Genomic DNA, 114390 nt, shown 5'->3' with positions numbered 1-114390 from the left:
GGGGCACCGTGGACAGCGATTTCGAAGAGAACGCAGTGCGCCTGGCCGTCGAATCCGTTGTGCGCGCGGGCAAGGCCGAGCTGCATCTGGGGCGGATCCCCGCCTGGAGCTACGGCTATGGCTTTTGATGAATCGACCCGGAGGCCTGGGTATCTGATATTTTTAACTGGATAAAATCATGACCGAATATTTCAATATCGACTCTGCTCCGACGTCGCGTCTGCGCCGTCCGCGCCTGTCGCGATGGCTGTTTAAAGGCGGGCTTGGGTCGCTCATCCTCCGTGGCACGCTGACCCTGCGCTTGCCTGACGGTGCCATCCGGCGTTTCGGCCAGGGCGCGCCCGAAATCGCGATCACGATCCGCGACTGGCGAACGCTTCGCCGCATTGCGTTCAATCCCGATCTGGCCATTGGCGAGGCATGGATGAGCGGCACCCTGACTGTTGAGCACGGCGATATCTACGGCTTTCTCGATCTTTGCTTGTCCAATACCGCCACCGCGCCAGACTATGGCCTGCGCCGGGTGCAGCAAAGGCTGCGGCGGCTGGTGCGGCCGCTTCTGATGCACAACCCGATCGGCAAGGCGCAGAAGAACGTCGCGCATCACTATGACCTCAGCGACGATCTTTATGAGCTGTTCCTCGACCCAGATCGGCAATATTCCTGCGCCTATTATGCGACGCCCGAGGACAGCCTGGAAGACGCGCAGGCGCGCAAGATGCACCATATCGCGGCCAAACTGCGTCTGGCACCGGGGCAGAAGCTGCTCGACATCGGCTCAGGCTGGGGCGGGTTGGGGTTGTCTCTTGCGCGCAAGGCCGATGTCGATGTCACGGGGGTCACGCTGTCGATCGAGCAGCAGAAATTTGCTGCGGCAAGGGCGGCCCGCGAGGGCCTCTCGGCGCGTGCACGTTTCGTCTTGCGCGACTACCGCGAGGAAGCGGGCCGTTATGACAGAATCGTCTCGGTCGGAATGTTCGAACACGTAGGGGCCGGACATTACGACGAATACTTCGCCAAGGTCGCGGCGCTGCTGAAGGAGGATGGCGTGGCGATGATCCACACCATTGGCAGCGTCGGCCAACCTTCCGCTCCGCATCCATGGATTCGCAAGTACATCTTTCCCGGCGGCTACATCCCCTCGCTCTCCGAGATCGCCCCGGCGATCGAGAAGAGCGGGCTGGTGATATGCGACATCGAGGTGCTGCGGCTGCACTATGCCGAGACGCTGAAGGCGTGGCGTAAGCGCTTCATGGCGCGCCGTGATCAGGTGGCGGCGATTTACGACGAACGGTTCTGCCGGATGTGGGAATTCTACCTTGCCGCCTGCGAGGCCGGGTTCCGCCACAACGGTCTAGTGGTGTTTCAACTGCTACTCGCCCACCGCGCTGACGCCGTGCCGCTGACCCGCGATTACCTTGCCACGGCCGAAACCGCGCTGGAAAGACCGCAGTCAGAAAAAGAGCCCGCAAACGCCCGCCGCAAATCCGCCAGACAGGCGAAGAAACCGGCCTACAGCGTCGCCGCCGAATGATCGCCACCAGCAAGATCGTCCTGGTGATGTTCCTCTGGGCAATCTGCTTTCCGCTGATCACGGCGGGCTCGCTCTATGCGCCGCATCTCACATTCGCAGCGCTGCGCGCGTTTCTGGCGGGCGCCGCTCTGGTCGGTCTAGGGCTGGCCCTGCGCCGCCCCTGGCCGCACGGAGCCCGGGTGTGGATCACCCTGGTCGGTGTCGGCCTCGGGGCCACCAGTCTTGGCTATCTTGGCATGTTCATGGGCTCCGAGTTCGTGCTGCCCGGTATCGCGACGGTCCTCGCCAACACCCAGCCGCTGCTGGCGGCAATCCTCGCAGGGCTGGTTCTGAACGAAAGACTCGGGCGCATCGGCTGGATCGGCATGGGTCTGGGCTTCGGTGGCATAGTCCTGATCGCGTTGCCCCGGCTTGTCACCGCGCAGTCAGGAAATTTTGCGCTCGGCGTCACCTATATCCTCATGGCAGCACTGGGCATCACGATCAGCAACGTTCTGATCAGGTCCATCGCCGGCAAGGCCGACCCGATCATGGCGATGGGCGCGCAGCTGCTGATCGGCGGTGTGCCGCTCCTGGCCGGGGCCTATGCCTTCGAGGATCCGGCAAGCGTCGCGTGGTCGGCGAATTTTCTGTTGGTCCTGGCTGCGCTCAGCCTGTTCGGATCGGCGCTGGTCTATTGGCTCTGGGGCACGATCCTCGCCACGACCGAGTTGAGCCGCGCCAATGCCTTCAGCTTTCTGGTGCCGATTTTCGGACTGGCGATGGGCGCGGCGTTCTTCGGCGAGCGTCTGGGCTGGTTCGAGGTCGCGGGTATCGGCCTGACCCTGGTTGGCATCGCGCTGGCAAATCGTCGCGGCGCGGCAGACACTCGGGCGACAGTTGACGCGTTGCAGTCCGCCGAGGCTAAACTATGACTAACAAGGCTGCCGATCCCTTCGTGAAAGCGCAGAAGCGATGAACGACCTAGGCACTGGTTCCCGGTCTCTCCGTGATCTGGAGCATCGCGGCGCGGCCAGCGCGGCCACCATTGCGCGAAATGCGGCAGCTGATCACCATCGGAAATCGGCAGGCATGGCCAGAACTTTGCATTCCATACAGCGCGTTTCACGCTCTGATGCTGATCGGTGTTGGCGTCCAGCGACATCTTTTCCGATAGCAGCTCGGCACCGTCGTCGACCATGAAGCTTCCAACGACGGGCCCACTGATATGCATCAACGTGCCAGTGTCTGAAGACGCGTATCCTCAGGCTAAAGCGGCGGGAACAATGTACCCTCTGGAGAGCAATACATCGTGGATATTCATTTGATGTCGGCAGTGCTCAGCACCCCTGAAAGGGCTTCTGCCTGTAATGTTTTACTGCGCGGCACGTCATCAGATCAGTGGACGCCGATACGAAATTTGAAATTCGGCGGCTGAGAAGCCGCGCGCGAAAGGTGAACCAGATATGAACGCATCAGATATTATGACCAAAACCGTCATAACGGGAAGGCCAGTTTGAGCCGTCAATAAGGCCGCTGAACTGATGTCGCAACACCAGATCAGCGCCATTCCATTCCTCGACCAAAACGGCGGTATCATCGGTATCGTGAGTGAAGGCGAATTGATGCGCCGCGTCGAGGGTGCAAAGGACAGTACCCGATCCTGGTGGTTGTCTCTTTTCTCCGATGCCGAGACGGGTGCCAGGGGCTTTGTTCAAGAGCGGGGGCGGCACCTCAAGGATATCATCACCACGCAAGTGACGACCTTGACACCGGATACGCCGGTTGGCGAGATCGCCAGACTGCTTGAAAAGAAACACATAAAACGGGTTCCGGTCGTCGAAGACGGAAAGCTCGTCGGCATTGTAAGTCGTGCCAACCTGTTGCAAGCACTCGCGGCGCAACCGATCGTGCACATCCGCTCGGAGGCAGCCGAAGACGAAAAGCGTGACATCGTCCTGGGTGCGCTTGCGCAAGTGCCGGGGCTAAACCCGGTGCATTTGAACGTCGTAGTTGCAGACAACCGTGTCGACGTCTGGGGCATCTGAGGCAGGCAGTGCATCATTCGGCAAACAAATTGTCCCAGAGATTTTGAGAAGCCGAGAAACGCTATGCTAGAGCGTCGGGCGCAATGGGAGAATCAATAGGGATTCCCTTTTCGATTGAAACGTGATTCGTTGGGTTAAGGAGACGATTCCATGACCCGAGCACTTTCCCTTGACCTGCGCCGTCGCGTGACGGATGCGATTTTACGCGGCAAATCGCGGCGCGCGGCGGCCGAACAGTTTGCGATCTCGGCTGCGACAGCGGTGCGGCTGCAAAAGCGGCTCGAAGAGACCGGCTCGGTGGAGCCGGATGCAATGGGCCGCCCCGCGGGCAGCGGCAAGCTTGGTCCTTTCCGCGAGATCATCATCGCCAGGGTGGTCGGGCAACCAGACATCACCATGCCCGATCTGGCGGCTTGGCTCTTGTCGGAACACGGTGTGAGCGCAGACCCTTCGAATCTGTCGAAACTGCTGTGCCGGGCTGGCTTCAGCTATAAAAAAAACACTGCTGGCATCGGAGAAAGAACGCGCTGACGTCAAGGCTGAGCGCGATGCGTGGCATGAGCACCGCCTGCCAGCCATGCGCGCGGCTCCGGGGCGGCTCGTCTTCATCGACGAGACCAGCGTGAAGACCAACATGACGCCACTCAGGGGACGCAGCCCAAAGGGCGAAAGGCTGCTTGCAGGCACTCCCTTCGGCAAATGGAACACACAGACCTTCATCGCCGGATTGCGCTGCGGCGAACTGGTCGCGCCCTGGGTGATCGAAGGCGCAATCAATGGCGTGGCTTTTGACACCTATGTGGCAACCCAGCTCGCACCAACACTGCGGCCGGGCGATGTGGTGATCTGGGACAATCTCAACGTTCACAAGAGCCCGCGCGCAGCCCAGACAATCAAGGCGCGCGGCGCATGGGTGCTGTTCCTGCCGCGCTACTCGCCCGATCTGAACCCGATCGAGATAGCCTTCTCAAAGCTCAAAACTCTCCTGAGAAAGGCAAACGCCCGAACTTATGATGATCTGTGGAAAGCCGTCGGGAAAGTCTGCAGCCTGTTCACTCCAAAAGAATGCTGGAACTACTTCAAATCAACAGGGTGCGTTGCAGATTAATCGCCCGACGCTCTAGACGGAGTCATGCTACTTTGGTTTCTGTTGACGGCGTTGTCTGTGGCATTCGTCGCGATAGACATACGATCCACGCCGGCATCCTCGGTCCTGAAGTGGGGCTTTATCCTTCTGACTGCCTATACCGGCCCGATCGGCGCATTCCTCTACGTCTTGGGATGTCGGGAACCACTGTCGGGACTGCATGAGCGCTATGTCACCGAGCGGTGGCGTCAGGTGCTCGGCTCTACCATGCACTGCGTGGCCGGCGATGGACTCGGCATTCTTGTTGGCGCAGCAATAGCCGCTTATCTGACCCTGTCGCGTCCGGCCGATATTGCGCTCGAATATGCGCTCGGGTTCGGCTTCGGCTGGACAATTTTCCAAGCTCTTTTCATGCGTAACATGGAAGGAGGATCCTACTCGAAGGCACTCGCATCCACGTTCTTGCCGGAATTCCTTTCAATGAACTTTCTCATGGCCGGAATGTTGCCGATCACATCGCCGGGCCGTGCCGCACTTGGCGGAGAACTCAACCCGCTCACACCGCAATTCTGGTTCGTCATGAGCATGGCGTTGCTGGTCGGCTTCGTCGTGGCCTATCCGATCAATTGGTGGCTCGTTACAAGAGGATTGAAACATGGGATGCTGACCGTGCGTGATCCGTCGGTCGCGCGCGATGTAGACGATCCATCCCATGGCACGCATCAGCCCGTGGCCACCGCGCCGGACGAGGAGCATGCGGACGAGGCTTCAGTGTCACGCAGCCAGGTTGCCTGGATGACCCTGCTATCCATTTTGGCGTTTGTCTTTGGTATCGGTGTGGTGATCATTATTCAAGTTACCTTGTAAATATTGATCTTCAAAATTAATTAGGTCGCTCCACCTCACGCCGAATCAAAAAAGGAACGTATCAATGGAGCTTTATTGATGGCGTCGTCTAATCGCGACCGGTTTTGCAAGCCTTTTCTGCAAAACCGGTCGCGATTAGACGACTCATAATGTTCGCTCTGCGTGGCGAGTGATCTGATGCCGGTATGCCACATCGTTCTGGCAAACGGTTCCAGCAGCGCAAATACACCAGCCATGACCGGTTTGAGCGGATGCAGTGGAGCGGGCCGCGCATAGTCGATAAAGATTGCCCTCCCGCCTGGCCGCAACTGCGCAAGGGCGGCGTCAACGACCCGATGTTTGTGGGCATCAGGCAACTCATGCAGCAGAAAGAAAGAAAGCACACTATCGTAGCGATCCGGTCCCGGTTCCGCCGCGTCTCCCACAAAGGATCTTGCCCAGGGTGCCGCCGCCAGTTTGGTGCGGGCGTGGTGCACCTGAATGGGCGCGATATCGACAATGTCGAGCCGGCCTTTGCAGCCCAGCCGCTGCGCCAGCCGCGACGACAGATCACCATAGACACAGGCCATCTGGAGAACGCGGCTGCCGGGCAGAATGCCCTCAAGGGCCAGGTCGCACAAACGCCGGTACTGGCCCCAGAGGATCGCCGAAACTATCACGTCCCGGTCGAAGATGCGGATGCTGGCGGGCCTCAGATAGGCCCACCAGTAATACCGGACCAGATGGTCCGGCAACTCAAGCGCTTGCTCTCCGTCAGGAGCGCCCGGCAATTTTACATCATGCATGCCGCCGCCATCCGACAATGCCGATTGCGATCAGCAACACCGCGCCCAGCCCGTAAACCAGCAGCATCCAGGTGGGCAGATAGAAAGTCATATAGACGTTCCAGCCAATATAGCTGAGGCTCTTGGTCACCAGCGAAGGCGTGCCGGTCAGCGATCCGCCCAAAGTGCCGGTGATCGTGATCACCAACGCGCCGATTGTGGCCAGCGTGAAGGTCACCCAGCGTTGCCCGCCATCAAACAGATTGCGGCGGAAACGATAGCCAAGAACGCTCATCACGGTCCAGTAGGACAGGGTCCATGTCGCCAGCATGATGTGGTTGCGCCCCAGCGGCGATTCTGTGATCGCCGACCACGGATAGATCGTAAGGCCCAGTGAATAGGTCACAAATCCGGCGAGCGTGCCAAGCGCAGCCACAGGCCAGATCGCCTTTTGCAGCCGAACGGCGAATTCAGAGTCCGAGAAGCTGCGAATCAGGATGAACAGATAGGCGGTCATCCATAGCCCGACCGGAAAGTGTGCGACAAGAATGTGATAAACCGGGCTGAGCGAAAACGCGGGCGTGCCTTCGACGGCCACGGCGACCCCTCCACCTTCGCTGTGCGCCAACGCAGCACCGGTCGCCGCAAGCATCAGGGCCGCAGTCGCGAGGCCGATCCGGCGGCCTCGTCGCATCAATCCGGGGCGTTTCATGTCGGCTTCCTTTCTGGCATTCGTGGATGGGTTTTGCGTATCGGCCGGACGGTTCATTTCGATTCCTCCCGGCGGCGCATCAGAAGGTTGATGTTGATGCCAAGCCCGACGATCAGGCCGAGGCTCGCGATGAGCGTCCAGATCCATTGACGCTTGATTTCCTGGGCGAATTCGAGCTGAACACCGTAGAGGGCAAGCTGTTCTTCGCTGTGGCGGTAGGCCACCGGCACGCGCGCCGCGATACGGTCTGCACCCGGATGCTGGCGTGCGTCGGTCAGACGGTCCCACGTGACCTGACCGGGATAGAACATCGGTATTTCCGTCCAGGGGCCGCTCCAGTCGGGCGCGGTGCCGGGCTCGAACCGTTCAGCCACCATTTGCGCCGGTTGTTCGAGGCCCAGCGAGACCGGCAGCGAAACATAGTGCCAGCGCATCGTCGAAGCGTTGCGGAATACCGCGAAGGCCAGATCGTAGCTGCCACCATCGCGGAAGATCTTGTCGTCCAGCGGATTACCGGTATCCATGTCGCGCACCAGCGTCACATCCCAGAAGCCGTTGCGCCAGCGCGCCGTCTGCGGCATCACGACGTCACCGCGCGATCCGGTCGCCTCGCGCAGATAGCGGCGCGGAATCGCGTCGCCGTTTTTCCAGGCGTAATCCGGATCGAAGGGCACTGCGGTTTCGGCACTCAGGTAATAAGTATCGTTGAACCCGACATCTCCCGCGATCACCGCGTCGACCGACAACGCCGGGCTGTCGGCGACCTCAGGGTTGAACATATATCTCGGCTGGTTGGTCATCTCGTCCCAGTTGGTGGTATAGGGGCCTGTACCCGCATCGCCGCCGCGCTCTTCGGCAACGAACCCATCATCGCCCAGGCCGATCGGGTTCGACCGGCTCGAGCGCCATTGCCACAGATCGATGAACTGACCCGCTGCGCGCAATCTCTCCAGTTCGCTCTCCGGTTTGATCGAGTCAAAATCATCGGAGTCGGTTCGCGTCGAGGGCAGATATTTAGTGCGTTCTTCATCGGTTTCCGGCACGCCGGTGAAGGTGGTCAACCCTTCACCAATGGTGATGTAACCGCCATAGCGGCTGAACAAAGGTACCGAGCCGTCATCGATCATCATCGCAACCCGGTCCTCGGTCAGGAATTCCGGGTTCGGCCCCAATGCCTCGCCGCCACGCTTTTCCCACTTACCGTCCTGATAGACCAGCACGTCGTTGAACAGGCTCGGCCGGTCCACCGGCCAGCGGTAGCGGAAATAGATCCGTTCGCCGTCAAAGGCCGCCTTGACCTGAAGCTCGGATGTCAATTCCTCGGGAATGACGATGTTGCGTTCAGGATCATCTTTGACAATCCCGGTTCCGTGCGTAGCCCAGCCAAGCACCAGAAGTCCGGCAAAAAGTGCCACAGAGACGGCGAGATATGTTGTTCGTTTGGTCATGTCGTATCCATTCTTTCATTCATCCGCCAGTCAGTGCGCCCTTCTGGGTGTCACTGGTGCCGATATTCAAAGGTTTTCTGCATCACCCGCCCGCCCTCGGGCAGCACCACCCGCACCCGGATCTTGCAAAGCTAGGAAATCCAGAATTCGCCGTCGCAGAACCCCTGATAGCGGTGCTCAATCTCGATCCTTAGCGCACGGCGGGCCCGGTGCAGGCGTACGCCCACGTTGTTGGTGGTAAGGCCCAATTCTGCCGCTACGCGTTGACGCGGGGTCTGTTCAAGGTCGACGCGGCGGATGATCTCGGCGTAGTCCGGTCTAAGCAGCGGCAAAAGATTGTGGACGTAACCGTACGCGACATGCTCGGACTCAGGGTCCAGGGCGGCCTCGCAGCAGGGTTCGCGCGCGAACGCTGCCTCCACATTCTGGCGTGTGGCACGGCGGCGATAATAGTCAGTCAGCGTGTTGCGCTGGATCCGACCGAGCCAGGCATCGACCTTCACGCTGTCTTCCAAGGCGTTCGCTGCTCGGATCGCCTTGATGCAGAAATCCTGCAACGCATCCTCGGCATCCTCCGGGCGTGCGAGACGACAGCGGAAGAAGCGGAAGAATTCCTGCCGTCGTTCGACTAGCTGCCGGGCGACGATGGTGTCACGATCTTGCGGGGTGATAGTGGGCATTCGATGGCGCGATGTTGCAAACATCATGAAAACTCTGTAGCGCAAAAGGTGGCAGAACCAGCGCCGATGCTCACGAACGAATGTCGCGCCACATGGACGCATGTTTCAAACCACGACGACATTATAGCCTCCATAAGAATTGCGGATCGACCCACGCGGGATGGAAAGGCCGACGATCAGCAGGCCGGCAATGACGCTGCCCCATTGCGCCGCTGGCGATCAGGCCCCGTCCAGCACCCACGGCGCCACGATCAGCCACAGCCCGGCAGGCACGCTCAGGAACCACACCATGCACGCCACTTCGGCAAAGGCGATGATCGAGAAAGTCACCAACAGCAACCCGGTCAGATGGTCGCTGTTGGTCATCGCGCCCGTGCTGCCAAAGGTCAGCCGGGTGAAGGTCAGCCAGATGCCGATGGCGCAGATGGCCAGCAGCGCGGGCGGAAAAGTGACGCCCTGCCCCGATTGCGCAAACATCTGCGCCTTGGGGGCCAGCAAGCCGCGGGCGTGATCGTCACTGCCCTCCTCCATCGCGCCACCGGTCCAAAAGGTGCGCCAGAACGGTTTGCCCGCGCGGTGCGAGGCAGTCAGAAACTGCCCCATTGCCACGAATTCGTCTAGCGAATAGGGGATCATCAGCGCCATCGCCAGTGCCGTGAAAAGACACAGCATGCACCAAGTGCCGATCAGGATCGGTTGGACGATGACAAAATAGATGCTAACGATGCCCAGCAGCACGATCAGGAAGCCCAGCAGTGCCAGCGTCGCAATCGGCACCCGCTGCAACCAGCTTGATGGGTTGTAGCCCCATTCGGGTGGAATGTCGGGCTTGTCCATCATGCCCGCCATGCTCATGCCAGGCATCATTGGGATCAGGATTGCCAGCGCGATCACGGTGCCGCCGATCAGGGTGCTGTTGACATAGGCCTCGGGCAGCGGAGTCCAGATCACCAGCGGCGCAAACAGCAGCCAACCGCCGACCACCGCATTGGCCCATTGTGCCCAAGGATAATTCCACCGCGCATTGGCCGACAGATAGCCAAATATCACGACCAGCACGCCGCTGCCGACATCACTTATGGTCATCAGCATGTTGCGGTACGCGAAGGGCGAAAGCCCCCTGTTGGCCATCACCCACAACTGGTTGGCATCCGGCACAAAATCGCTTAGATAGCCCAGCGTGAACGGGGCCGTGATCATCCAGAAGCCCAGCATCATCGCCACATAGTGCGGCCAGAGCATCGCGCGATGTGCGTCGCCCATACCCTCCGTGTCGCTCGACGCCGTACCATGCGACATGCCGGGCATCTCGGTCCTCATCGCGAGCTTGCTCGAAGTCTGCGCGGCCACCGGAACCAGCGAAGACGGCTTGAGATTCTGCCCTGCGCGTGCCGCAATCTTGCGCCCGGCCGCAGCGGATCCGGTCAGCGCCACCCCCCTGACGCGGGGATCGTCAATGATCGCATTGGCTTGATCGTAGGAAATCAACAGGTTGGTATACAGGCCCACCAGAGCCCCGGCCTCGGCCCACAGCGCCTTAAATGCAATCGCGCATTGCGGCACGTTGCCCGCATGTTTCACCATCAACACATTGCCCGCCATCAGATGCGGACCGGCAACGCGGGCAAGCTGGTAGTGGGGAAAGTTCCACGGTTCGACCGCGAAAATCACAACGATCGGGCTGCTTTCCATATGCGCTTCGCCCTTGGAAGGGTGCAATGCAACCGAGGCCAGAAACCGTTCGGCGTTGGTGGCATAATAGTTCAGGATCGCCGCGCTGAACGCCACTTCGCCGCGCGCATCGGCAATGCGCTTGCCCATTTCGAGGGACATGGTGCACGCCAGACTTTCCTTGTGCTCCAGCATGAGCGCCGCGACCTTCGCGACGATGGCCACCCGCTCGGCATGGGTCTTGTGCCGCCAGACCGCAAAACACCCCGCCGCCGCCAGTCTGGTCTCCAACTCGGAATCGGTCATTTCCTTGAAGGTCTCGATCAGTTTACCGGTGGCGGGATTGAGGCTTTGATAGGTCATGGCGTGGCTTTTATTTGTTGACAGGGCGGAATTCGCGCGCAGCGGGCTAAACTGAGATGATGACCTTGAGCGCCTTGGTCTTGGCGGCATCGCCGAAGGTGTCATATGCTTCGACGATCTGGTCGAGCGTGAAGTAGTGGGTGATCAACTGCGTCGGATCTATCTTCTTTGACGCCACAGTCTTGAAAAGCATCGGGATCGTGACCGTATCGACCAGCCTCGTGGTGATTGCGATGTTGCGGTCCCACAGTTTTTCCAGATGCAGATCGACCTTCTTGCCGTGCACGCCGATGTTGGCGATAGTCCCACCCGGGGCCACGAGTTGCTGACATAACTCGAAGGTGGCAGGAATGCCGACGGCCTCGATTACGGTATCGACGCCGCGGTTTTCGGTCAACTTCATCACGGCGTCCAGCGCCTTGCCATCAGAGCTGTTGATCGTCGCCGTCGCGCCGAATTTCGTTCCGGTCTTCAACCGGTTGTCGTCCAGATCGATCATGATGATGTCGGAAGGTGAATAGAATTGTGCGGTCAGGAGCGCCGCCAACCCGATTGGCCCCGCCCCAACGATCGCCACGGTGCTGCCGGGTGCGACCTGACCGTTTAGAACCCCGCATTCAAACCCTGTTGGAAGGATGTCGCTGAGCATCACCAGTGCCTCTTCATCCGTGCCTTTCGGGAGGTGATAGAGGCTCATGTCGGCATGGGGTGCGCGCACAAATTCGGCCTGGGTTCCGTTGATCTTGTTTCCCAGAATCCAGCCGCCTGTCGTGCAGTGCGAATACATCTGCTTGCGGCAATAAACGCATGTGCCGCACGCGCTCACGCAGGAAATCAGGACATGATCTCCAGCCTTGAAGGCGGTCACGGCGGGCCCGACCTTGTCGATGATGCCTACCCCTTCGTGCCCCAGGATCCGGCCCGGTTTACAGGTTGGTACGTCACCCTTGATGATGTGCAGATCGGTGCCGCAAATCGTGGTTTTCGACATGCGCACGATGGCATCGGTAGGATCGGATATCTGGGGCTTCGGGCGATCCTCTAAGAGCCCGACTCAAAATTAATACGCATTGATTTCAAGTCCTTGCGATAAGGCGGGTGGTGCGCCGGATGGATGCGATGAGCAGCCACGCTTCGGAAGATGCTACGGTTGCCTCCCAGTCTTTTGCCAAGCGACGACATCTTCCAAGCCAGGCAAATGTGCGCTCGACAACCCAGCGCCTTGCAATAACAACAAATCCTTTTGCACCATCGGGGCGTTTGACGATCTCGATGGTCGGCCCATCCATGTTTTGAAGAACAGTTTTCAGCTTTTGCCCAGCATAACCGCCATCTGCAAACAGATGGGCAAGGCTGGGGAAGCTCTCTTTCGTGTATGCGATGGCGTCCGGTGCGCCATCCCTGTCCTGTATATCGGCGGTGTGCGTGATCGCGCCCAGCATATTGCCTTGTGTATCAGTGAGGATGTGACGCTTGCGGCCTGTGATCTTCTTGCCCGCATCAAAGCCGCGCGGGCCGCCGCTTTCCGTGGTTTTCACGCTTTGGCTGTCGATCACACCCGCTGTCGGCTCTGCCGCGCGGCCGGCCAAAAGGCGCGCGGACATGACCAGCGTTTCGTTGATGATGTCGAGCAGGCCGCTGTCGCGTAATCGGTAGAAATAGTGCTGGACCGTTGTGAAGGGCGGGAAGTCTTTTGGCAGCATCGCCCACTGGCAGCCCGACGCCGCTATATACTGGATCGCGTTCCATATCTCGCGCATCGGCCATTTGCGCGGTCGACCGACCTTGCTCGGCGCAGGCATGAACGGCACGATCAACGCCCATTCCTCGTCCGTACAATCGCTTGCATAGCGCAAGTATCTGCGGTCATATTGCTTCCGAGTGATTTCAGTCCAAGCCATCCGATCCTCCATTGTCTTTGCAAACAACAGAGAATCACAACTTGCTGAAATCACTCAACATAATTTTCGGTTGGCCTCTAAGGCTTTTTTTCCTACAGCTTTGTAAACTAGTGCTTTCATGATCGGTGTCCTTGTTGTGCCTGTCGAAGCTTCGATTGTGCACGACTTCACTTCGACAGGCACAGATTGCGTGCCGCCAGCTGATGTGCCTGTCGGGACTCACGTGCATTTGAGAAGCGCACTACAACAAATAGAATAACATCGGGTCGGGAGGCCTGAACTGATCCAGATCAGTGTTCGGGTTCCGCAGGAACTCAACCTCCAGGCCCGGGACCGCCTGCCAGCAGCGTGACGAGCATATGGAGAAGCTGTAGATATGCCGTTACTCGGGGAACTAATGTGCGCAGGAAGTTCGCCAGATTGCAGGCCAGTGCATGAAGCTGAAGCCGAGCCTCGTTGGCTTTGAAGCTCTTGCAGGAAAGCCGTGTCCATTTGAGCGCGTATTTGCCTTCCTTGATGTACTGCTCTGCCGTGCCGCGCCGGTTGTAGAACTCGAACACCCGTTCATCAGGAACGGTCAGCGTCGTGACCAAAAAGCCCACTCGGGGAAACAACTCTCCGGGGTGCCACTCTACCTTGGCCACGACCCGGCGTGGCTTACTCCAGCTCTTAGCCTGATAGGTGAAGTTGGCATAATGGCGTTCCACGGAGGTTGACGGGCGACCCGGGCGACGCTTGAGAAGATGAGCGATACGGCGCTCCAGAACCTTGTTGGCTCTCAGAGGGATGGCATAACCAAACTCATTGGCTTCCAGATAGTCGAACAACTCAGGGATGGCGAAAGCGGCATCGCCACGCAGGTATTTGCGCCATAAGCCAGTCCAACGATAGCGCCCGATAATGGGATCAAGCACCGCTCGCCAGTTGTCCGCACTGTGAACTTTGCCAGGACGCAGGGAGCAGCGTTCCAGATCGCCGTGCTGGTTGAACACGAACAGCGGATGATAACAGCTACAACCAAAATGGCCGTTATAAGCCGAAGCTTCCTGCTCGCCGTGTACCGGGCTTACCGAACTATCAATGTCCAGGATCAGATTGGGCGATTTGCGCAACCGCTGAACCCGGTCAATCCACCTGCCGCCGAGATCAGTCAAAGCCATCAGGTTCTTCTTGCTGACAAGCGTTCCCGTCTCGAACCGCCCCATCTGGCTCTCTGAAGCTCCATGGCGGTCAAAGTCCCGTTGCCCGGTGATCAGCCGCATCACCGGATCGCGGGCCAGCCGGGTGGCATCATTGACATCTTCATAACCTGCAATACGGCCAAACACCGATTGGCGGAACATCGCGAGTAGTTGGTAACGAGAGTTCTTGCCAGTACGGTTATCACGCAGTTCCCATGACGTCATCTGGCTCAGTCCCAGAGCATCGTCCAGTTCCCGCAACAGCAACAAGCCGCTATCCGAGCTAAGCTTCGCGCCGTGGAACTGGAGCTTCAATCGCCGGTCAAAATTGAACCTCAAAGGCTTAGAAACTGATTCACCCGTTGCATTGCCTCGAATAACCAACATCGCGGCCACCTAATAGATTGATTTGCCTCAACAAACCAGAATCCATCAGTCCCTTTATGTCAAGCCATCTGGGATATGCGGATCAAAAACTCGTCCCGGCGCGCCAGATGTTCCGGTGGCCGGAGCACATATTTCTCCGCTGGTCAGCGACTCCACTTAGGGTCATGCCGGTTTTCTTGGCTTGGATGACTCCAGCGGCTTTGCCCCCGACGAACAGAAGGTAATCGCAAAAACCGGCAGGTAGTGGGAATTCGCGAACGGCAACGCCCACTGCCGCATTGCGGTCAAAGCTGTCGCGATCCTGCAAGACCCAACCAGCCGCCGTCAGCCGCTGGTCGATCTTCTCTCGCGCGAGTTCCTCTGGTCCCTGCAATTACGCCCCTCTTTGTGTGCTTTGCCTGAACGCGGCGACGCTGTCCGGGGCATTCTGAATGAACTGCGCGCGCTTTCCGGCTCGAAGAGACCATTCAGAAACCGAAGCATAATCAGAACCATATCTGACGATCCTGCCAAACGTCTAGCGATATCGCGAATTTTATCTGGCGATATCGCTAGAGTATGCTATATGTGCTCCAGCGGGAGACCTAGATGATGAGCGAACTCTACACTGCAAGTCAGATGCACGACGCCTACTGCCGGGCTAGCGGGCTCAGTCCAAAGGATCAAGATTCGATTTTAAACCGGTTCCGTTACATGGCGAAACGCGGATTGCTTGGCGAAGGTATTGTGGTCGACGACAGGAAGACTCTGGCCTTCCCGAAAATCGAGATCTTTCGCGCCTCGATCTACACCGAACTCGCCGGAATCGCGATGGACCTCAGGGCTTTTGAACCCATCGTGGAGGCCGCAGAGCGGCGATATCCCCACGGTCTGAACGTTGCACCATCCATGAAACGTGACGGAGCCTGGGCATCGAAGGGCGGCCTACTCGATGCTATCCATGGGGTCGCCCTTGGAGAGAATTGGAGCCTTCAGATCGAACTGAAGCGCCCTGGCTTCCATACTGGAGGAGGGTTGGCAGCCGAATTCGTCTTTGACGCGTCCAAGGAGCCGCCATCGGTTTTAGCAACCTCTGACGAAATCCTTGGGCGCAGACGTGTTAGAACACGGGCGAGTGTCGACCTCTACGCCCTCTTCGCGCCGCTCATCGAATTAGTGGGGCTTCCCGGCTGATGCTTGAGTCTCGCCAAACTGATCGCGCGCTGGTGTCGCCGCCTACGCGGAGGGGGCTGTCGCGTGTCCTGGCGGCAGGCTATGTCGGGGTCGGTGCAACCAAGTTCGACGAAATGGTTTCAGATGGGCGAATGCCAAAACCAAAACGGATTGACGGACGCAAAGTCTGGGACGTTCGGGCTTTGGACCAATACTTCGAAGCCTTGCCCAGCGACGGCAATATAGACAATAATCCTTGGGACACTTAGATATGTCCGGGGATTTTATGAAGATCAAATTGAAATACGTCGTCGAAGATATAGACCGACACGGCAACGTGCGCCTTTATTTCAGACGGAATGGGCGCAAAATTCGACTACCGTCACCTGTCGGCTCTCCCGAATTTCTGGCCGCCTACAAGGCGGCCTTCGCGGGCAAATCGAAGACCAAAGCAGAGTCGAAGGTGGGGCAAGTAGTCCCCGGATCGGTGCGTGCGCTCTGCGCTGAATACTATAAATCTGCAATGTTTCGAGAATTGGACCCCCGAACACAGAAGGTTCGCAGGGGTATCCTCGAGCGGTTCTGCCAGCACGAGAACGACGGCGACAAACCCTTCGCATTGCTCCAGCCAAAGCACATTCGGGCGCGCCGCGACGAAAAAATGGACCGCCCGGAAGCTGCAAACAGCATGGTCAAGGCGCTTCGGCAACTCTACAAATTCGCTGTCCGATACGATCTGCACGACCGTAATCCCGCGACCGAAATTGAATACCTCAATAGCGGGTCTGAAGGCTTCCATTCCTGGTCCTTGGGCGAGATCAAACAGTTCGAAGACACGCACCCTGTGGGTAGCATGGCGCGGCTGGCTTTGGCCTTGGCCCTCTACACGGGGCAGCGGCGTTCGGACATTGTTCAGTTCGGGAAACAACACGTCCGCGACGGGTGGTTGGTATTCACCCAACACAAGAACCGTAACCATAATCCCGTCCGCCTGGAAATTCCGATTGTGCCTGTTCTTCAGCGGATCATCGACGCCACCCCTACGGGCGATTTAACGTTCATGGTAACGGCCTTTAATCGGCCCTTCACGTCCAATGGTTTTGGGAATCGATTCCGCAAATGGTGCAATGATGCGGGGCTTCCACAGTGTTCCGTTCACGGACTCCGCAAGGCGGCTGCCGCACGTCTCGCTGAAATAGGCTGTACCGAATTCGAGATTATGGCGATCACCGGGCACAGAACTTCGAAGGAAGTCACCAGATACACCCGCGCCGCCAGTCAGAAGATCCGAGCGGAAAGTGCCTTGAAACGTATGACGGCGGAACAGAAGTAGGACAAAAGTGTCCCACTTTTCGAAATGGTGGCAGCCGGTGGGACAAAATCGCCACCTAATACACTGAAAAAACAGGAAAAAATAAATGAATGGTGCCCGGGGGCGGATTTGAACCACCGACACGCGGATTTTCAATCCGCTGCTCTACCCCTGAGCTACCCGGGCATTCGCGATCTTCTGCCAGCACATCTGCGCTTTGCGGCAGCCGCCCCGAGGCAAGGGCCGATCTTGTTGCTGACGGGTTATAGGCAAGTCGCAAACACCTGTCCAGTGACGATTCCCGGTTCTTCCGGGAAAAAACCGGACGGCGCTGCAGAGCCGAATCGGGCGTCAGTTTTCGGTGTCGAATTCGTCGCTGGAGGGGTCTTCCTCAACCACGGGAACGGCGTATTTGCCGTCGAACCAGCGCCCCAGATCGACATTGGCGCAGCGGGTGGAACAAAACGGATAGCTCTCGCGGTGCGACAGCTTCTTGCAGATCGGGCAAGGCACCGGTTTTCTCAAGGGGGTTATCTTGCTATCGCTCATTGCATCCATCACCTGATTGCAGCTCGGCTTGATACCGGCTCAAAACGCGGGGTAGCATGTCTGGCAGGTCTTCGGCAATAAGGCCGGGGCCGAACGCGACAGCACATTCGACATGCAGCCAGGCAGCAGCGGCTGCCGCTTCAAAAGGCTCAAAGTCGCGCGCCAGCAGGCCGGTGATAAAGCCCGCCAGAACATCGCCGGCACCGGCAGTTGCGAGCCAGGGGACCTGCCGTTGGCCAAGCGCGATGGACAATTCCACCCGGCCATCGGCTGCAGCGATGACGGTAACAGACCCCTTCAGCAGGACGCAGCACCCCGCCCTTGCGGCGGCCTCACGGGCCGCATCAATTTTTGACAATCCGGCGCCGCCAAGCTGGTCAGGTGCTGTGGCGTCAAGTTTTTCTGCAATGTCAGGGAACAGCCGGGCGAATTCGCCGCCATGGGGGGTCAGCACCACGCGCTGGTGCAGTCTGGCAAACAAGGCTGCACGATCATCTGCGAAGCTGATAAGAGCATCTGCATCAAGCACAAGCGGCTGTCCGCTGGCCAGTGCCGCCAGCACCAGTGAGCGGGTGCGTTGCCCCACCGCCATTCCGACACCCAATCCGGGGCCAAGGCACAGGGCGTTTTTGCGGCCATCAGTAAGCAGGCTTTGCAGAGCCGCGGCATCTGCAACCGGGGTCAGCATGATGGCGTTCAGTTGCGCCGCGTTTTCAACCAATGCGTCCGGCGGGCAGCCCAGGGTGACGGCCCCTGCCCCGACCCGCAGCGCCGCCCGTGCCGCCAGCCGGCCGGCTCCGCCATGGCCGCTGCCGCCGGCCAGTATCAGGGCGTGACCGTGCTGATATTTATGCGCCAGATTGGGCTTGCCGAGGCGCAGCGGATAACCACCGGCATGGATTGTCTCCACAGCACTGGTACTGGCGGGCGAAAGCCGGTCGGGCGGTTCGAACTCCGCTATACCCAGATCAACCACCGCCAGAACCGGGATCGGCTGTTGGGATGATGCACCTGTCGCGGCCTGCTCTGAGAAAAACACATGGCCCGGCTTCAAGCGCTGAAACGTCACCACATGGCTCGCCTGCGGCCAGACCCTGCCCTGCTGGGCGGCGGCGTTTTGCCTGGTTGTATCCAAGGGTTCCGGCTTGAGCATGCGGCCTGTATCGGCGCTCACCCCGGAAGGCATATCGACCGCGACTATGGTGCGCGCTTCGCGCGCGACCATGTCGAGTGTGGCAAGCAGGCCGGTGCTGAGAGGACGCACAAGACCGGTACCGAACAGCGCGTCAAACACCACATCGGCGTTTGCCAGAATGGCGGCGGTGAGGTCCGGCAGAGGTGTTACCTGGCCGGTTTCCCGCCATTGCGCCGCATATTCGGCAGCGTCGGCGGGAAGCCTGTCGAGATCGCCGGTGAAAAATACTTCAACCCGCCAGCCAAGGCTGTGCAGATGACGCGCAATGACAAAACCGTCGCCGCCATTATTGCCCGGTCCGCACAGCACCACAGCTCGATGGCCGCGCGCTGCCAGATGCGGTTCGGCCCGAAACAGTGCCTCTACCACACCGCGCCCGGCGGTTTGCATCATCGAGCGACCTGTGACCCGGCCTGACGCAATCGCGGCCTGCTCGGTGCGGCGCATTTGAGCTGCGCTCAGAAGCTTCAGCCGCTGCTGGTCAAATCTGACAAAGGTGATGTCTGCACAGGCCATATCTGCCGGTTCCGGACTTGCTCTGTTATGCCAGCCGGACTATCCCCGGCCTGCTATTCGTGGTTCAGCCAGTTGAGAACCACCGGGAAGCCTTCGCCCTGCAGCAGCGAAACGGTCTCAAACAGCGGCAGGCCGACCACACCGGTATAAGAGCCCTGCAGGCTGGTGACAAAGGCAGCGGCCAGACCCTGAATGGCATAACCGCCGGCTTTCCCGCGCCATTCCTCGGACGCCAGATAGGCATCGATTTCCATGCGCGAGAGTTTTTTGAAACGCACCTTGGTTTCAACCAGCCGTTTGCGCATACCGCCGCGCGGGGTGATGAAGGCGACGCCGGTATACACTCTGTGCGCCCGGCCTGACAGACGCTCCAGAGCCTCAACGGCTTCATTGACGGTTTCGGTTTTCGGCAGGATGCGCTGTCCGATCGCCACCACCGTATCCGCGCCGAGCACAAAGGCGTCATCGTAGCGGTCGGTTTTCGGTGCCATATCCGCGTGTTCGCCCTTCCTGGCATCCATCGATCTGGCATGGGCCACCAGCGTATCGCGGGCGACCTGCGCCTTGGCACAGGCAAGCCGACCGGCCAGGGCACGCGGGCTTTCGCGGCGACGCGGAGTTTCATCCAGATCAACCGGCTGCAGGCGGTCCGGCTGCAGGCCGACCTGCTGCAACAGCGCAAGCCGGCGCGGCGACGAAGAGGCAAGAACCAATTTCGGGGTGGGTTTGGCGGCCATTTTACTGATTACCCGCGGGCACTGACGCCAAGGACGTCGTCTGTTTACTTAAAGCGGTAGGTGATGCGCCCTTTGGTCAGGTCGTAAGGCGTCATTTCCACCAGAATCTTGTCGCCTGCGAGCACACGAATGCGGTTCTTGCGCATGCGGCCAGCCGTATGGGCGATTATTTCGTGGTCATTTTCCAATTTCACGCGAAACATCGCGTTGGGCAGTAACTCGGTGACCACACCGGGAAACTCAAGGACTTCTTCCTTAGCCATAGGATTCCTTATCTAAAACAATTCTTAAATCTGAATCGGGTTGGCCGGTCAGACTGATTTTCGACACGCCAAACAGGCCATCAGGCCACAATTCAGCGCTATTTGGGAGGTTGTTACCAGATCGGCAGGCAAAGGTCACCATATACCGTGCCGAAATAGCATCACTTACACATTTTACAGAATATAGGGCTTTCCCGTTGTGAATGCCAATTAATCCGTCCTCAATCGGTTCATATTTCCCCTGAATGTTCCAGTGTCGATCTGGCAGGGAAATGGCGGGGAACTGGCAGCGGTTAAAATATAAACACACTGTTCAACACATGGCATGCGGGTTGCGTGGCATTATATGTGTTGTGAACAATTCAGGAGCATTGTCATGTCCATTCGCCCGGTCAATCAGATTATTCAGGCCCAGCCAACCATGGAGGGTGCCGGTGTCAAGCTGCATCGCGCCTTCGGATTTGGCGACCCGGAGATGGCGGATCCGTTTCTGCTGCTGGATGATTTCCGCAATGACAAGCCGCAGGATTACATGCGCGGATTTCCCTGGCATCCGCATCGCGGTATCGAAACCATCACCTATATTCTATCGGGCAGTGTTGAACATGCCGACAGCCTGGGCAATAAGGGCTCGCTTCAGGCCGGCGATGTGCAGTGGATGACGGCCGGCAGCGGTATTCTGCATCAGGAAATGCCGGAAGGCGACGCCAAGGGCAAGATGCACGGCTTTCAGCTGTGGGCAAATCTGCCGCGCAAGCTGAAAATGACCGATCCGCGTTATCAGGATGTCGAGGCCAGCGAAATCCCGCTGCTGCAGGAGGATGATGGCACCGAGGTGAAAATCATCTGCGGAGAATTGTGGGACCGCAAAGGCCCGGTTGATGGCATTGCTGCCGAACCGCGCTATCTTGATGTGTTCGTGCCGGCTGGCCGCAAACGCACCCTGCCGGTGAGCACACGGCAGAAAGCCTTCGCCTATATTTTTGAAGGTTCCGGCACATTTCGCGATGCGTCCAAACCGTTTGGCGTTCTCACTGAAAAGGAAGCCAATGGCGAAGAGCTGCTGATCCGGGACCAGACAGGCAACCGCTCTTTGGTGCTGTTTGGCAGCGGTGATGAAATTACTGTTCAGGCCGGTGACGAGGGCATTCGCTTTCTGCTGGTGTCAGGCACTCCAATTCAGGAACCGGTGGCCTGGCACGGCCCCATCGTCATGAATACACGGCAGGAACTGATGCAGGCGGTCAATGAGTTGAACGCCGGCACCTTTATCCGAAAAACGGCATAAGGCTCATAGCCGCAGCAGGGTCTTGGCATTGCGGTAACACACCAGATCGCGCTCCTCGTCAGACAGGGGCGCGTTCTCGATCCACGATCCTGCGTCATCTGCTTTTTCAAACGGATAATCCACGGAGAACATCACACGGTCCGCGCCCATGGCATCGATGGCGCAGCGCAGCGGTTGATCGGAACACACCCCTGCAGTGGTGGCATATATATTGCGCCGGAAATAATCCGACGGTTTCATCTCCAGTGTCATGTCGCCGCGATTGCTGATTTCCCAGCGGCTGTCAAAACGCCATAACTGATAGGGCAGCGTCTCGCCCATATGGCCGAGCACCAGCCTGGCGTCGGGATAGCGGTCGAAGACACCGCTGAACAGCAGCCGCAAGGCGTGATTTCCGGTTTCAACCGTCCATGACCAGACCGGGCCGAACAATTCCGGGTGGTTGTGATACATGTAAGGTACGTCCGGCGGATTATTGGGATGGATATAGACCGGCACCTGCAGATCCGAGGCGCGCTCCCAGAACACAGAAAACCGGTCATCATCGAGATAGGCACCATTGGTCTGGCCGTTGATCATCGCGCCACAGAAACCCAGCTCGGTGACACAGCGCTCAAGTTCCGATGCAGCTTCCGCCGGGTCCTGCATGGCAAGATGGGCGAAACCTGCATAGCGCTCCGGCCGCTTGCTGATTTGCTCTGCGAGAAATTCATTGCAGCGCCGCGCCATGCGCACCGCAGTGACCGTTTGCGGTTCCGCCTGCACGCCGGGTCCGGCCAAAGACAGCACCGCCTTTTCAATGTTGTTGCGGTCCATATTGGCGAGGCGCGCCTCACCGAAATCCTGCAGCGCGTCACGGGCTTTGCCGAACATTGCCGGACTGATATTAATCGCGGTCTTTGACCAGTAATCGACAAAATCCGGTGCCATGAAATGCTCTTCAATGGCTATTTTCCTGTGTCCGTTTGCATTGTTCATATTCTTGGCCCTTCAGTGCAGTGCGTATTCTGATGATCAGAGTTGAAAAATCTTCTTGTCGGTGTTGTGCAGGCAGGCACCCGGACCGTCCGCCTCAATCATGTAATTGTCGCAGATCACCGCAAACACCTGGCCATCGTCAAAACCCGGATGAACCGCAAAACACATATCCCTGGCCAGCGGCATGGTTTCATCCTTGCGGATCATCGGGCGCTCGACCATGTCGACACCCTGGCCATGCGCGTAAAGCCGGGTTTCAGGCGGCAGATCGTGATCCCGCATCCAGGCATCGTGAGCTGCTGCCACGCTGGCAGGATCTGCTCCGGGCCGCATCAGCGACAAAGTGTGATCCTGGGCCTTGCGGACATGGTCAAAGGCCTGCAACAGATGATCACTGGCCGTGCCAAGAACCATGGTCCGTGCAATTTCCAGATAGACGCCGCCGGGTCCGTTGACCTCGATCAGCAGGGAAAAATGATCGCCCGTCTCAATGGTGCGCCCCTGGAATGCGCGGCCTGCAAAACGCGAGGAGCGGCCAAGCGGCGCAGAGGTTCCAAGGAAAATCCCCTGATCGCTGCCGAGCCGGTGCGCGGCAGCCTGGGCGTGATTGGCGACATCAATATCTGTTACGCCGGGACGCAGAAAATCGCACACTTCCGCGAACACCCGGTCCTGCAACTGCGCCGTGCGGTGAATGAGTTCAATCTCTTCAGGGCTCTTGATCGCCTTGATCGTGTCAACCAGATCGGTGGCATCGACCAGTTCCGGCCGGTCCAGCATGTTCTGCACACAATCAATCAGGCTGAACGGTAGCGCACCGGGTGTCAGCCATCCGACCTTTGCCGGTTTGGTGCGTTGCAATTCAGCTACCAGAAGCGCGGCATCATAGGTGTTGGTGTAACCGATGGAGGTGAAGGACGGGGTGTGAACCATGCGCCCGACACCGCGGTGTATCTCGTCCTTGCCGGCCAGGTCCCGCACCACGTCAAACGCGCCCATCTCGATGATTGTCATGGGTTGATCGCGGTAAAAAACCAGGGTTCTGGGATAGCCATTGCAAGCGGGTATATCGCTGAACCAGCGGACATAGCCGCCCACCCAGTCGCTGGTGTTCTGCATCACCAATGCATCAATATCCTGATCCTTCATGGCCGTGGCAACTTCAGTCCAGCGGCGCTGCAGTTCTGCATCGGTAATCGGAGAGCGCAGTTTCACGGTATTATCCTCGTGGTTTTGCCTTCTGGAGCAAGTTAACGGTCAAATTTTCCGGCCAGACCATCAGCGCCGTCACGTCCATAGCGGCTGAAATTTTCGGCGACAATCGGCAGAGCCTGCTGATGATAAATATCCGCCATGCCGCCGATGTGTGGTGTCACGATGATCTTCGGATGGTGCCAGAGCGGGCTTTGGGCGGGCAAAGGTTCGGTCTCGAAGACATCCATGCCGGCACCGGCAAGCTTTCCGCTGTCGAGGGCCGACAGCAAAGCGCGCTCGTCGACACAACCGCCGCGTGAAATATTGATCAGGAAGGCGGACCGCTTCATGACATCAAGCGTTTCGGCATTGATGATGTGATGGGTTTCACTGGAATAAGGTACGATGATAACAAGAAAATCCGCATCACGCGCGGCGCTGCCGATCTCGTCGCGTTTGTAGATATGGTCAAATCCGTCGAGTCGGGAGCGGCCATTGGAAACGCCGGTAAGGCGCATATCCAGCGCGACACAGCGTTTTGCCAGCGTTTCGGCAATGCTGCCCAGGCCGACAAGGCAGGCGGTTTTCCCGGTCAGCAGGGGCTGCGGCCATCTTTCCCATTTTGCGGCCTGCTGGTTGTCCAGCATTGCCGGAAAATTGCGCGCCAGCGAGAGCATCAGCAACAGCGCCAGTTCCGACATTTGCGGTCCATGAAATCCGCTGCAATTCGTCAGTGTCACCTTGGGCGACAGCTCTGCCATGGCGACAAGATTATCAACGCCCGTTGTCAGGGCCTGAACCCATTGCAGCTTCGGCATGGCGGCGATCAAATCGCGCTTGATCGCCGGCGCAAGTGCCATGAGAATCTCCGCCTCACCTGCCAGCTTCATGGCGTCGTCCGCGCTGGTCGCTGTGACAAACCGGTAACCGGGGCAAAGCTTAGCAAGCTGTTCAGCGTACCAGTCGGCGTTTCGATCATATATCAGAACAGTTCTTGAGGGCATGGCGGTTTCGCTAATAGAGGATGGATGGAAGCCAGAGTGTCAATTGCGGAAGCGCGAACAGGATAGCGATCAGGATCAGCGGGGCAATCAAAAACGGCAGTATTCCGCGATAAAGTGTGCGGATACTGGTGCCCGGAATCTGCGCTTGAATGATAAACAGATTCATCCCCACCGGAGGCGTAATCAGACCCAGCTCGACGACAACGACAACAAGAACACCGAACCAGATCGGATCATAGCCGTAGCCAATGATGACCGGAAGAAAGACCGGTACAGTGATCAGCATCATGCCGATGCCTTCCAGAAAGCATCCCATGACCACATAGAGCAGAATGATGATGGTCACGACCGCCCATGGTTGAAGGCCAAAATCCCGTGCGCTCGCCAGAAGCAGTTCCGGCAGGCGGGTCTGAACAACGAAATTTGCAAAAATCGTGGCACCAATGATGATCATGAACAGCACGGCGGATGTGATCACCGATACGCGCACAGCTTCGGTGAGGCGCTCAAATGTCAGATTTCCTGTGGCAAATCCCAGCACAATGGCACCAAACGCGCCGACCGCAGCGGCTTCATTGGGGCTGAAGACGCCCAGATAGATGCCGCCGATCGTTGCGGCGAACAACACGATGAACTGCCATGGCTGACGCAGCGCTTTGAAACGCTCTGCCATGCTCGCGCTGGAATCGAGCGGCACCCGGTCCGGAGACCGGGCGGCGACGACCAGGGCAACAATGGCATAAAGGACAAGCAGAATAAGCCCGGGGAACAGGGATGCGGCGAACAGTTTGGGCACTGAGACTTCGGCAATCGAGCCGTAGATCACAAGGATAATGGAGGGCGGAATGAGAATTCCCAAAGTGCCGCCGGATGCCACAGATGCGGCTGCAATGCCTTCGTCATAACCGGCGCGGCGCATTTCCGGCATGGCAATCCGGGTCATTGTCGCAGCGGTTGCAATGGATGAGCCGCAAATCGCGCCAAAGGCACCGGATGCACAAATTGTGGCGACCGCCAGACCGCCGCGCATGCCGGACAGGACAACACGGGCGGCTTTGAACAGATCCGCCGACAATCTGGATTTGGAGGCGATTTCGCCCATCAGAATGAACAGCGGCACAACCGACAAGCCATAGCTTGAGGCAATGTCGAAAATTGTGGTGCCGGCCACCAGTTTTGCCACTGTGACATTTGACAGCAACACGTTACCGACAATGCCGCACAGCGCCAGGGCCAGCCACACCGGCTGGCGCAGCAGCAAAAGGCCGAACAGCAGCAACATGAACAACAGACCCATAACCGGGATGCTCATTGTGCTGCGTCCCTGTTATCGACCGGTGTGGCAGTCCCGGGAGAAAACGCAGTCAAAGCTGCGGCAAGGATTGCTCCGCTGAGGCCGATCAGGGACAGCACCCAGATCAGCCATACGGGAAGATTGAGTTCCAGAGAGCGGTCACCATAATTGTAGGCGCTGGTCATCGGTCCTATCATCGACCAGAAGAAGAACACCAGCACCCCAAGTGCGACAAAAGCCGCAAGACCCATCAACAGCCGCACCGCTGCCGCCGGGAGCCATCCGTCGACAATATCAATGGTGATTTCGGCACGGTCCGCAATGACACGGGCCAGGCCAAAGAACACCATGATGACCAGCAGAATCCCGACCAGATCATAGGTGCCGCGAATGGGTGCGTTGAAAGCGTAGCGCATGAACACGTCGGCGACGATGATCAGCATCATTGCAAACAGGGCAAGCATTGACAGCTTCAGTTGCAATTCAAAAATAAACTGCGACAGACGCCTGAAACGGCTGTTGGGCGGCATCGGTTCAATCCCTGCTGGCTGCTTGCGGCGCGGTGCCAAAAATGTTGGAGGCCGGGCATCTGAGGGCGATACCCGGCCCAAACAGATCTACTTCGTGTAGGCTTCCACGAATGCACTGCCGGGTTTACCCGCAGCATCGACGGCTGAGGTAAAACTTTCCACTATGGGAGCAACCAGAGTTTCCAGTTTCGCCCGTTCGGCATCAGACAGCTGCACAATCTCAACGCCGCCACTTTCCATATAGGCGCGTGCTTCCGCTTCGCCTTCGTCCCACATCTTGCCGAAGGCTTCACCGCGGTCCGGACCGGTCGTCTCGTCAATGATCTTGCGCATTTCCGGGCTGAGGCTGTTGTAGGTATTTTCATTCATGACGACGGCAAAGGTGGCCGACGCTATACCCGGCTCAAGCGAGTATTTGACGATAGAAGCCATGTCGAATGCCTTGGTCGCTTCAAACGGGAATGAAGCTGCATCAGCAACACCTTTGGACATACTGTCTGCAGATTGTGCAGGCGGAATTGCCATTGGCACAGCATCCAGCTTTTCGATCACCTGCTGCCAGATCGCTCCGGCATAGCGGATGCGCTGACCCTTGATATTCTCAAGCACACTCAAATCCGCGTTTGCGGAGTGAATTTTCAAGGGCGGTGTGACCGCCATCCACATGATCTTTGTGCCAGCATGCTCTTCGGCCAGAAATTCCGGCGCAAGTTCTGTCAGACGGCGCGATGTGATGGCGCTGTTATCGCCCTTGGATGGAAAGCTGAGCGGCAGCCCGGCCAGTTCCGTGACAGGGAAACGGCCCGGTGTTGCGCCATGAAGAATGATGGCCAGATCGGCAGCGCCCGCAGCGACAAGTTCAAACTGGCGCGGAGGTGGACCAAGCTGGCCCGATGTGAAGACTTCCAGTGACAACTCGCCATTGGATTTCTCGCTCATTTCGGCCGACCACATGTCCAGCATCTTGTGAAAAGTGTGATTGGGCGGCAGGAAACTCGAAACTTTGAGTTTCTGGGCGGAGACCGCCGAGATGGGTACGGCGCTGATGGCCAGCGCAAGTGCGAATTTCAGTATTGATCTGATTAGCATATTTTCCTCCACTGTACTCCCGCAGAAGGTCCCTCCCCCATGGCCACTTGGCCGCAGGTTGACTGCTTCGTGGTACACTTGTATCGTATCGTGGATTTTCATTAAATGTCAATTGTGTTGCCGTTTTAGCCGGGACACAAACGGGAGATTGCGCTGGTGAAGCTTTATCATAACAACAATAGCGTCTGTTCGCAGAAGGTCCGTGTCACACTGGCTGAAAAGCAATTGCAGTGGGAGAGCGTGCATCTGGAACTGGCGAAGGGTGAACAGTACGAACCTGACTATCTGTTGTTGAACCCTGAAGGTGTGGTTCCAACCCTTGTTGATGATGGGCTGGTGCTGCGCGAATCCAGTGTCATTGCAGAATATCTCGACCAGTTGAGTGCTGCCAATCCGCTCGCTCCCACTGCGCCACAGGCCCTTGCCGCAGTGCATCTGTGGCTGATACGGACAATTGATATACATGCGGCGATCAATTCTGTGACCTTTGCCACGCTGATGCGCCAAAAACAGCTTCAAGACAGCACGCCGGAGGAAGTTCGGGCTCGTATTGCAAAATTTCCCAACCCGCAAATCCGGTCCAAACGTCTGGATCTGTATAGTAATGGCGTGAAATCTCCCTACGTCGCTGGTGCCCTGTTCACGCTGCTGCGGATGTTCGAGGATATGGCGCGGAATTTGGAAAAATCGGATTGGCTGACGGATGGCAGATACGGCCTGTCCGACATTGCACTGATCGCCTATGTTGACCGGCTCGACCGATTGGGCCTGAGCGGGCTTTGGTCGGAACGCTATCCGGCAATTGAGACCTGGCTGCGTGCCAGCCAGGCGCGACCCAGCTACCAGACTGCAATTGGAAGTCTGATCCCGCCACAACTCGCCCAACAGACACAGCAGGCGGGACAAGCTGCCTGGCCGGAAATCAAAGAGATCTGGAAGTCCATGTGAACACCCTGTCTGCAGATGTTGCTGAAGCAAGTGGTGAGAAAGCCGGGCTGCCCCTGAATGCTTCCCCCTGAATGCTTCTATCGCGTGAAAGTCCAACAACAAAAACGGCAATGTTAATCACACAAATGCCGGATTTTAGCTGTTTTTTGCTCATCACGGGGTGCGCGACTCTATCGTCTGCCCCGTTTTTTTAATAAGATTCTGCAATAGAATCAGAAATTTGATGAGGCTTTGATGCATAGAAAATTCGGCATTCTCGTTGGCGCGTTCTCGTTGGCGCTGATCTCCGGTTCCGCTCAGGCTGCCGTGTGCAGCAATAATGGTGCCGGATTTGACACGTTCAAACGGGATTTCGCCAGAGAAGCCCAAGCTGCCGGAATCGGTCAGCGTGGTCTGGCAGCACTGGCCTCTACCGAATATTCGCCCGGCGTTATCAAATATGATCGCAGCGTCAGTCGCAGTTTCAAACATGCAGATACAAATTTTGCCAGCTTCTATGCAAAGAAGACCAAAGGCCTGCTCGGTCCCACGCGCAGCCGGCTGAAGCAGAATGCCAGACTTCTCGGCAACATTGAAAATCAATATGGTGTGCCGAAAGAAATCCTTGTTACGATCTGGGGCATGGAAACCGGATTTGGCGGCTATACCGGCAAATACGATATTGTCACATCACTGGCCTCGCTGACCCATGACTGCCGGCGCTCTGGATTTTTCAAACCCAATCTGATGGCGGCCCTGCAGATCATTGACAAGGGCTGGATTGATCGAGGCCAGATGCGCGGCGCACGTCACGGAGAAATCGGCCAGACCCAGTTCATGGCCAAGAATTATGTCAAATTCGGCATTGATTATGACGGTGATGGCCGCCGCGATCTCATCGGCTCGGTCCCCGATGTGCTGGCCTCGACAGCCAATTATCTGCGTTCCTATGGCTGGAAACCAGGGCAGCCCTACGGTCCGGGCACACGTAATTTTGGCGTGCTGAAAGAATGGAATGCGTCTTCGGCCTATCAGCAGGCAATCGCGAAATTTGCCGCATCGCTGTGACGACGGACGATCCGGTCGCTCGCCTTTAAAACAATGCTTTAGCGATAGAGCAAGGACCTGCCGTTGCTGAACAGGTGCAGTTTCGCAGGATCAGCGGTCATGCGCAGCAGATTGCCGCGCACATTGCGGTGGATGCCCGGCAGTTTAGCGATCACCGGATCACTGTTCGGATCGGACTTGGCGAAATAGACCTGGGTGACCTCGCCCAGGGCTTCGCTGATTTCAACCTTGGCTTCATAGGCGTAATTCTCGCCATCAGTGAGGGCCATATCTTCCGGCCGGATGCCGACATTGACTTGCAGGCCCATATCGCTGACCTGTGTTGGAATGTCAGCCATGATCGTGCCCTTGCCTTCGGCGACCTTGACCCCGGTGCGTGCGCCGGTGGAGACGATTTCACCAGCCAGAAGGTTCATCGCCGGTGAGCCGATAAACTGGGCAACAAACTCATTTTCAGGTGTTTCGTACAGCTCCAGCGGGCTGCCAACCTGGGCAATTCCCTTATTGGCGAGCACCACGATCCGGGTCGCCAGGGTCATCGCCTCGACCTGATCATGGGTGACATAAACCATCGTGGAATTGGGCATGGATTCCTTGAGCTGGGCAATCTCGATACGTGTTGCAACACGCAGGGCGGCATCCAGATTGGAAAGCGGCTCGTCAAACAGATAGACCTTGGGGTCGCGGACAATGGAGCGGCCAATGGCGACACGCTGGCGCTGGCCGCCGGACAGGGCTTTCGGCAGGCGGTCCAGATAGTCGGTCAGTTGCAGGGTTTTGGCAGCCTTATCGACGGCTGCTTCAATTTCCGACTTGGATTTCTTGGCGATCTTCAAGGCAAAAGACATATTGTCGCGAACTGTCATATGCGGATAGAGCGCGTAGGACTGGAACACCATGGCGATGCCGCGCTGGGCCGGTGGCACGTCATTCATCAACTCGCCATCGATAAAGAACTGGCCGCCGCTGATCTTTTCCAGCCCGGCGATCATCCGCAAAAGCGTGGATTTGCCACAACCCGATGGCCCGACAAACACGACCAGCTCGCCGGTCTCGATTTCGAGATCAATATGCTTCAGGACATTAACGGTCCCGCCATATGTCTTTTCGACATCCACCAGTTTCAAATTGGCCATGTTTTCTCTCCCCGTTTAAGCTTTCGCTTTGAGTGCAAGGCAAGGCTGCCATGGCCCCAAATGTAATTTTCCATCCGCAGACACATTGGCACTGCCCAGCTCTGCACCGGTCTGAAGCCACTTGCCGGCAGGCATATCCAGCACTGAGGGCGTATCGCTGAGATTGAAGGCGCAAAACATCTGCTGGCCACCAAAACTGCGAATAAAATGAACAATATCGCCTTCGTGCCGCACCCCTTTATCCCTGCCCTTGATCAGGGCCGGATGCTCATGACGGAAAGCGATTGCCTTGCGGTAATGATGCAGAAGTGATGTCGGGTCCTCTTCCTGACGCTCCACGCACAGCGCCAGATGGGCGGATGCGATGGGCAACCAGGTCTTGCCCTCGGACACCCCGGCATTGAGGTTCGACTTGTCCCATGTCATCGGCGTTCTGCAGCCGTCGCGGCCCTTATATTCCGGCCAGAATTCGATGCCATAAGGGTCCTGCAAATCTTCAAAGGCGACATCGGCTTCCGGAAAGCCGAGTTCTTCGCCCTGATAGAGGCAGACCGATCCGCGCAAGCACATCATCATAGTGGCATAGAGCCGAAGCGCCGCAGGCGGCAGGTCCCAGCGCGTGCTGTGGCGCGTGACATCATGGTTGGAAAAGGCCCAGCAGGCCCAGCCATCGCGGGCCACTTCATCCAGCTTTGAGAAGACCTCTGCAATGCGCGCCGCAGTCAGGCGCTCGGCGGCGAGAAATTCAAACGCGTAGCACATGTGAACATGCTCATCGCCGCTGGTATACTGCCCCAAAATATCGAGGCCGAACTGTGCATCTCCCACTTCACCCAGAGACGTCACTGCCGGATACTCGTCGAGAACGGCGCGAAACCGCTTCAGAAAATCAAGATTTTCCGGCTGGTTCTTGGAGTGGATATGCTCCTGATGATTGTAGGGATTGACCGAGGGCGCGATGTTCGAATTGCGCCGTTCCGGCGGCAGTGGCGGGTTGGACCGCAACTCCTTGTCGGCGAAATAGAAATTGATCGTATCGAGACGGAAACCATCAACCTTTCGCTCCAGCCAGAAGCGGGTCGCATCCAGAAGCGCGGCCTGCACTGCGTCATTGTGAAAATTGAGATCGGGCTGGGAGCCCAGGAAATTGTGCAGATAATACTGCTCGCGCCTGGCATCCCAATGCCAGCCGGACCCGCCGAAAACGGACAGCCAATTATTCGGCGGTGTGCCGTCGGGCAGCGGGTCTGACCAGACATACCAGTCAGCTTTGGGGTTCTCCCGATCCTTGCGGCTTTCCACAAACCACGGATGCTGGTCGGAGGTATGGCTGAGCACAAGATCTATCATGACGCGGACACCAAGCCGGTGCGCCTCATCCACCACAGCATCGAAATCCGCCAGCGATCCGAACAACGGATCGACATCGCAATAATCGCTGACATCGTAGCCGAAATCCTTCATCGGCGAGGTGAAGAATGGAGAAATCCAGACCGCGTCAACACCCAGAGAGGCGATGTAGGGCAGACGCTGCCGGATGCCGAGCAGATCGCCGATGCCATCTCCATTGCTGTCCTGGAAGCTGCGCGGATAGATCTGATAAATCACCGCGCCACGCCACCAGTCCCAGTCCTTCGCCGGGAGGCCTGCCGGGGCAATTTCAGCCATTGCTGCCATACTCGTCCGCCCTATTTCACTGAGCCGGCGAGCAGGCCGCGCACGAGGTATTTCTGCATTGCAAAGAAGACCACCAGCGGCACTGCAATCGACACAAAGGCGGATGTCGCGAGGATTTCCCAATTGCCGCCGCGGGTGCCAAGCAGTTCAACGATCTGCTTTGTCATGACCGTGGTTTCACCTGTCGAATCAATCAGGAACACCAGAGCCACCAGCAAATCATTCCAGGTCCACAGGAACTGAAATATGGCGAAGGAGGCCAGAGCCGGGAAACTGAGAGGCAGAATGATTTTCACGAAAATCTGAAAATCCGTGGCGCCATCAACCTTGGCATTTTCAATGATATCCCGCGGCAGTCCAACCATGTAATTTCGCAACAGATAGATCGCCAGCGGCAGGCCAAATCCTGTATGGGCCAACCAGGCACCGAGATACCCTTTTCCAATGCCGATTTGGTTGTGAAATTTGAGAAGCGGAATGAGCGCCAGTTGCAGGGGCACCACCAGCAGACCGACGACGACGGCAATCAGCAGGGCGCGTCCGGGGAAATCCATCCAGGCCAGGGCATAAGCGGCAAAGGCGGCCACCAGAATGGGAATGATCGTGGCTGGAATTGTGACCGTTAATGTATTGAAGAACGCCTTCGCCATGCCTTCCCTGTTGGAGGGGTCAAACAGAACATTTTGGTAGTTCCGCAAGGTGAATTCAGGTGGTGTCTTGGCGGTAACGAATATGCGTGTGCCACGCCGTCCACTCATCTCTACAGGGCTTTCCATGCGATAGTCGCCATTGACCTGCACGGTGACGCTTGCACCGTCTTTCAGATCGGCGGTTTCGCCAGCCTTGTAAATATCGATTTGCTGGGACGAGACGCCATAAACCGAAATTGTAGCATCGCCCGGCTCACCGAACAGATTGCCCTGAACGACAAATACATCGCCTTCCTGGACCTGTGCGTCAGGAGCATCTGTCCGCAATGTCAGGTTCTGTTCAGAGGGAAATCCGGCTTTCCACCAGCCGCTTGTGGCAATCTGATCTGAGGTTCGGAACGAGGAGATCAGCAGACCTGCGGTGGGGAAAAGCCACAGCAGGACCAGCAGGGCGACAGAAATGTGGACCGCCCAGGTCAGACCCGATTTTGTTCCTGCAATATTGTCCATTGTCGTCTCCCTCAGCGCATCTCTTTGCGGGCGTTGTAGACATTCCAGACCAGGATCGGCGTGACCAGCAGCATGATGATCATGGCGCTGGCGGAGCCGACGCCCCAGTCATTGGCGCGGAACAATTTGTCATACATGTAGTTGGCCAGAACCTGGGTTTCCCACTGCCCGTTGGACATGGCAAACACGATATCGAACACTTTGAGGACAACGATGGTGATGGTGGTCCAGACCACGACAATGGTGCCCATGATCTGGGGAACCTTGATCTTGAAGAAGATCTGAAACGGATTGGCGCCGTCAAGAATTGCCGCCTCAATGGTTTCTTCGGGAATTCCGCGCAGGGCGGCCGACAGGATCACCATGGCAAACCCGGTCTGAATCCAGATCAGCACAGCCATCAGGAAGAAATTGTTCCAGAACGGAATGGTCAGCCAGGTCTCTGGCTTAGTGCCGCCAAACCACAGATAGAGCGCATTCAAAACACCGATCTGTTCCTGATCGATGGGACGAGTGTCGTAAATCAGTTTCCAGATCACGGCCGCACCGACAAAAGAAATCGCCATCGGCATAAAAATCAGCGATTTCGCGATATTGCCCCAGGAAATGCGGTCGGTCAGTTGAGCGGCCAGAAGGCCGAATGCGGTCGACATGGCGGGAACCACCAGCAACCAGAAGAAATTGTTCTGCAGCGCTTCCCAGAATTTCGGTTCGCCGAACATCTGGGTGTAATTATCCAGACCGACAAAATTGGAACCGCCACCGGCAACGCGTTCGGTCAGCGACATGCGCAGGGTTTCGTAAACCGGGTAGGCCAGATACAGACCCAGCGCCAGCAAGGCGGGGAACAGGAACAACCAGGGGCGTATCATATTGGCGCGGTTTATATTGCGCCCGATATTGGCACCTCTGGCCGGAAACAGGACCTTGTCCAGAAACTGATTGGAAAAGTAATAGTAGCCGACACATCCGCCAACGCCGATGATGATTGTCAGCATTCCCTGAATTGCAGGATGCATATTCCCCTCCCCGATGTGATTTATGTGTGGCAGGAACCCGGCTGCAATACCGGGTTCCTCACCGGCCGCAAGCGGCCGTGGCTGATTATTTCAGCGCATCCCAGGAAGCCTGGATTTCGGCTGCAACGTCAGCAGCAGATTTGCCACCGGCATAATCCACCATTCCGGTCCAGAATGATCCGGCACCGACGCCGCCGGGCATCAGATCAGACCCGTCGAAGCGGAATGTTGTGGCACCCAGAAGAACATCACCAAGGGCACGCTGCGTATCATCAGCATAAAGTGCGGTATTGACACCTTTGAACGGTGTCAGGAAACCGGACTGTGACATCCACACTTCGTGGGCAATTGGCGATTTCAGAAATTCGATCAGTGCCTGCGCGCCTGGGCTGTCGCTGGTGATCGCCCAGACCGTACCGGCGCCCAGAACCGGCTTTCCCAGATCCTTGCCGGAATAGGCCGGGAAATAGAAGAAATCGGCATCAGCGCCGACCATCGTGCCTTCCGGGAAAAACGCCGGGATGAAGGAGGCCTGACGGTGCATGTAGCATTGCGGCGGAGAGGAAAACAGACCTTTCGGGCTGTCCCGGAAATCCGTCGATGCAACAGCAGCGGCACCGCCGGCGACATAATCATCGTTGCGGGCAAAGGCTCCGAATTCTTCAATGGCAGCGACCACACGTTCGTCAGTGAACGGGATTTCATTGCTCACCCACTGGTCATAGACGGATGGAGGCTGCGTGCGCAGCATCATGTCTTCCACCCAGTCCGTTGCCGGCCAGCCGGTCGCGCCACCGGACCCCAGTCCAATACACCAGGGTGTACCGCCATCGGCGACAATCTGATCCATCAGAGCCTTCAGTTCTTCCATGCTCTGCGGCACTTCGTAACCGGCATCTTCAAAATTTTCCGGCGAATACCAGACCAGGGATTTCACATCAACCTTGTAGAAGAAGCCATAGAGATTGTCTTCGCCCTGTGCATTTGCGTATGTCCCAAGGTCAACCCAGGATTGGCCGGCTGCGTAGTTTTCGCGAATCCAGTCTGCGGTTCCCTCAGCAAGCGGCGACAAAAACCCCCGCTTGGCCATATCGGCGGCCAGGCCCGGTTGCGGGAACACCGCAACATTCGGCGCTGAACCGGCTTCCGCGTCAATCATGATCTGTTGTTCGAAACTGTCGGAACCGACATATTTCACATCAGCGCCGGTCGCCTCGGCGAAATAGGCCAGCACGGCTTCAACGGCTTTTTGATCGGGGCCGAGCCATGGCCCGAACACGGTGACCTGCTCGCCGTTCAATTGGGTTGATTTCAGGGCCTCGAAGCTGGCCCAGTTAAACTCGCCTGAACCCGGTTCGAACATCAGCGCGCTCTGTGCCTGAGCTGAACCGCTGGCAAGGACGAAGGCCATCGCACTCGTTAAAAGTAGGTTTTTCATCAAAATTCCTCCCAGAATGAATGTGCTTAACACATACAACTTATTCCAAGCACCTGCCAATGCAAAAATTCAAAGCGCTTTGGAAACAAATATACCGCTCTTTTCTCAAGAGTTGTCAACTCATATTTGTTGTTTGCGTCATTTTGACATTGAAATTCCGCCATTCCTCTCACTGTGCATTTTCTGGCGACTGGCAGCTGCATCAGTCTGTTTTTACGGAAATACGGATTGGATTGAAGGCGCTTTGAAATTCATCTCTTAACGTTTTTGCAACGATGGGATGTGCGAATTTGCCAGTGCCACCGTGTGAAACTGCTCTCCATAATGTCTCAGGAATACAAGATGCACGCACGCCCAAGGGCGGCGGCTGCAGCCTGAATTTGCATTCGAAAGGTATAAAACCGCGAGCCAGTACTGCGCTGAACGCAGCAACAAAAGATGCTCGCGAACCGCAGCTTGAGCTTCCGGTTCGTCGTATCATTTTTTCAGCTGTGGCCGGATATCCGGGATCAGGCACCTGTCTGCAGGTTGCCTGCGGGGGCCTCGAAACACTGGCGGTTCGCACTCAGGGCAGCGCCAGCGTTAAAAGCGGAGACCAGATCGGCCTCAGCTTCGAGGACGATTAATCACCTGTTCAATGCCTCGGGGCGTCCGGGTGTCGGGAAAGGCCGTTGGCTCACTATGAGCTGCCAACTGGGTGTCCGCACGGCGCTGAACAGGTGAACGCCAGTGTCAGGCGGCCTTGCGGGAGCGCAAAGTTTCCACGATGGTCTTGAATTCCTCGTCGTTGAGGATGTCACGCTTCTTGATACCGGCCTGTTTGACCAGATCCAGAATTTCGGAGGTTTCCTCATCATCGGCCTCCCCCAGTCCCAGTGCATCCAACTTGTATTTGATGGAGGCCTTGCCGCTTTTCTTGCCGAGTACGACTTCGCCCTGCCGGCCGGTCAGGGCAGGATGCGTGCCAAACATCACCAGCGGATCATGCATGACAAAATTGATACCAATGCCGGATTCGCGGGTGAAATTGCCGGCCCCGAGGATCGGTTTGTTGCGGGCAATGGGTACATTCGCCAGACGTGACAGCAACGCGCCAAGTTCCGGCAATTTGTCGAGCTTGTAGCCGGTGTCATAACCATACAGCAGATCAAGTCCGAGCATCAGCTCTTCCAGAGCCGCATTGCCGGTGCGCTCGCCCAAACCATTGCCGCAGGAATGCACAACTTCGGCGCCGGCCGTAACCGCCGCAAGCTCTGTGGCGACGCCCATGCCGAAATCATTATGCGTGTGGATTTCAATCGGCAGGCCAGTCATGCGCTTCACCCAGCGCACCATATATTTGATCGCTTCAGGCGTGGCGCAGCCCATAGTGTCAACAATGCCGATGGAATCGGGCGGCGACTCGGCCATGATGCCCTTGCACAGATTCTCCAGATCATCGGCCCGGGCGCGGGTTGTGTCATAGGGGAAAAATACTGCGTAAAGGCCCTGCTCTTTGGCATAATTGATGACCGGAGCGCTGCGTTCAAGGACATCCCGCCAGGTCCAGCCAAACTGTGTCTTGAGCTTCGGGCAGCCGATCGGAACCTCAATGATGACGCCCTGCGCACCACATTCCAGCGCCATGTCGATATCCTTCTTCATGGCGCGGGCGAATGTGAAAATGCGGGAGTTGAGACCCAATTTTGAGATCTGTTTGATGGCTTCCGCATCCTGGGCGGATACGGCCGGCATTCCGGCTTCAATGCGCTCCACTCCGATATCTGCCATCATCTGCGCGATGGCGACCTTGTCGTCGACAGAAAAGACCACACCCGGCGTCTGTTCCCCGTCGCGCAGTGTGGCATCATGGATTTCCACCTTGGGAGGCAGGTCCAGAGCATCACGGACTTCGGGGACAAAATTATAGGGACTGACCCACCATTTTCCGTCTTCAAAATGGTTGTCGCGCATGTCATTTCTCCATTATTATTCGTGCAGCGTTATAGCGTTACCCGCAGTCGGAACCACCAGGCATCAGTTATCCATATTTTATATTTTTGACAGAAAATATCAATATTTTTATTCCAGCATTTCTCATGACGCCGTTTGGCCTGCGATCATCAAACTATGCTCGATTATGATTTAACACACTGTATAAAATAGTTTATTCAATTTCATATCGACGTTGTTTTCCATAGTTCAGGCTCCATTTTGATATAATTTTAAAATTGCAGCTCTGTAAAAAATCGATATTATCATGCCCATGGTCCTGTTGGCGTCCCGGCAGATCGATCCGAAAGCGTATTTGAACGAGGGTTAATTCTTTCAGCAGATCATGCGATAAGGTGAACCTGGCACCAGGGGCCCCCGCGAACAAGGACGGGTAATTCGTTCCACCTCGAAGTTGGACCATTGATGAAACCGAAAGATATTACATTGGAACCCGCCGATAGAGCATCTGACGCGATGCCGATCCTTGTCCGGTCCGGCAGGGAAGAGCGTGAGGCGGGCGGACCGGAATCGATGACCAGCCGTGCCTATGCACGTCTGCGGGCCGATATCATTTCCGGGACACTAAACCCCGGCCAAAAGCTCAAAATCGAGGAGTTGCGCCAGCGTTATGATGTCGGCACCAGCCCGATTCGCGAAGCCTTGAGCCTGCTCACCTCCGACCATTTTGTCGAGCGCATCGACCAGCGCGGCTTCAGGGTTGCCAAAGTCAGCGCCAAGGAATTTGATGAGCTGCTGAAAACCCGCTGCTGGCTGGAAGAGCGTGCACTGCGTGAATCCATTACCAACGGAAATTCCGGCTGGGAGGAACAGGTGGTGCTGGCGGCCTACCGGCTGTCCCGTGTGCCGCGGTCTCAGGCTGACGATCATTTCGTCGCCAATGCGGAATGGGAAGCGCGCCACAAGCATTTTCATGTGACGCTGATTTCGGCCTGCGATTCATCGATGCTTCTTAAGTTCTGTGACCAGCTTTACGATCAGAATATCCGCTACCGGCAATTATCCGGATCAAAAGCCTACCCATCGCGGGATGTTACCGCCGAGCATGGCGCGATCTGTGATGCGGTTCTGGCGCGCGATGCCGATCTGGCCGCAGAACTGCTTGTCAGCCACTACACCCGCACCGGCAATTTCCTGAAGGATCAGCTGAAAACCGGCTGATCCGGTTCACTCTTCGGCTAGCACAAAATCGAAATCGACGGTGAAAAACGGCACTGTCAGCCGGTCTGCAATGTCGAGGCCGTCGGGACGTGCGTCCAGACTGGTTTGCTCGACATAATTCATGATCAGCCGCTCACGCACTCCGAACACTGCATCTTCATCGAGATAGGGATCATCGCTGGGGAAGACCTCGGTCACCAATGTGCGATAGCCCGGCGCGGTGATGATGAAATGCAGGTGTGAAGGACGCCACGGGTGACGCCCGGTTGCATGCAGCAACTCTCCGACGGGTCCGTCATCCGGCACCGTGTAAGGCGCCGGGCGAACAGTAGAAAACCGGTACAGGCCATCTTCGCCAACCACCATGTGAGCGCGCAGATTATACTCCGGCTGCTGCTCATCCTGATTGGAATACAGCCCATTATCGGCGGTCTGCCAGATTTCGATTTCCGCGCCCTTGATCGGGGTGCCCTGCGGCGTGCGGACATAGCCGCTGACGATCACGGCAGCGCCGTCATTGTCCTGTCTCATATCGCCGCCGACCGGCAGGTCCGGTGCACCCAGAATGTGAAACGGGCCGAGCACACTGGACGGCGTGCCGATATCCGGCGAATTGATCATGTCGACCAGCGAAGACAGACCCAGCACATCGGACATCAAAACATATTCGTTACGCTCCGGCGTGGTGATTTCACCGGTCTTCTGCAGCAGTTCCAGGCCCTTACGCCATTCCGCATGGGTCAGCCCGGTCTCGCGGGCAAAATCATGAAGGTGATGGGCGAGTTTTTCCAGAATGAAGCGCAATCGGGGATTGGTGTCGTCGCCGCAATAGGCCAGAAATGCCGCGGTGATGGTCTCTTTTGTTACTGTACGCATGTTTAACCCTCAATTTGGGAGTTGAAATCAGTTCAGCAATCCTGTCGACAGGATCGGATAATTGATCAGAAATACCAGCACGATCAGCATAATGACCGCAAACGGAAAGGCGCCCATAAACACATCTTTCAGGCTGATTTTCGGATTGTTGAGCGTCGCCTTGATGACAAAACAGGATATCCCAAGAGGCGGTGTCAACAGGCCGATCTCGGCACCGATTACGGTGACGATGCCGAACCAGACGAGGCTGAGCCCCATCGATTCAATCAGGGTGATGAACAGCGGTACGACGATCAGAATAATTGATGCAGTGTCAAGCAGCGTGCCCAGAAACAGCATCAGGGCCACATAGATAATCATGATCTCCATGAAGCCGAGATCATAAGTCTGCAGCAGCGTGTCCAGTTCATTGGGCAGTCCTGCATAGCCAAGCATGCGGCTGTACAGCGATGCCATGGTAATCAGAAACAGGATGGAAGCGGTAATGTGCCCGGTTTCAATGGCGGTGAACCATAATGATTTCCACGACATCCGGCGGCGCAGCACAGCAATTACCAGCGCTGCCAGAGCCCCGGCAGCGCCAGCTTCAACCGGGGTCAGCCAGCCGGTATAGATGCCGCCCAGAACAATGACGATGAGGCTGACAATAGGTACCGTCTTTTCCAGCAATTCATAATAGCTCAGCGCGACATCTTCACCGGCGCTTCGTCCCGACCCCAGAAATGACGGCCAGAAACGGCCCGCCAGCAGAATGCCGGCAATATAGGCGATGGTCAGGATCAGGCCCGGCACGATCCCGGCAATGAACATTTCTCCGACGGATTGTTCGGCGACGAATGAATAGATGATCAGCATTGCGCTGGGCGGGATAATCATCCCCAGAACCGACGATCCGGCGACGACGCCGACTGCAAAACGCGGATTGTAATTCAGCTTCAGCATTTCCGGCACGGAGATTTTGGTGAAGACCGATGCGGAGGCAATTGATGATCCGGTGACCGCTGCAAATACAGCGTTCGCACCAACTGTGGCCATGCCGATGCCCCCGGTGATGCGCCGGAACCCGCGATTCATGACGGTGTAAATATCGGTGCCAAGGCCCGCCCTTGAGACCAGCAGCCCCATCACTGTGAACAGCGGAATGGTCGCAAACTCGTATTCCGCAACGCCATCGCCAACCGCAATCTTGAGGAAGTTGAAGGCCAGGATCGCCTTGCCACTGATCAGCCAGATCGAGATGAAGGACACCAGACCGAGCGCAATCGGAATATAGACCCCGATATAAACCAGGGCGACAATGGCAGCCACTGAAAATGCGCCGATCTCAACCGGTGACATGTCTGACCGCCCGATGATTTATAGTGTTCATGCCCTGCGGTCCCCGACGTCAAACAGATCGGCTCCATGGCTTCCAATCAGCGCTTTCAGAGCAAAAATGATGGTGCACAGCGTCACGCTGAAGAAAATTACCAGTTTGATCGGCCACCAGGGCGCGGTGAAGATTCCCGGCGTTCCGGAATATTCGCAGCGGGCAAAGGCGGCGGAAAGATCAGCCAGAAAATCACCCGAAGGCGCAGGGCCGAATTCCGGCGGTGTAAAGAAATAGCAGCTCTCAAAGGAGTCGAGAAATTCGGGCCACATGATCCACGCCACAAGCCCCATGAAAATACCGGCCACAAGGTCGATCACTCTGGTCATAATCCGCGCAGTACCCGGGCGCGTTTCAAACAGATAAAGCAGCATCCCGTCCGAGCGCGTCAACCGGTTGCTGCGCACCACATCCGGCAATTGCAGGAACACCACCAGGGCAAGTGAGAAGATCACCATTTCGACGACGCCGCGGATCGGATCGTTGAGGACGCCTCTGGCGAACACATCGGCGTTGAGAATCGCAACCAGCAGAAAAATCACTCCGGTTCCGATCATATTTGCTGCGGTCGCAACAGACACGGCGATGCGAAAGAAACGGCGGAGTAGATCGCTCGACATGTGTGCCACTCCGCCGCCCTGTTTGCTGCTAGTTGGTCAACTCGGCTGCCCAATCCCGGATCGGGGTCATGCCGGCGGCCTTCAGTTTCGCCATATAGGCTCTCAACATATCCGAGCCGGGTGCGCCTGCCGTGTCCAGCTTCTGGGCCCAATCAACCGCGATATTCGGCATTGAATTGGCCCAGGCGGCACGTGCCTCCTGCGACATTTCAACCACCGTGCCGCCACCGGCCTGGTAAGCCTCAAGCGACTCGGCAGCCAGATCCATGGCAATTCCCGCAACACGGTCGCGGTATTCCACAGCGACATTCTGCAATGCGGTTTTGACCTCGTCGGGCAGTTTGTTCCAGACATCCTTGTTGACGGTTACGGTTTTGGAATTCACCGCGCCAAGATCCGCCTTGAGCATATAAGGGGCGACTTCGGCAATCTTGAAGGTCTTGGCAGCTTCCGGCCACAACATGGCGGCATCGACTACGCCGGTCTGAAGCATGTTGTAGAAATTCGGCAGGCCGCCGCGCACGCCGGCTGCTCCCTCAATGCCTTCCAGATAGCGCAGATTATACCCGGCACCGGCGACTTTCTTGCCTTCCAGATCGGCCAGCGAATTGATCGGCGTTTTGGAGAAAATCTGGTAGGTGTCGAGTACGACACCGGTGGCCAGATAGACCTGGTTCTCCGCGTCCAGTTCAGCGGCCATCTGGGGAAATTCGCGGGCGATTTCATCAACCGCTTTTGCCACGACACGGGCGTCGGCAGCGACAAATGGCGTTACCGCCGAAATGCCCTGGCTGGGCAGTGCGGAATTATGGAAAATCGTGGTGACGATGCCAATATCGCCGAGCCCGAGCTTGATGCCTTCCAGCACGCCGCGCGGTTTGACAATGGTGCCGCCATAGGCTTCCTGCCAGTTGATTTTATAGTTGCCGGTTTTCGCCAGTTCCTCATCGACCCGCGGGATGAAGAACCCGGAGAATTCTTTGACCCACATGGATCGGTCCGGATAGCCGTCAATCGCAATCATGTTGATGGTTTCAACCGCTTCGGCCGGTTTGGCCTGCAGTCCCGCAAGCAGGCCAGCGGATACAGCTGCCGACATCATGGCTCTGCGTAAAGTCATTGTGTTCATGGTATTTCCTCCCGTTTGAATATAGTGATCCGACGGAGCGGATCAGGCGTTTTTTGGTTTCCAGTTTTCTTCAATGATGGTTCCCGCCTGGCGGAACAGTTTTGCCAGCGGGCAATATTTTGCAAGTTCCGTTGAGACAAGCTGCAATTCCGCAGCGCTCGCCGGACCGTCCGCCGTCACCGTCAGCACAATTCGCTCGAACGGAACGTCGATTTCCTGTTGCAGCGTAACGCCACTGCGGTTGAAGTCGCAGACTGCGGAAATGGTCAGGTGACCGATATCGATGCCCAGCTCATCTGCACATTTATGGCCGATGACATTGGTGCAACCGATCAGTGCGCCGATCGCGGTTTCTGTCGGCGACGGCCCCAGATTGGTGCCGCCTCTTTCAATCGGTTCATCGATGGCAAAAATCACATCGCGCACAATTATAGTCGATAAGGCATGGCTCGGACTGGTAGCCGAGGCGCGCAATTTGACCGTGGTTCTTGGTTTCAAGTGATAGTCCTTTCCATCGTCATCCCTCGCCTTTGAAATCAAGCAAAAGAGCACACATCATCAAACTCAAACCGTGGCAGGCGCTGGAACAGTGCGGTTTCATCTGCGTAGCCGAAATTACACAGAAAGTTTGACACCACACTGGTACCTGCGAAAAATTCTTCATCAACAATCTGGTTGGAAAATCCCGAAATCGGTCCGATATCCAGTCCGATCGCCCGCGCCGCAATCATCAGATAGCCGCCCTGCAGGGTAGAATTGCGGAACGCGGTATCCTGCGCATGTGCCCCCTTGCCGCGGAAATGGCCGGTGCGGTCCTCGTGAGGAAACAGGCGCGGCAGCTCCTTCCAGAAATCCTTGTCATAGGCAATGATCGCGGTCACCGGAGCGCCCATGACTTTCGGCACATTGGCGGGTTTGAGAGCCTTTGCCAGTCGCTGCTTGGCTTCCTCGGATTTAATGAAAACAAACCGCGCCGGAGAGCAATTCATGCTCGTCGGTCCCAAGGCAGCAATGTCATAAATCCGTTTGATCTGTGCGTCCGTGACCGGCTTGTCCTGCCAGGCATAATGCGAGCGCGCCCGAGTCAGGATCAAACCGATCTGATCTTCGCTCAAATGCCGGATACCGGACCGCAAGGCGCGAACGTCGTCCTGGGCATCAGAGCGCAACTCTTCAAGTTGCTGTGCTTTGGGCGCGTGAACATTCATGCAGGACCGTCCTGATTGCGATGGGTGCCAGCGGCAAAAAGCGTCTCCGCCTTTGCCGGGAATAGCGAATTCAAGCATATTCCAGTGCGTCTATTTCGTTAAAAATACCCACATTATTTGCCAATCGTCAATTAATATCGATATTTTGTTTTTTTTCAGAATTCTGTATACTGGCGGCACGAAACGGGTTTCCGGGAGGTGAATCTATGCCCTTATGGTCAGAAAATCGCGAAACGGCACGGGCGCGGGGCGCGCTGGCATTTGAATTATATATCGTTGAATCGACCCCGGCGATTGCGCCTCCGGAGATGTTGAAGCTGCTGCCGGATCATCTGGCTTATCAGAAACAGATGGAAGCTGAAGGCAGACTGTTTCTGGCTGGCCCGTTGTCGGATTCCAGCGGTGAGCAGATGAGCGGCGGCGGCATGATTGTCTATCGCGCTGCCTCGATGGCAGAGGCCCAGTCCCTGACCGAAAATGACCCGATGCATAAAATGGGCGGCCGCATCTTCACCCTGCGCAAATGGCTGGTGAATGAGGGATCACTGACTGTGTCGGTCGGATTCGCCAATCAGGCCGTGTCTCTCAGCTGAGGCGGCGATGGCCTCTTGAGATTGAGCATGTTTCCCACCAGGATCAGTGCGGCACCGGTAATGGTGTAGACATCCATGCCTTCCTCATAGACCAGCCAGCCCACAACCGCCGTCAGCGGCACGCGGAGAAAGTCCATCGGCACGACAATGGTGGCATCGGCATATCTCATCGCCTGCGTCATGCAATAATGCGAGAAAGTGCCGCAGATCGCGACCAGCACAATCCAGCCCCAGAGATTGTCCGGGACGGGTTGCCAGACAAGAATTGCGGGAATGAGGCCGATGACGGCCTGGATGACAAGCATCCAGAAAATGATGCGGACGACGCTTTCTGTGCGCGTCAGCGCCTTGACCAGAATAACCGAAATGCTGAAGCCGACAGCGGCAGCCAGTGATATCAGCTGGCCCGGTTCGATGCCGTCGGCGCGGGGCCGGACAATGATCCAGACGCCGATGAGACCCAGAAAAACCGCAGCGATTTTCCAGCTGTTCATTTTTTCACCGAGAAAGAACACAGCCAGAAGCGCAGTCCAGATCGGCATGGTGAATTCGATCGAAACAACCTGCGCAAGCGGGATCATGGTGATCGCCACCAGCCAGCCGAACTGGGCACCATAATGCACCGTGTTGCGCCAGATATGGCGCCATGGATGAGCGGTCTTCATTGCCGCCAAGCCGCCATTGGAATGGACCAGCGGATACAGCAGGACCATGCCGATCAAAGCGCGCAGTTCCATCACCTGAAAGGCGCCGATCTGACTGACCGCTTCACGGCCCGCAACGGCCATGGTCAGCATTGCTGCGAGCCAGCCTGCCATCCACAGAGCGGCGTTCCTGTTGGAAGGTTCAACACTGGTCATAGGTCAAATGAACTTTGCGATCTGAGGGCAGCCGGAATCAGGAAGAAGCAAATGCTTATAGCCGTACCAACGCCTCTATAAAAGCCCGGCCCCCGAAACCCCCACTGAACTCCACACTGGGCCCCACACCGGGCTCCACACCGGGCTCCAAGGATCAGAGAACCAGCGCCGGGTCGGGCTCAACCTGCGGTTTGCTGAAAGTTCTTTTGGAAAATCAACACGGGGGCGGTGACAGAGGCTGCATTTTGTGATTGCCTGTACGAAGGCGGGCACAAATTTAAGAAAAATAACGCTGCCCGACCCCGTTTTGGTAGGAGTTAATACCATGAAGAAGACTTTTATAATCGCTGCCAGCCTGGCAGCTGCCCTTATGGCAAGCACGGTGCAGGCAAAGACGCTGGTCTATTGCTCGGAAGGTTCACCAGAAGGCTTTGACCCTGCGCTTTTCACAGCAGGCACCACTTTTGATGCATCCTCCAAGCCGATCTATAACCGTCTCGTAGAATTCGAAAACGGCACCACAAAAGTTATCCCCGGTCTGGCTGAAAGCTGGACTGTTTCCGAGGATGGCCTGGAGTTAACGTTCAAACTGCGTTCCGGCGTCAAATTTCATTCAAATGACGTGTTCACCCCAACCCGCGATTTTAATGCGGATGATGTGGTGTTCACATTCGAGCGCCAGTTGAAGGAAGACAATCCCTGGAACAAATATACCGAGGGCACATCCTGGGAATATTTCAATGCGATGGATATGCCGACCCTGATCAAGGAGATCGTCAAGGTTGACGATATGACGGTCAAGTTTGTTCTGAACCGTCCGGAAGCACCGATTGTTGCCAATATGGCAATGGATTTCGCCTCGGTCTTTTCCAAGGAATATGCCGACAAGCTGGTCGAGATGGATGCAATGGCCGATCTGAACCAGAAACCAATCGGCACCGGTCCGTTTGCGTTTGTGGCCTATCAGAAAGATGCGGTCATTCGTTACAAGGCCCATGATGGTTACTGGGGTGACAAGCCGAAAATCGATGATCTGATTTTTGCAATCACCACTGACAATTCAGTGCGGGCGCAGAAGCTGAAAGCGGGCGAATGTCAGATCGCTCCCTATCCAAATCCGGCTGATATTCCAACGCTGCAGGCAGATCCCAATCTGCAGGTCATGGAGCAGGAAGGCCTCAATGTCGGGTATCTGGCCTATAACACCAGGGTTGCGCCCTTCGACAATCGCGACGTGCGCAAGGCGCTGAACATGGCGATCAACAAACAGGCGATTCTGGATGCCGTGTTCGAGGGAGCCGGCAAGGCTGCGAAAAACCCGATCCCGCCGACAATGTGGTCCTATGATGAAGCCACAATTGACGATCCCTATGATCCGGATGCCGCCAGAAAAATGCTGGCAGAAGCCGGGGTTACCGATCTGAAAATGAAAATCTGGGCGATGCCTGTTGCCCGTCCCTACAACCCCAATGCCCGGCGTATGGCAGAACTGTTGCAGGATGATTTTGGCAAGATCGGTGTTGAAGTGGAAATCGTCACCTATGAATGGGGCGAGTATCTGAAACTGTCCAAGGATCTGGACCGTGACGGTGCCGTTCTGTTGGGCTGGACCGGCGATAATGGCGATCCCGACAACTTCCTTGCGGTTCTGTTGAGTTGCTCTGCTGTGGGCGCATCCAACCGGGCACAGTGGTGCAACGAAGAGTTCGACAAGCTGACGAACGAGGCGAAACTGATTTCTGATCAGGCCGAACGGACAAAATTATATGTCCAGGCTCAGGAAGTGTTCAAACAGGAAGCGCCATGGGCGACCATCGCCCATTCCGTGGTGTTCATGCCGATGTCGACCAAGGTCACCGGCTACAAGATGGACCCGCTCGGCGGACACCGTTTCGACGGTGTTGATCTGGCCGAATAGGCTGTAACGTGAACCACCGGTCCGGGCGGACAATGCCGCCCGGACCATTTGCCTGATGCGAAAGAACGGGGCGTGATGTCGGATAACAGGCTGCAGCCGCTGCGCGAAATCATGCGCAGCCAAACATTAGATGCTGTCGGGTTTGTCCCCGGACCGAATTTCCGCTGGCTGTTTCAACGTGATTTTCACCTGATGGAACGCCCCCTGCTGGTGATCGTGCCCGTTGAGGGAGACGCGGTTGCCATTGTTCCCAATCTGGAAATGGCGTCGTTTGACTCGCTTGATTTTCCCGGCATGGTGTTCGACTGGCGTGATGAGACCGGCTATGCCAGCGCATTTCAGAAGGCCGCCGAAGCCCTGCCGCAGTTGATGTCCGCCAGCCGGTTCGGGCTAGAGGCCCAGCGCATGCGGGTGTTTGAACTCATGGCCCTGCAACAGGTCTTACCGAAAGTCGAGTTTGTCGATGCCCATGCCGAGATTTCATCGCTCCGGCTGCTGAAGTCGGCCGCCGAAATCGATCTTCTGAAACAGGCCATTCGCATTTCCGAAGAGGCTCTGGAAGCGACGCTGCAGGAGGTGCGCGTCGGCCAGAGCGAAAAGGAAATCGAGGCAATTTTGTTGCGTCAGCTGTTTGCCCATGGCGCCGACGGGGTCTCGTTTGAGCCGATTGTCGCGGCCGGCGACAATTCCGCGCAGCCGCATGCCAGCGCCCGGCATGATTACCGGGTGCAACGCGGCGATGCGCTGCTGATCGATTTCGGGGCACGCTGGCGCGGCTATAATGCCGATATCACCCGCACTTTCTTCATCGGCGAAGTGTCCGAGTTTGACCGGGCGTTTTACGACACTGTGCTCGCCGCCAATGAGGCAGGAAAAGCCGCCACACGGGCCGGCGCTACTGCCGCGCAGGTCGACGACACGGTGCAAAAAGTGCTGGAAGGCAGCCAGTTCGCCGCCTTTGCCCGCCACAAGACCGGACACGGGCTGGGCCTGGATGTGCATGAAGCGCCCCAGATAATGCGCGGCAACGAGCAGATGCTGCAAAGCGGAATGGTGTTCACCGTGGAACCCGGCCTGTACCGGCTGGGTGAATGCGGTGTGCGCATTGAAGATGATATTGTCGTGACCGATACCGGGATGGAATGTCTGACCTCTTTCCCGCGAGACTTGCGGATTGTAGGGTAGGCTATGTTTGGATTTCTTCTGCGCCGTATCGGATTGCTGATCCCGACATTTCTCGGCATCACCATTGTATCCTTCGGTTTTGTCAGGGTCCTGCCGGGCGATCCGGTTCTGCTGATGGCCGGCGAGCGCGGTCTTTCCGATGAGCGTTACAATGCGCTGATGCAAGAGTTTGGCTATGACCGGCCGATATGGCAGCAGTATTTCAGTTATCTGCGCGATCTTCTGTCCGGCGATTTTGGCAATTCACTGGTGACAAAACGACCGGTTCTGGAAGAGTTTTTCACGCTGTTTCCGGCCACTGTCGAGTTGGCACTGGTTGCGATGATTATCGCGGTGGCGCTGGGCATACCGGCCGGTATTATTGCCGCCAACAAACGCGGATCATTTTTTGACCAGGGCATTATGGGCACGGCGCTGGTGGGTTATTCCATGCCGATTTTCTGGTGGGGTCTGTTGCTGATCATCGTGTTCTCTGGCTGGCTGCAATGGACCCCGGTGTCCGGACGTATTTCACTGCTGTTCTACTTCCCGCAGGTCACCGGATTCATGTTGATCGACAGTCTTCTGTCGGGCCAGAAGGGCGCGTTTACGTCCGCCGTCAGTCATCTCATTTTGCCCTCAATCGTACTGGCGACGATCCCACTGGCGGTGATTGCCCGCCAGACACGCTCAGCCATGCTGGAAGTTCTGGGCGAGGATTATGTGCGCACCGCAAGGGCCAAAGGTCTGTCGACACGGCGCGTCGTCGGCATCCACGCCCTGCGCAATGCCATGATCCCGGTAATTACGGTGATTGGCCTGATGGTCGGCACACTGCTGGCCGGTGCAATTCTGACAGAGACGATTTTCTCCTGGCCCGGCATTGGCAAATGGATGGTCGATTCAATTTTCCGGCGTGACTATCCGGTGGTTCAGAGCGGTCTGCTGCTGATTGCCGCGATGGTGATGGTGGTCAATCTGCTGGTTGATATGACCTATGGTCTGATCAACCCCCGCATCCGGCACAATTGAGGCAGATATGAGCGAGCTAGAATCGACGCAGACTTCTGCCGCGCAGGTCAGATGGCAGACCAGACGGCGGATGCTGGCGGAATTCTGGTTCTATTTCTCTGAAAACCGTGGCGCCGTCATTGGGCTCTGGGTGTTTTCGGCACTGGTGCTGATCGCCGTGTTTGCGCCGTTGGTTGCTCCGCACGAGCCTAACAACCAATATAGAGACGCGCTTCTGGCGGTTCCTGTCTGGCAGGAGGGCGGCAGCTGGAAATTCATTCTCGGCACAGATGCAGTGGGGCGCGATATGCTGTCGCGGCTGATTTACGGAGCCCGGTTCTCGCTGTTCATCGGTGTCGTGGTGGTGTCGATTTCCGTGCTTGGCGGCGTCACTATTGGTCTGATAGCAGGCTATTTCCGCGGTGTCGTGGACACGCTCATCATGCGCGTCATGGACATCATCCTGGCCTTTCCCTCGCTGCTGCTGGCGCTGGTGCTGGTGGCTATTCTCGGGCCCGGCCTGATGAATGCGATGATTGCGATTGCCATTGTGCTGCAGCCGCATTTTGTGCGCCTGACACGGGCCTCGGTAATGAGCGAGATGAACAAGGAATATGTCACCTCGGCCAAAGTGGCCGGCGCCTCGCCGATCTATCTGATGACACGCACGGTGCTGCCCAATTGCCTGGGTCCAGTGACGGTTCAGGCCACGCTGTCGTTTTCGAACGCCATTCTCGATGCCGCCGCGCTCGGATTTCTCGGCATGGGCGCCCAACCGCCGACGCCGGAATGGGGAACCATGCTGGCCGAAGCCCGTGAATTCATTCTGCGGGCCTGGTGGGTCGTGACCTTTCCGGGGATCGCGATCCTGATCACCGTGCTGGCCATCAATCTGATGGGCGATGGTTTGCGGGATGCGCTCGATCCCAAGCTGAAGAGGTCCTGATGTCCCTGCTGCAAATCAAGAACCTGTCAGTTGATTTTCAGACCGCAGGCGGTCTGTTCCGGGCGGTTGACAGTGTTGATATCCACTGTGATCGCGGTGAAATCCTGTCAATCGTGGGTGAATCCGGGTCTGGTAAATCTGTTGCCATGCTGGCGCTGATGGGATTGCTGCCATGGACGGCAAAGATTACCGCCGATGTCATGGAATTTGACGGTAAGGACCTGATCGGCATGTCGAAAAAGGCCCGCCGCTCCATCGTCGGCAAAGACATGGCAATGATATTTCAGGAGCCGATGTCGAGCCTCAACCCCTGTTTTACTGTCGGCTTCCAACTGGGAGAAACGCTGCGCATGCATCTTGGCATGGGCCGCGCAGAACGCCGCCAGCGTTCGCTAGATCTGCTGGACCAGGTTGGCATTCCCGCACCGGAAAAGCGGATGAAAGCCTATCCTCATCAATTGTCCGGCGGCATGAGCCAGCGTGTCATGATTGCCATGGCGCTGGCCTGCAATCCGCAGCTGCTGATTGCCGATGAGCCGACCACCGCGCTTGATGTGACGATCCAGGCGCAGATTCTGGAACTGCTGGTATCGTTGCAGAAAGACAAGGATATGGCGCTCATTCTGATTACCCACGATATGGGCGTGGTGGCGGAAACCGCCGAACGGGTGCAGGTTCAGTATGCCGGTCAAAGGGTGGAGGAACAGGATGTGCGCGGGCTTTTTGCCAATCCGCATCATCCTTATACATCCGCCCTGCTGGCTGCGCTTCCTGAGCGCGCGGTCGGGCGTAAATTGCCGTCGATACCCGGCGTCGTGCCGGGCCAGTATGACCGGCCCGAAGGCTGCCTGTTTGCGCCGCGCTGCAGCTTTGCCACCGATCTGTGCCGCAAGCAGGTGACCCGACAGGGACCGGAGCTTGGCCATGCGCTCTGCAACTATCCGCTGGAGCGCGGCGAGCATGCCGGGCGGATGTCCGAACAGGGAGCTGTGTAATGGCTAATCCCGTTCTGGAAGGGCGCAATTTGACACGGTATTATACCGTTGGCGGGGGGATGTTCTCAAAACCCGGTGTGGTGAAGGCGCTGGATGGCGCCAGCTTCAAACTGGAGGCCGGGAAAACCCTGGCTGTTGTCGGAGAATCCGGCTGCGGTAAATCCACCCTCGCCCGTGTTGTCACCATGATTGAGGAACCGACAAGCGGGGAAGTTCTGATCGACGGCAAACCGGCAGCGCCCGGCTCGGCGGAGATGAGACAGAAAATCCAGATCGTGTTCCAGAACCCTTATGGCTCGCTCAATCCGCGCCACAAGGTTGGCTACATTCTGGAAGAGCCGATCCGGTTGAATACGGCGATGCCAGCTGCCGACCGCCGCAGGCGTGCTGAGGAAACCATGGAAAGGGTCGGTCTGCGGCCGGAACATTATGAGCGCTATCCGCATATGTTTTCAGGCGGTCAGCGGCAACGCATTGCCATTGCGCGGGCGCTGATGCTGGAGCCGAAAATCCTGGTTCTGGATGAGCCGGTGTCCGCGCTTGATCTGTCGATCCAGGCACAGGTGCTGAATATTCTGGCCGATCTGCAGTCGGATCTGGGCCTGGCCTACCTGTTCATCAGCCACGATCTTTCGGTGGTGAAACACATTTCCGATGATGTTCTGGTGATGTATCTGGGCAAGGTGGTGGAAGACGGTGCGGCAAAAACCGTGTTTTCAGCTCCGCGCCATCCCTATACCAATGCGCTGCTGTCGGCGACACCGGTAGCTGATCCGACGCGGCAGAAACAGCGCATCATGCTGACCGGCGAATTGCCCTCGCCCCTGAACCCGCCGCCCGGCTGCGCGTTTCATCCACGATGCAGCTATGCAACTGACATCTGCAGACAGACCGCCCCGGCGCTTGAAGCGGATGGCAGCAGTGCAGTCGCCTGCTATCATCCCATCGAAACAGTCGCCACAGAACCGGCCTGAAACCCGGTCAGACCCCGTTGGTTGCAGCGCGGTCTACACCGTGCCGCCGAGAGAGCCTTCCAGCGTTGCCAATTCCTGGCCGCCGGCCATCAGATCCTGCAGTTCTTCCGGCGTAATCTCGCCTTTCAGCGCCGTGCCCAGCGTCTTGCCGCGATTCAGCACGGTGAAACGGTCCCCGACAGCCATGGCATGGCGTACATTATGGGTGATGAACACCACGGCAATGCCCTTCTTGCGGACCTTGTCGATGGTCGCCAGAACATTCGATGTCTGGCGCACTCCGAGCGCTGACGTCGGTTCATCCAGGATCAGAACCTTGGCCCCGAAATGCACCGCCCGGGCAATGGCAACAGTCTGGCGCTCGCCACCTGACAGGGTTCCCACGGCCTGATCGGGACCGCGCAGACTGATGCCCATCTTCTTCATTTCGGCCATGGTCACTTCATTGGCCAGTTCATGGTCGAACATGGAAATGCCGAATTTACGTTTGGTCGGCTCATTGCCCATGAAGAAATTGCGGCTGACCGACATCAGCGGGATCATCGCAAGATCCTGGTAGACCGTCGCGATTCCGGCAGCAATAGCATCGCGCGGGCGTTCGAAATGCATTGGCCTGCCTTCGAAATAAATCTCGCCCTTGGTCTGCTTGTGAACGCCGGACATGGTTTTGATAAAGGTCGATTTTCCGGCACCATTATCGCCCAGAAGACAGTGGCACTCACCTGCGGTGATATCGACCGAGACCCCGGCCAGGGCAATAACGGAGCCGAAATGCTTCTCGATATTCTTCATCTGGATGAGAGGTTCAGTCATCTCACTTCTCCCCCGTGATCATACGCCGGATATAGGTGTTCAAAATCACCGCCAGCAGCAGGATGACACCAAGGAAGACCCGGAACAGACTGCTTTCCACACCGGCAAAGAACAGCCCCTGCTGGACCACGCCGAAGATCAGTGCGCCGAGTGCAGCGCCAATCACCGACCCGTAGCCGCCGGTCAGCAAGGCACCGCCGATGACCACCGAAATAATCGCTTCAAACTCTTTCAGAATGCCACGATCCGCACCGGCAGAGCCGAATTCCATGACCTGCGATGTGGCAAAAACGGTGGCACAGAATGCTGTGAACATGAACATCAGGATTTTTACCCGATTGACGGGAACACCGACATAACGCGCTGCCTGGGGATCTCCACCGGCGGCAAAAATCCAATTGCCGAACCGTGTTTTGGTCAGCAGAAAATGGCCGAAAATTATCAGCACAAGTGCCCAGACAATCAGCATCGGAATGCCGTCGACCACCGATTCTCCGACTCTGGAGCCACGATCGAATGTGGCGATGATGCCGGCATCTCCCAGCCATTGGAACAGTCCGGTCAGAATCTTGCCGCCAAACAGCGCTGCCAGCCAGTCGCCCTCGGCGACATCGCGAATCCCGCCGATAATGGTTTTGCGCTCAATCGTCTGCGGCAGGAAAATTGTGAACCCGCGCAGGATAAACAGGAAAGCCAGGGTAACAATAAAGCTGGGCAGGCCGGTCCTGACCACAATATAGCCGTTGAGCCCGCCGATGGCGGTGCACAGCACAAAGGTCACGACAATGGCGATCCAGACAGGCCAGCCAAGGGTAATGCTGAAAATCGCGATCATCATGCCGGCAAAGCCGATCATCGATCCGACCGACAGATCAAATTCGCCGGCGATCATCAGAAGACAGGCCCCGACAGCAATGATGGCAAATTGTGCCGAGACGATCGACCAGTTCATAATCCCCTGGGAATTGAACATTCCTGAATCGGACGCTGTCAGCAGGAAGAACGCAAATACAAGAATGGTGCCGCAAATGCCGCCTAGTTCCGGACGGATAAGTGCTTCGCGGAAACGGGATCGTTGCTTGATCCGCTCATCTGCGAGTGGGGTCGCCTCTGACATGTCAGACCTCCAGCATGTGGATTGATAGTTCAAAAGGCGGCTGACCCCAAGTCAGCCGCCTTTCAGACATTAGCTCTAGCGGTACTCGCCAGCGTATTTTTCAACAAGCTCAAGGCCATCGGCGGTGACAAAACCGGGGCCGGAATTGATGTTGTTGCCGGGCAGAACGCCATAACGGTGATAATTGGTCAGAACCACCACCGGCAGATAGGCCTGCAGGAATGGCTGCTGGTCAATGCCCCAGGCAATGGTACCGGCCTTGATGCCCTTGACGATTTCATCACCCAGATCAAAAGTGCCGAAATAGATGTCGCCGGCCATGCCGTTTTCCTCGACCGCAAGTAAGGTCGGATCAGCCGAAGTTGGTCCAAGTGTCAGGATCGCATCTGTATCAGGATTGGCTGACAGATAGGCCAGAACACGGTTTTTGATTTCCGCAGGGTCCTGTCCGCTGTCAATCATCTGATTGCCCAGATCAACGCCGAGACCATCGGCAAAGCCCTGACAGCGCTCTGTCGAGGACGGCGAACTGATATAGTGATTGACGCAGAGGAAACTGCCGACACCATCGCCTTTGGCGCGCTGCCCGGCAGCCAGACCGGCGTCGTATTCGGGTTGTCCGACATACATCAGAGCGCCGACTTCACGGGCCTGTGCCGGTGTTCCGGAATTCATGATGATGACATCAATGCCCTGATCGACTGCGGCACGAATAGGGCCGCTCAGAACATCATAATCCGACAGGGTGGTGATGATACCGGTCGGGCCGGACGCTGCTGCCTGTTCGATGATCCGCGCCATATCGGCCAGATCTCCGGTGGGCGGATTGCGGTATTCCACTTCCACACCCATCTGCTCGGCGGCCAGCGCGATGCCATTTTTGATGGTGTTCCACCAGCTGTCGGAATCCGGTGCATGGCTGACCAGAATATATTTCTCAGGGTCGGCCTGCGCAACTGTGGCAAACCCCGTCACAGCGACAGCGGCGCCAACAGCGGCACCCATCATTTTTTTGATAAATCGTTTCATTTTGTTTTCTCCCAAAAACGTTCAATATGGTCTTACTGGGTCAGACAAGCATTTCCCGGCGCCAAATAATCACGTACGATGCGGTATTGCAACCGGTTGCAAAATAAATGTTTGGATTCTCCGGCCAACCGCTGGTCGCACTGAACCTATCACACTGCAACCGCAAATAGATAGAATGAAAGAGCCAGAGCAAGATGGTTGTGACCCTGAAGGATGTGGCTGAACGCGCAGGAGTTTCGCGTTCAGCCGTCTCGCGGACCTATACTGATGGTGCAAGTGTTTCTGAAAAAACCCGCAAAAAGGTGGAAAAAGCTTCACGCGAACTGGGTTACAGCCCAAGCCTGATTGCCCGAAGCCTTGCCACCAACCGCACCAAACTTATCGGTCTGGTGGCGAATAATTTTCAGAACCCGATTTTTCTGGAAGTGTTTGATCTTTATACGCGAGCGCTGCAGGAACGAAGCCTGCGCCCGCTGCTGGTGAATCTGACCAATGAGACCAATCCGGAACATTCGGTGCGCATGCTGCGGCAGTACAATGTTGATGGCGTGATTGTTGCGACTTCAACGCTTCAACCGCGATTTTCCGCCGCCTTCCGGAATGTCAATATGCCGGTGGTGCATGCGTTTGGCCGGTTCGAGGCCGGGTCGCCGGTTCATGTGGTCGGTATCGACAATCTGGCCTGCGGGCGGATGGCGGCCGATACGCTGATCCGGCATGGCTACCGCAACATCGCATTTCTCGGCGGCCCGCAAATGGCAACGTCGACCCAGGACCGGGCCAGCGGATTTCTCAGCCAGTTGAAGGCCGCGAATATGGAGGCTGTCAATGTAGTCTATGCCACCGCCTATAATTACGCTGCCGGACAGGAAGCCATGCAGGAACTGCTTGGCAACAGTCAGCTCGATGCGATTTTCTGCGGTGATGATCTGATCTGCATGGGCGCGATGGATGCGGCCCGCACCAACGGGCTGTCGATCCCTCAGGACATTGGTTTTCTCGGCTTTAACGATATGAATATGGCGTCGTGGTCGGCTTATAATCTGTCGACCATCCGCCAGCCGACACCAGACATCATCCTCAGTTCAATTGAACTGGTCGTTGCCCTTGTTGATGATCCGAAACGCGCCGTGGAGACACGGATATTTCCGTGCTCCGTTGTTGAACGCGGCACACTGAAGCCGCTTGCCTCGCAGAGCCCGCAAGGTCAGTTGAAACCGATGGATTCCAGATAGGTGCGGTTGGCAATCGCATCCTTGATGGGTGAGGTGTCACCCGCCGGATCGCAATCCTGCTCTACAGTGCACCAGCCCTGATAGGAGTTGTCGAGGAGCAACTGCCGGACAGCGGGAAAATCGGTTTCACCATCGCCAAGATTGCAGAAAATGCCCTGGCCGCAGGCATCGTAAAAATTGGTTCTGTTGGCAACGACACTGGCCTTGACCACCGGATCGATATCCTTGAAATGGACATAGGTAATGCGGTCCATATGCCGTTTCATAAAGGCAACCGGATCAAATCCCGCAAAGTGGCTGTGGCCGGTATCAAGGCAGATTTTCAACAGATCGGCATCGATTTCCTGAAGCAGGCGTTCGACCTCCGGTTCAAAATCCATGAACCCGCCGGCATGGGGATGAATACTGACATCGAGCCCGTATTCCTCAGTGCCGATTTTGCAGATTGTGCGAAAACGATCTGCATAGTCGGCCCATTCCGCGGCGGCCATCTGCTCGGCTTCAGCCGGTCGGCCGACCGTCGGTGCCCGGCGCGGCGAGATGGAATCAATCAGAACCAGGTGTCTGGCACTATGGGCTGTCAGCGACTTGCAGGTGCGAATGGCACCGTCGAGCACGTCGTCCCATTTGTCGTTGTCGTGAAAGGCGCGAAATACAACGCCGCCGATCAGCGTCAGCTCGCGCGCGGCAAGCGCATCGGCGAGTTTTGCAGGATCTTCCGGCAAAAACCCGACGGGGCCAAGTTCTATGCCGGTATAGCCGGCCTTCTGGCAATCATCCAGCACCGATTGCCAGGCCGGATTGCGCGGATCATCAGCAAATTCCACACCCCAGGAACAGGGCGCATTTCCAATTCGAATGGTCACGGTTTTCTCTTTCTATTGACTGCAGGCCCGGCTTTTTACTGTAAACCCGGCCTTAAAACTCACTGATCGAAACCCAGTTGCGGGTCTCATTCGACGCCCAGGCCGCTTCGATAATTCTGTTGACTTCCATACCATCGCGGAAGGTCGGCCAGACAGAGGAACCGGTTTCAATGGCTTTCAAAAAATCATGCGCTTCAATGATGATCTGATCCTGATAGCCGGTGCCGTGACCGGGGCCCTGACAGAACGGCAGATAATCCGGATGCTCCGGGCCCGTCAAGATTTTGCTGAAGCCCTGGCGGTCGGATGCGGCATCGCTGTTGTAAAGCCACAGCGCATTCTGGTCTTCCTGATCGAACCGGATGGACCCTTTGGTGCCGAAAATTTCGTAGGCATAGCCCATTTTCCGACCGGTCGCGACGCGGCTGAAATACAACGTGCCCATGGCACCGTTTTCAAAGCGGCACATGAATTGAGCGTGATCATCATTGGTTACAGCCTGGGGTCCGGAGCCGTTCTCGCCAGGCCGGGTCTGGTGGACGGTTTCAATGTCGGCGCTGAGACTAGCAATGGGTCCGGCCAGAGCCAGCGCGCCATTGATCATATGGGGGGCAAGATCGCCCATCGTGCCGTTTGATCTGCCCCTGGTGCGCCAGGTTCCGGGCATCTGCGGATCGCAGAAGAAATCCTCGGTGTGTTCGCCGCGAAAATAGGTGACCGCGCCGATTTCGCCGGATGCAACAATGCTGCGCGCCAGTTGCGAGGCCGGTGTGCGGATATAGTTGAAGCCGACCATATTGGGCAGGCCGCTCTGTTCCGCTGCTTCCACCATGATCCGGCTGTCAGCAAGGCCAGCGCCAAGCGGTTTTTCGCAGAACACCGGTTTGCCCAGCTTGAAGGCGGCAAGCGCAATGTCCCGATGGGTTTCTTGGGGAGAGGCAATGATGATGGCTTCGACGGCGGGATCATTGACCAGGGCGCGCCAATCCGCAGTTGCGCGGTTGAAGCCAAACGCGGCGGCCTTCTTTTCGGCACCGGCCTGGGAGGTGGTGCAAATCAGCTCGCAAACCGGTCTCAGCCGGGTTTCGAACACGGCGCCGACCGCCTGCATGGCAACAGAGTGCGCCTTGCCCATATAGCCGCCGCCGACGACCCCTATTCCGATATTTTTCATCACCAACACCATTTCCGTAGATTATTTTTGCAACCGGTTGCAAAAAACCTAAACTCTAATTAGGATCGCCCGTCAAGAACGGAATTGCTGTTTGCGCCAAAATGCGCTTTGCATCAGTTTTCGACAATTCAACACGGATGTTGGTCCCATGAAAACGATCAAACTGACCATGGCGCAAGCCATCATACGCTATCTGGCCAACCAATATATCGAAATTGACGGCGAGCGGGTCCGCCTGTGCGCCGGAGGCTTCGGCATTTTCGGCCATGGCAATGTCACCTGCCTCGGCGAGGCTTTGTATCAGCACCGCGAAGAGCTGCCTTTATATCGTGGCCAGAACGAACAATCCATGGCGATGGCGGCGATCGCCTATGCCAAGCAGAAACTGCGCCAGCGTTTCATGTTCGCCACCAGTTCGGCCGGGCCCGGTACAACCAACCTTCTGACAGCCGCCGGCATTGCCCACACCAACCGGCTGCCGCTTTTGCTGCTGTGCGGTGACACCTTTGTCACCCGCCTGCCCGACCCGGTACTGCAGCAGGTTGAACATTTCAACAATCCGGCGATATCGGTCAATGATGCTTTCAAGCCGGTGTCACGATACTGGGACCGCATCACCCACCCGGCGCAGATCATCCAGTCCCTGCCCGCAGCCATCAACACGCTGCTTGATCCGGCAGATTGCGGACCGGCGTTTCTTGGTCTGCCGCAGGATGTCCAGGGATGGGCCTATGAGTATCCCGAAGCGTTTTTCACTGAGAAAACCCACCGCATCCGTCGCTTGACTGCGGATGAGCGGGAAATTGCCGATGCCGTCGAGATCCTGAAAAATGCCAAACGGCCGCTTATTATTGCAGGTGGCGGCGTGCAGTATTCGCGCGCCGAAACGGAACTGATGGGGTTTGCCGAAAAGCACAATATGCCGGTCGTCGAAACCATTGCCGGGCGCGCCAATCTGCTGTTTGAGCACCCTTTGAATTGCGGACCGATCGGTGTCACCGGTTCAAATTCGGCCAACACGCTTGCCGGCAAGGCGGATGTTGTGTTTGCCGTGGGAACCCGGTTGCAGGATTTCACCACCGGCTCGTGGACCGTGTTTGCCGCCGACGCTAAAATCGTGTCGCTGAATGCGGCGCGCCATGATGCCAGCAAGCATTTGTCGGTGCCTGTGGTGGGAGATGCGCGCCAGGGGCTTACGCAGCTTGGCGCGGCACTTGGAGCGCATCGCAGTTCCGACCAGTGGAGCGGCTTTGCGCGCAAGGAGCGGACGGCGTGGGATGCCTATGTCGATGACAATATCAAGCCGACGGACAAGGCCGGCAATAATCGCCCGGCGTCCTATGCCCAGGTGATCGGCAAGGTCAATGAATTGTGCGACCCGGAAGACAGGGTGGTTGCCGCTGCCGGTGGCCTGCCTGCCGAAGTGACTGCCAACTGGCGCACAAAAAGTCTTGGATCGGTTGATGTGGAATTCGGCTTTTCCTGCATGGGTTACGAAATTGCCGGGGGCTGGGGTGCCCGCATCGCCCAGAGCGAACAACAGAAAGACCAGGATACAATCGTGTTCACCGGCGACGGGTCCTATCTGATGCTCAACTCCGATATTTATTCGTCGGTACTGACCGGCATGAAGCTTATCATCATGATCTGCGACAATGGCGGGTTTGCGGTGATCAACAAGCTGCAGAACAATACCGGAAACAAGTCTTTCAACAATCTGATTGCCGACAGCAATATCGCAGTTGAACCGTTCGCTGTGGATTTTGAGGCGCATGCCAAGTCAATGGGTGCCGATGGCGAAACGGTGCATTCGATTGCCGAGCTGGGAGAGGCGTTCAAACGGGCAAAAGCCGCCAGCAAGACTTATGTGATCTGCATTCAGGTGGATGCATTTGATGGCTGGACAAAAGAAGGCCATGCCTGGTGGGAAGTCGGCACGCCTTCGGTTTCGCAGGACCCGACCGTGCGCAAGGCTCATAAGGACTGGGAATCCGAGCGCGAGCGCCAGAGGAAAGGCGTGTGATGGCACTGCAGGACCAGATCAGACAGAATAATTTTGTCATTATCGGCCGTGCCGGTGTGGATTTCTATGCCGATCCGCCCGGCACGAAAACAGAACAGGCGACGCAGTTTTTCTCCTGCCTTGGCGGCTCATCCGCCAATATCGGAGTGGCCATCGTCAAGCTTGGCGGCAAGGCTTCGCTGGTAACCTGCGTCTCCGACGATGCGCTTGGCCGGCTGGCGCTCAATGAGCTGGCGAAATACGGCATAGATGCGCGCCATGTCCGCTCCGTCGGCGGCGAGGTCAGAACCTCTCTGGCTGTTGTCGAAACGCGGATTGAAGATCATCAGTCGGTGATCTACCGCAACAATGCCGCTGATTTTCAGATGAATGAAGCCGATATCGACAGGATCGATTTTGCCGGTTTCGGCGCACTCATCACAACCGGAACCGTGCTTGCGGCGCAGCCCTCCCGCGATGCCACAATGAAGGCTTTCAAACTGGCAAAGGCGGCGGGCCTGCCGATCATCTTCGACATTGATTACCGGCCCTATTCATGGTCTTCCGGCGCGGAAGCCGCCAGTGTCTATTCAGCGGCGGCCGATTACTGCGACATCATCATCGGCAATGATGATGAATTCGGAGTGATGGCCGGACGCAAGCAGGACGGCCTGCCGCTGGCCCAGAAACTGGCGCAGGCCAGCGCGCAGATCGTGATTTACAAAAAGGGCGAATTCGGATCGACCACCTTTCATGACGGCGGGTCTTTTCAAACCGGAATCTTTCCCGTGGAGGCGCTGAAACCGACTGGCGCGGGCGATTCGTTTCTGGGTGCCTTCATCGCCTCTCTGGCAGCCGGATTATCGGTGGAAGACAGTGTCGCACGCGGTTCGGCAGCCGCCGCCATCGTCGTTTCCAGAGTAGGATGTGCGCCGGCCATGCCGACACTGGCGGACCTGGAAAACTTCATCAATACGCATGACGGGCTGAGCCCGGTCGATGCCTGAGTACAAGGAACACCGCCATGCATATTCCACCGTTTGACAATCACAACAAACCTGTCGTGGATATTGACGACGCCAATGTGCCACTGAATTATTTCAACATCGTCAAACTCAGCAAAGGGCAGGCTTTCTCCTATTCCGTTCCAGGTTACGAAACCTGTATCGCGCCGGCCACCGGTTCTATCAATGTCGATGTCGAGGGTGAGCGCTATGAGGCCATCGGCACCAGGACCGAAAATGTCTGGGATGGTGAGCCAGAGGGCGTGTATGTTCCGACAGGTGCGAAAGCCACATTCGACTGTGTCAGCAACAGCGCAGAAATTTTCATTGCCGGTGCACGCTATGACAAGGTGCTCGACCCGTTTGCCGTGCGCACAGGCGATATCGACAAGGTTCAGTACGGCTCGGACGACACCAAGACCCACCGCAAGATCAAACATATTCTGGGCACCAAATATCACGACAAGGTGGGCCGTCTGCTGGTGTCGGAACTGTTTACGGTCGGCCAGGGCGGCTGGTCGGGTTTTCCACCGCACAAGCACGACACCGACCGTCTGCCTGATGAAACCCGCCATGATGAGACCTACAATTTCAGGTTCCGGCCGGATCACGGTTTCGGCCTGCAACTGGTGCAGCGCGAAGATGGCAAGGTGGGCGATGCCTATCACCTCGTCGAGGGCTCAACCATCACGCTGGAAAAGGGTTATCATCCCTGTGTCGCGGCACCCGGTTACGAGATGTATTATTTCACCATATTGGGCGGCCTGTCGCAGCGTTCGCTGGTGCAGTATTTCCAGCCCGATCATGCCTATCAGATTGAAACCATCCCCGGCATCAAGGATATGATCGCGAAGTTCAAGTGACAAAAACCAGATGACATTGGCGACACTCAAGGATGTTCTGCAACCGGCGATGACCGGCGGCTATGCCGTGGCTGGCCTGGTGGTGCTGGGCTGGGAAGATGCCAGAGCCTATGTGGAAGCGGCGGAGGAAACCGGACTGCCGGTCATTCTGCAGGCCGGGCCAGGCTGCCGGACCCATACACCGCTTCCTATTCTGGGTAAAATGTTTCGCTATCTGGCAGAGCAGGCAACGGTGCCGGTGGTGTGCCATCTGGACCATGGCTACAAGCAGGAAGAATGTTTTGAAGCTATCGAATCCGGCTTCACGTCAGTGATGTTCGATGGCTCCAAACTGGCGCTTTCAGAAAATATCGACATGACAGCGGGCATTGCCGAAAAAGCCCATGCGGCGAATGTATCGCTTGAGGGCGAGGTCGGCTTTGTCGGCTATGCCGATGGGCCGGCATCTGCCGGTACAACGCCGGAGGAAGCGGCCCGGTTTGACCGCGAAAGCGGTGCCGACGCGATGGCAATTTCAATCGGCAATGTCCACCTTCAGACCGAGAAAAGCGACGGCATTGATTTTGCCGCCCTGCGGGCGATTGAAGCAGTTACCACGCTGCCTTTGGTGCTGCATGGCGGCAGCGGTATCCCCGCTGATATGCGCCGCAAACTGGCTTCCGAAAGCCGGGTTTCGAAATTCAACATCGGCACGGAACTGCGCATGGCGTTCGGCCGGGCGCTGCGCGAAAGCCTGGCAGCCCAGCCGGACAGCTTTGACCGGATTGCCCTCCTCAGCCCTACAATTCCAGCCGTCAAACTGGTCGCAGCACAGATTCTGACGGGTATTGGACCTGCCCGCTAGTGCGCCCTTGAAATCCTGAAACCGTCTATTTCTTTGACCAAAGGCAGGTTTTCCCAGCGATGATTGTCATGCAGGATAATCAGCTTGGAAAGGTCGCCTTGGACTACATCATTGATGCGATCAATCGTCTTGAGCTGATCCCAAACGCTTCCAACAGCATTGTTAAGGGGCACATAGACGCCATCATGATTGTGCCCGGCTATGTTGGTCGAGGAATACACGCAGTCGCCAGATACAACTATTTCCCCACGTGCGCTTTGCAAAATTATGAACTGCTGGCCAATCGTGTGGCCCGGCCCAAAACGAGCGTGAACGCCAGGAAGCACATTATCCTTGTCGCCATCCAGCAATGTAACGCGGTGCTCAACCGACGCGTCGAATATATTTCGCAGATCATCCGGATTGATGATGGCAGTCAGAAACCCAAACTGCGGGGGGAGTGCCATTGCCTCGTGCCAGGAGAGTAGCTCGGATTTTTGAATGAATATCCGCGCATTTGGAAATTTGTGCACCGAGCCTGCATGGTCGAAATGCGCATGACTGAGAATGATGTCCGTAATGTCTGCCGGCTTCACATCGAGTTCTGCAAGTAAGATCAGCGGAGAAATCCATTCAGGCACACCAAAGCGCTCGCTCATTTCCGCGCCGGTGCCTTCGCGCATAAACCCGGTATCAACGAGAATATTATGTGCACCATTTCGAGCGAATACAAAGGCGAAGGGCGTGTCCATAAGGCCTTCATCATGCGTGCCATTTACGAGGGCCGCAACGGGCTGATCTTTGGCGCGCGCGTATTCAAGGACATAGATTTCCCAATTGGCGTTCTTTGCAGACATGAAGTTAACCCTTCTCTAGCTTTCCGCGATCAATCGGCCCAAGCTGGAGAGGCCAACGGCGATGATCAAAATCGTACCCTGGAATATATATTGTGAAAATGTGGGTGCCCCAAATATGTTCAACCCGTTGAAGCCAAAAGCGATAATCAGTGCACCAACGAATGTTCCAAACACATGGAACTCACCATCACGTAAGGTTGCTGAGCCCAGAAAAACAGCGGCGAACGCTGTGAGCAAATAGCTATCGGCGGCGCTGGTTGTGCCGCTTCCCAACCGGGAGGCCAGCAATATGCCGGTCATGGCGGCGCACATGCCTGAAATCACGAAGCCGAGCGTCTTTATCCTGGCGACATCAATGCCTGCTAAACGCGCCGCTGCGGGGTTTCCGCCAACAGCTTGTATTTCCTGACCGACAGAAGTGTGTTCCACCAATGCCCAAAGCGTTCCCAAAACGATTATCATGATGATGATATTATTTGGAATGCCGAACAACCAGCGCCCCAATGAGAGTTGCAGAAAACTTTCAGGAACGCCCGAAACAATGGGCACGCCAGATGTATAGGCAAATGCCAGGCCGGTTAATATGGTTCCTACGCCCAGTGTCGCGATAACCGAGTTCACCTTCATGCGCGTTACGATGAAGCCGTTCACAAAACCGATAATCGCACCAAGTGCGATCACGATGACAATGGCGATTGGAATGGGGATCTTGTTTGAAACAATCAATCCTGTGACGAGCAAACCGTGCAGGCTGGCCGCAAAGCCAATGGACAGATCAAGTTCTCCGACTATGACCGCCATGGTCAAGCCACCGGCGATGATCATCGCCAGCGAAGCCTGATTGATGACATTGGTGAAGTTGCTCACAGAAGGGAACGCCCTGGGGGACAATATCGAAAATGCGATAATCATCGCGGCCAATCCCAAAATGGTGCCATAACGGGCGAACACGCCGAGTGCAATTCGTGCGCTAGGGGAAAGACGTCGTGGTGTATGAGAGTTCTGACTCATTTTGCAGCCCTGTTGTGTTCTTTATCCGTATAGCTGGCAGCAACAATCGCATTACGCGAAAGCGCCTTCCCCCGAAGTTCTTTTACAATGCGACCGTCTGCCATGACCAATACCCGATCGGATAGATCGGGCAATTCGTCCGGCTCCGATGATATCACGATTACGGACATGCCATTTTTGGCGAGATCACGCACAAGTCGGTGAATTTCCGCACGCGCGCCAACGTCAACGCCGCGCGTCGGCTCATCCAGGATCAAAACTTTCGGCTGCCTTAGGAGCCAGCGACCAAGCACGACCTTTTGTTGATTGCCGCCACTCAATTGCCCAACGGACAGGTCGATACTTTGGGTCTTGATCGCGAGATCTCGCACGACTTTTTCAACACCCGCTTTGCGCTTGCCGTAGTTGATGAACGGCAGGGACGGGCTGTAAATGACACTTTCGAGATTGGATAACTGCGCGTTGAAGGCAACGCTTTTGCTCAGGACGAGCCCATCCGCACGGCGCTCCTCAGGCACAAGGCCAAAACCGGCTTTTACTGCTGCGGAAGGAGATTTCGGCGCGTATGTGGCTTCGTTGAATGTCATGGTTCCGGAATCTGGCCGGTCTGCGCCATAGATCAGGCGCGCCAGTTCGCTGCGCCCGGCACCTACCAGACCGGCAACTCCCAGTACCTCCCCTTCGTGGAGTTCAAATGATACTCCATTGACCATCGGTGTCCGGGTAAGGCCGTCAACTTTCAGAATGACTTTGTCGTTGGAAAAAGAAGCGATCTTGGGGCCTGCGCTTTCGACTGCGCCACCAACGATACCCTCAACCAGTCGCTCGCGGGTAAGTCCGTCTTTGCTGATGTCAGCGACCGAATGACCATCGCGAAAAATCGTCACTCTGTCACACAACAGTTCGATTTCGTCCAGGCGATGAGACACATAGAGCACCGCTACACCGGATTTGGAAAGTTCCTGGACGATCTGGAACAGCTTTTCGGCCTCGCTGTTTGAGAGAGATGCCGTCGGTTCATCCATCACAATCAGCCGCGCTTTTTGCACAAGCGCGCGGCAAATATTTATCAACCAGTTTTCAGCCGTCGAAAGCCCTTTGACGCCTGCGTTGAGCGCGGCCGTGATCCCCACGCGGTCAGCGATCGGGCGGACATCCCTTTCAATCGCGGTCCAATCAATAATACCAAATCGGGTTTTCTTGGGAATCCCCAACATGATGTTTTCAAGAACCGTCATACTGGGGATGAAAGCCAGTTCCTGATGAATGAAATTCATTCCCAATTCGGATGATGCGTGCGGGTTGCCCAGCGACTCGGTAGCCCCGTCGATCTCAATTGTTCCTGCATCAGGCTGGACCAGACCAGCCAGGATTTTGATGAAAGTGGATTTGCCCGCGCCATTGGCTCCCACAAGGCCATGCACTTCGCCAGAGGCGATATCAATGTCGACGCCTTGAAGCGCCTTAGCACCTCCGAAAGACTTGGCTATACCAACAGCACGAACCAAAGGGGGCAAAGTGCTCGCCCCCAATTCAGTTGAAGTCACTTGTGTGACGTCCATACTCTGCAAGCTACTGACCCAGTGCGTCAGGGTGCGCTTCGATAAAGCTCTCTACTGTATCCTGAGTCACCAGAATTGCTGCAACCTCCCTGGCCACTGGCTTCCAATCGCTGCCAGCGGCAACTATTTCCGGTAGCAAACTAATCATGTCGAAGCCTTCGGAGTAGCTGTCCTGCCAGGCTGTACCATTCATGTGGCCGTTGCGTATGTTCTCAATTGCCTGAGCATTACCGTTCACGCCATATACGCCCACGTCCGTGCGTCCTTGAGCGCGCAATGAACCGATGGCACCGATGGCCGGATCATCCCAACAGCCCCAAATTGCCAGATTGTCGTCACCGGCTGGATGTGAGGCAAGCCAGGCATTGGCATATTGCGCCCCGTCTTCAAAATAACCTGGAATGCGCACTTCATTGCGGGTGATGGTGATGCCGGGCATATCTGCAGTCATAGCATCAAGCAAAAGCTCACGATCACGGCAAACTTCGCCGGTGCGATATGTCAGCGCAAGAATGCTGCCCTTGCCCTCCAAGTCGTCCAGCATCAATTTGATTGCAGGCTCCGCAACTGGAGCGCCCGAACCGTTTGTTGCTGCAACCGTGGAGCCCAGGCCACCACCCCATGTCACAACAGGAACATTAGCGTCGCCAGCGGCCGCAAGACCGGCACCAATAGAGCTGTATGGAAAGACCATATCAACAACCGCAACTGCGCCGCGCTGGACAAAATTCTGAATGGCTGCATTGGCCTGATCGGCGCTGCCGGCAGCATCGATAACGGATACCTGCCAACCTATTTCCTTGGCTGCAGCTTCTGCACCCTGAATATAGCGGGCATTGTTTGCTTCGTTAGCTGAAATTGAGACGATGCCAATGAGTTTGGCGTCTTGTGCGGAAACAATGCTGGTGGATAGCGCCAGGCTCAGGGCCAGCGCACTTAGCTTCAAGACATTCATGACTTTCTCCCTATGGTTCGGTTGGTTGGATACAATAATCACTATTGTGTTAGCTAACCGATTTGCTAACATCGCGTAACCATCCACCTTATGCAAGCTAAATATTTGCATAATCGGCTGTAATGGGCCATATTCCATGAACCTTTTATAATCTAAACGATTAGCTGGAGTGGGCTGAATGGCTAATATTAAAGATGTCGCGAAAGAGGCTGGCGTTTCCACAGCAACAGTTTCTGCCGTGATAAATGACTCTAGTTTTGTTAGCCCTACCTTGAGAAACAGAGTTCAGGCAGCGATTGACAGATTGGGATATGTCCCCTCGCAAGTCGCCCGAAATCTAAAGCGCGGCAGTTCCCAGTTAATTTCGCTGGTTGTGGCGGATCTGGCAAATCCATTCTATGCACGGATAGTTTGTGCAGCGGAGGCAGCTGCGGCGGCATGGGGATATTGTCTTGTGGTGTTCAACAGCGACGAGAAACCTGAAATCGAGAAACGTAACCTGTCGCGAATACGCGCGCTCTCGTGTGACGGGATGATTATGGTGCCAGTTGGTCTGTCCAACCAGTATACTGGCGCAGCAATGAAGGGCCTGCCGCCAATTGTTATGTTCGGGCGGACCACCGAGCAGGACGCCTATGATGCCGTCGTCCTGGATAATCTGGAGGCATCGCGCCAGGTGACAAGTTATTTGCTTGATATGGGACATAAAAAAATTGGCACCATCACAGGACCAATGCATCTGAGCACAGCGCAAGATCGCCACGCAGGCATGCTGGACTCCATGTCCGCGCGTGGCCTCGTCCCGGAAGCCAGCCATGTGCGCAGTGGAGAATTTCGCGAAGATACCGCGTATTCGGTGGCTCGGGATATGCTCTCTCAGCCCAATCCGCCCAGTGCATTGTATGTCGCAAATGGGGTTATGGCGCTTGGAGTGATGCGCGCAGTTTCGGACCTGGGGCTAAAATGCCCTCAGGATATCTCGATTGCCTCAACCGATACTGTTCCAGGGTTCGCTGGAATTCGTCCTAAGCTCACACGCGCTGAACACCCGACAACCGATATGACCAACGAAGCATTGCGTCTGTTAATCGATCGCATTACCCGTGAGCCAAAAGCGCAACCGCGCGAAGTGGTGTTTCAGGCAGCGTTGGTGCTGGGTGAAAGCTGCGCGCCGCCAAGCAACGAGTTTAATTGATGCGCGTGCATCGATTGTGCGACGTCAAAAAAAGGTGGCGCTTTTGCTGAAGCATTTATTGTTCGTGGTAAAGTTGGTGCTGGAAAAGGGAAAGTATTTTTCGACTTAGCAGTTTGCCGAAAAACGATATCAATCCCTTGGCAAGCGGCACTCTCGTGGAGCACTCTGTGAATTTCACGCCAAATCACTAATTTGCGCGGCCAGAGATGCCAGATTTGATCCGCATCTTACCGCTTTTTACCGCTTACCGACTTTTTCAGAATCCTGTTAGACATTCAGCCAGGGGCATTCGCTGGATTGAAGCGTTTGAGTGAATTGTATTACATCATACGCTTTCGCACCTTGGGTCTGCGATCAAACATCCTAGCCGAAAGTCGTGTTGCGCATTGGCTCGGATTTCTAGAAATTACCCGGATCGCGGATAACAACTAAAAAACAAAAATACGCGTGGGAATTGTAACTGCCACAGGCAGTTTTCGGGAAACGCTTAGAGGATAGCCAAAATGATTGATCTCAAATTGAACCGCCGCGGCCTTTTGAAAGGCGCGGCAGCCGTGGGAGTGGGTCTGTCCGCTCCCCAGTTCTTCATTCGCGGCGCAAACGCCTATACCAACGAACCAAAGGGCGGCACCGTTACGCTGGGCTTCAACGTGCCTCAGACACGTGCTTATGCCGATGAAGGCGCCGATGAGTTGCGGGCCTATGAATTGGCCGTTGAGCATCTCAATGGCGAAGGCGATGGCGGGATGCTGAACACGTTCTCATCCAAAGCTCTGGAGGGAAATGGCGTCCTTGGGAAGAAAGTCGCGTATGTAACCGGGGACACGCAGACTTTGTCGGATGCGGCACGCGCGTCTGCCAAGCGGATGATCGAAAAAGACGGTGCGGTGATGATTACCGGCGGGTCTTCCTCCGGTGTGGCGATTGCGGTTCAGGGTCTCTGCCAGGATGCGGGCGTGATTTTCATGGCCGGCCTGACGCACTCCAACGACACCACCGGAAAAGACAAACGGGCCAACGGTTTCCGCCATTTCTTCAATACGGAAATGACCGGTGCGGCGCTGGCACCAGTGTTAAAGAATGCATTTGGCCCCGACCGCCGTGTCTATCACCTGACCTCTGATTATACATGGGGTTGGTCGCAGGAAGGCTCTATTCAAAAATACACAGAACCCTTTGGCTGGGAAACAGTCGCTGCTGTCCGCACGCCTGTCGGTGCAGGTGATTTCTCACAATATATTACTCCGGTCCTGAATTCCGGAGCAGATGTCCTGGTGTTGAACCACTACGGCAAAGACATGGTCAACTCGCTTCCGCAATCAGTGCAGTTCGGTCTGCGTGACAAGCAGGTCAACGGCAAGAATTTCGAGATTGTGGTGCCGCTGTTCTCCCGCCTGATGGCGCAGGGCGCAGGTGATGCGATCAAAGGTATCTTCGGTTCAACCAACTGGAACTGGTCGCTGCAGGATGAAGCCTCGAAAGCCTTCGTCAAATCCTTCGGCCAGAAATATGGCTTCCCGCCAAGTCAGGCAGCGCACACCTGCTATTGTCAAACCATCTTGTATGCAGATGCTGCACAGCGTGCCGGAACCTTCAGACCAAGCGAACTTGGCAAGGCTCTGGAAGGCTACACGTTCGATGGTCTTGGCAACGGCCCGACAGAATATCGCGCAGCCGATCACCAGTGCTTCAAAGATGTTCTGGTGGTGAAAGGTAAAGAGGAGCCTGCCTCCCCGCATGATTTGCTGGAAATTGTGGAAGTGACCCCTCGCGCGCAAGTGGAATATCCAGCCGACTTGCTGGGTGGAGAACTTGGCCCGTACAACGATGGTGTCTAACCACTAGCTAAATCCAAATCCGATCACCCGTTGGGGTGATCGGAACTGATTCAGGGACCCAGGACGATGGACACAATTCTCCCGCAAATTCTGAATGGGCTGGATAAAGGCGCTGCATACGCGCTTATCGCACTTGGCCTCACATTAATTTTTGGCACATTGGGCGTGGTAAATTTTGCCCATGGCGCACTCTTCATGCTTGGTGCTTTTTGTGCCGTCACCATGAAAGCCCTTTTGGGCCTGGAAAAAGTCACTCTGGACCCCACACAAACGACTGCGTGGGGCTCGCCGCTGGAAATCAGAGTTCCCTATATTGAAACCTGGCTTGGTGATTTTGGCCTGCTGCTCCTGGATTACTCGGTTCCGCTATCCATTATTCTGGCAATTCCGGTCATGCTGATTATTGGTGTTGTAATGGAGCGCGGGCTTATCCGGCATTTTTACCATCGAACACATGCCGAGCAAATATTAGTGACTTTCGGATTGGCAATCGTGCTGCAGGAAATTGTAAGAAGTTTCTTTGGTGCGAATCCAATCCCGCAACCGGCACCCGAGATTGTATCCGGCTCAGCAGATATGGGAATTTTGCTGGGCCTTGATCCGGGAACAATCGTTTATCCGATGTGGCGTATCGTATATCTGGCGTTTTCAGGCGTCGTCATTGCCGCAGTTTTTGCATTTCTGCAATTCACCACGTTCGGCATGGTGGTGCGCGCCGGTATGGCGGACCGGGAGACGGTGGGTCTGTTGGGCATTGATATCGACACGAGATTTACCATCGTCTTCGGCCTTGCGGCTGTGGTGGCGGGCATAGCGGGGGCTATGTACACCCCCATTCTCAGCCCGGATTACAATATGGGCATGGACTTTCTGGTGCTCAGCTTTGTGGTGGTCGTTGTCGGCGGTATGGGTAGTCTGGGCGGTGCTGTGACCGCCGGATTCCTGCTTGGCATCCTGCAGAGTTTCGCCTCAATGAATGAAGTCAAAACCATACTCCCCGGCATCGATCAGATCATTATCTATCTGATCGCAATCGTCGTGTTGCTGGTGCGTCCACGCGGCCTGATGGGTCGCAGAGGCGTGATGGAGAGCTAGAACATGATCAGCATCCTGAAACAGCGCAGCGACTTAATCCTGCTCATCATCTTCACCGCAGCCGTGCTGGCTGGTCCCGTCATTCTTGAGCCGATCGGTGCGGGCTATCCCGATCTGTTGCAGAAATTCGCGATTTTCGGCATCTTTGCGATTGGCTTCAACATTCTGTTCGGCCTCACGGGCTACCTATCTTTCGGCCATGCAGCCTTTCTCGGTGTTGGCTCCTATACGGCGGTCTGGACCTTCAAACTGTTGAGTATGAACCCGATCCCCGCGCTGATCCTGGCGATAGTCGCCGGCGGCGTGTTCTCACTGCTGATCGGCTGGGTTTCACTGCGCCGGTCAGGTATTTACTTTTCAATTCTGACGCTCGCTTTTGCCCAGATGAGCTACAATCTGGCCTATTCGGTGTTAACGCCGATTACCAATGGTGAGACAGGCCTGCAACTCACACAGTCTGACCCCAGGGTACTGGATGCCGCCTTCGGCCGTGACTATGGTGCAATGCTGCCAACGCCGGATTTGTTCGGCATCAATATGGGTGGCTATCCCGGCTTCTATTTCTGCGGCATTATGCTGATCATCTGCTTTTATTTGTCCATCCGGATTTTCCGCTCGCCCTTCGGAATGATGCTGCGGGCGGTCAAATCCAACCAGAACCGGATGAATTATACCGGTCTCAATACACGGCCCTATGCGCTGGCCGCCTTCGTGATTTCGGGAATGTTCGCTGGTCTGGCGGGGGGCTTGCTGGCGGTCACCGATCCGCTGGCAGGTGCCGAACGCATGCAGTGGACTGCTTCGGGTGAAATCGTCCTGATGACCATTCTGGGCGGCAGCGGCACGCTGCTCGGACCGGTGATCGGCGCTGGCGTGATCAAATATTTTGAGAACATCTTCTCCGCCTTCAATGAATCCATCCTGCTGCAGGCCTTCAGTTTCCTGCCGGAAAGCCTGCAACACGCCTTTGCATGGGTCGCGGGGCTGTTTGTCGGTGAAGGCTGGCATCTGACTCTGGGTGCACTGTTCATGATCATCGTCATCTTCCTGCCTGGCGGACTGATGGAAGGGGCGCAACGGATCATCAATTTATTCAAACGCGGAGCGGGAGGCGACAGGACCGACAAAGCGGCCGGTTCCGCGCCGGCACCTGCAGAATAGGAACGCACGGAATGAGTATTCTTTCAGTTCAGAATGTGAACAAGCGTTTCGGCGGGTTGAAAGCACTGGACAATGTCAATCTGGAGATCGAAGAGGGCACGGTTCACGCCATCATCGGACCCAATGGCGCGGGAAAATCCACTTTACTGAACTGCTTTATCGGTCGGCTCGAGCCGGATACGGGCACGGTCGATTTTGCCGGTAAATCACTGCTTGGCATCAAGCCTCATGAAATCAATCAACTGGGTGTCAGCCGGGTGTTTCAAACGCCCGAAATCTTTGCCGATCTGTCGCTGGTGGATAATGTCATGATCCCGGCATTTGCCAAACGCGATGGCGCTTTCAAGGTCAATTGGTGGCATCCCGTTGGCGATGAAAAGGACATTCGCAGCAAGGCAATGGCGATGCTGTTTGATCTTGGTCTGGAAGACAAGGCTCTGGAAATTGCGGGCCAGCTGTCACGCGGTGACAAGCGGCGTCTGGAACTGGCGATGTGCCTGGTGCAGGATCCGCAATTATTGCTGCTCGATGAACCGACAGCAGGCATGGCGCGAGCCGATACCAACAACACCATCGACCTGCTGAAGTCTATCTCAAAACGCAACATTACGATGGTTGTGATCGAGCATGACATGCATGTGGTGTTTTCGCTGGCAGACAGAATTTCCGTGCTGGCTCAAGGCACGGTGATTGCCGAAGATGTGCCACAGAAAATCAAGGGCAATGCGAAAGTTCAGGAAGCCTATCTGGGAGGCGCGCATCTATGAGTGTGACACCTATCGACAGCACTGCAGCACCAGGGGTTGCCCCGAGCAAGGCTCAAGGCGGACAGTCGGCCTATTTTTCGGCGTGGAATCTGCACGCCTATTATGGCGAGAGCTACATTGTGCAGGGTGTCAGCTTCGATATTCGAGAAGGTGAAATCGTCGCTCTGCTGGGCCGCAACGGGGCCGGCAAGACCTCAACCCTGCGTGCCATTTCCCGGGTTACCAATCCCAGTTTGCGTCATGGTGAAATCTGGCTTGACCACAAGCCGCTACACGAAATGAAAGCCTATCAGGCGGCGCAGAACGGCGTGGGACTGGTGCCCGAAGACCGCCGCATCATTCAGGGTCTGACGGTTGAGGAAAATCTCAAACTGTCGCAAATCGCGCCGCCGCATGGCTGGTCCCTTGAGCGGATTTACGAGCTGTTCCCAAGGCTGGCGGAACGCCGCAGCCAGGAGGGCACAACCATGTCGGGGGGCGAGCAGCAGATGCTTGCACTGGCGCGCATTCTGGCCCGCGATATCAAATTGTTGCTGCTTGACGAGCCCTATGAGGGTCTGGCCCCGGTGATCGTTCAGGAGATCGAAAAAACACTGGAAGAAATCAAATCTCTTGGCATGACGACAATTATTGTCGAGCAGAATGCGATTGCCGCGCTGCATCTGGCAGACCGGGCGATCATCCTTGATATGGGTCAGGTTGTGTTTGACGGGACCGCCCAGGAGGTTCTGGACAATGCCGAGCTGCGTCAGGAATATCTTGCGATCTGACAGGCCGCGCCTGAAAGGCAGCGGTGTGGCAATGCCGGAACCGCCCGATCCCGGCGCGAATAAAGACAGACTCTGCGAATTTTGCACCTATTGATGGTCTTGGCCGTGCTGTTTCGTCTATGCTGCCCGGCAGCAATGGCGATTCACCAGGGACATGTGCATGCTTGATGATCTGATTGACCACAACCGCCGTTGGGCTGCCGAGCGATCCCGCGAGGATCCTGAATATTTCAGCCGCCTGTCCGCGCTTCAGCGCCCGGACTTTCTGTGGATCGGCTGTTCCGACAGCCGCGTGCCGGCCAATGTCATCACCGGGCTGGAACCGGGCGAGGTATTCGTTCACCGCAATGTTGCCAATCTGGTGCATCGCGGCGACATGAACCTGTTGTCGGTGCTGGAATATGCTGTTGAGAACCTTGAGGTCAAACGCATCATCATCTGCGGGCACTATGGCTGTGGCGGCGTCAAGGCGGCGATTGACGGGCAGAGACACGGCCTGATTGACCATTGGCTGCAGCCAGTCCGCGATGTGGCCACAAATGCGCATCAAGAATTGGCGGCAATTGCCAATGAAGACGAGCGCTTCAACCGGCTGTGCGAATTGTCAATTGAAACCCAGGTCGAGACACTGGCCCGTACTCCGATCATGCAATCAGCGTGGCGCGAGGGCAAGGATATCGAGATTCATGGCTGGGTCTATGGGCTGAATGACGGATTGTTGCGCGATCTTGACTGCACCTGCGGAGCGCAGGCGCAGCGCGATGATCAGACGCACCTGGAGTTTCTGCGGGACACTTCACAAAAGACCTGACATGGAAGTATGAATCGATTTAGCCAATGCTCATCGCAAGCACGCGGCTGATTTCCTGCAATGATCTGCCGGACTGTTTCTGCCACAAGGTAAAGGCATCCTGAACCGTGCGCATCGCCTTTTGCGAGGTTGGCGCCTTGTCGATAACGCCCTCCACCATCAGCCGGGCGACGACATCGCGGGACAGGATGAAACCGTCGCGGCCCATGCTGCGCAAAGCATATTGCGCTGTGGTGCCGCCGAGACGGGAGCCGCGTTTTTTCAACAGGGCCAGCAAACCAACAAAATCGTCGGAGGGCCATTCTGCAAAGGCGGCAGAAGCGCTGCCATGCTGTTTTGCCAGTTCGATCAGAAACACGGCGTTTTCCTGAACTGATCTGATCTTCGCACCATGGCGGACGATTCTTCTGTCTCCGGTTAGCGCGGTCAGATCTTCGTCGGTCAGCATGGCGCAGCGACCCGGATCAAAGCCATGGAAGGCGGCTTGGAAACCCGGCCACATCTTGTCGACAACTTTCCAGTTGAAGCCGGCTTGAAACACGGATTTTGACAGGCCGGAAAGCCAGTTCTCATCTGTGATGGCGCGCAACTCATCTGCACTGAGCGGCGGCGGCAGAAGCGCATTCAGCGCCTGCGGGCCCCCTTTGCGCTTTGCGGCGATCGCGAAAATATCGTCAAATGACTGCATGATCGAAGTCAGATTTCCCTGCCGGTTTCTTCAACCGTTACCTGTTCGGGAAAAAAAGCAATCAGGCCTTTCAGGGATCTGGTCGCGTCAAAGGGCCGGTCATAGGTCCAGGCGAGCGGCTCGCCGCCTTCACCGGCGAAATAGCTGGCGTTACCTTTAAGTGGACAATGGGTGCTCTTGCCGGCAATCGGCTTAAGCCCGTCACGGACATCTTCTTCCGGTATGTAGAACACCGGATCATAGATATCCCTGCCGATTTCCGTCAGTCTCATGGCTGCATGTGTATCAGCCAGAACGGTCTCGCCTTTCAGAACCCGGACCCGCCGCGGCACTGGTTTCAAACGCATGAAATGGCGCGGTTCATCCGGATTGTGGATGGTCCGGGTCGCCATTGTAATGTGTTGCTGTGGCATGGTGTTGTTCCCTTCTCCATACTTGATATGCGCATGGCAGGGACGGATCGCAATGCTGTCGCATCATCAGCGCCGTTGTCAGCCGCCTTCAGCCGCACGGAACCAGTTGACGATCATGCGGCGCTCTTCCTCCTCCATCCAGCTGACATTGGCAGGCGGCATGGCATTGGTCGCTCCGGCCTGGAGAAAAATCGATCTGGCGTGCTGGGCGACCTGCGCCGGGGTTTCCAGTCGCACGCCTTTTGGCGGCCAGCGGACGCCCTCCCAGACCGGTTCATTGGCGTGGCACATGGAGCAGCGTGCCGAAACAATGGCGCTGACCTCGTCAAATGAGGCGGCGTCGGCGAATTTCTGCTGCACCGGTGTCAGTATGTCAGTGGCCTGCTCTGCCCTGTCCGCCTGATAAAGCGGGGCCAGAGACAGGATCATGATCAGCGAGAAGATGATCGCTGTCGCCAGCCAGGTCCAGGTCGGATTGCCGGTGCGGGCATGGCGCGAGTTGAAATAATGACGGATGGTGACGCCCATCAGAAACACCAGGCTGGCAATTACCCAATTATATTCGGTGGCGAAAGCCAGCGGGTAATGACCCGACAGCATGAAAAAAATCACCGGCAGGGTGAGATAATTATTGTGGGTGGAGCGTTGCTTGGCGATGCGGCCATATTTGGAGTCGGGTCTGCGGCCGGCCTTCAGATCGGCCACCACGATGGTCTGGTTGGGGATGATGATGAACGCCACATTGGCAGACATGATGGTAGCGGTGAAAACGCCGAGATGCAGCAATGCCGCGCGCCCGGAAAAGACCTGGGTGAAGCCCCAGGACATGGCCACCAGAATGCCAAACAGCAGCACCATCAAAAAGGTGCTGTTCTGGCCGAGCGGGCTTTTGCAGAGCTGGTCATAGGCGAGCCAGCCAAACACGATTGAACCGAGCGAAATCGCGATCGCCGCCGGAACCGGCAGGTCCATGACATTGGCATCGACCAGATAAAGATCGGCCCCCAGATAATAGACCAGCCACAGAAGGGCAAATCCGGAAAACCAGGTCCAGTAGCTTTCCCATTTGAACCAGGTCAGATGTTCCGGCATGGCTTCCGGAGCAACCAGATATTTGCGGATGTGGTAAAATCCGCCGCCATGGACCTGCCATTCTTCGCCGTGAGCCCCTTCCGGCAGATTGGCCGCTTTGCGCAGGCCCAGATCCAAAGCGATGAAATAGAAGGAGGAGCCAATCCAGGCAATCGCCGTGATGACATGCAGCCAGCGCACACCAAATTGCATCCACTCGGTAAAAATCGCCAGATCATACATGTGTTGTCTCCTTCCAGACGCCCGGTTTCAAGAAGTCCGGTCCGCGTCGATCATAGCGGCCTTTATTATTTTGAGAACCGCTCAAATTCCCGAGGACTTTCAAAATTATCCAAATAATTGTAGAATCGAAGCATGAGCTATGTTGTCAATGTGCGCATGTTTGTGCGGGTTTTTGAACTGGGAAATATGTCAGCAGCCGCAAGGGATCTACGGGTCTCTGCGGCAGTGGCGTCGAGCCGCATTGCCGAGCTTGAAAAACATCTTGGTGTCCGGCTGTTCAACCGCACCACACGCCGCTTGCAGCCGACCGAGCACGGCAAGGTGTTTTATGCCGGGGCGAGCAAGATTCTGGAGACAATCGAAGACGCGGAAGCGGCGGTGGTGGAAATCACCCAGAATCCGCGCGGCTCGATTTTCGTCGCTGCACCCCTTGGAGTCGGCCGCCGTTTCATTGCGCCCCATGTGCCGTCTTTCAAGGATCGCTATCCGGAAATCGATGTCCGCCTGCGTATGTCCGACCGAAAAATCGACATGGCCGAAGAAGGCCTTGATGTGGCCTTTGTGCTGGGACATCTGCAGGATTCAAACCTGAAGGCGCGAATGATTGCGCAGTGCAAGCGGGTTTTGTGCGCGGCACCAAACTATATCAGGCTGCGCGGCCATCCCGCCCATGGTAATGATCTGATCAACCGCCAGCATGATTGTCTGCAATTGCGCTTTCCCGGCACGCCGGAATTTCGCTGGCTGCTCCAGACACCCGCTGGTCCGGCAGCATTTGATGTATCCGGCCCGTTTGAATCCGACGATGGCGATGTGCTGACACAATGGGCGCTTGAGGGGCACGGCATCGTCAACAAGCCGGTGTTCGAGGTGGTCGATCATCTCCAATCCGGCGCGCTGGTGGCCGTTGCCGAGGCGACGCCGCCGGTTGCGGTGCAACTGGCCTGTCTTTACCCGCACCGCACCTTTCAGGATCCGAAAATCCGCCTGTTCATAGATTTCATGATTGCGCGCTGCCGCATGGAACTGGAAAAACGCAGATTGCCGTAAGTGTTGGCAGGCAGGTCGGGCTGGATGAATGGAACTGAGGCGAAAGTCTCTTTTGTTTTATTTGAAAATGAACTTATTCTTTTGATATACAATCAAATCCGTATTGGGGGGATAAAGTGTGAGTCGCTATCTGCGTGACATGTATGGCTATGGTGGCGACACGCCGGACCCGAAATGGCCCGGCGGCGCGCGTATCGCTGTCCAATTCGTCATCAATTATGAAGAAGGCGGCGAAAACAACATACTCCATGGCGATGCGGCCTCTGAGGCCTTTCTGTCAGAAATTGTCGGCGCGGCCGCCTGGCCCGGTCAACGCCACTGGAATATGGAATCGATTTACGAATATGGTGCCCGCGCCGGATTCTGGCGGCTGCACAGGCTGTTCACCGAGTTCGATATTCCGGCCACTGTCTATGGTGTCGCAACCGCGCTTGCCCGCTCTCCGGCGCAGGTCGCCGCGATGCAGTCGGCAGGCTGGGAAATCGCCAGCCACGGGCTGAAATGGATCGAATACAAGGATTATGCGCCGGAAGACGAGCGCGCCGATCTGATAGCCGCCATCGATCTGCACACCGAGGTAACCGGCGAGCGGCCCACAGGCTGGTACACCGGGCGCTGCTCGGTCAACACTGTGGATCTGGCCAGCCAGGAGGGTGGATTTGACTACGTTTCCGACAGTTATGCCGATGATTTGCCTTACTGGTATCACAGCGATGAGAAAGACCAACTGATCATCCCCTATACGCTCGACGCCAATGACATGCGGTTTGCCACACCGCAGGGTTTCAATGCGGGCGAGCAGTTTTACCAATATCTGAAAGACAGTTTCGACACGCTCTATGCGGAAGGCGCGGCCGGGCATGCAAAGATGATGTCGATCGGACTGCATTGCCGCCTGATCGGCAGGCCGGGCCGTGTCATGGCGCTGCAGCGCTTCATGGAATATGCTAAATCCCACGACAAGGTCTGGTTTGCCCGGCGCATTGATATTGCGAAACACTGGCAGGCAACCCATCCTGCTTCTGCCACGATGCCTGCCCGCAACACGCGCCCCTCGCGCATGGAAAAAAGTGCGTTTATCACAACATTCGGCGGTGTTTTTGAGCATTCCGCCTGGATTGCCGAGCGTGCCTTCGACGATGAGTTGGGTCCGGCACATGATACCGCCATTGGTCTGCACAATGCATTGGCGCGTAAATTCCGCGCTGCCAGCGACGCCGAACGTCTGGCAGTTCTGACCGCGCATCCCGATCTTGCGGGAAAGCTGGCGGCAGCGAAGCGGCTCACTGCTGAATCGACCTCCGAGCAGGCATCGGCGGGACTTGATGCGCTGACCGATGCGGAACGGGCGGCGTTTCAGGACCTCAATTCGGACTACACCGCCAAATTCGGCTTTCCCTTCATCATCGCGGTCAAGGGTCTTGGCAAAAGCGCAATCCTTGCGGCCTTCAAACGGCGCATCGAGCATGACCGCGAGACCGAATTTTCCGAAGCCTGCCGCCAGGTTGAACGCATTGCCCTGCTGCGGCTGCAAGCTCTGCTGCCATGATCGAGAAAAGGATTTGCCGTGGCTAAGCCGAATTATTATGCGCCTCAGGGTGGCCTGCCGGAACAGACCCGTCTGCTGACGGACCGGGCGGTTTTCACCAATGCCTATGCGATTATCCCGAAAGGCGTGCAGCAGGATATTGTCACCAGTTTTCTGCCATTCTGGGAGAAAACGCGGCTCTGGGTGCTGTCGCGTCCGCTGTCGGGCTTCGCCGAAACTTTCTCGCAATATATTATGGAAGTTGCGCCGGGAGGTGGCAGTCAGAAGCCGGAAATCGATCCTGCTGCCGAAGCCGTGCTGTTCGTCGTTGCAGGCGAGTTGAGCCTGACGATTGAGGGAACCGTCCACACAATGGCGCAAGGCGGTTATGCCTTCATTCCGCCCGACACCAACTGGACGGCACAGAATTCCGGGACAGACGCGGTCCGCTTCCACTGGATCAGAAAAGCTTATGAAAAGGTCGATGGCATCGATTTTCCACCGGCCTTTGTCACCAATGAACAGGACATTGCGCCAAGCCCGATGCCGAAGACCGAGGGCAAATGGGCCACAACGCGTTTCGTTGATCCTGAGGATATGCGTTATGACATGCATGTCACCATCGTCACCTTTGAACCCGGTGCCGTGATCCCGTTTGCCGAAACCCATGTCATGGAACACGGGCTGTATGTGCTGGAAGGCAAGGCGGTTTACCACCTCAATCAGGACTGGGTGGAGGTTGAGGCCGGCGATTATATGTGGCTGCGCGCGTTTTGCCCGCAGGCCTGCTATGCTGGCGGGCCCGGCAAATTCCGCTATCTGCTCTACAAGGACGTCAACCGTCACATGAAGCTGGGGACCGGGTCAGCCGTGGCCGGGCCGCGCTGAATATGGGCCGCGTCCTCCAAATCCAGCAACTCACCCGGGCGGCGTTTGCCCCTTTTGGCGATGTGCTGGAAGCCAGTGGCACAGCTGACAAGATCATCAATCAGGGCCTGTGCGGGCGCTTTCACGATCTCGCCACGCTGGATTTTTGCGGCGACACTGCCAGAGCGGGCATCAGCCTGTTCCGTTCCAAAGCCCGCACTCTGCCCTACAGGCTTGAAATGATGGAACGTCATCCGCTGGGCAGTCAGGCTTTTATTGCCATGTCGGCTGAGCCGTTTCTGAGCATTGTGGCGGCGGATGAAAACGGCCGGCCGGGCACACCACTTGCATTCATCACAGCACCCGGACAGGGTGTGAACTATTACCGGAATATCTGGCATGGCGTTCTGACGCCGCTGGCAGAACCGGGGCTGTTTGCCGTTGTCGACCGGATCGGCGAAGGCGAAAATCTGGAGGAGCACTGGTTCAAATCCCCTTTCCTGATTGAAAGAACTGAACCGGGCTGAATTGGCCCATCGGGGCCGGATTGCCATTAACAGGAGGCTAACATGGCAGCAGATACGTCTATCGGGACAGCGGAACAACTCCGTGATCCCAATTACACACCACCGTTGCACAAGGCTGTGCCGCTGGGTATCCAGCACGTTCTGGCGATGTTTGTGTCGAATGTGACGCCAGCGATCATCGTTGCAGGCGCTGCCGGATTTGGCTTCGGGTCGAATTCTCCGGATTTTCCGGAATTGATCTATATGATCCAGATGTCGATGTTCTTTGCCGGCATTGCAACCTTGTTCCAGACGATCGGATTGGGGCCGATCGGAGCAAAATTGCCGATCGTGCAGGGCACCAGCTTTGCATTTGTTCCCATCATGATCCCGCTGGTGGCGGGAAAAGGCGTTGAAGCGCTTCCTGTCCTGTTCGGCGGTGTCATGATCGGCGGCCTGTTCCACGCCTTTATCGGCACCTTTATCGGCCGTATCCGGTTTGCGCTGCCGCCCCTGGTGACAGGACTGATTGTCACCATGATCGGCCTTGCGCTGGTGCGCATCGGCATTCAATATGCGGCTGGCGGCATCCCCGCCATGAACACACCGGAATATGGTAGCCTGCTGAACTGGTCAGTGGCCCTTGTGGTGATCCTGGTCACACTGGGCCTGAAATTCTATGCAAGGGGCATGTTGTCTGTGTCCGCTGTTCTGATCGGGCTTCTGGCCGGTTATGTCGTGGCCTATGCACTGGGCATGGTAAGCTTCGCAAATGTAGCGCGGGCCGCTGACTTTGCCATTCCCGATCCGTTCCATTTCGGCTTCGAATTCAGCATTGCGGCAGTGGTCGGGTTCTGCCTGATGGCCTTCGTCTCTGCGGTTGAAACCGTGGGCGATGTTTCAGGTATCACCAAAGGTGGTGCCGGCCGCGAAGCCACCGACAAGGAAATCACCGGAGCCACCTATGCCGACGGGCTGGGATCGGCCGTTGCCGGTGTGTTTGGCGGACTGCCGAACACCTCCTTCAGCCAGAATGTCGGTCTGATTGCAATGACCGGAGTGATGAGCCGTCATGTCGTGACAATCGGTGCTCTGTTTCTGATAGCCGCGGGCCTGGTGCCGAAAGTCGGTGCCGTGATCTCGACCATTCCCATCGAGGTTCTGGGCGGCGGTGTCATTGTGATGTTCGGCATGGTCGTTGCCGCTGGTATTTCCATGTTGTCGGATGTCACCTGGAACCGGCGCAACATGGTGATCTTTGCGGTTTCGCTGTCCATTGGTTTCGGTTTGCAACTGGAGCCAAACGCGCTGCAATATCTGCCCGACACATTGCGCATTCTGGCAACAACCGGCCTGCTGCCGGCGGCCTTGATTGCAATTGTGCTGAACCTCGTCCTTCCTGAGGAACTGATGGAAGACCAGACCGAGGAGATTTCCGGCGGTATGGGAGGACACGACTGAGGGCTGGCTGAAGCCTTGAGTTTTCAACATATAAAGCCCCGCTTCGGCGGGGCTTTTTTATGGACCTCTGGCAAGGGAGGTTGACCGATAGTGGCGGCTTCGATCTGCCCTTATCGCGAATGTGCTGAACCAGAGCGCTTCAGCAACGAAAGCTCCGTGGCCTCGTCTCCACCTCACACGATCAGTTCTGCGATTCATCCAACAGGGAACTGCTTAAAGCCGGGGGTGAGACCTCCAGTACGCCGAGGGCGTCAAGTCCGCCGAGAATTGCATCCACTGCGATTGTCGCCAGCACGATGCCCATCACCCGGCTGATGATGCTTGCGCCGGTGTTCCCGATCACCTTGTGAACGACGCTGGCAGCGAGCAGAAGCACAAGTGTCAGTAGGAGAACGATGATAAGCAGCCCCGCTGTCACTGTCTGATCGGCCAGCGACTCGGTATGGTTATCCGTCAGAACAACTATTGCCAACATCGCGCCTGGCGACGCGATGGAGGGCATGGCAAGCGGAAACACCGCTCCGGCAAGGTGATCGCGTTCGGCTTCCTCAATCTCACGAGCGGGCTTGGATTCGCCGAAAATCATGGTCATCGCAAACAGGAAAAGCACGACCCCGCCCGCGATCTGAAACGAGCCAAGGCGAAGTCCCAGCGTTTCGAGCAGAAATTGACCGCCGACAAGAAACGCAAGCAGCACCAAAGTCGCGATACCGACCGCGCGCAAAGCCAACCTGCGATGCAGGCGGGCCGGCACATTTTGCACCGCAAACAGAAAAACAGGAATGGTTCCAACCGGATCAATGACCACAAGGAGCGTTACAAACTCCCGTATGAGGGATGTCCAGTCTATGGCCAAATCAATTCTCCGAACATGGGTCTCTCACGGTCAGCACCATGTTCCAAAGTTTACATAAAAGGATTTTTTATAGTGTTGACATAAGCGGCAGGACGTTCACCTGCAACATAGATTTTTTTGTGTCATTTTCCAATCTCATCAGTTTTGCTGATGAACTGGCCTGCCCGCGACCCAGGTTGTGGTGATGTTGGCACGGGTCGCGCCATTGATGATTTTCTGCAGAATATCGTCCTGGCTGTCCCACGCCTCATCAACGGCAATCGGCGCAGCGGGCCGGTCCGCATCAACCAGTATGGCGTCAAACTGATAGCCTTTGGCAAAACGGCCAACCAGAATGTCCAGCACATCGGCTCCGCCGGCAGTGGCCAGATGGAAGGCTTCGCGGAAACTGATGCGGCTGTCCGGCGTGCCGCGCAGTTTTCCGGGCCTGGTGGGATCGACACCCTCTTCCAGATTGCGCGAGGCAGAGATGGCATGGCGACAGGACTCGAACATCGAGGCGCTGGGGCCGCCGGAAATATCTGTCCCCAGCCCCACTCTGACGGATTTCTCCAGGGCGCGACGCAGGGGAAAGACGGCATTTGAAAAATACACATTGGACAGCGGACAATGGGCGACGCCCGATCCTCTGCTGCGCACCAGATCCATGTCGTCATCGCTGAGAAAATTGCTGTGGGCCAACACCGTATGGCGACCGAGCAGGCCAAAACCATCCAGCGCCTGCGCATCCGTCCGGCCGGTGCGGTCCAGTACATAGGCCTGTTCCCAGTCGCTTTCCGAACAATGGGTCTGAATGTGGCAATCATATTCGGCCGCCAGCGCGCCAAGACCAGCCAGCGCTGTATCGCTGCAGCTTGGAATGAAGCGCGGCGTAATCACCGGGCGCACAAGGGCAGAGCTGTTTCCAGGCATCGACAGAACGTAATCGACAAAGGCGCGGGTTCCCTCAAGTGCGGCCTCGGCGTTGGCATCGCGGTAGAAATCCGGACACTGGTCTTCATTGTCCATCGCCACCTTGCCGATAAAGCCGCGCTGGCCCTGCTGCAGACAAATATCCGCCAGAATGCGGGTCGCCGGCTGATGGATGGTGGCAAAATACACCGCGCTGGTGGTTCCGTGGGCCAGCAGAGAAGTCACCAGTTCCTGATAGACTTGGCGGGCGAAGTCAGCATCCGCATAACGCGCTTCCAGCGGAAACGTGTGTTGCTGCAACCACACTTCCAGCGGTACATCCAGCGCCTTGCCAAGCTGCGGCCATTGCGGTGCATGAATGTGCAGATCGACAAAGCCCGGCAGCAGATATTGCCGGGGCGCGGTGGTGGCCAATGTGTTGGCGCTCTGCGCTGCGGTGTGCGCTTCATCATAGGCCGGATCGTCCGGCTTCAGAACCGAGCTGATACTGCCATCTGAATCGATTGCAATCAGCGCATCTTCAATGATTTCCACTGACCCGGACCGGGGCGCATGCATCAATGTGGTTTGCAGCGTCATGCCTTTGAGATCTTGCATTAAAGACAGGCCTTTTGATGAAAACACCGCGCGGCTGAGGCGCGGTGTTCAGGTTGGTTTGACGTCAAAGTCAGTTCGGCAGTTTGGTCTCGACGCCCTTGACGAGCCAGTCAATGCCAAGCAACGCACCGTCTTCTATGGTGGCACCGGCGGCGATTTTCTCGCTGCCATCCTGTCCGGCAATCGGACCGGTGAACGGATGGAATCCGCCCGCCGCAATGTCTTTCATCACGCCGTCCAGGGCGGCTTTCTGGTCAGCGGTCAGATCGTCATTCAGGGACGCGACGCCAACCGTTCCATCGGCCATGCCGCCCCAATAGGCGGTGCCCTTGAATGTGCCATCCAGCACAGCAGAGACCTGCTCGATGAAATACGGACCCCAGTCAATCGTCAGCGAGGCGAGCAATTTCGTCGGGGCATATTTCTTCATGTCGGAGGAGGTGTTGACGACATAGACGCCTTCCTCTTCTGCCACTGAGACCACCGACGGCGTATCCTGATATAGCGAGAAAATCACATCGGCGGATTGCGCAATCAGCGATTTTGCGGATTCCTGGGCCTTTGACGGGTTGAACCAGGAATTCAGCCAGACAACTTTGACCGTAATATCCGGATTGGTGTTCTGCGCGCCAAGCGTGAAAGCGTTGATGATGCCGACAACTTCGGGAATGGCGTAAGCGGCCACCACGCCCAGCGTATTGGACTTGCTGACAAAGCCTGCCGCCATGCCGGCGACATAAGCGCTTTCATAATTGCGGGTCAGAAAATTACCGAAATTTTCAGCCGTCTTGTAACCGCTGGCATGAATGAAACTGATGTCCGGCTTCTGGGCCGCCAGCTTCAATCCGTCATTCATATAACCGAACGAGCCGATCATGATCATACCGGCACCGGTTGATGCCATCTGGTTCATGATACGGGCGGCATCTGGTCCTTCGGGGACATTTTCGACGACCACGGTTTCGACCTTGTCGCCAAAAGCTTCTTCAATCTTCTTGCGGCCCTCATCGAGTTCACGAGCCCAGCCGACATCGCCAACCGGTGAGGGATAGATAAAGCCGATCTTCAGTTTTTCCGCAGCGTTTGCGGAACCGGCAAGCATTGCGGTCGCCAGTGCGGCAGCCGCCATTTGCCTGAGCGTTCTTGAAAGTATGTTCATGCCTGTCTCCTGTTTTCGTTTTGTTATGGGAAAATCCGTTCAACCGCTGGGCCGGTAAGTCTGACCGAGACTCATCGGGCTGTTGAGCTGAATGAGGGTGGGGTTTCTGGAAATCACCACCAGAACGATGATGGTGACAATGTAGGGCGATGCCGAGAGCAATTGCGAAGGCACATTCAGTCCCAGACCCTGAATTGATAATTCGAGCAGGGAAAACGCACCGAACAGATAGGCACCCATTGTAATGCGTGGCACGATCCAGGTTCCGAACACCACCAGCGCAACCACAATCCAGCCGCGTCCGGCGACCATGCCATCGGCCCATAGTGGCGTATAGGCGATCGACAGATAGGCACCGCCAATGCCGGCCATTGCCCCGCCAAACAGGACGCAGCATGTGCGGATCAGCGCGACCGGATAACCCAGAGAATGCGAGGAATGCGGCGATTCGCCTACCGCCCGGATAATCAGGCCGAGCTTGGTGCGCTGCAGGACAAACCACACTGCAAAAGCCGTTACGATGGCCAGATAAACCATAATGTCATGGGTAAACAGCGCCCGTCCGATGACTGGAATATCGCTGAGCGGACCGAGCGACAGGTTCGGCATTGGTGCCACTGTGGTGCCTTCATAGGACTTGCCGATAGCGGCGGAAACCCCCAATCCGAGAATCCCGATGGCAAGCCCGGCAGCAACCTGATTGGCCATAAAGAAGATACTCAGAAGCGCAAACACGGCGGACAGGATCAGGGCAGCAAGACCACCGGCCAGCAGTCCCAGCGCATGAGAACCGGTCAGGGCAACGGTGACAAATCCGGCGGCAGCGCCAACCGCCATCATGCCTTCAACACCGAGATTGAGCATGCCGGATTTCTCCGCAACCAGCTCGCCCATGGCGGCCAGCAGCAGCGGCACGGTGGCAGCCAGCGTACCGGCGAGAATGAAGATAATTGTTGCGGTCATTCTGCGGCCTCCACAACAAGTGGCCTGTCGGCGCGGCGCAGGCGCAAACGGTGGGTAAGAAGCAGCGAACTGGCAAGATAGAACGTCAGAAGCAGGCCCTGAAAAATATCCGTTACCGCACTTGGCAATCCAACGGACAGGCGTGCAAAATCGCCACCGACATAAATCAGCGCCATCAGCAGGCTGGAGAACACGATCCCGATCGGATGCAGGCCGCCGAGAAACGCCACGATAATGGCGGTAAAGCCGTAGCCCGGCGAAATCGTCCGTTGCAGCATGCCAAGGGGTCCGGCGACTTCGCCGACACCGGCAACGCCGGCAGCGGCACCGCCGGCCAGAAGCGCAATCCAGATCGCGCGTTTCTCGCCAAAACCGGCATAACGCGCTGCCTGCGGCGCCAGACCGCCAACGACCAGCTTGTAACCCATCAAACTGCGCTGCATGAAAACCCAGGCCACAATTGACACCACCAGAGCAATCAGAAGCGATGCGTTGACACGGGTGTTTTCAAGCAGGATCGGAAAGGTCGCAGACGCAGAAAAGGTGATCGACTGGGGGAAGTTGAAGCCTTGCGGATCGCGCAGCGGGCCGGTCACCAGATAGTACAGAACCTGCAGCGCAATGCTGGAAAGCATGAAGGTGACAAGAATCTCATTGGCATTGAAGCGGGTCCGCAGCCAGGCGGCAATTCCGGCCCATCCCATTCCACCCAATGCACCGGCCAGGATCATTGCAGGCAGCATCAGCACGGAATTTGAGCCATCGAACCGGATGGCAATCATCGCGGCAAGAATAGCGCCTATGATGAGTTGACCCTCAGCGCCGATATTCCACACTCTGGCGCGAAAACCGATGGCAAGACCCTGCGCAATCAGCAGTAACGGTCCGAGCTTCAGCAGAATTTCGCCGATGCCGTAGCGGGTCAAAAGCGGCTCAATAAAAATGGCATAAAACCCGGCAATCGGGGATTTGCCGTAAATCAGAAACAGGCCGGAGCCGGCGATGATGGTGAGACCCACGGCAAGCGCCGAAACCAGCAATGGCGCAAGTGCGGAGCGCTCTGTCCGCGGTTCCAGATATAGCCTATGCATGGGCGATCATCCTGCCTTCGAGCGGTGTGTCGAGGCGCTCGAAATCGCCGGTCATGGCGAGGCCAATATCTTCCACATTGGTGTCCACGGTTCTAATTCCTGCGGATAATCTGCCGCGAAACATGACATGCAGCCGGTCACAGATTTCAAACAATTCTTCCAGTTCTTCAGAGACCACCAGAATGGCCACACCGGCATTGCGCAGATCGACCAGTTTCTGCCGAATCGCGGCCGCCGCTCCGACGTCCACGCCCCATGTCGGCTGCGAGACGATCAGTACCTCCGGCTGCAGCGAAATCTCGCGGCCGACGATGAATTTCTGCAGATTGCCACCGGACAGGCTTTGCGCGGTCGAGCCCGGCCCGCCACAGCGCACATCGAAGGCGGCAATGGTATCAGCGGAAAATTGCTTCATTGCCCGCAGATTGAGAAATCCGAATCTGGCGAGCCCCGAGCCAAAGCCGGTCAACAGACTGTTTTCACTCAGATCATGGCTCGGCACGGCACCGCGCCCAAGGCGTTCTTCGGGAATAAAATGCAGGCCAAGCTTGCGGCGCGCGGTAGGCCCGATGCTGCCGAGTGACGTGTCATCCAGGCAAATGCTGGCTGCATCGGCGTCTGGCAGTCGGGTTTCACCCGAGAGCAGAGCGAGCAGCGTGTTCTGGCCGTTACCGGACACACCGGCGATGCCAAGAATTTCCCCGGCCTGGAGGGTCAGAGAGACGTCTTCCAGCGGCGTCGCGAATATGTCCTGCGGGGTAAAGCTGAGATGTCTGACTGCAAGCCGCTGCGCGCCGCCGGCATGTGTGCCGGTGTTTTCGGCATGGGGCAGATCGCGCCCGATCATCATCCGCGCCAGAGACTTGCTGCTCTCCTCGCGCGGAATCGCGGTTCCCGTCACTTTGCCGAGACGCAGGACCGTGGCGACATCGCACAATTCGCGTATTTCATCGAGTTTGTGGGAGATGAAAAGAATGCCTATGCCCTCTGCCGCCAGGGTTTTCAGGGTTCTGAACAGATCCTTCACACCCTGCGGCGGCAGAACCGACGTCGGCTCATCCATGATGATCAGCCGGGGTTCCTGCAGCATGCAGCGCAGAATTTCAACACGCTGGCGCTCCCCCACAGACAGGGACTGGACCCGCATTTCGGGACGCACATTGAGACCGAAGCGCGCGCTCGCGGCGACAATGCGCGGCGTAATACTGTTCACCGAACCTTTCATCGCCAACGCGATATTCTCCGCCACCGTCAGCGTGTCGAACAGGGAAAAATGCTGGAATACCATGCCGATGCCAAGCGCCCTGGCATGAGCCGGGTTGCGGATTCGGACCGGCTGGCCCTGCCATTCAATCGTGCCGGCGTCAGGCGCGGTAACACCGTAAATGATTTTCATCAAAGTGGATTTGCCAGCGCCGTTTTCACCGAGCACGGCATGGATTTCGCCGGGCATGACGGTCAGATCGACGGCGTCATTGGCCACTACCGCGGGATAGATTTTGGAGATGGCGTTGAGCTTCAGCAGCGCGCTCATGCCTGTTCCTCGTCACGCATGTCATGCAGACGGTGGATGCCGGGCATTTCCACAAATCCGGGCAGACGGCGAATGGCAATCAGCCAGTTGCGGATGGCAGGATAATCATCATGGGCAATCCCGCCATCCGGCGACAGGGCCGTATAGGGGAAACAGGCGATATCGGCGATGGTCGGCTCCGGCCCGACCAGAAAGGCCGCGCCGCGCATTGACTGTTCGGTGAGGTGGGCTTCCAGTTCACGCAATGCCTTATGCGCGCCGATGCGGGCAGCCTCCACATCAAGCGGGCGGCCCAGCATATCGTGCAGTCTTGCAGCGCCAGCGGTATCCGTCAGCCGCCCGGCAAAGGCGAGCCACTGCAAAATGCGGCCCAGCATGGCTGGATCATCGTCCGGAAACCACTGATTTGATGTGTCATATTTGCGGGCCAGATAGGCCAGAATAGCCTGCGTATCGCATAGCGTCAGATCGCCATCGACCAGCACCGGCAGCGTTCCGGCAGGATTGATCGCCAGAAAATCCGGCTTTTTGTGCTCACCGCCGGGGTAAAAATCAATCGCAACGGAGTCATATTCCAGTCCCATCAGGGCCATCATCAGCCTGGCCTTGTAAGAGCTGCCCGACAGCACATAATCGTAAAGCCGCAAACCCATCAGCGCGCCACCAATTGCGCGCCGTAGACCATGCCCTGACGTTTCAGCCAACGGCGATAGGCAATCGAGGTTGTGTCGGCGCGGGTCGGGATTTCCATTTTCGGATCAAGCGGCAGCAGACGCGGTAGCTGGTTTTCCAGAATCGAGCGGTCCTGGAGAAAGATCATCTGCTGAAACTGAATGAGATCGGATTGCGCACTGTCATCATCATACAGCGCCATCCAGGCATAGGCGTCGCACAGAACTTCCGATATGGGCCGCACAAACAGCGCAATGACATCCCATGCGCCGGGGCGCGGCGGGCAGGTCTTGTAGAGAATGGAAACGCAGGGTGCAGGCACCCGGTACATGTAATCCGTCATCTGGCCTTCACCGGCAGATTTCGCCGCCTGGGGCTGAAAGAACCGAACCTTTGTGGCCCAGACCTCATCCACCGTATCGCGGATTTCAACCTTGTAAGGCTCAACTTCGGTGTGCGGCTCGGCGCCCAGAACATCGGTATGAACAAACGGGAAATGCGCAATGTCGAGAAAGTTCTCGACCACACGCAGGGGCGAGGCCTTGACGCGGACAGCGCCGCAATCGACCATTCTGCGGCCCGGCTCGTCAGCTTCGGGAATGTCGAACAAGGCGTGTCCGGGCGTGCCGATGGATGACCAGACATGGCCATAGGCAAGCGTCACCGGGCAGTCCTGCCCGTCGGTCGAGGTCACAAGTACGGTATCGTCAGCGCTGCGCCGAACGGTGAGCTGCTCGCCCATCAGCACCACATTTTCCGGTCTCTCCCGGTTGAGGAGATTTTCAATCGCGACCGGATACCACTGATTGCGTGCAACATCAGATATGGTCATGGCCGCATCTCCCCTGCCCCGGCATGACAGGTTTTGGTCACACTGCCCAAATTTTCGGCAGACCAGCGCAAGCGCTCCGCCCAGCGCGACAGAGCAATTTTCAGATTAACCGATGCCTCCGGGCTGGTCTGAAGATGCAGCATAGTCTTGTCCGGACCGACGGGCTGAAAATGGATTATCAGGCGACGGCGGACAGAACCGTTTCCAGCTTCCAGAACGAGACTGGTGCGGTTTTGCGCTATTATTTCTGCTTCCGAATTGCCCATGTCATCGCCGCCGGACACGGGGAAAACAGTGCCTTCGAGCATTTTGCGGAGCGCATTGGCACCGGCATCGACAGCAATGCTGCGCAGCCCCTGTCCGCCAAATCCGGCGATCCCCGGCGCTGTCTCGGGCTCTGTTGAAACCCAGATCACGCCATCATGGTCTGTGCAGGCAAAAGCCGTGGCACCCACAGAAGCGGGCGGGGTCAGGTCCGGATGGGCGGGAATATGACGGCATCCACCATCCTCGCCATATTGCCAGCCATGGTAAATGCAGGACAGGCGTTCGCCGCGCACGAAGCCAAAAGACAAGCGCATGCCGCGGTGCGGGCAGCGATTGTGAAACGCGTTGACGGTGCCGGACCGGGCGCGCCAGACCGCAAGGTCGAGGGCGTCTTGCCCGTCTATTGCCGCCCGCATCACACCGCCAACGGCAAGGTCCGCGGATAATGCGACCGGTATCCACCCGGCAGGATCGGCAGTCATTTGCGAATCGTCACCTGTCATCTCATTGCCTTATCTAAACTCAAACCGCAGGCCTTCATCGTGTTGCCCGGATAAAACAAGCAACTTGCATGGCACCGCTCGGCTTCCCCGCCGTTGAGAAGACATGAAATCCGACCGGCAATCAATCCTCGACAGCGAGGATGCTGAAACCTTTTTCGATATTCGGTTCAGCGGCACAGGTGCAGCGCTCAATATCTTCTACCCAAACGGTCATCGGCCCCAGACTACACCCAAGCTCCATGGCATCGAGCAGCTCTTCCGGCCCGCTTGCCAGCACTTCGACAGTTCTGGCGGACACATCTTCCCGGACCCAGCCATCCAGACCAAGACGATTGCCGCGGTGGCAGATCCAGTGGAGAAAATCCGGCTTGTTGACATCACCGGAAAATGTGAACAGCTGTGTTGCCATGGACAGACTGTCTCCGCTTACTTGAATTTCCGGAACAGACGGGTGCGGTCGAACAGGCCTTCCAGATCCTGCATCCGCTCGCTTGTCGTATCCCAGAGAGTTTTTTGAATGTCGGCAATCATGGTTTCCATCAGAACCAGGAGAGCTGCCGTTGAATCCCATGCTGACGGCACTTCGATGCGGCTGTTGAAAGTCCACTTGGCGTGTGATGCAATGGGCGAGCGCCACTGATCCGTCAGCAGAATGATGTTGACGTCTCTGCCGGCGGCAATTTCGGCAAGCTTCAGCAGATCATTTTGATAGCGCCGCACATCGAGTATGACCAGTACATCACCGGCTTTCATATCCATCACATAATGCGGCCAGGCAGCGCCACTGGAGGGAATCAGCACTGTTCCGGACCGGATCATCTGCAGATGCAGAAACAGATATTCAGCCAGTGTGTGGGTGATGCGGCCCCCGGCAATGAAGATCGTATGGTCCGGTTCCGCCAGCATCCGGCAGGTGCTGTCAAAATCATCGGGATTGATATGGGAAAAAGTCTGCCGCAGATTCTGCAATATGGCATCGGCAAAGCGGTTCAGAATGTGCGTGTCGGGCGCATCCGATGACCAGCGTTCATGCTTTTCGATGGGGTTGGAAATCTTTGCCTCCAACTCATCACGCAAAGCGGCCTGAAATGCGGGAAAGCCGGAAAAGCCAAGCTTGTGGATCATGCGCGCGACAGTCGGTGTGGAGACATCGGCATTGCTGGCCACTTTGGTGATGCTGGACAGACCCGAGACCGGCCAGTTCTCCATCAAAAACACTGCGAGTTTCCGCTCTGCCCGTGTGAGTTCGTCAAAGCCTGATTGCAAGCGCTCATAAACCGTTGTGATACCGGTTGCAGTTTCGCCGTCTGCCAAGTGCGCTTCCTCCAAACGAACCAAAGGTCTGCAGTAACAGCTGCCGCTGTTCAAAAGGTTCATCCAATTTAGAAAAGATATTGACAGTTTAATCCCGTCTGTACAATCCTCTTCAGAAATCTTGAACCCCGGCCTTTTCAAATTCTCAAACCCCGGATGTGATGTGCAGTCAAACCGCCCTCTCCTGACCAACTCTGACGGACCCGCTATGCGGACTGTCAATGCGGCTGGCGCGAGTAATGTGGTGCTTGTCTGCGAACACGCCAGCAACCGCATTCCCGAAGGGCTCGGTTCACTGGGTGTGTCGCCGGAAGTGCTTGACAGTCATGCTGCCTGGGACCCGGGCGCGGAAGCCGTGGCGCTGTTGCTGTCGCAATCTTTGGATGCGGTGCTGGTGAGTGCTGGATTTTCGCGTCTGGTCTATGACCTCAACCGGCCGCCGGAGCATGATGACGCGATGCGCGCAGTCAGCGAGATTTATACGATTCCCGGTAATGCGGCTTTGACTGAAGCGGACAAACAGGCCAGAATCGACGCTGTTTACAACCCGTTTCATCAGCATCTTGCCCGATTGCTGGAAGGGTTCGAGCGCGAGAACCGAGTTCCAGTGCTGGTCACTATTCACACTTTCACACCGGTCTATCTGGGAAAAACCCGCCGGGTTGAACTTGGCATCCTGCACGACAGCGATGCCAGGCTGGCTGATGAAATGCTGAGGGTCGCGCTGCAAAACACCCGGCTTGTCACCTTGCGAAACCAACCTTACGGGCCGCAGGACGGTGTGACCCACACGCTACAGATGCAGGCGCTGCCGCGTGGCATTTTGAACGTCATGATTGAAATTCGCAATGATCTCGTTGCCAGCGCCGAACAACAGGCTGCCGTCGCGCGGGATCTTGATGCGCTGCTGCGCTCGGCTTTGGCCGGCCTTACTGCTACAGCCAGCACTGACCGCAAGCTGCCCCGCCTGGCACGCTCCGGCGGGGCGGCTTTCCTGCAATGATCTGTTTGAATTGGACCTCTTGATGTCTGGAAATTTGACTTTCGATGCGCTGAAAAAGGCGTTTGCCGCAGGAGAGATTGACACTGTTCTGACGGTGCAGGTGGATATGCAGGGGCGGTTGCTGGGCAAACGGTTCCATGCTTCCAACTTCATCGAAAGCGCCCATCAGGAAACCCATGCATGCAATTATCTGATTGCCACCGACATGGAGATGGAAGCGGTTGAGGGCTATGCCGCAACCTCGTGGGCAGCCGGCTATGGCGACTATGTGATGCGCCCGGACATGACCACATTGCGCCGCATTCCGTGGCTCGATGGCACCGCCATGGTGATGTGCGATGTGGAAGATCATCACAGCCACAAAGATGTGCCGCACAGCCCCCGCGCCGTGCTGAAAAAGCAGATTGCGCGGCTGGAAGAGATGGGCATGAAACCGATGATGGCGTCGGAGCTGGAGTTTTTCCTGTTCCATGAAAGCTATCGCGAAGCCCATCAGAACGGCTATCGCGGCATCAATCTGATCGGTCCGTACAATGAGGATTACCACATCTTCCAGACCACCAAGGAAGAGGATGTGATGCGCGCGATCCGCAATGGATTGTATGGTGCCGGTATTGCCGTGGAATGTTCCAAGGGCGAGGCCTCAGCCGGTCAGGAAGAGATCAATGTCAAATATTCCGACGCACTGACATCGGCCGACAATCATGCCATCGTCAAGAATGGCTGCAAGGAAATCGCCTGGTCAAAAGGCAAGGCGCTGACCTTCATGGCGAAATGGGATAATGCCTCGGCGGGATCGTCCTCGCATATCCACCAGTCGCTGTGGAGCCTGAAGGGCAAGCCGCTGTTTCTCGATGAAAGCGGCGAATATGGCATGTCGAAACTGATGCGGCATTATGTGGCCGGACTTTTGAGGCATGCCAGCGCCGTGACCTATTTTCTGGCGCCGAATATCAATTCCTACAAACGCTTTGTTGCCGGCACGTTTGCCCCGACCAAGGCGATCTGGAGCCCGGACAACCGCACCGCCGGATACAGGCTGTGCGCCGAGAAAACCAAAGGCATTCGCGTCGAATGCCGGGTCGGCGGTTCCGATCTCAATCCGCATCTGGCCTTCGCGGCGCAACTGGCGGCAGGGCTCGACGGAATTGCAAACGAGCTGGAGCTGGAACCGGCCTATGTTGGTGACGCCTATGAAGGCAAGGACGTGCGGGAAATTCCCAAAACCCTGCGCGCTGCGGCCGAAGCGCTGGACCGCTCGGATATGTTGCGCGCCGCGCTTGGCAATGACGTGGTTGACCATTATGTCCGTGCAGCCCGGCGGGAACAGGAAGTATTCGACTCCCGTGTCACCGACTGGGAAATTTTTCGCGGCTTTGAACGCTCGTAATTTTGAGGATAGACCGATGACAACGCTTACCTGTACTTCGCCGATTGACGGCAGCGTTTTTGCGACACGGGACACGCACAGCTTTGCCGATGTGCAGCAGATGCTGGATACCGCCCGGCAGGCGCAGGCGCTGTGGTCACAGCGCAGCGTCAGCGAACGCAGTGCCATCGTGCTGAAAGCGATTGATGCGCTGGCAGCGGTGAATGACGAGATCACTTTGGAAATTGCCCATATGATGGGCCGCCCGGTGCGCTATGGCGGGGAAATCGGCGGTGTGCGGGAACGCGCCGGCTATATGGCGACCATCGCCGAGGATGCGCTGGCACCAATCACGATTGAAGACAGTGACAGTTTCCACCGCTTTATCGCGCGCGAGCCGGTGGGTGTGGTGTTTGTCGTTGCGCCGTGGAACTATCCCTATCTGACGGCGGTCAATTGCATTGCGCCGGCGCTGATTGCCGGCAATGCGGTGATGCTGAAACATGCCACGCAGACGCTGCTGGCCGGCGAGCGCTTTGCCGCCGCATTTCAGGAAGCCGGTCTGCCGGACGGGTTGTTCCACGCGCTATACCTTAGCCATGACGATACCAGTGCGCTGATCAGCGCGAAAAGTTTTGACTTCATCAACTTCACCGGATCGGTCAATGGCGGGCGCGAAATGGAGCGTGCCGCCGCCGGCACTTTCACCGCCATGGGGCTGGAGCTGGGCGGCAAGGACCCGGCCTATGTGCGCGCCGATGCGGATCTCGACGCGGCGGTCGATACGCTGATTGACGGCGCGATGTTCAATTCCGGGCAGTGCTGCTGCGGCATTGAACGGATTTACGTGCACGAAAGCCTGTTCGACGATTTTGTCGCCCGGGCGAAGACGCTGGTGGAGAGCTACAAGCTGGGCGATCCGCTGCAGCAGGAAACCACTTTGGGACCGATGGCGCATCTGCGCTTTGCCGATGAAGTGCGCGCCCAGATCCGGGAAGCCGTTGCCGCCGGTGCCACGGCACTGATCGATCCGGGCCTGTTTCCCGCCGATAGCGGTGACAGCGCTTATCTTGCGCCGCAGATCCTGGTCGATGTCGATCATTCAATGCGGGTGATGCGCGATGAAAGCTTTGGCCCTGTGGTTGGCATCATGAAAGTCTCGTCCGATGAGGAAGCCATCAAGCTGATGAATGATTCCGAGTTCGGGCTGACCGCATCGCTATGGACCAAGGACGCGGAAGTGGCGCAACGCATTGGCCGCGCCATCCAGACCGGTACGGTCTACATGAATCGCTGCGATTATCTGGATCCGGCGCTGTGCTGGACCGGCTGCAAGCAGACCGGGCGAGGCGCGTCGCTTTCGGTACTGGGCTATCAGAGCGTCACCCGACCCAAATCATACCACTTGAAGAAGGCCTGACCCTCATGGTTGCCAAAGCCAACTGGAGCTACCCCACCGCCATTCGCTTCGGTGCCGGGCGCATCAAGGAACTGGCCGATGCCTGCAAGGCAACCGGTATGAAAAAGCCGCTGCTGGTCACCGACAAGGGGCTGGCAAGCCTGCCGATTACCGCTGCGACGCTGGAGCTTATGCAAGATGCCGGGCTTGGGCGCGGCCTGTTCAGTGATGTTGATCCCAATCCCGATGAGCACAATCTTGCCGATGGCATCAAGGCGTTCAAGGCGGGCGGTCATGACGGCATCATCGCCTTTGGCGGCGGCTCGGGGCTTGATCTGGGCAAGCTGGTTGCGCTGATGGCAGGCCAGTCGATCTCGGTGTGGGATCTGGAAGATGTTGGCGACTGGTGGACCCGCGCCGATGCGGATGCCATTCAGCCCATCATAGCGGTGCCGACGACAGCGGGAACCGGATCGGAAGTCGGCCGCGCCGGGGTTCTGACGAATTCGCAAACGGAAATGAAAAAGATCATTTTTCACCCGAAGATCCTGCCCTCCATCGTGATCTGCGATCCTGAACTGACCGTCGGCATGCCGAAAATGATTACCGCCGGCACCGGCATGGACGCCTTTGCGCATTGCCTGGAAGCCTATTGTTCGCCGCATTACCACCCCATGTCCCAGGGCATCGCGCTGGAAGGCATGCGGCTGGTGAAAGATAATCTGCTGCGCGCCTGGCAGGACGGCACCGATCTGGAAGCCCGCGCCAACATGATGAGCGCGGCAGCGATGGGTGCCACCGCGTTTCAAAAGGGCCTGGGCGCGATCCATGCCATCTCCCACCCCATCGGCGCGATCTATCACACCCATCATGGCACCACTAATGCAGTGGTGATGCAGCCGGTGCTGACTTTCAACCGCGCCGCTGTGGAAGAACGCCTTGGACGCGCCGCCGCCTATCTGGGCATCGGCACCAACTTTGACGAATTTTACGAATTTGTCGGCGAGTTGAATGCGGCGCTTGGCATTCCCGCCAATCTGACAGCGCTTGGGGTGAAAAATCCCGATCTGGAGCGGCTGACGGCGATGGCGCTGGAGGACCCCAGCGTTGGCGGCAATCCGGTTGAGATGAATGTTGAGAATACGCGGGCGTTGTTTGAGGCGTGTTTTTAAGGTTCCGAGCCCATGACCAAAACACTTTTGTTGCCGCGGGGGCAATGGCAGACAGGACTGGAACAGGACACCTGTCGCAGCGGTTCACGACCCGGTGCCAGCCCTTCAACCGACAATATATGCGGGAAGGAGGCGTTCGCCGCGATAGCACGGAAAAGGCCTGAGCACATCAAAACCTGACAAGCCATTGCGAAAGCAAACGCTGAGTTTTCGCAAACCAGTCTAACCTGATAAATATTCGAGCACCGAAGCAATTGCGGCGTTTCGCATCCTTCGAGCGCGTACGTCACCTACATATGACGCTTCCTTGAGCTTGTCTTCAGTGGCAGCAAGCACATCCCCAACTGTCTTGAGATCCAGATCGTCTAACTTTGACCTCTGCCAAGGGGTGATGTCTAGAACTGTATTTGCTTTAGATAATTGTTCTTCTAGATCAAAACCCTCTTGGATTTTAGATAAATCCACTTTCTGATCAATCAGCGGAAAAAACGAAGAATGATTTGCTCCATATTCAGACATCCGTTTCGGTGTAAGTGTGTTGGCGATATTGAAAGCGGTCGTCGCTGGCGTTGTTTCAAGCGCAAATAGACACCCCAAATTAACAGTGTATCTTTTACCAACCTCACTACGGGTCGCTCGTATCCCCCCGGAATGTTCAGCAAGAACACCTGTATAGCAAAGAATCCGAAGGGCCTCCTTTATGATTTCTGGTGCGTCTCTATGTATCCAAATATATGCAGTGGAGTTTTTTTCTCGTTCAAGATAATCGTCATTTTTTTGTTTTAATTCAGGTAGAACAACATCTTCTAAAAAATTGCGACCCCAATCGATCACGGATTTGTGGCCCAAGTATTTCTCTGATAAAGAAGAGTGTTCAGCCCATATACCTCCTCGATAGAATTCCCGAACTACCGTATTGATTTCAGTTGAAGACATTTTCTGCGCATCGAAAACGGTTTTCAACAGAATTCGTGGATTTCCTGTAGCAGCGTAGGCCAAGATCGCGAAGTTTTTGCCATTTTTGGAAATACTCTTCAGAAGCCCCGAATCAGCCTGCTTCTCTACGATTTTTCTCATGCTCGCGACATAACCTTCGGAGCTAAGAGGCCAACCGAAAATTATGTTGAGTGATTTCAGCAAGTTGTGATTCTCTGTTGTTTGCAAAGACAATGGAGGATCGGATGGCTTGGACTGAAATCACTCGGAAGCAATATGACCGCAGATACTTGCGCTATGCAAGCGATTGTACGGACGAGGAATGGGCGTTGATCGTGCCGTTCATGCCTGCGCCGAGCAAGGTCGGTCGACCGCGCAAATGGCCGATGCGCGAGATATGGAACGCGATCCAGTATATAGCGGCGTCGGGCTGCCAGTGGGCGATGCTGCCAAAAGACTTCCCGCCCTTCACAACGGTCCAGCACTATTTCTACCGATTACGCGACAGCGGCCTGCTCGACATCATCAACGAAACGCTGGTCATGTCCGCGCGCCTTTTGGCCGGCCGCGCGGCAGAGCCGACAGCGGGTGTGATCGACAGCCAAAGCGTGAAAACCACGGAAAGCGGCGGCCCGCGCGGCTTTGATGCGGGCAAGAAGATCACAGGCCGCAAGCGTCACATCCTCACTGATACACAAGGCAATATGCTGGGCGCGATCACGCACACCGCCGATATACAGGACAGGGATGGCGCACCGGACGCCATCGCATACACGAAAGAGAGCTTCCCCAGCCTTGCCCATCTGTTTGCAGATGGCGGTTATGCTGGGCAAAAGCTGAAAACTGTTCTTCAAAACATGGATGGGCCGACCATCGAGATCGTCAAACGCCCCGATGGTGCAAAAGGATTTGTTGTTATTGCAAGGCGCTGGGTTGTCGAGCGCACATTTGCCTGGCTTGGAAGATGTCGTCGCTTGGCAAAAGACTGGGAGGCAACCGTAGCATCTTCCGAAGCGTGGCTGCTCATCGCATCCATCCGGCGCACCACCCGCCTTATCGCAAGGACTTGAAATCAATGCGTATTAATTTTGAGTCGGGCTCTAATATCGCGATTAATCGAAACCATTGTGGCATCATGGGTCGGCTGGAAGGTATCGCCATAGCTTGTCACACCCGGGTAAACTGCGGCGTTGCAGGTTACGCAATGACTTCGAAGATCGCGAAAGAGCGTAAAGAACTGCCTTTGCTGAGTAGGCAAAAATATATGGGCGGCTTCGTCCATCAACAAGGCAAACCTTTTGATGTGGAGCTCTTCTGCTAGGTCTTCAAGCGCATCCTTCAACTCTTCGATATCAGGAATATTACTGCTATCAACGTTATCGTTAGGGTTTTTCCAAGACTCCTCGTAGGATATTATAAGTTTCTCTAGTCCATCTAGATCTATATGCCCGGCGGGTAGTCCGGCGAGTACGTTTGCACTACTCGACATATTCGCCAGCAGGCCCATCTTTGAGATTTTGCGCAAAACGGCCCGACAAATCCTTGCGAGCATCCAATGCCGGAATTGATCCGGATCTCCAGTCCTAAGCAAAGAACTACTGACAAAGGTGACGTAAACTGGAACCACTCTAGAGGAACTGTATTCCGCAGCCAGTTCCTGTTCGGCTACGCGCATAAGAAAAGACTTTCCGACACCGCGACTTCCGATAAGAATAGTCGGGTTTCGCCCCTTAAGCTGATCAATTGCTGATCGATCTTCTTCAGTCTCTACAAAATAATTCAGTATGTCGGACGGTCCAATGTCTTCCGTTCTATAAAAGAAATCACTCATTGGGGCTCTTTCTCAAAAATAGCTTGTATCGGAACGAAATCTCCAAATTCTTCAATTGCTAAAGCCTCAATCTCGTCTCTAACTTCGTCCGTAGCGTCGTTGATATAACGACAAAGAAATGCAAACTTCACAATGCGCCTTGCTGTATCTGCACGATCCAGCCAAGCTTCGAGAATTTTTGCGTTGTAGGTAATCTGGGTATCAAGTCCTTCATATGAATTACGATTTCCATGGACGAACTCGGAGCATTCTCGATAAAGCTTCGTTGCAAGGGTTTGATATTGGTCGCAATACTCCTTCAATCCCTCAAAAAAGGCACCAACAAAGTGCTTCGAAAAAACACCATTGTCCGGACAAATTGTTACGCCCCATATCGAATCTTTCTTGTCCTGAAGCCAAAGGCGCATATCAATCTCGTGCGCCGAAAATAGAACACTGCAAAGGGATAATTCAAAAAATAGCCGAAGACTAATGTGTGCCTGACGGTACTGTGCGATTGAGGCAGAGTAGAGCGCGTGCTGGTATTCAACTCGGGCTAATCTGAACATGGAGGCTTCCGTCTTGCCGGCCACCAATTTGTCAAGAAGGTCTATATCAGCAATGTCGGTGTGCGCTACGGTGAAAGTTGTTAGTCTTTCCACATCGTTTGCCAAATCATCCAGTGCCGTTTGGCTTCGAGCCAAAATACTAGAATAATGAGCTGAAACCATTCTGACCCCTCGTCGAACATTAGAGAGAAAACGTAGCACCGGGGCTTAGAAAAGGAAACGTGCCTCGAAGGAGTTGGACTGGAAACTTCCGCTAATATCCGTTGACTGCTGCTAGCATGAATCACCGATAATGCAGCGGCAAATCGCCCCACAAATCTATGCTGAATTAAATCAAACACAGCACGATAAATGTATGACGGAAAGGTGAAAGCTGGCTGCAGCATAACTTAAGCCGGCCTAGGTCTGCTCAGGGCCGTTAAGCTACCCAATTGCTTCGTCGGAGTTGGTCTCGTGCCACTCTGTGATCCTCTGACAAAGCCGCCCCAAGAACACGTCATAGAAAAGAAGCTCCGACGCGCCCTCAGGATAGAAGGAGGGATGCGCATTTTCGTCCATTTCCCACGTGCCGATACATTCTCCGTCTCTGCTGACAACCGACCCGTCGTCGCAAAGGTTTATCTTGAAGCGCAGCGGCTCGCTCAGCGAAACGCCATAGGCTAGCACCAGTTCTTCTGAATCCTCTTGGGACCATTCGACGGGTGGAATTTGTATGTCTATGTGTGGAGTTTCCGGCCTAATAGGCTGTCGCCGTTTCTTTTTTGCCTTCCAAGGTGGCTCTGGGTTTGCTTCGGCCTCCTCTATTTGAAGCTTCAGGTTTTCCGGGGCGAAAGCCCCGCAGGGGCCTTCTTGATCTTGGAATACCGCCGCAACCCCGACAACTTCGGGCATACGGGACTGGCTCTTGGCCACACTCGGAATCGAAGTGTTGAAACCGGGAGCATAGCTGCGGATCGCTGTACTCTCGCGCTCATCCATCTCATTCGGTCGGCAGGGTGCAAAGGCGATAGACCAAGGCAGCGAGGTGTCAGCTATTCTGTGATAGTGATTGCCCAAGCTCTCGATTGAACGCCTGGCAAGGTCCCAAGACTGCCCAACGTAAACGATCTCTCCGGCACAGGCTATGAGGTATATGCCTGATGAATAACCACGTAGCGAGAGGAGGAATTCAAACTCCTCGTGCCAGTTCCGTAAGAAGATCTGACGCTGCCAAAGGTGAAACAAAGCACTGCTTTTCATCATTACCCAAAACTGTTCGTTGCTTCATTTAGATTGGGATTGCCGGATAACTTTGTCTAGGTTTCAGTTTGGTGATCAGCAAAAGGTGCTGCAGCCTAGCTCGAATGGCCGCTTTCGGGAAAGCCGGAGTACGGCGCACAGAATGACACGAACGCCAGCAAAAGCCCGCCACCAACACTCGCACCCACTGCACCCAAGGTCTAGCGCCTAAGGCGTCTTATGCCGCCTATTCACCCGCAACGGTCGCGATGGGCAACCACCTTGCGTTTGGCCATCACCAGCAGGCGGTCGGGGCGCAGGCGGATCGCCTCAATCGGGTTGCCGGCATCCAGCACCACAAGGCTCGCCTTTTTTGCCGACTTGCAGTCCGTAATTCTCCAGATGCATGATCGCGGCGTTCTGGTTGGTGACCATGTCGAAGCAATGATGCATCTTTGCCGGGCTGGTCATCTGGGCCGGACTTTACGTGCCACTCTCCTTTGCTGTTTTTTTTTAAAATTGTGCTCTTGGAAATCCGTCGGATTTGGGCTTACAAACATGGAAAGCCGGTGCCGATTCAGCAGGAGTGAAATGTGCAACACCAAAAACCTGAAATTGAAACAGCCATCATTATCGGCGGAGGAATTTTTGGAGTTTCGACGGCCGCGCAACTGGTGCGGATGGGGGTTCGCGTAACGCTGCTCAATGACGGGCCGCTTGGAACCGGTGCCTCCGGCCGCTCGCTGGCCTGGCTCAATTCGGCGCGGCGGCGCTCGCCTCCCTACCACGCAATCCGGCAGGCCGGCATGGAGCGCTATCGCAGTCTTGCCAGTCGGAACCCTGGGGTAAATTGGCTGAAATTCGACGGGGGCCTGACATGGGATGCTGATGATAGCGCCAATGAAATAGCGCAGATTTACCGTTATGAACGCGAGCTTGGATATGAGGCGGAATTACTATCCCCACAAGAGGTCTCCGCTCGTGTTGCCGGCGTTGCCGGCAAAGCGGTGACGGCGCAGGGTGCCATTTTGAATCCGGGCGAAGGCTGGGTTGATTTGCCGACGCTCATTCAAATTCTGGCCGCAGACATCACAAAAGCCGGTGGCACGATCATTACCAATGAGGGACAGGCTGAGCTGATTGTGGAAAATGGACGGGCCACAGGGGCCGCGACAGCTGCTGGCCAAAGCTACAGGGCGGATGCGGTGCTGGTGGCTGCCGGTGCTTCCGGCCCTGCCATTCTGGCACCGCATGGTGTGCATATCGGCGATGATACACCCATTGCGCTGCTGGTCGAAACCAAGCCAGTTAGCCATCCGCTGCGCGCCGTGCTCAACACGCCGCGTATTGCAATCCGTCCCGCCTTGAACGGGGCCTTCTTTATGGATTCGGCATGGTCGGAGGAAGAAGTGGTGGTTCACGAGGACGGGAGTTTTGAAGCAAAGCCCGAGACGGTTCAGGGAATGCTTGATGCCGCTCGCAAAGTTCTTGACCCGGTGCCCGAGCTGGAGGTCGCAGCCATTCATATCGGACCGAAACCCATTCCCGGCGATGGCGACCCGGTGTTCGGCCAGGTGCAAGCCTTGCCGGGATGCTTTATCGCCTTCAGCCATAGCGGAGCAACACAGGGTCTGATCGCTGGCGAATTGCTTGGCGAAGAAATCGCTTACGGCATACGCCATCCCATGCTGCAACATTTTCGACCCGAACGTTTCAATACATGATCTATTGCAACCCATCGTCAATCGGGGCGCGGGTCCAGTCTGTGTAAATGCTTTCAATTGAATTGCCGTCGTTGAGAGATTCAAAGGCGACGCGGTCCGGATGGTTCCAGGAAATCAGGCTCTCAACCGGACGATCATTGACGTCATAGACAACTGAGCGCAACAGCAGGCCGGCTTCATCCGGCGGCAATTCCAAAAGGCTGGCTTCGACCTCGGGGACAGGCGCCACCGAGATGTGAAAATCCGATTTTTCGAAGGTCAGGCCGAATCTGTCGCGCAACAGGGCGTAAAGCGACGGTGTATCAATCAGGTCCGCCGCAATCAGACCCGGCACCAGACTGGAAGGCAGGTAGGAGGTTTCGACGCAAAACGGTTTTCCATCTGACAGGCGCAGGCGCTTGATCACGATGACCGGCGTGCCCTCTTCCAAATGCAGCCGACGTTCGACATTTGCATCGGCCTGGGCCATCTCAAAAAACAGAAGTCTTGACCCGGCTTCGTGTCCACGCTGTGCGACAACTTCAGATATCGAGGTGGAGACTCTTTTTGACAGCGGCCGGGTGACGCTCAGTTCAGGAATGAATGTCCCCGCTGTGCTGCGTCGCTCCAGACTTCCCATTTCAACAAGTCGTTCGAGCGCCTTGCGCACGGTCATGCGGGAAATTTCAAACCGCTCGGCCAGTTGTCGCTCGGAGGGAATGCGATCCCCCGGCGACATTCCCATGTTGCGCACCAATTGCCGCAACATCGCTTCGGCACGCTTTTCGACCGCGCCGCGGCTTTTGCTTTTATTATTTTTCGACGCGGGAGTTTCCAGCATTTTGGTCTGTCTCAACTGCAATTGGTATAGTTTTTATTCTGATTCTGGCAAGTTATTCACAAATTTGGCCGGTAAATTATATACCAATTCGCGACTCAGGACCAGATTGGCGCTCATATTCAAACTTTCACAACTGGGTTTATCAAGCGATTTGAATTGGCATTTCCAAAATATCGCTTGCCACTGCGAAGTTCAACCCGATAATAATATACCAATTAAACCAAAAATATGACTTTGGTCTAATTTACTGATTTTAACTGCACCCGAGGAGATATGAGATGATGAAATTATTCGCTGGAATAGCCTTAAGTGCCACTCTGGCAGCGGGCGGCGCATTTGCGCAGGACAAGACCGTCATTAATTTCCTGCACAAATATCCTGAACCGGAAAGTATGCAATTCTTCAATGCTGCGGTTGAGGCCTATGAAGCCAAGAACCCCAACATTGATGTCGTCATGGAAGCAGTGGCTGACGAGCCTTACAAGGATAAGATCCGCGTGCTGATGGCTTCTGATCAGGTGCCGGATATCTTTTTCTCCTGGTCCGGTGAATTCGGCCGCAAATTCGCCCGCGAGAAACGCACACTCGATTTGACCGAGGCATTGAAAGGTGAGGAGTGGAAGGGGCGCTTTTCTGAAGCAGCACTGGATCCACTGCGTTTCGAAGGCAAGCAATTCGGCATTCCGACCAATGTGAACGCGAAATATTTTGTCTACAACAAGTCGATTTTTGAAAAAAACGGCGTCGAAGAACCAAAAACATTCGCCGAATTCATCACCCTTCTGGAAACGCTCAAGAGCAACGGCGTAACGCCGATTGCCTACGGCAATGGAGGCCCCTGGGCTGCCACGCACTATATTGGCGATCTGTTTGCAAAATACGTGCCCAGCGATGTGCGCATTGCCGATTATGAATTGCTGGCCGATCCGGACAAACTCTATATCCATCCGGGTTATGTCAAAGCTCTTGAAACCTACACGATGATGAATGATTCAGGTTTCTTCAACCGGGGTGCAAATGCGTTGCAACACTCAGTTGCGCGTGGCTCGTTTGTCGCCGGACGCACAGCGATGATGTTTGTGGAACTGGTCGAGTTTTACGGTTTCAAAGGGTCCAATCTGGAAGCAGCAGGTTGGGGTTTCTTCGCCATGCCGCCAATTGAAGGTGCCGAAGGCAATCAGAATCTGCTGACAGGTGCTCCGGAAGGATTTCTGCTTTCCGCAAATACTGAAGTTGCCGAAGAAGCGCTTGATTTTCTCAATTTCATGACCGGCCCGGAAATGGCGAAGGACTATGTCAAAACCACGGGCATGACTTCAGCGGTGATCGGCTCTGTGACCAACGCGACCGCCAGTGATGAAGTGATCGCAGGACTGGAGCGGCTCAAAGAGGCCGAAGGCATGGCCCTGTGGCTGGATACGGATATGGATACACAGTCCGCCAATATCATTCTGGCGGCAGGCCAAGCACTTCTTACCGGTGATGCAACCCCTGAAAAAGTCATGGAAGACGTGCGCGAGACTGCCAAAAAAGAGCAGGCAAAACGCTAGAGCGCCTTCCGGGACCCAAAAAACCGGCCGGGGACAGGATAGCTTCCCGGCTGGTACTCTCTCCCAAAACTCTTGAAAGGAACAGCATGTCCGGCCGCCGCTCCGCAAGCTTTCGTCAAAGCCTTTCAGGCTGGCTGTGGGTTGCTCCGACATTGCTGTTTCTTGTCATCTTCGTTTACGGGCCAGCGCTTGCCAATATTGTCTATAGCCTGTTTTCCTTCTCTGCCATGTCTCAGGAGATGGATTTTGTAGGACTTGCAAATTACTTCGCGCTTTCCGCCGATCCGTTTTTCCAGACAGGTTTGATCAACAATATAGTCTATGCGCTGATCTCGGTGTTTTTTCAGGTTGTGGTCGCGCTCACTCTGGCCGCGGTGCTGGAAGCAAACGTGTTTCCACGGTTTGCAGCCAACAGTTTTCGGACCATGTTGTTTCTACCCTCAATTCTGCCGGTCGTTGTGGTTGGCCTGATATGGCAGATACTGCTTGCTCCGGCCATCGGCCTGTTCGATCAGGCCTTGTGGGAACTGGGTCTGGGTGCCTGGTCGAAGGCTTGGCTCGGCGATCCGGACACCGCCATCTATACGATCATCATGGTCTCGCAATGGCAGTGGACGGGTTACATCATGGCCCTGTTTATGGTGGCTATCCGTGCCATTCCACGCGATCTTTACGAGGCAATGGAACTGGAAGGCGCATCGGGGCCGCGTATCTTCTTTCACCTGACTGTTCCAGGTGCACGCGAAACCATCCTGATCGTGACGATCATCACAATACTGGGCTCTCTGAAAGTCTTTGACATTGTCTGGGTGATGACCGCCGGTGGCCCGAACCATTCCTCCGAAGTTCTGGGCACACTCATGTACAGAGCGGCCTTCCGGGACGATATGATCGGCTATTCGTCGACAATCGCGACCGTTATCTTCTTCATCGCGCTGACCATCGGTGTGGTCCAGATCAAGCTGCAGAAGGATCAGTAGAATGGTTGATGCTACGATCACTGCAAACGAATTACCGCGCGAAAGACAGATTGCAAATGCAGGGATCATCCTCAACCGCATAGTTCTGTGGGTGGCGTTTCTGACCCTGTCAGTGGCATGTATCTATCCGATGATCTGGCTGTTCCTGAACGGCTTCAAGTCGACCAATGAATTGTTTCAGGCGTCATGGGGCATCCCGCAGGTCTGGCGCTGGGAAAATTTCACCACTGCATGGAATTACGGCATCTCGCGCTATCTGCTGAACTCGGTGGTCGTCGCGGTTGCAACCGTTGCCATCGAACTCATGCTGGCATCGATGGCGGCTTACGCGCTTGTCACCATGCAGTTCAAGGCGAAATTCGCAATTTATATGGGCATCCTCGGCGGCATGATTTTGCCTCCGGAAGTGAGCTTGTTTCCGCTGTTCAAGGTCATGGCCGCGACCAATCTCTACAACACCTATTTTGCTCTGATCCTTCCCAATGTGGCTTTTGGTCTGCCGTTCACCACATTCCTGATCCGGGCCTATATGGTCGGCATTCCTCTCGACCTGCGCGAGGCCGCATTGCTGGACGGTGCAAGCGAGGGATTGATCTACCGCTCGATCTACCTGCCGCTTTGCAAGCCGGTTCTGGCCGCTGCCGGCCTGATTGCGGCGATGCGTGTCTGGAACGAATTCATATTCGCCCTGACTTTCGTGGAAAGCGAAAGCGTCAAGACAGTCACCATCGGGATTATGAGTTTCGCAGTCGCCCTGCGCGCGGATTATGGGATCATGATGGCTGGACTTGCCCTTTCCATCCTCCCGATCCTGGCCACTTTCCTAATTCTCCAGCGCCAGTTCATTGGTGGCCTCACACAGGGAGCGGTAAAATGAGAGACTCGGCGAACAGCTATGTTCGGATCTCCGGCTTAAAGAAGAACTTCGGCAGTTTTGAAGCATTGCGCGGGCTCGATATCGACATCGTCCGTCAGGAATTCGTGGTGCTGCTTGGCCCGTCGGGATGCGGCAAGTCCACATTGTTGCGGATGATTGCCGGGCTTGAAGAAATTGACGCTGGCGAGCTGACAATCGACAGCGAGCGAATGAATGAAGTGAAAGCCTCGAAGCGCGGCATCTCAATGGTGTTTCAATCCTACGCGCTTTATCCGCATAAAAGCGTCTATCAAAATATGGAGTTCGGTCTGAAAGTGGCAGGGCTTTCCAAATCCGAACGGCAGGCCAAAATCGCAGAAGCGGCAAACATTCTGCAACTGACGCACCTGCTGCAAAGAATGCCGAGAGAATTGTCCGGCGGCCAGCGCCAACGCGTTGCCATTGGCCGCGCGATTGTGCGCGAGCCGAAGGTTTTTCTGTTTGACGAACCGCTGTCCAACCTGGACGCGAGCTTACGCCTGCAAATGCGCGGTGAGCTGGCGCGGCTGCATCGTGAACTGAAAGCGACGATGATCTACGTCACCCACGATCAGGTCGAGGCGATGACGCTTGCGGACAAAATCGTTGTCATGCGTGATGGGGCCATTGAGCAGACGGGCGCTCCCCTCGACATCTACAATCATCCAGCAAATGCTTTTGTTGCCGGCTTCATAGGAAGCCCGAACATGAATCTTCTCGACGCCCGGATTATCGCTTCAGAAGCGGGAAAAGTGGTCGTTGATGCCTCCGGCCTGACAGCCGAAGTAAAAACCGAAACACAGTTTGCCATTGGCGACGACGTCACTCTTGGCCTTCGGCCGGAGCATCTTACAGTGATCTCCGGCCCGGCAGAAACTGATCCCAAACTTGAAGTTCTGGCCTGCGAGCGGTTGGGCGGCATGACGTTTGCGCTGAGCCAATTGCCTGACGGTCAGAATGTCACACTTCAGGTGGCAGGCGATTTACCAATAGCAGTTGGCGATACTATTTCCTGCACCTCCCAGCCAGGATTTGCCCATTTGTTTTCGGCCAAAACCGGCCTTCATTTGTAATTCAATTTAAAAGGAAGCTTTCCATGTTCAATTTCGACCCTGACCGTTTTCTGCGCATCGGATCCGGCGCGTATGACGCAGCCGTCAAGCTTGGCGAGCTTGTACAGCAGTTGGTTGATGAAGGTGCCGACAGTCTGTTCTTCATGGGGTCAGGCGGTGCCGGTATCCTGATGCAACCCGCTGCCGAGTTCATGGCGCGGGAAAGTGCCATGCCTTGCTACAATGTGCTGTGCGCGGAGATTGTATTGACCGGGCATCAGGCCCTTGGCCAGAACTCGATTGTCATCATTCCTTCGCTGTCGGGCACCACAAAGGAAAGTATCGAGGCGCTGCAATTTGTGAAGAGCAAGGGAGCAACGGTCATCACGCTGGTTGGTCACGCCAACACGCCATTGGCGCAACAGGCTGACCATTGCCTGGTCAATTTTGCCCAGGATGATACATCGTGCGAGATGTTCTATCTGCTCTCGCTGACGGCTGTTCTGGCCGCAATGCAGGCGCGCGGGGAACGCAGCGACTACGCCGCATTGATGGCTGAATTGAAAGCGCTGCCCCAGCAACTTCTCAAAATCAAACAGGATTTCGAACCGCGTGCAAAAACACTGGCGGCAACAATCCAGAATGATCGTTATCATATCATCACCGGTGCCGGTGCGGTCTGGCCGGAGGCCTATTATTACGGAATGTGTATTCTGGAAGAAATGCAATGGATCAGAACCCGTCCGGTTCATGCTTCGGATTTTTTCCACGGCACGCTGGAGCTGGTTGAAAAAGACGTCAGCGTTATCGTCTTCATGGGTGAAGATGAAACCCGACCGATCAGTGAGCGGGTCGTCAATTTTGCAAAAGAGCATACGGACCGTCTGATCGTGCTCGACACCAAAGACGTCCAGACCGAAGGACTGTCGCCGCTGCTTCGTGCGTTGCTGGCCCCGGCCTTTCTGGCGACCATGCTTGAGCGCCTGTCTGCGCATCTGGAGCATCTTCGCGATCATCCGCTGGAGACGCGGCGTTATTACCGCCGCGTTGCGTATTGAGGCAGGCATGTCTTCGGGAGCATTTGCAAAAATGAGCGAAGACTCGCTGTGGCGTGCCGAAATGGCGTTGCCGGAAATACCGCAGGCATCCATCAATGCGCGTGAAGACATCGTCGTGGTCGGTTCGGGCTTTTCCGGGCTGCACACGGCGTTGCATCTTGCACGCGCCGGGCGAGATGTGGTCATCATCGATGCCGGGCGAATTGGAGAGGGCTGCTCGACACGCAATGGCGGGCAGGTCTCGTCGGAAATTCACGGCGGGATTGAGCGTCTCTCCGCGCAATATGGTGAAGACCAGGCGCTGGAAATTCTGCGCACCGGGGTGCGGGCGCATCAATATTTGCGCTGCTTCGTGGCTGAGGAAGGCATTGAGTGTGACTATCAGATCTGCGGCCATTTCATTGGCGCGCATCGTGCGGACAGAATGGCCGGGCTGGAAGAATTCGGCTCGTTGCAGCGTCTGATTGGCACGCAGGCGGAGCTTATTCCGGCTGACCGGGTGGGCGAATTCATATCAACCGAGCATTTTGCAGGTGGTCTGCATTTGCCGGACTGGGCGAGCGTGCATCCCGGTCGGCTGCTGGCCGGGCTGGTAAAACGTGTTCTCAAGGAGGGCGTGCGGATCATTCCCCATACACGGGCATCGCAGATAGAAGACCATGATGATCATATCTCGCTGATGGCGGGCGATAAAGCGGTGCGGGCCGAACAGATCGTCATGGGGACGGACGGCTATACCGACGGCGCTTCAAAATGGGTGCAGCGCCGTGTGGTGTCCCTGGCCTCGTTTGTCATGGCAACCGAGCTCATGCCGAAGACATCGGTGTCTGCGCTCTATCCGCGTGCCTCGATGATTTACGACACCCGCAAGAACATCAGCTATCACCGCCCGACACCGGATGGCAGGCGGGTGCTGATGGGAACGGTGGTCCCGCTTGACGTCGACAATCCGGGCGGCTCGTTGCTGCGCGCGCGCTCCAATATGCTGCGTGTTTTTCCGCAACTGGAAGAAGTATCTCTGGAATATGCCTGGTCCGGCTGGGTCGGTGCCACTTTCAGCCGTTTGCCCCATGTCGGCGTGCATGGCCGCATTGGCTATGCAATTGGCTATAATGGCACCGGGGTGGCCATGACCGCCTATCTCGGCCGCGCCCTGGCGCGCAAGATGCTGGGCCATGCGGGCGGCGAAACGGGGTTTGATCACGTGCCATTCCAGACAAAGCCGTTTTTTCGCGGCCAGACATGGTATCGCAGACCCGTGCTGGCCCTGCATGATGTTCAGGACCGGCTTCCTTCGAGCAAGACCGGATTTGGATGACACAATTCGATCTGATCGCCATTGGCGATAATTGCATAGATGAGATTTCCGGCCAGGTGGACGCCGTGCGCGTTGGCGGCAATGCGGTTAATGTGGCCGTACAGGCTGCCCTGCAGGGACTGCGCGTCGCCTATATGGGCGCTGTCGGGCCGCAAGGCGATGCCAATGGCGACCGGGTCGCCGAAGCGCTGGCCCGCAACGGCGTGGATATCAGATGGCTGGAGCGGCGCGAGCGTCCCACCGCGGTGACGCGCATTCATGTTGACCAGGCGGGTGATCGTAAAATCCTCTATGAGGATTTCGGCGCCTGCACCGGCTGGCAACCTGATGCAACCCGGATGAACGCTCTTGAAGGTGCCCGGCATGTGCATCTTGGCTGGCTGAATGATGGCGGCGCAACGCGGCAAAGACTAGTGGGCGGAGACGTGCCGGTTTCGCAGGATATCTCGGTCAATGCCTTGACTGAAGAAGATATTGCCGTCGAGGGCCTTACCATCGCCTTTGCCTCCTTGCCCGAAACCCGAAGCGATGAAACCGAAAATTTCGCTGCTGATTTGTTGAAAAGGGGCGCGCAGGCCGCCGTCATTTCGCTGGGCAGCCACGGCAGCTTTGCCCGGTTTGGCAATGAGAGCTATCGCGCGCAGGCCCTTGCCATCACGCCGGTTGATACGACAGGGGCCGGTGACAGCTATATCACAGGTTTTCTGACCGCCCGCCTCGCCGGCGCATCCGTGCCAGACGCCATGCACGCCGGCCACGCCCTTGCTGCAAAAACCTGCATGCATCCCGGCGGCTTTGTTCAGTAGTTATGACGGTGGTGCTGGAATGTGGATGGCTCCGAGATGGAAGCCCGCGCCAACATGATGAGTGCAGCGGCAATGGGCGCCACCGCGTTTCAAAAGGGTCTGGGCGCGATTCATGCCATCTCGCACCCCATCGGTGCGATCTATCACACCCATCACGGCACCACCAATGCAGTGGTGATGCAGCCGGTGCTGACTTTCAACCGCGCCGCTGTGGAACAGCGCCTTGGCCGCGCCGCCGCCTATCTGGGCATCGGCACCAGCTTTGACGACTT

108 protein-coding genes, 1 tRNA gene and 4 pseudogenes (2 of these 113 only partly in view) are annotated in these 114390 nt (G+C 56.4%); 51 read left to right on the top strand and 62 right to left on the bottom strand.

All coding sequences use genetic code 11. The features are described 5' to 3' along the window. The 7 genes and pseudogenes from RAL88_RS15855 to RAL88_RS15825 form a co-directional block, all read left to right on the top strand. Nucleotides 1-128 carry the 3' portion of a CBS domain-containing protein gene (locus RAL88_RS15855; protein ID WP_306264831.1) on the top strand. 571 nt of this gene lie to the left of the window's left edge, so the window shows 128 of its 699 coding nt (coding positions 572-699); the start codon falls outside the window, past its left edge; the stop codon is at nucleotides 126-128. A gap of 50 nt (nucleotides 129-178) precedes the next feature. Beyond that, nucleotides 179-1534 carry a cyclopropane-fatty-acyl-phospholipid synthase family protein gene (locus tag RAL88_RS15850; RefSeq protein ID WP_306264830.1) on the top strand — a complete coding sequence of 452 codons (1356 nt, stop codon included), beginning with the start codon at nucleotides 179-181 and terminating at the stop codon, nucleotides 1532-1534. A gap of 26 nt (nucleotides 1535-1560) precedes the next feature. Then, entirely contained in the window at nucleotides 1561-2448 is an 888-nt protein-coding gene (locus RAL88_RS15845; protein WP_306264829.1) for a DMT family transporter, read from the top strand. Nucleotides 2449-3048: 600 nt separating this feature from the next. Beyond that, nucleotides 3049-3141, top strand: a pseudogene (locus tag RAL88_RS15840) (CBS domain-containing protein); the annotation flags it as partial. Beyond that, the gene (locus tag RAL88_RS15835) at nucleotides 3139-3561 is read left to right on the top strand and encodes a CBS domain-containing protein (RefSeq protein ID WP_306269720.1); all 423 of its coding nucleotides are present in this window, start codon (nucleotides 3139-3141) and stop codon (nucleotides 3559-3561) included. The pseudogene RAL88_RS15840 and the gene RAL88_RS15835, both read left to right, overlap by 3 nt. Nucleotides 3562-3711: 150 nt before the next feature. Next, a protein-coding gene (locus tag RAL88_RS15830) for an IS630 family transposase (RefSeq protein ID WP_306264828.1) occupies nucleotides 3712-4669 on the top strand; the annotation gives its coding sequence in 2 pieces (ribosomal slippage) (nucleotides 3712-4053 and nucleotides 4055-4669; 957 coding nt in all). 57 nt (nucleotides 4670-4726) lie between these two features. Continuing rightward, complete coding sequence (locus tag RAL88_RS15825) at nucleotides 4727-5515, top strand: DUF4396 domain-containing protein (RefSeq protein ID WP_306264827.1); 789 nt, start codon at nucleotides 4727-4729, stop codon at nucleotides 5513-5515. Nucleotides 5516-5550: 35 nt separating this feature from the next. Here the strand turns inward: RAL88_RS15825 and rquA are convergent, their stop codons facing one another. The 9 genes and pseudogenes from rquA to RAL88_RS15780 all read right to left on the bottom strand — a co-directional run bounded on the left by rquA (nucleotide 5551) and on the right by RAL88_RS15780 (nucleotide 14995). Continuing rightward, nucleotides 5551-6300 (bottom strand): rhodoquinone biosynthesis methyltransferase RquA, encoded by a 750-nt coding sequence (gene rquA, locus RAL88_RS15820; protein ID WP_306264826.1) that lies wholly within the window; start codon nucleotides 6298-6300, stop codon nucleotides 5551-5553. Continuing rightward, nucleotides 6293-7048 carry a DUF2231 domain-containing protein gene (locus tag RAL88_RS15815; RefSeq protein WP_306264825.1) on the bottom strand — a complete coding sequence of 252 codons (756 nt, stop codon included), beginning with the start codon at nucleotides 7046-7048 and terminating at the stop codon, nucleotides 6293-6295. The genes rquA and RAL88_RS15815 overlap by 8 nt, the downstream gene beginning before the upstream one ends. Beyond that, on the bottom strand, nucleotides 7045-8439 hold the full coding sequence (locus tag RAL88_RS15810) for an ethylbenzene dehydrogenase-related protein (RefSeq protein ID WP_306264824.1): 1395 nt from the start codon (nucleotides 8437-8439) through the stop codon (nucleotides 7045-7047). The genes RAL88_RS15815 and RAL88_RS15810 overlap by 4 nt, the downstream gene beginning before the upstream one ends. A gap of 131 nt (nucleotides 8440-8570) precedes the next feature. Next, entirely contained in the window at nucleotides 8571-9119 is a 549-nt protein-coding gene (locus RAL88_RS15805) for an RNA polymerase sigma factor (protein ID WP_306264823.1), read from the bottom strand. Between the two features lie 219 nt (nucleotides 9120-9338). After that, the gene (locus tag RAL88_RS15800) at nucleotides 9339-11153 is read right to left on the bottom strand and encodes an aldehyde dehydrogenase family protein (protein WP_306264822.1); all 1815 of its coding nucleotides are present in this window, start codon (nucleotides 11151-11153) and stop codon (nucleotides 9339-9341) included. Nucleotides 11154-11199: 46 nt separating this feature from the next. Then, nucleotides 11200-12198 (bottom strand): annotated as a pseudogene (locus RAL88_RS15795) (zinc-dependent alcohol dehydrogenase family protein); the annotation flags it as partial. 31 nt (nucleotides 12199-12229) lie between these two features. After that, entirely contained in the window at nucleotides 12230-13054 is an 825-nt protein-coding gene (locus tag RAL88_RS15790; RefSeq protein ID WP_306264667.1) for an IS5 family transposase, read from the bottom strand. A gap of 314 nt (nucleotides 13055-13368) precedes the next feature. Continuing rightward, on the bottom strand, nucleotides 13369-14622 hold the full coding sequence (locus RAL88_RS15785) for an IS1380 family transposase (RefSeq protein ID WP_306264821.1): 1254 nt from the start codon (nucleotides 14620-14622) through the stop codon (nucleotides 13369-13371). A gap of 82 nt (nucleotides 14623-14704) precedes the next feature. Beyond that, nucleotides 14705-14995, bottom strand: coding sequence for a hypothetical protein (locus tag RAL88_RS15780; RefSeq protein WP_306264820.1), 291 nt, complete (start codon nucleotides 14993-14995; stop codon nucleotides 14705-14707). Nucleotides 14996-15213: 218 nt separating this feature from the next. Here RAL88_RS15780 and RAL88_RS15775 point away from each other — a divergent pair, with 218 nt between their 5' ends. Further along, nucleotides 15214-15795, top strand: coding sequence for a hypothetical protein (locus tag RAL88_RS15775; RefSeq protein ID WP_306264819.1), 582 nt, complete (start codon nucleotides 15214-15216; stop codon nucleotides 15793-15795). A gap of 250 nt (nucleotides 15796-16045) precedes the next feature. Beyond that, nucleotides 16046-17107: a tyrosine-type recombinase/integrase gene (locus RAL88_RS15770; RefSeq protein ID WP_306264818.1), complete on the top strand. Its 1062-nt coding sequence runs from the start codon at nucleotides 16046-16048 to the stop codon at nucleotides 17105-17107. Between the two features lie 90 nt (nucleotides 17108-17197). On the opposite strand, the gene RAL88_RS15765 is transcribed toward RAL88_RS15770, so the two are convergent. From RAL88_RS15765 to infA, 5 genes are all read right to left on the bottom strand, one after another. Continuing rightward, a tRNA-Phe gene (locus RAL88_RS15765) sits at nucleotides 17198-17272 on the bottom strand. A 165-nt stretch (nucleotides 17273-17437) separates the two neighbouring features. Further along, nucleotides 17438-17635 carry a DNA gyrase inhibitor YacG gene (yacG, locus tag RAL88_RS15760; protein ID WP_306264817.1) on the bottom strand — a complete coding sequence of 66 codons (198 nt, stop codon included), beginning with the start codon at nucleotides 17633-17635 and terminating at the stop codon, nucleotides 17438-17440. Further along, nucleotides 17625-19346: an NAD(P)H-hydrate dehydratase gene (locus RAL88_RS15755; protein WP_306264816.1), complete on the bottom strand. Its 1722-nt coding sequence runs from the start codon at nucleotides 19344-19346 to the stop codon at nucleotides 17625-17627. Before RAL88_RS15755 ends, yacG begins: the two co-directional genes overlap by 11 nt. Before the next feature lie 53 nt (nucleotides 19347-19399). Then, the gene (locus RAL88_RS15750; RefSeq protein ID WP_306264815.1) at nucleotides 19400-20083 is read right to left on the bottom strand and encodes a Maf family nucleotide pyrophosphatase; all 684 of its coding nucleotides are present in this window, start codon (nucleotides 20081-20083) and stop codon (nucleotides 19400-19402) included. A 44-nt stretch (nucleotides 20084-20127) separates the two neighbouring features. Further along, the gene (gene infA / locus RAL88_RS15745) at nucleotides 20128-20346 is read right to left on the bottom strand and encodes a translation initiation factor IF-1 (protein WP_306264814.1); all 219 of its coding nucleotides are present in this window, start codon (nucleotides 20344-20346) and stop codon (nucleotides 20128-20130) included. Nucleotides 20347-20722: 376 nt separating this feature from the next. Here infA and RAL88_RS15740 point away from each other — a divergent pair, with 376 nt between their 5' ends. Beyond that, nucleotides 20723-21634 (top strand): pirin family protein, encoded by a 912-nt coding sequence (locus tag RAL88_RS15740; RefSeq protein WP_306264813.1) that lies wholly within the window; start codon nucleotides 20723-20725, stop codon nucleotides 21632-21634. Between the two features lie 3 nt (nucleotides 21635-21637). On the opposite strand, the gene RAL88_RS15735 is transcribed toward RAL88_RS15740, so the two are convergent. The 6 genes from RAL88_RS15735 to RAL88_RS15710 form a co-directional block, all read right to left on the bottom strand. After that, entirely contained in the window at nucleotides 21638-22612 is a 975-nt protein-coding gene (locus RAL88_RS15735; RefSeq protein WP_306264812.1) for an amidohydrolase family protein, read from the bottom strand. 36 nt (nucleotides 22613-22648) lie between these two features. Continuing rightward, on the bottom strand, nucleotides 22649-23827 hold the full coding sequence (locus RAL88_RS15730) for a Xaa-Pro peptidase family protein (RefSeq protein ID WP_306264811.1): 1179 nt from the start codon (nucleotides 23825-23827) through the stop codon (nucleotides 22649-22651). A 35-nt stretch (nucleotides 23828-23862) separates the two neighbouring features. Beyond that, a complete protein-coding gene (locus RAL88_RS15725) occupies nucleotides 23863-24810 on the bottom strand; it encodes a D-2-hydroxyacid dehydrogenase (RefSeq protein ID WP_306264810.1) in 948 nt (315 codons plus the stop codon). 10 nt (nucleotides 24811-24820) lie between these two features. Then, complete coding sequence (locus tag RAL88_RS15720) at nucleotides 24821-26122, bottom strand: TRAP transporter large permease (RefSeq protein ID WP_306264809.1); 1302 nt, start codon at nucleotides 26120-26122, stop codon at nucleotides 24821-24823. Beyond that, nucleotides 26119-26634, bottom strand: coding sequence for a TRAP transporter small permease (locus RAL88_RS15715; RefSeq protein WP_306264808.1), 516 nt, complete (start codon nucleotides 26632-26634; stop codon nucleotides 26119-26121). Before RAL88_RS15715 ends, RAL88_RS15720 begins: the two co-directional genes overlap by 4 nt. An 87-nt stretch (nucleotides 26635-26721) precedes the next feature. Beyond that, nucleotides 26722-27723 carry a TRAP transporter substrate-binding protein gene (locus tag RAL88_RS15710; protein WP_306264807.1) on the bottom strand — a complete coding sequence of 334 codons (1002 nt, stop codon included), beginning with the start codon at nucleotides 27721-27723 and terminating at the stop codon, nucleotides 26722-26724. Between the two features lie 156 nt (nucleotides 27724-27879). Between RAL88_RS15710 and RAL88_RS15705 the strand changes: the two genes are divergently transcribed. Together RAL88_RS15705 and RAL88_RS15700 are read left to right on the top strand one after the other, a co-directional pair. Beyond that, the gene (locus tag RAL88_RS15705) at nucleotides 27880-28671 is read left to right on the top strand and encodes a glutathione S-transferase family protein (RefSeq protein WP_306264806.1); all 792 of its coding nucleotides are present in this window, start codon (nucleotides 27880-27882) and stop codon (nucleotides 28669-28671) included. Nucleotides 28672-28905: 234 nt separating this feature from the next. Next, nucleotides 28906-29718: a lytic transglycosylase domain-containing protein gene (locus RAL88_RS15700; RefSeq protein ID WP_306264805.1), complete on the top strand. Its 813-nt coding sequence runs from the start codon at nucleotides 28906-28908 to the stop codon at nucleotides 29716-29718. A gap of 38 nt (nucleotides 29719-29756) precedes the next feature. Here RAL88_RS15700 and RAL88_RS15695 read toward each other — a convergent pair whose 3' ends face one another. The 6 genes from RAL88_RS15695 to RAL88_RS15670 form a co-directional block, all read right to left on the bottom strand. Further along, entirely contained in the window at nucleotides 29757-30854 is a 1098-nt protein-coding gene (locus RAL88_RS15695) for an ABC transporter ATP-binding protein (protein ID WP_306264804.1), read from the bottom strand. 15 nt (nucleotides 30855-30869) lie between these two features. Beyond that, nucleotides 30870-32522: an alpha-amylase family glycosyl hydrolase gene (locus RAL88_RS15690; RefSeq protein ID WP_306264803.1), complete on the bottom strand. Its 1653-nt coding sequence runs from the start codon at nucleotides 32520-32522 to the stop codon at nucleotides 30870-30872. 20 nt (nucleotides 32523-32542) lie between these two features. Beyond that, nucleotides 32543-33691 (bottom strand): carbohydrate ABC transporter permease, encoded by a 1149-nt coding sequence (locus RAL88_RS15685; RefSeq protein WP_306264802.1) that lies wholly within the window; start codon nucleotides 33689-33691, stop codon nucleotides 32543-32545. Between the two features lie 11 nt (nucleotides 33692-33702). Then, a complete protein-coding gene (locus tag RAL88_RS15680) occupies nucleotides 33703-34710 on the bottom strand; it encodes a carbohydrate ABC transporter permease (RefSeq protein ID WP_306264801.1) in 1008 nt (335 codons plus the stop codon). 85 nt (nucleotides 34711-34795) lie between these two features. Beyond that, nucleotides 34796-36148, bottom strand: coding sequence for an ABC transporter substrate-binding protein (locus tag RAL88_RS15675; RefSeq protein WP_306264800.1), 1353 nt, complete (start codon nucleotides 36146-36148; stop codon nucleotides 34796-34798). Nucleotides 36149-36880: 732 nt separating this feature from the next. Continuing rightward, a complete protein-coding gene (locus tag RAL88_RS15670; protein WP_306264799.1) occupies nucleotides 36881-38101 on the bottom strand; it encodes a hypothetical protein in 1221 nt (406 codons plus the stop codon). 444 nt (nucleotides 38102-38545) lie between these two features. Between RAL88_RS15670 and RAL88_RS15665 the strand changes: the two genes are divergently transcribed. Next, a complete protein-coding gene (locus tag RAL88_RS15665; RefSeq protein ID WP_306264798.1) occupies nucleotides 38546-39301 on the top strand; it encodes a GntR family transcriptional regulator in 756 nt (251 codons plus the stop codon). A gap of 6 nt (nucleotides 39302-39307) precedes the next feature. Here the strand turns inward: RAL88_RS15665 and RAL88_RS15660 are convergent, their stop codons facing one another. From RAL88_RS15660 to RAL88_RS15635, 6 genes are read right to left on the bottom strand one after another with little or no spacing between them, the layout of a single operon-like run. Beyond that, complete coding sequence (locus tag RAL88_RS15660) at nucleotides 39308-40177, bottom strand: dioxygenase (protein WP_306264797.1); 870 nt, start codon at nucleotides 40175-40177, stop codon at nucleotides 39308-39310. Between the two features lie 27 nt (nucleotides 40178-40204). Continuing rightward, nucleotides 40205-41515, bottom strand: a complete 1311-nt coding sequence (locus tag RAL88_RS15655) for a TRAP transporter large permease (RefSeq protein WP_306264796.1) — start codon at nucleotides 41513-41515, stop codon at nucleotides 40205-40207. A 27-nt stretch (nucleotides 41516-41542) separates the two neighbouring features. Beyond that, complete coding sequence (locus tag RAL88_RS15650; protein ID WP_306264795.1) at nucleotides 41543-42166, bottom strand: TRAP transporter small permease subunit; 624 nt, start codon at nucleotides 42164-42166, stop codon at nucleotides 41543-41545. A 28-nt stretch (nucleotides 42167-42194) separates the two neighbouring features. After that, entirely contained in the window at nucleotides 42195-43295 is a 1101-nt protein-coding gene (locus RAL88_RS15645; RefSeq protein WP_306264794.1) for a C4-dicarboxylate TRAP transporter substrate-binding protein, read from the bottom strand. Between the two features lie 42 nt (nucleotides 43296-43337). Further along, the gene (locus RAL88_RS15640; protein WP_306264793.1) at nucleotides 43338-43793 is read right to left on the bottom strand and encodes an OsmC family protein; all 456 of its coding nucleotides are present in this window, start codon (nucleotides 43791-43793) and stop codon (nucleotides 43338-43340) included. A gap of 38 nt (nucleotides 43794-43831) precedes the next feature. Then, the gene (locus RAL88_RS15635) at nucleotides 43832-44503 is read right to left on the bottom strand and encodes a malonic semialdehyde reductase (protein WP_306264792.1); all 672 of its coding nucleotides are present in this window, start codon (nucleotides 44501-44503) and stop codon (nucleotides 43832-43834) included. Nucleotides 44504-44709: 206 nt separating this feature from the next. Between RAL88_RS15635 and RAL88_RS15630 the strand changes: the two genes are divergently transcribed. Further along, a complete protein-coding gene (locus tag RAL88_RS15630; protein ID WP_306264791.1) occupies nucleotides 44710-45096 on the top strand; it encodes a YciI family protein in 387 nt (128 codons plus the stop codon). On the opposite strand, the gene RAL88_RS15625 is transcribed toward RAL88_RS15630, so the two are convergent. After that, entirely contained in the window at nucleotides 45075-45956 is an 882-nt protein-coding gene (locus RAL88_RS15625) for a DMT family transporter (protein ID WP_306264790.1), read from the bottom strand. The genes RAL88_RS15630 and RAL88_RS15625 overlap by 22 nt on opposite strands. A 325-nt stretch (nucleotides 45957-46281) precedes the next feature. Between RAL88_RS15625 and RAL88_RS15620 the strand changes: the two genes are divergently transcribed. The 6 genes from RAL88_RS15620 to RAL88_RS15595 all read left to right on the top strand — a co-directional run bounded on the left by RAL88_RS15620 (nucleotide 46282) and on the right by RAL88_RS15595 (nucleotide 52964). Further along, entirely contained in the window at nucleotides 46282-47874 is a 1593-nt protein-coding gene (locus RAL88_RS15620; protein ID WP_306264789.1) for an ABC transporter substrate-binding protein, read from the top strand. Nucleotides 47875-47949: 75 nt separating this feature from the next. After that, the gene (locus RAL88_RS15615; protein WP_306264788.1) at nucleotides 47950-49059 is read left to right on the top strand and encodes a Xaa-Pro peptidase family protein; all 1110 of its coding nucleotides are present in this window, start codon (nucleotides 47950-47952) and stop codon (nucleotides 49057-49059) included. Nucleotides 49060-49062: 3 nt separating this feature from the next. Continuing rightward, nucleotides 49063-50070, top strand: coding sequence for an ABC transporter permease subunit (locus tag RAL88_RS15610; protein ID WP_306264787.1), 1008 nt, complete (start codon nucleotides 49063-49065; stop codon nucleotides 50068-50070). A gap of 7 nt (nucleotides 50071-50077) precedes the next feature. Beyond that, nucleotides 50078-50995 carry an ABC transporter permease subunit gene (locus RAL88_RS15605; protein ID WP_306264786.1) on the top strand — a complete coding sequence of 306 codons (918 nt, stop codon included), beginning with the start codon at nucleotides 50078-50080 and terminating at the stop codon, nucleotides 50993-50995. Next, the gene (locus tag RAL88_RS15600) at nucleotides 50995-51990 is read left to right on the top strand and encodes an ABC transporter ATP-binding protein (protein ID WP_306264785.1); all 996 of its coding nucleotides are present in this window, start codon (nucleotides 50995-50997) and stop codon (nucleotides 51988-51990) included. Before RAL88_RS15605 ends, RAL88_RS15600 begins: the two co-directional genes overlap by 1 nt. Continuing rightward, on the top strand, nucleotides 51990-52964 hold the full coding sequence (locus RAL88_RS15595) for an ABC transporter ATP-binding protein (protein WP_306264784.1): 975 nt from the start codon (nucleotides 51990-51992) through the stop codon (nucleotides 52962-52964). Before RAL88_RS15600 ends, RAL88_RS15595 begins: the two co-directional genes overlap by 1 nt. A gap of 33 nt (nucleotides 52965-52997) precedes the next feature. Here RAL88_RS15595 and RAL88_RS15590 read toward each other — a convergent pair whose 3' ends face one another. The 3 genes from RAL88_RS15590 to RAL88_RS15580 all read right to left on the bottom strand — a co-directional run bounded on the left by RAL88_RS15590 (nucleotide 52998) and on the right by RAL88_RS15580 (nucleotide 55923). After that, nucleotides 52998-53777 carry an ATP-binding cassette domain-containing protein gene (locus RAL88_RS15590; protein ID WP_306264783.1) on the bottom strand — a complete coding sequence of 260 codons (780 nt, stop codon included), beginning with the start codon at nucleotides 53775-53777 and terminating at the stop codon, nucleotides 52998-53000. A gap of 1 nt (nucleotide 53778) precedes the next feature. Next, nucleotides 53779-54894 (bottom strand): ABC transporter permease, encoded by a 1116-nt coding sequence (locus RAL88_RS15585; protein WP_306264782.1) that lies wholly within the window; start codon nucleotides 54892-54894, stop codon nucleotides 53779-53781. A gap of 75 nt (nucleotides 54895-54969) precedes the next feature. Further along, nucleotides 54970-55923: a sugar ABC transporter substrate-binding protein gene (locus RAL88_RS15580; protein WP_306264781.1), complete on the bottom strand. Its 954-nt coding sequence runs from the start codon at nucleotides 55921-55923 to the stop codon at nucleotides 54970-54972. Nucleotides 55924-56117: 194 nt separating this feature from the next. Between RAL88_RS15580 and RAL88_RS15575 the strand changes: the two genes are divergently transcribed. Next, a complete protein-coding gene (locus RAL88_RS15575; protein WP_306264780.1) occupies nucleotides 56118-57158 on the top strand; it encodes a LacI family DNA-binding transcriptional regulator in 1041 nt (346 codons plus the stop codon). On the opposite strand, the gene RAL88_RS15570 is transcribed toward RAL88_RS15575, so the two are convergent. Further along, nucleotides 57131-58024 (bottom strand): sugar phosphate isomerase/epimerase, encoded by an 894-nt coding sequence (locus tag RAL88_RS15570; RefSeq protein WP_306264779.1) that lies wholly within the window; start codon nucleotides 58022-58024, stop codon nucleotides 57131-57133. The two genes, RAL88_RS15575 and RAL88_RS15570, sit on opposite strands and share 28 nt — an antisense overlap. A gap of 52 nt (nucleotides 58025-58076) precedes the next feature. After that, nucleotides 58077-59198, bottom strand: a complete 1122-nt coding sequence (locus RAL88_RS15565; RefSeq protein ID WP_306264778.1) for a Gfo/Idh/MocA family protein — start codon at nucleotides 59196-59198, stop codon at nucleotides 58077-58079. Nucleotides 59199-59346: 148 nt separating this feature from the next. Here RAL88_RS15565 and iolD point away from each other — a divergent pair, with 148 nt between their 5' ends. The 4 genes from iolD to RAL88_RS15545 are packed head-to-tail and all read left to right on the top strand — an operon-like array spanning nucleotide 59347 to nucleotide 63911. Further along, nucleotides 59347-61221: a 3D-(3,5/4)-trihydroxycyclohexane-1,2-dione acylhydrolase (decyclizing) gene (gene iolD, locus RAL88_RS15560; RefSeq protein ID WP_306264777.1), complete on the top strand. Its 1875-nt coding sequence runs from the start codon at nucleotides 59347-59349 to the stop codon at nucleotides 61219-61221. Continuing rightward, nucleotides 61221-62207 (top strand): 5-dehydro-2-deoxygluconokinase, encoded by a 987-nt coding sequence (gene iolC, locus RAL88_RS15555; RefSeq protein WP_306264776.1) that lies wholly within the window; start codon nucleotides 61221-61223, stop codon nucleotides 62205-62207. The genes iolD and iolC overlap by 1 nt, the downstream gene beginning before the upstream one ends. Before the next feature lie 17 nt (nucleotides 62208-62224). Beyond that, entirely contained in the window at nucleotides 62225-63067 is an 843-nt protein-coding gene (locus RAL88_RS15550) for a 5-deoxy-glucuronate isomerase (RefSeq protein WP_306264775.1), read from the top strand. Nucleotides 63068-63077: 10 nt separating this feature from the next. Beyond that, a complete protein-coding gene (locus RAL88_RS15545) occupies nucleotides 63078-63911 on the top strand; it encodes a class II fructose-bisphosphate aldolase (RefSeq protein ID WP_306264774.1) in 834 nt (277 codons plus the stop codon). Here RAL88_RS15545 and RAL88_RS15540 read toward each other — a convergent pair. The 4 genes from RAL88_RS15540 to RAL88_RS15525 form a co-directional block, all read right to left on the bottom strand. Further along, the gene (locus RAL88_RS15540; RefSeq protein ID WP_306264773.1) at nucleotides 63908-64642 is read right to left on the bottom strand and encodes an N-acyl homoserine lactonase family protein; all 735 of its coding nucleotides are present in this window, start codon (nucleotides 64640-64642) and stop codon (nucleotides 63908-63910) included. The two genes, RAL88_RS15545 and RAL88_RS15540, sit on opposite strands and share 4 nt — an antisense overlap. A gap of 120 nt (nucleotides 64643-64762) precedes the next feature. Continuing rightward, nucleotides 64763-65758 (bottom strand): ABC transporter permease, encoded by a 996-nt coding sequence (locus tag RAL88_RS15535; protein ID WP_306264772.1) that lies wholly within the window; start codon nucleotides 65756-65758, stop codon nucleotides 64763-64765. Then, entirely contained in the window at nucleotides 65755-67275 is a 1521-nt protein-coding gene (locus tag RAL88_RS15530) for a sugar ABC transporter ATP-binding protein (protein ID WP_306264771.1), read from the bottom strand. The genes RAL88_RS15535 and RAL88_RS15530 overlap by 4 nt, the downstream gene beginning before the upstream one ends. Before the next feature lie 55 nt (nucleotides 67276-67330). Beyond that, a complete protein-coding gene (locus tag RAL88_RS15525; RefSeq protein ID WP_306264770.1) occupies nucleotides 67331-68413 on the bottom strand; it encodes a sugar ABC transporter substrate-binding protein in 1083 nt (360 codons plus the stop codon). 40 nt (nucleotides 68414-68453) lie between these two features. Here RAL88_RS15525 and RAL88_RS15520 point away from each other — a divergent pair, with 40 nt between their 5' ends. The 7 genes from RAL88_RS15520 (at nucleotide 68454) to can (ending at nucleotide 75912) form a co-directional block, all read left to right on the top strand. Continuing rightward, entirely contained in the window at nucleotides 68454-69470 is a 1017-nt protein-coding gene (locus tag RAL88_RS15520; RefSeq protein ID WP_306264769.1) for a LacI family DNA-binding transcriptional regulator, read from the top strand. Between the two features lie 503 nt (nucleotides 69471-69973). Beyond that, nucleotides 69974-71308: a substrate-binding protein gene (locus RAL88_RS15515; protein WP_306264768.1), complete on the top strand. Its 1335-nt coding sequence runs from the start codon at nucleotides 69974-69976 to the stop codon at nucleotides 71306-71308. Between the two features lie 66 nt (nucleotides 71309-71374). Continuing rightward, on the top strand, nucleotides 71375-72403 hold the full coding sequence (locus RAL88_RS15510) for a branched-chain amino acid ABC transporter permease (protein WP_306264767.1): 1029 nt from the start codon (nucleotides 71375-71377) through the stop codon (nucleotides 72401-72403). Nucleotides 72404-72406: 3 nt separating this feature from the next. Continuing rightward, nucleotides 72407-73564, top strand: a complete 1158-nt coding sequence (locus tag RAL88_RS15505; RefSeq protein WP_306264766.1) for a branched-chain amino acid ABC transporter permease — start codon at nucleotides 72407-72409, stop codon at nucleotides 73562-73564. A gap of 11 nt (nucleotides 73565-73575) precedes the next feature. Further along, a complete protein-coding gene (locus tag RAL88_RS15500) occupies nucleotides 73576-74331 on the top strand; it encodes an ABC transporter ATP-binding protein (RefSeq protein ID WP_306264765.1) in 756 nt (251 codons plus the stop codon). After that, on the top strand, nucleotides 74328-75101 hold the full coding sequence (locus tag RAL88_RS15495; RefSeq protein WP_306264764.1) for an ABC transporter ATP-binding protein: 774 nt from the start codon (nucleotides 74328-74330) through the stop codon (nucleotides 75099-75101). The genes RAL88_RS15500 and RAL88_RS15495 overlap by 4 nt, the downstream gene beginning before the upstream one ends. A gap of 160 nt (nucleotides 75102-75261) precedes the next feature. Continuing rightward, nucleotides 75262-75912: a carbonate dehydratase gene (gene can, locus RAL88_RS15490; RefSeq protein WP_306264763.1), complete on the top strand. Its 651-nt coding sequence runs from the start codon at nucleotides 75262-75264 to the stop codon at nucleotides 75910-75912. A gap of 19 nt (nucleotides 75913-75931) precedes the next feature. On the opposite strand, the gene RAL88_RS15485 is transcribed toward can, so the two are convergent. From RAL88_RS15485 to RAL88_RS15475, 3 genes are all read right to left on the bottom strand, one after another. Beyond that, nucleotides 75932-76600: a DNA-3-methyladenine glycosylase I gene (locus RAL88_RS15485; RefSeq protein WP_306264762.1), complete on the bottom strand. Its 669-nt coding sequence runs from the start codon at nucleotides 76598-76600 to the stop codon at nucleotides 75932-75934. 8 nt (nucleotides 76601-76608) lie between these two features. Next, nucleotides 76609-77013 carry a DUF427 domain-containing protein gene (locus RAL88_RS15480; RefSeq protein WP_306264761.1) on the bottom strand — a complete coding sequence of 135 codons (405 nt, stop codon included), beginning with the start codon at nucleotides 77011-77013 and terminating at the stop codon, nucleotides 76609-76611. A gap of 78 nt (nucleotides 77014-77091) precedes the next feature. After that, a complete protein-coding gene (locus RAL88_RS15475; RefSeq protein ID WP_306264760.1) occupies nucleotides 77092-78327 on the bottom strand; it encodes a urate hydroxylase PuuD in 1236 nt (411 codons plus the stop codon). 132 nt (nucleotides 78328-78459) lie between these two features. On the opposite strand from RAL88_RS15475, the gene RAL88_RS15470 reads away from it, so the two are divergent. From RAL88_RS15470 to RAL88_RS15450, 5 genes are all read left to right on the top strand, one after another. Beyond that, nucleotides 78460-79377, top strand: coding sequence for a LysR family transcriptional regulator (locus tag RAL88_RS15470; RefSeq protein ID WP_306264759.1), 918 nt, complete (start codon nucleotides 78460-78462; stop codon nucleotides 79375-79377). A 139-nt stretch (nucleotides 79378-79516) separates the two neighbouring features. After that, nucleotides 79517-80926, top strand: a complete 1410-nt coding sequence (puuE, locus tag RAL88_RS15465; RefSeq protein WP_306269718.1) for an allantoinase PuuE — start codon at nucleotides 79517-79519, stop codon at nucleotides 80924-80926. An 18-nt stretch (nucleotides 80927-80944) separates the two neighbouring features. After that, nucleotides 80945-81793 carry a bifunctional allantoicase/(S)-ureidoglycine aminohydrolase gene (locus RAL88_RS15460; RefSeq protein ID WP_306264758.1) on the top strand — a complete coding sequence of 283 codons (849 nt, stop codon included), beginning with the start codon at nucleotides 80945-80947 and terminating at the stop codon, nucleotides 81791-81793. 2 nt (nucleotides 81794-81795) lie between these two features. Continuing rightward, entirely contained in the window at nucleotides 81796-82299 is a 504-nt protein-coding gene (locus RAL88_RS15455; RefSeq protein WP_306264757.1) for an ureidoglycolate lyase, read from the top strand. Nucleotides 82300-82341: 42 nt separating this feature from the next. Continuing rightward, nucleotides 82342-83739, top strand: coding sequence for a uracil-xanthine permease family protein (locus tag RAL88_RS15450; protein WP_306264756.1), 1398 nt, complete (start codon nucleotides 82342-82344; stop codon nucleotides 83737-83739). A 181-nt stretch (nucleotides 83740-83920) separates the two neighbouring features. Here RAL88_RS15450 and RAL88_RS15445 read toward each other — a convergent pair whose 3' ends face one another. The 11 genes from RAL88_RS15445 to RAL88_RS15395 all read right to left on the bottom strand — a co-directional run bounded on the left by RAL88_RS15445 (nucleotide 83921) and on the right by RAL88_RS15395 (nucleotide 94439). After that, nucleotides 83921-84595, bottom strand: a complete 675-nt coding sequence (locus tag RAL88_RS15445; RefSeq protein ID WP_306264755.1) for a MarC family protein — start codon at nucleotides 84593-84595, stop codon at nucleotides 83921-83923. A 138-nt stretch (nucleotides 84596-84733) separates the two neighbouring features. After that, nucleotides 84734-86104, bottom strand: a complete 1371-nt coding sequence (gene guaD / locus RAL88_RS15440; protein ID WP_306264754.1) for a guanine deaminase — start codon at nucleotides 86102-86104, stop codon at nucleotides 84734-84736. A 70-nt stretch (nucleotides 86105-86174) separates the two neighbouring features. Further along, a complete protein-coding gene (locus RAL88_RS15435; protein ID WP_306264753.1) occupies nucleotides 86175-87263 on the bottom strand; it encodes a BMP family ABC transporter substrate-binding protein in 1089 nt (362 codons plus the stop codon). A 39-nt stretch (nucleotides 87264-87302) separates the two neighbouring features. Beyond that, a complete protein-coding gene (locus RAL88_RS15430; protein WP_306264752.1) occupies nucleotides 87303-88226 on the bottom strand; it encodes an ABC transporter permease in 924 nt (307 codons plus the stop codon). Then, complete coding sequence (locus tag RAL88_RS15425) at nucleotides 88223-89317, bottom strand: ABC transporter permease (protein ID WP_306264751.1); 1095 nt, start codon at nucleotides 89315-89317, stop codon at nucleotides 88223-88225. Before RAL88_RS15425 ends, RAL88_RS15430 begins: the two co-directional genes overlap by 4 nt. Beyond that, nucleotides 89310-90851 carry an ABC transporter ATP-binding protein gene (locus RAL88_RS15420; protein WP_306264750.1) on the bottom strand — a complete coding sequence of 514 codons (1542 nt, stop codon included), beginning with the start codon at nucleotides 90849-90851 and terminating at the stop codon, nucleotides 89310-89312. Before RAL88_RS15420 ends, RAL88_RS15425 begins: the two co-directional genes overlap by 8 nt. Next, the gene (locus tag RAL88_RS15415; RefSeq protein ID WP_306269716.1) at nucleotides 90848-91498 is read right to left on the bottom strand and encodes a glutathione S-transferase family protein; all 651 of its coding nucleotides are present in this window, start codon (nucleotides 91496-91498) and stop codon (nucleotides 90848-90850) included. Before RAL88_RS15415 ends, RAL88_RS15420 begins: the two co-directional genes overlap by 4 nt. 5 nt (nucleotides 91499-91503) lie before the next feature. Continuing rightward, nucleotides 91504-92355 carry an aromatic ring-hydroxylating dioxygenase subunit alpha gene (locus RAL88_RS15410; protein WP_306264749.1) on the bottom strand — a complete coding sequence of 284 codons (852 nt, stop codon included), beginning with the start codon at nucleotides 92353-92355 and terminating at the stop codon, nucleotides 91504-91506. Next, nucleotides 92352-93125, bottom strand: coding sequence for an aromatic ring-hydroxylating dioxygenase subunit alpha (locus RAL88_RS15405; protein ID WP_306264748.1), 774 nt, complete (start codon nucleotides 93123-93125; stop codon nucleotides 92352-92354). The genes RAL88_RS15410 and RAL88_RS15405 overlap by 4 nt, the downstream gene beginning before the upstream one ends. Before the next feature lie 121 nt (nucleotides 93126-93246). Further along, complete coding sequence (locus RAL88_RS15400; RefSeq protein WP_306264747.1) at nucleotides 93247-93534, bottom strand: acylphosphatase; 288 nt, start codon at nucleotides 93532-93534, stop codon at nucleotides 93247-93249. A gap of 17 nt (nucleotides 93535-93551) precedes the next feature. Continuing rightward, a complete protein-coding gene (locus RAL88_RS15395) occupies nucleotides 93552-94439 on the bottom strand; it encodes a MurR/RpiR family transcriptional regulator (RefSeq protein WP_306264746.1) in 888 nt (295 codons plus the stop codon). Nucleotides 94440-94647: 208 nt separating this feature from the next. Here RAL88_RS15395 and RAL88_RS15390 point away from each other — a divergent pair, with 208 nt between their 5' ends. Genes RAL88_RS15390 through RAL88_RS15375 form a run of 4 tightly spaced genes read left to right on the top strand, consistent with a single transcriptional unit; the run spans nucleotide 94648 to nucleotide 99382 of the window. Next, a complete protein-coding gene (locus tag RAL88_RS15390; protein ID WP_306264745.1) occupies nucleotides 94648-95442 on the top strand; it encodes an N-formylglutamate amidohydrolase in 795 nt (264 codons plus the stop codon). Between the two features lie 22 nt (nucleotides 95443-95464). After that, nucleotides 95465-96832: a glutamine synthetase family protein gene (locus tag RAL88_RS15385; RefSeq protein ID WP_306264744.1), complete on the top strand. Its 1368-nt coding sequence runs from the start codon at nucleotides 95465-95467 to the stop codon at nucleotides 96830-96832. Between the two features lie 16 nt (nucleotides 96833-96848). After that, nucleotides 96849-98231, top strand: coding sequence for an aldehyde dehydrogenase family protein (locus tag RAL88_RS15380; protein ID WP_306264743.1), 1383 nt, complete (start codon nucleotides 96849-96851; stop codon nucleotides 98229-98231). 5 nt (nucleotides 98232-98236) lie between these two features. Continuing rightward, nucleotides 98237-99382, top strand: a complete 1146-nt coding sequence (locus RAL88_RS15375; protein WP_306264742.1) for an iron-containing alcohol dehydrogenase — start codon at nucleotides 98237-98239, stop codon at nucleotides 99380-99382. Nucleotides 99383-99604: 222 nt separating this feature from the next. Here the strand turns inward: RAL88_RS15375 and RAL88_RS15365 are convergent, their stop codons facing one another. After that, the gene (locus RAL88_RS15365; RefSeq protein ID WP_306264741.1) at nucleotides 99605-100459 is read right to left on the bottom strand and encodes a hypothetical protein; all 855 of its coding nucleotides are present in this window, start codon (nucleotides 100457-100459) and stop codon (nucleotides 99605-99607) included. Between the two features lie 104 nt (nucleotides 100460-100563). Here RAL88_RS15365 and RAL88_RS15360 point away from each other — a divergent pair, with 104 nt between their 5' ends. Continuing rightward, nucleotides 100564-101388, top strand: coding sequence for an IS5 family transposase (locus RAL88_RS15360; RefSeq protein ID WP_306264667.1), 825 nt, complete (start codon nucleotides 100564-100566; stop codon nucleotides 101386-101388). A gap of 2 nt (nucleotides 101389-101390) precedes the next feature. Here RAL88_RS15360 and RAL88_RS15355 read toward each other — a convergent pair whose 3' ends face one another. From RAL88_RS15355 to RAL88_RS15340, 4 genes and pseudogenes are all read right to left on the bottom strand, one after another. Continuing rightward, the gene (locus RAL88_RS15355) at nucleotides 101391-102149 is read right to left on the bottom strand and encodes a hypothetical protein (RefSeq protein ID WP_306264740.1); all 759 of its coding nucleotides are present in this window, start codon (nucleotides 102147-102149) and stop codon (nucleotides 101391-101393) included. After that, complete coding sequence (locus tag RAL88_RS15350; protein ID WP_306264739.1) at nucleotides 102146-102859, bottom strand: hypothetical protein; 714 nt, start codon at nucleotides 102857-102859, stop codon at nucleotides 102146-102148. The genes RAL88_RS15355 and RAL88_RS15350 overlap by 4 nt, the downstream gene beginning before the upstream one ends. Before the next feature lie 261 nt (nucleotides 102860-103120). Then, nucleotides 103121-103939, bottom strand: coding sequence for a hypothetical protein (locus RAL88_RS15345; RefSeq protein ID WP_306264738.1), 819 nt, complete (start codon nucleotides 103937-103939; stop codon nucleotides 103121-103123). A gap of 227 nt (nucleotides 103940-104166) precedes the next feature. Then, a pseudogene (locus tag RAL88_RS15340) lies at nucleotides 104167-104392 on the bottom strand (amidohydrolase family protein); the annotation flags it as partial. Between the two features lie 116 nt (nucleotides 104393-104508). Here RAL88_RS15340 and RAL88_RS15335 point away from each other — a divergent pair. Next, nucleotides 104509-105639, top strand: coding sequence for an FAD-binding oxidoreductase (locus RAL88_RS15335; protein ID WP_306264737.1), 1131 nt, complete (start codon nucleotides 104509-104511; stop codon nucleotides 105637-105639). 1 nt (nucleotide 105640) lies between these two features. Here RAL88_RS15335 and RAL88_RS15330 read toward each other — a convergent pair whose 3' ends face one another. Continuing rightward, on the bottom strand, nucleotides 105641-106459 hold the full coding sequence (locus RAL88_RS15330) for a GntR family transcriptional regulator (RefSeq protein WP_306264736.1): 819 nt from the start codon (nucleotides 106457-106459) through the stop codon (nucleotides 105641-105643). Nucleotides 106460-106737: 278 nt separating this feature from the next. Here RAL88_RS15330 and RAL88_RS15325 point away from each other — a divergent pair, with 278 nt between their 5' ends. The 8 genes and pseudogenes from RAL88_RS15325 to RAL88_RS15290 all read left to right on the top strand — a co-directional run. Continuing rightward, nucleotides 106738-108009: an ABC transporter substrate-binding protein gene (locus tag RAL88_RS15325; protein ID WP_306264735.1), complete on the top strand. Its 1272-nt coding sequence runs from the start codon at nucleotides 106738-106740 to the stop codon at nucleotides 108007-108009. An 86-nt stretch (nucleotides 108010-108095) separates the two neighbouring features. Further along, nucleotides 108096-108989 (top strand): carbohydrate ABC transporter permease, encoded by an 894-nt coding sequence (locus RAL88_RS15320; protein ID WP_306264734.1) that lies wholly within the window; start codon nucleotides 108096-108098, stop codon nucleotides 108987-108989. A gap of 1 nt (nucleotide 108990) precedes the next feature. Continuing rightward, nucleotides 108991-109866 carry a carbohydrate ABC transporter permease gene (locus tag RAL88_RS15315; protein ID WP_306264733.1) on the top strand — a complete coding sequence of 292 codons (876 nt, stop codon included), beginning with the start codon at nucleotides 108991-108993 and terminating at the stop codon, nucleotides 109864-109866. Then, nucleotides 109863-110957 carry an ABC transporter ATP-binding protein gene (locus tag RAL88_RS15310; RefSeq protein WP_306264732.1) on the top strand — a complete coding sequence of 365 codons (1095 nt, stop codon included), beginning with the start codon at nucleotides 109863-109865 and terminating at the stop codon, nucleotides 110955-110957. Before RAL88_RS15315 ends, RAL88_RS15310 begins: the two co-directional genes overlap by 4 nt. 23 nt (nucleotides 110958-110980) lie before the next feature. Beyond that, the gene (locus tag RAL88_RS15305; RefSeq protein ID WP_306264731.1) at nucleotides 110981-111994 is read left to right on the top strand and encodes an SIS domain-containing protein; all 1014 of its coding nucleotides are present in this window, start codon (nucleotides 110981-110983) and stop codon (nucleotides 111992-111994) included. Nucleotides 111995-112025: 31 nt separating this feature from the next. Continuing rightward, entirely contained in the window at nucleotides 112026-113312 is a 1287-nt protein-coding gene (locus tag RAL88_RS15300) for an FAD-binding oxidoreductase (RefSeq protein ID WP_306264730.1), read from the top strand. Continuing rightward, complete coding sequence (locus RAL88_RS15295) at nucleotides 113309-114118, top strand: PfkB family carbohydrate kinase (protein ID WP_306264729.1); 810 nt, start codon at nucleotides 113309-113311, stop codon at nucleotides 114116-114118. Before RAL88_RS15300 ends, RAL88_RS15295 begins: the two co-directional genes overlap by 4 nt. A 24-nt stretch (nucleotides 114119-114142) precedes the next feature. Then, nucleotides 114143-114390, top strand: a pseudogene (locus RAL88_RS15290) (iron-containing alcohol dehydrogenase); its annotated part runs 184 nt beyond the window's last position; the annotation flags it as partial.

The sequence above is a fragment of the Pararhizobium sp. IMCC3301 genome, from assembly GCF_030758315.1.
Classification (GTDB): domain Bacteria; phylum Pseudomonadota; class Alphaproteobacteria; order Rhizobiales.
This window is presented reverse-complemented; position numbering and strand designations above follow the sequence as displayed.

What these genes read in the sequence shown, in the direction of transcription:
- RAL88_RS15850 (WP_306264830.1), top strand. Translation starts at nt 179, where the DNA reads ATGACCGAATATTTCAATATCGACTCTGCTCCGACGTCGCGTCTGCGC.
- RAL88_RS15845 (WP_306264829.1), top strand. Translation starts at nt 1,561, where the DNA reads ATGTTCCTCTGGGCAATCTGCTTTCCGCTGATCACGGCGGGCTCGCTC.
- RAL88_RS15835 (WP_306269720.1), top strand. Translation starts at nt 3,139, where the DNA reads ATGCGCCGCGTCGAGGGTGCAAAGGACAGTACCCGATCCTGGTGGTTG.
- rquA (WP_306264826.1), bottom strand. Translation starts at nt 6,300, where the DNA reads ATGCATGATGTAAAATTGCCGGGCGCTCCTGACGGAGAGCAAGCGCTT.
- RAL88_RS15815 (WP_306264825.1), bottom strand. Translation starts at nt 7,048, where the DNA reads ATGAACCGTCCGGCCGATACGCAAAACCCATCCACGAATGCCAGAAAG.
- RAL88_RS15810 (WP_306264824.1), bottom strand. Translation starts at nt 8,439, where the DNA reads ATGACCAAACGAACAACATATCTCGCCGTCTCTGTGGCACTTTTTGCC.
- RAL88_RS15805 (WP_306264823.1), bottom strand. Translation starts at nt 9,119, where the DNA reads ATGCCCACTATCACCCCGCAAGATCGTGACACCATCGTCGCCCGGCAG.
- RAL88_RS15800 (WP_306264822.1), bottom strand. Translation starts at nt 11,153, where the DNA reads ATGACCTATCAAAGCCTCAATCCCGCCACCGGTAAACTGATCGAGACC.
- RAL88_RS15790 (WP_306264667.1), bottom strand. Translation starts at nt 13,054, where the DNA reads ATGGCTTGGACTGAAATCACTCGGAAGCAATATGACCGCAGATACTTG.
- RAL88_RS15785 (WP_306264821.1), bottom strand. Translation starts at nt 14,622, where the DNA reads ATGTTGGTTATTCGAGGCAATGCAACGGGTGAATCAGTTTCTAAGCCT.
- RAL88_RS15775 (WP_306264819.1), top strand. Translation starts at nt 15,214, where the DNA reads ATGAGCGAACTCTACACTGCAAGTCAGATGCACGACGCCTACTGCCGG.
- RAL88_RS15770 (WP_306264818.1), top strand. Translation starts at nt 16,046, where the DNA reads ATGTCCGGGGATTTTATGAAGATCAAATTGAAATACGTCGTCGAAGAT.
- yacG (WP_306264817.1), bottom strand. Translation starts at nt 17,635, where the DNA reads ATGAGCGATAGCAAGATAACCCCCTTGAGAAAACCGGTGCCTTGCCCG.
- RAL88_RS15755 (WP_306264816.1), bottom strand. Translation starts at nt 19,346, where the DNA reads ATGGCCTGTGCAGACATCACCTTTGTCAGATTTGACCAGCAGCGGCTG.
- RAL88_RS15750 (WP_306264815.1), bottom strand. Translation starts at nt 20,083, where the DNA reads ATGGCCGCCAAACCCACCCCGAAATTGGTTCTTGCCTCTTCGTCGCCG.
- infA (WP_306264814.1), bottom strand. Translation starts at nt 20,346, where the DNA reads ATGGCTAAGGAAGAAGTCCTTGAGTTTCCCGGTGTGGTCACCGAGTTA.
- RAL88_RS15740 (WP_306264813.1), top strand. Translation starts at nt 20,723, where the DNA reads ATGTCCATTCGCCCGGTCAATCAGATTATTCAGGCCCAGCCAACCATG.
- RAL88_RS15735 (WP_306264812.1), bottom strand. Translation starts at nt 22,612, where the DNA reads ATGAACAATGCAAACGGACACAGGAAAATAGCCATTGAAGAGCATTTC.
- RAL88_RS15725 (WP_306264810.1), bottom strand. Translation starts at nt 24,810, where the DNA reads ATGCCCTCAAGAACTGTTCTGATATATGATCGAAACGCCGACTGGTAC.
- RAL88_RS15720 (WP_306264809.1), bottom strand. Translation starts at nt 26,122, where the DNA reads ATGAGCATCCCGGTTATGGGTCTGTTGTTCATGTTGCTGCTGTTCGGC.
- RAL88_RS15715 (WP_306264808.1), bottom strand. Translation starts at nt 26,634, where the DNA reads ATGCCGCCCAACAGCCGTTTCAGGCGTCTGTCGCAGTTTATTTTTGAA.
- RAL88_RS15710 (WP_306264807.1), bottom strand. Translation starts at nt 27,723, where the DNA reads ATGCTAATCAGATCAATACTGAAATTCGCACTTGCGCTGGCCATCAGC.
- RAL88_RS15700 (WP_306264805.1), top strand. Translation starts at nt 28,906, where the DNA reads ATGCATAGAAAATTCGGCATTCTCGTTGGCGCGTTCTCGTTGGCGCTG.
- RAL88_RS15695 (WP_306264804.1), bottom strand. Translation starts at nt 30,854, where the DNA reads ATGGCCAATTTGAAACTGGTGGATGTCGAAAAGACATATGGCGGGACC.
- RAL88_RS15690 (WP_306264803.1), bottom strand. Translation starts at nt 32,522, where the DNA reads ATGGCTGAAATTGCCCCGGCAGGCCTCCCGGCGAAGGACTGGGACTGG.
- RAL88_RS15685 (WP_306264802.1), bottom strand. Translation starts at nt 33,691, where the DNA reads ATGGACAATATTGCAGGAACAAAATCGGGTCTGACCTGGGCGGTCCAC.
- RAL88_RS15680 (WP_306264801.1), bottom strand. Translation starts at nt 34,710, where the DNA reads ATGCATCCTGCAATTCAGGGAATGCTGACAATCATCATCGGCGTTGGC.
- RAL88_RS15675 (WP_306264800.1), bottom strand. Translation starts at nt 36,148, where the DNA reads ATGAAAAACCTACTTTTAACGAGTGCGATGGCCTTCGTCCTTGCCAGC.
- RAL88_RS15670 (WP_306264799.1), bottom strand. Translation starts at nt 38,101, where the DNA reads ATGCGCGACAACCATTTTGAAGACGGAAAATGGTGGGTCAGTCCCTAT.
- RAL88_RS15665 (WP_306264798.1), top strand. Translation starts at nt 38,546, where the DNA reads ATGAAACCGAAAGATATTACATTGGAACCCGCCGATAGAGCATCTGAC.
- RAL88_RS15660 (WP_306264797.1), bottom strand. Translation starts at nt 40,177, where the DNA reads ATGCGTACAGTAACAAAAGAGACCATCACCGCGGCATTTCTGGCCTAT.
- RAL88_RS15655 (WP_306264796.1), bottom strand. Translation starts at nt 41,515, where the DNA reads ATGTCACCGGTTGAGATCGGCGCATTTTCAGTGGCTGCCATTGTCGCC.
- RAL88_RS15650 (WP_306264795.1), bottom strand. Translation starts at nt 42,166, where the DNA reads ATGTCGAGCGATCTACTCCGCCGTTTCTTTCGCATCGCCGTGTCTGTT.
- RAL88_RS15645 (WP_306264794.1), bottom strand. Translation starts at nt 43,295, where the DNA reads ATGAACACAATGACTTTACGCAGAGCCATGATGTCGGCAGCTGTATCC.
- RAL88_RS15635 (WP_306264792.1), bottom strand. Translation starts at nt 44,503, where the DNA reads ATGAATGTTCACGCGCCCAAAGCACAGCAACTTGAAGAGTTGCGCTCT.
- RAL88_RS15630 (WP_306264791.1), top strand. Translation starts at nt 44,710, where the DNA reads ATGCCCTTATGGTCAGAAAATCGCGAAACGGCACGGGCGCGGGGCGCG.
- RAL88_RS15625 (WP_306264790.1), bottom strand. Translation starts at nt 45,956, where the DNA reads ATGACCAGTGTTGAACCTTCCAACAGGAACGCCGCTCTGTGGATGGCA.
- RAL88_RS15620 (WP_306264789.1), top strand. Translation starts at nt 46,282, where the DNA reads ATGAAGAAGACTTTTATAATCGCTGCCAGCCTGGCAGCTGCCCTTATG.
- RAL88_RS15615 (WP_306264788.1), top strand. Translation starts at nt 47,950, where the DNA reads ATGTCGGATAACAGGCTGCAGCCGCTGCGCGAAATCATGCGCAGCCAA.
- RAL88_RS15610 (WP_306264787.1), top strand. Translation starts at nt 49,063, where the DNA reads ATGTTTGGATTTCTTCTGCGCCGTATCGGATTGCTGATCCCGACATTT.
- RAL88_RS15605 (WP_306264786.1), top strand. Translation starts at nt 50,078, where the DNA reads ATGAGCGAGCTAGAATCGACGCAGACTTCTGCCGCGCAGGTCAGATGG.
- RAL88_RS15600 (WP_306264785.1), top strand. Translation starts at nt 50,995, where the DNA reads ATGTCCCTGCTGCAAATCAAGAACCTGTCAGTTGATTTTCAGACCGCA.
- RAL88_RS15595 (WP_306264784.1), top strand. Translation starts at nt 51,990, where the DNA reads ATGGCTAATCCCGTTCTGGAAGGGCGCAATTTGACACGGTATTATACC.
- RAL88_RS15590 (WP_306264783.1), bottom strand. Translation starts at nt 53,777, where the DNA reads ATGACTGAACCTCTCATCCAGATGAAGAATATCGAGAAGCATTTCGGC.
- RAL88_RS15585 (WP_306264782.1), bottom strand. Translation starts at nt 54,894, where the DNA reads ATGTCAGAGGCGACCCCACTCGCAGATGAGCGGATCAAGCAACGATCC.
- RAL88_RS15580 (WP_306264781.1), bottom strand. Translation starts at nt 55,923, where the DNA reads ATGAAACGATTTATCAAAAAAATGATGGGTGCCGCTGTTGGCGCCGCT.
- RAL88_RS15575 (WP_306264780.1), top strand. Translation starts at nt 56,118, where the DNA reads ATGGTTGTGACCCTGAAGGATGTGGCTGAACGCGCAGGAGTTTCGCGT.
- RAL88_RS15565 (WP_306264778.1), bottom strand. Translation starts at nt 59,198, where the DNA reads ATGAAAAATATCGGAATAGGGGTCGTCGGCGGCGGCTATATGGGCAAG.
- iolD (WP_306264777.1), top strand. Translation starts at nt 59,347, where the DNA reads ATGAAAACGATCAAACTGACCATGGCGCAAGCCATCATACGCTATCTG.
- iolC (WP_306264776.1), top strand. Translation starts at nt 61,221, where the DNA reads ATGGCACTGCAGGACCAGATCAGACAGAATAATTTTGTCATTATCGGC.
- RAL88_RS15550 (WP_306264775.1), top strand. Translation starts at nt 62,225, where the DNA reads ATGCATATTCCACCGTTTGACAATCACAACAAACCTGTCGTGGATATT.
- RAL88_RS15545 (WP_306264774.1), top strand. Translation starts at nt 63,078, where the DNA reads ATGACATTGGCGACACTCAAGGATGTTCTGCAACCGGCGATGACCGGC.
- RAL88_RS15540 (WP_306264773.1), bottom strand. Translation starts at nt 64,642, where the DNA reads ATGGACACGCCCTTCGCCTTTGTATTCGCTCGAAATGGTGCACATAAT.
- RAL88_RS15535 (WP_306264772.1), bottom strand. Translation starts at nt 65,758, where the DNA reads ATGAGTCAGAACTCTCATACACCACGACGTCTTTCCCCTAGCGCACGA.
- RAL88_RS15525 (WP_306264770.1), bottom strand. Translation starts at nt 68,413, where the DNA reads ATGGAATATGGCCCATTACAGCCGATTATGCAAATATTTAGCTTGCAT.
- RAL88_RS15520 (WP_306264769.1), top strand. Translation starts at nt 68,454, where the DNA reads ATGGCTAATATTAAAGATGTCGCGAAAGAGGCTGGCGTTTCCACAGCA.
- RAL88_RS15515 (WP_306264768.1), top strand. Translation starts at nt 69,974, where the DNA reads ATGATTGATCTCAAATTGAACCGCCGCGGCCTTTTGAAAGGCGCGGCA.
- RAL88_RS15510 (WP_306264767.1), top strand. Translation starts at nt 71,375, where the DNA reads ATGGACACAATTCTCCCGCAAATTCTGAATGGGCTGGATAAAGGCGCT.
- RAL88_RS15505 (WP_306264766.1), top strand. Translation starts at nt 72,407, where the DNA reads ATGATCAGCATCCTGAAACAGCGCAGCGACTTAATCCTGCTCATCATC.
- RAL88_RS15500 (WP_306264765.1), top strand. Translation starts at nt 73,576, where the DNA reads ATGAGTATTCTTTCAGTTCAGAATGTGAACAAGCGTTTCGGCGGGTTG.
- RAL88_RS15495 (WP_306264764.1), top strand. Translation starts at nt 74,328, where the DNA reads ATGAGTGTGACACCTATCGACAGCACTGCAGCACCAGGGGTTGCCCCG.
- can (WP_306264763.1), top strand. Translation starts at nt 75,262, where the DNA reads ATGCTTGATGATCTGATTGACCACAACCGCCGTTGGGCTGCCGAGCGA.
- RAL88_RS15485 (WP_306264762.1), bottom strand. Translation starts at nt 76,600, where the DNA reads ATGCAGTCATTTGACGATATTTTCGCGATCGCCGCAAAGCGCAAAGGG.
- RAL88_RS15480 (WP_306264761.1), bottom strand. Translation starts at nt 77,013, where the DNA reads ATGCCACAGCAACACATTACAATGGCGACCCGGACCATCCACAATCCG.
- RAL88_RS15475 (WP_306264760.1), bottom strand. Translation starts at nt 78,327, where the DNA reads ATGTATGATCTGGCGATTTTTACCGAGTGGATGCAATTTGGTGTGCGC.
- RAL88_RS15470 (WP_306264759.1), top strand. Translation starts at nt 78,460, where the DNA reads ATGAGCTATGTTGTCAATGTGCGCATGTTTGTGCGGGTTTTTGAACTG.
- puuE (WP_306269718.1), top strand. Translation starts at nt 79,517, where the DNA reads ATGTATGGCTATGGTGGCGACACGCCGGACCCGAAATGGCCCGGCGGC.
- RAL88_RS15455 (WP_306264757.1), top strand. Translation starts at nt 81,796, where the DNA reads ATGGGCCGCGTCCTCCAAATCCAGCAACTCACCCGGGCGGCGTTTGCC.
- RAL88_RS15450 (WP_306264756.1), top strand. Translation starts at nt 82,342, where the DNA reads ATGGCAGCAGATACGTCTATCGGGACAGCGGAACAACTCCGTGATCCC.
- guaD (WP_306264754.1), bottom strand. Translation starts at nt 86,104, where the DNA reads ATGCAAGATCTCAAAGGCATGACGCTGCAAACCACATTGATGCATGCG.
- RAL88_RS15435 (WP_306264753.1), bottom strand. Translation starts at nt 87,263, where the DNA reads ATGAACATACTTTCAAGAACGCTCAGGCAAATGGCGGCTGCCGCACTG.
- RAL88_RS15430 (WP_306264752.1), bottom strand. Translation starts at nt 88,226, where the DNA reads ATGACCGCAACAATTATCTTCATTCTCGCCGGTACGCTGGCTGCCACC.
- RAL88_RS15425 (WP_306264751.1), bottom strand. Translation starts at nt 89,317, where the DNA reads ATGCATAGGCTATATCTGGAACCGCGGACAGAGCGCTCCGCACTTGCG.
- RAL88_RS15420 (WP_306264750.1), bottom strand. Translation starts at nt 90,851, where the DNA reads ATGAGCGCGCTGCTGAAGCTCAACGCCATCTCCAAAATCTATCCCGCG.
- RAL88_RS15410 (WP_306264749.1), bottom strand. Translation starts at nt 92,355, where the DNA reads ATGACCATATCTGATGTTGCACGCAATCAGTGGTATCCGGTCGCGATT.
- RAL88_RS15405 (WP_306264748.1), bottom strand. Translation starts at nt 93,125, where the DNA reads ATGACAGGTGACGATTCGCAAATGACTGCCGATCCTGCCGGGTGGATA.
- RAL88_RS15400 (WP_306264747.1), bottom strand. Translation starts at nt 93,534, where the DNA reads ATGGCAACACAGCTGTTCACATTTTCCGGTGATGTCAACAAGCCGGAT.
- RAL88_RS15390 (WP_306264745.1), top strand. Translation starts at nt 94,648, where the DNA reads ATGCGGACTGTCAATGCGGCTGGCGCGAGTAATGTGGTGCTTGTCTGC.
- RAL88_RS15385 (WP_306264744.1), top strand. Translation starts at nt 95,465, where the DNA reads ATGTCTGGAAATTTGACTTTCGATGCGCTGAAAAAGGCGTTTGCCGCA.
- RAL88_RS15380 (WP_306264743.1), top strand. Translation starts at nt 96,849, where the DNA reads ATGACAACGCTTACCTGTACTTCGCCGATTGACGGCAGCGTTTTTGCG.
- RAL88_RS15375 (WP_306264742.1), top strand. Translation starts at nt 98,237, where the DNA reads ATGGTTGCCAAAGCCAACTGGAGCTACCCCACCGCCATTCGCTTCGGT.
- RAL88_RS15365 (WP_306264741.1), bottom strand. Translation starts at nt 100,459, where the DNA reads ATGAGAAAAATCGTAGAGAAGCAGGCTGATTCGGGGCTTCTGAAGAGT.
- RAL88_RS15360 (WP_306264667.1), top strand. Translation starts at nt 100,564, where the DNA reads ATGGCTTGGACTGAAATCACTCGGAAGCAATATGACCGCAGATACTTG.
- RAL88_RS15355 (WP_306264740.1), bottom strand. Translation starts at nt 102,149, where the DNA reads ATGAGTGATTTCTTTTATAGAACGGAAGACATTGGACCGTCCGACATA.
- RAL88_RS15350 (WP_306264739.1), bottom strand. Translation starts at nt 102,859, where the DNA reads ATGGTTTCAGCTCATTATTCTAGTATTTTGGCTCGAAGCCAAACGGCA.
- RAL88_RS15345 (WP_306264738.1), bottom strand. Translation starts at nt 103,939, where the DNA reads ATGATGAAAAGCAGTGCTTTGTTTCACCTTTGGCAGCGTCAGATCTTC.
- RAL88_RS15330 (WP_306264736.1), bottom strand. Translation starts at nt 106,459, where the DNA reads ATGCTGGAAACTCCCGCGTCGAAAAATAATAAAAGCAAAAGCCGCGGC.
- RAL88_RS15325 (WP_306264735.1), top strand. Translation starts at nt 106,738, where the DNA reads ATGATGAAATTATTCGCTGGAATAGCCTTAAGTGCCACTCTGGCAGCG.
- RAL88_RS15320 (WP_306264734.1), top strand. Translation starts at nt 108,096, where the DNA reads ATGTCCGGCCGCCGCTCCGCAAGCTTTCGTCAAAGCCTTTCAGGCTGG.
- RAL88_RS15315 (WP_306264733.1), top strand. Translation starts at nt 108,991, where the DNA reads ATGGTTGATGCTACGATCACTGCAAACGAATTACCGCGCGAAAGACAG.
- RAL88_RS15310 (WP_306264732.1), top strand. Translation starts at nt 109,863, where the DNA reads ATGAGAGACTCGGCGAACAGCTATGTTCGGATCTCCGGCTTAAAGAAG.
- RAL88_RS15305 (WP_306264731.1), top strand. Translation starts at nt 110,981, where the DNA reads ATGTTCAATTTCGACCCTGACCGTTTTCTGCGCATCGGATCCGGCGCG.
- RAL88_RS15300 (WP_306264730.1), top strand. Translation starts at nt 112,026, where the DNA reads ATGAGCGAAGACTCGCTGTGGCGTGCCGAAATGGCGTTGCCGGAAATA.
- RAL88_RS15295 (WP_306264729.1), top strand. Translation starts at nt 113,309, where the DNA reads ATGACACAATTCGATCTGATCGCCATTGGCGATAATTGCATAGATGAG.